We start from the raw sequence: 91,341 nt of genomic DNA on the forward strand, positions 1-91,341 counted from the left end.
CTTTAAACATATATATACATACACTTAAAACACACAAAATAACTCTACACTATTAATCACTATTAACTATATGTATATAAAGTTCACACTACATATACGTACTATAGATTAGCCTGCCTTTAAACGCTAATCATACATATCTATCCTTAATAAATAAAGATGTAAAAATTTATACATTATATATTATTGTATGAATGTAATTAACCTATTATCTTTGCATTCTTATTTTCATATATATAATATAATGGTAAACATCACATTGCCTGATGGCAGTATAAAATCGTTTGAGGGAGCTACTACTCCAATAGAAGTCGCTAAAAGTATTAGTGAAGGGTTAGCTAGAAATGTTATTTCTGCAAAGTTTAATGATACTACGGTAGAAACAACAACTCCTATAACGACTGATGGATCATTGGTTTTATACACTTGGAATGACGATGAAGGTAAAAAAGCTTTCTGGCATTCTTCGGCTCATATATTAGCACAAGCAATTGAAGAGTTATATCCTAGTGCAAAGTTATGGGTTGGTCCTGCTATTGAGAATGGTTTTTATTATGATATAGATTTAGGAGATGATGTGATTTCTGACAAAGACTTTAAGCGTATAGAAGACAAGATGCTGGAAATTGCAAGGGGTAAACATGATTTTAAAATGCGCTCGGTTTCAAAAGACGAAGCATTATCTTATTATAAAGGTAAAAATGACTATAAAGTTGATTTGATAGAAAATCTTGAAGATGGTACTATCACATTTTGTGATCATGACTCATTTACTGACTTATGCCGAGGAGGACATATACCAAACACTGGAATTGTTAAAGCTGTTAAAATATTGAGTGTAGCTGGAGCTTATTGGAAAGGTGATGAAAACAATAAACAGTTAACACGTGTTTATGGTATTTCATTTCCGAAGCAAAAAGAGTTAACTGAATATTTACAACTACTAGAAGAAGCTAAAAAACGTGACCATAGAAAACTCGGTAAAGAACTTGAATTGTTTACTTTCTCACAAAAGGTAGGTCAAGGTCTTCCGCTTTGGTTACCTAAAGGAGCTGCTTTACGTGAGCGCTTAGAAAACTTCTTAAAAGTTGCTCAGAAAAAAGCAGGTTACGAAATGGTTGTAACACCTCACATTGGCCAAAAGGAGCTATACGTTACTTCTGGTCACTATGCTAAATACGGAGAAGATAGTTTTCAGCCTATCCATACACCAAAAGAAGGTGAAGAGTTTTTACTAAAACCTATGAACTGTCCACACCATTGCGAAATTTACAATCATTCTCAATGGTCTTATAAAGATTTACCAAAACGTTATGCTGAATTTGGTACTGTATATAGATATGAGCAAAGTGGTGAGTTACATGGATTAACTCGTGTAAGAGGTTTTACTCAAGATGATGCTCATATTTTTTGTACTCCAGAGCAATTAGACAAAGAGTTTAAAGACGTTATCGACTTAGTGCTTTACGTTTTTGGTTCATTAGGTTTTGAAAACTTTACCGCTCAAGTATCTGTAAGGGATCCTGAAAATCCCGACAAATATATTGGTGATGTAGCTAACTGGGAAAAAGCTGAACAAGCAATTATTAACGCAGCAAGCGACAAAGGCCTAAATTATGTAATTGAAACTGGTGAAGCTGCCTTTTATGGTCCTAAACTTGACTTTATGGTTAAAGATGCATTGGGCAGACAGTGGCAATTAGGAACTATACAAGTAGATTATAATTTACCTGAGCGTTTTGATTTAACATATAGAGGAAGTGATAACGAACTTCACAGACCTGTTATGATACATCGTGCACCTTTTGGTAGTATGGAAAGATTCATAGCTATTTTGCTAGAACATACAGGAGGAAATTTCCCACTTTGGTTAATGCCAGAACAAGTAATTGTCTTATCAATTAGTGAGAAATATGAAAAATACGCCAAAAAAGTTTTAAATTTGTTAGAAAATAACGAAATTCGCGCCCTAATTGACAATAGGAATGAGACTATGGGTAAAAAAATTCGGGAAGCCGAAATGAAAAAAATCCCATTCATGATTATTGTCGGTGAGAATGAAGAATCAGAAAACAAAGTTTCTGTGCGTCAACATGGTGGAGAAGATCTTGGCATGATTACTGTACAAGAATTTTCGAATATTGTTGACCAAGAGATAAAAAAATCTTTGAAACAGTTTTAAAAAATTAAGTTTAATTAAAATTATATAGCCATAGCAATACGTAGAAACAGAAACAACTCTAGAAGAGTTGAAAAAGAAGATCAACACAGAATTAATTCAAAAATTAGAGCCGAAAAAGTACGAGTAGTCGGTGATAATGTTGAAGTAGGAATTTATACAACTAAGCAAGCACTTGCCATTGCTGATGAGCAAGGTTTGGATCTTGTTGAGATTTCTCCAAAAGCTGATCCTCCAGTATGTAAGGTTATGGATTATAAGAAGTTTCTTTATGAACAAAAGAAACGAGATAAAGCCTTAAAAGCAAAAGCTTCTAAAGTTGTAGTTAAAGAAATTCGTTTTGGTCCTCAAACTGATGACCATGATTATAACTTCAAAAAGAAGCATGCTGAAAAGTTTTTAAAAGATGGAGCAAAATTGAAAGCTTTTGTGTTTTTCAAAGGACGTTCTATCGTATTTAAAGAGCAAGGACATATTTTACTACTTAGGTTAGCTCAAGACCTTGAAGAATTTGGAAAAGTAGAGCAAATGCCAAAATTAGAAGGTAAAAGAATGACCATGTTTATTGCTCCAAAAAAATAAAATAAGTACTGAGAAACTCTCAGCTAAAAATAATAAGCGAAACGTAAATTAAAACTAGGAGAAAATGCCTAAAATGAAAACTAAATCAAGTGCTAAGAAACGTTTTAAACTAACTGGCACTGGTAAGATCAAAAGAAAGCACGCTTTTAAAAGTCACATCTTGACTAAAAAATCTAAAAAGCGTAAGCTTGCTTTGACTCATGATACATTAGTACATAAGTCAGACGAAGACAACATTAAAACTATGTTACGTTTAAAGTAATAACGTTTTAATCGGTTAAAATAATTTATAAACCCTGGAGTTAGGCAAAACAATTTAGCAAGTACCAATTAAGGTCGCCTACTACAAAAAACAAATTTAAGAAATGCCAAGATCAGTAAATTCAGTAGCTAAAAGAGCCAGAAGAAAAAAGGTTCTTAAGCAAGCAAAAGGTTACTTTGGAAGACGTAAAAACGTTTGGACAGTAGCTAAAAATGCGGTTGACAAAGCGATGCAATACTCGTACAGAGACCGTAGAAACAAAAAAAGAACGTTTCGTGCGTTATGGATTCAACGTATTAACGCTGGAGCTAGACAACACGGAATGTCATATTCAAAGTTTATGGGTAAATTAAAAGCTAACAATATCGAATTGAACCGTAAAGTTCTTGCAGATTTAGCTATGAACAATCCAGAAGCTTTTGAAGCAATAGTAAACAAAGTAAAGTAAGGCGTTCGCCTAAATAATAACAACAATTCGCTTATAAAAATCCGATTCATTATGAATCGGATTTTTTGTTTTTAACATAGTTATACTTTTATCACTCAAGTGAAAACCGATAATAAATCTTATCTTACACCACTATTATAATTTACAATTAATATGAATAAAATTAATCTAATCTCCTCCCTCATTTTATTAATAACACTTAGCGTTTTTGGTCAAGACACAAAAAAAGACAGTGTTTGGAATGTTTCAAATCCTCAAGGAAATTGGGATTTTAAAGACATAAAACTATCTACCAACGAAGGTACATGGATGAATATTGATGTTAGTCCTGATGGAAAACTTATTGTTTTTGATATGTTAGGCGACATCTATAAAATAGATATCAATGGTGGAAAAGCAACAGTTTTAAGAGAAGGTTTAGCTTTTGAGATACAGCCTAGATTTAGTCCTGATGGAAAATCAATTTCATTTACTAGCGATGCTGGTGGTGGTGACAATATTTGGGTTATGGATTTAGATGGCAACAATGCTAAACAAGTCACTAATGAAAATTTCAGACTTCTTAATAATGCAATTTGGACACCTGATAGCAATTATCTTATTGCCAGAAAACACTTTACTTCTACACGCTCTGCAGGTGCTGGTGAGTTATGGATGTATCATAAAACTGGTGGTAAAGGTTTACAATTAACAACGAGAAAAAATGACCAACAAGATGTGAATGAACCTAGCATTTCAAGTGATGGCAAGTATTTATATTACAGTGAAGACGTATATCCTGGAGGCTTTTTTCAATACAACAAAGACCCAAATAGCCAAATTTATGTCATAAACAGGTATAATATGAAAACGGGCGAAATTGATAGAATTACTGGAGGTCCTGGTGGTGCAGCGCGTCCACAAGTATCAAGAGATGGAAAAAAACTCGCTTTTATAAAACGTGTACGTGAAAAATCGGTACTATTTATACATGATTTAGAAACCAATGAAGAATGGCCTCTTTATGACAAGCTAAACAAAGACCAGCAAGAAGCTTGGGCTATTTTTGGTGTATACCCAAATTTTAACTGGATGCCAAACAACCAAGACATTGTGTTTTGGTCTGGTGGAAAAATAAACCGAATAAATATCAATTCCTTGGAAGTTACTAATATTCCTTTTCAGGTTGATGCTACACTAAAAATCGCTAAAGCTGTTGAGTTTGATACTCCTGTCTCTCCTGATACTTTTGAAGCCAAAGTAATACGACATGCCGTAACATCTCCTGATGGAAAACATTTAGTGTTTAACGCATTAGGTTATTTATGGTCTCAAAAATTACCTAACGGAACTCCAAAACGTTTAACAAAAGGAACTGATTTTGAGTTTGAACCTAGTTTTTCTCCTAACGGAAAAGACATCGTTTATGTAACATGGAATGATGAAAACCTTGGCTCAATATATAAAGTGTCCGCTTCGGGAGGAACTCCTACAAAGCTTATAAATGAAAAAGGAATTTACAGAAATCCTTCTTATTCACATAATGGACAAAATATTGTTTACCGAAAAGAAGGTGGAAATAATGAACAAGGAAGAACTTTTGATAAAAATCCTGGTCTTTATGTAATGAACTCTAATGGTTCAAATATAAAATTTGTAACAAAAGAAGGCGATTTTCCTAGTTTTAATGCTGATGATTCACGAATTATTTACCAAAAAGGAGGACAATATTTTGGTGACTTAACCAAAGAACTCAAGAGTGTTAATCTTGATGGTTTTGACGAGAAAATTCTTGTAAAATCAAAACATGGTAATAGATTAGTACCAAGTCCAGATAACAAATGGATAGCATTTGTGCATCTTCATAAAGTATATGTTGCTCCAATGCCGCAATCTGGTCATACACTTGATATGACTGATAAAACAAAATTTGTTCCTGTAACACAACTTTCAAAAGATGCTGGTATAAACCTTCATTGGTCCTCTGATAGTAAGCAGTTGCATTGGACACTTGGTAATATGTATTATTCAACTGAAGTTTCAGAAGATGTTGAACTTGTTGAGAACGGAACTAAAATTAATATCGAAGTAAAAACCGATAAACCTAATGGAACTATCGCTTTTAAAGGTGCTCGAATAATCACAATGGAAGGTGATGAAGTTATTGAAAACGGTACTATTGTTATTACTGAAAATAAAATAGTAGCTATTGGTAAAAGTGATGCTGTTACTATTCCTTCTAACGCAAAAGTATATGATGTTACAGGAAAAACTATAATGCCTGGAATGGTTGATGCTCATGCGCATATTGGCGGTTTCCGTTACGGACTTACAACTCAAAAACACTGGCAATTTTATGCAAATCTAGCATTTGGAGTTACAACAGCTCATGATCCTTCTGCAAATTCTGAAACAGTTTTTGCTTTATCAGAGTTACAAAAAAACGGAACTTTAGTTGGTCCTCGCCTCTACTCTACAGGTTTTATTCTATATGGAGCTGATGGTGATTTTAAAGCTGTAATTAATAATCTTGAAGATGCACGTTCGTCAGTAAGACGTACTAAAGCTTTTGGTGCTTTATCGGTTAAGAGTTATAATCAACCAAGAAGAGACCAACGTCAACAAGTATTACAAGCAGCTAGAGAAGAAGGTATTTTTGTGGTTCCTGAAGGTGGTTCAAACTTTTATCATAACATGACAATGGTTATGGATGGTCACACAGGTGTTGAACATAATATTCCTATTGCTCCTGTTTATAAAGACGTTTTAAAACTTTGGGGAAGTAGTAATGTAGGTTACACACCTACTCTTATTGTTAATTATGGAGGAATGAGTGGTGAATACTTTTGGTACCAAAACACAAATGTTTGGGAAAATGAAAAACTCTTAAAATATACACCGAGAGGTATTATAGATTCTAGATCTAGACATCGTACCATGGTTCCTCATAGTGAATATGAAAACGGTCATATTTTAGTTTCTAAAACTTGCAAAGCACTAAGTGATGCAGGAGTTAAAGTAAATCTTGGTGCACATGGTCAGCTACAAGGTCTTGGTGCACATTGGGAATTATGGATGCTTCAACAAGGTGGTATGACAAATCACGAAGCCTTAAAAGCTGCAACAATTAATGGCGCAAATTATATTGGTGCTGGTAACGATATTGGCTCATTAAAAGTTGGAAAACTTGCTGATTTAATTGTAATGGAAAAAAACCCTTTAGAAGACATTAAAAACTCTGAAAGTATTATATATACTATGATTAATGGTCGTTTATACGATACTGAAACTATGAATGAAATTGGTAACTCACCAAAAGAAAGAACTCAATTTTACTGGGAAAACAATAAGTATAACCAAGCATTTCCTTGGCATGAAGCTAGCCAAAGTTTTACTAAAGAATCTTGTGGTTGTCATATAGGTTCTTCGCACTAAAACAATTAGTTAACCTTAATTTTAAACAGAGTTTAAAGCCTATTAGTATTTTTGAAAAAAATGCGATATGAATCTATCTCAAGTTAAACTTGTAGTCACTGATATGGATGGTACACTTCTTAATTCTAAAGGAGAAGTTAGTGATAGTTTCTACTCTATTTTTAAGGAACTAAAACACCATAACATTCATTTTATAGCTGCTAGCGGAAGACAATACCATAGTATAATTGATAAGCTTCATGACATTAAAGATGAAATTACTGTAATTGCTGAAAATGGTGGTATTGCTAAACAAGGTAAAACTCAGCTTCTATCTAACTACTTTCCAATTGAGGTTATTCATCAACTTATTGTTTTATTGAGAACTATTGATGATGCTCATATTGTACTTTGTGGTGAAAACTATGCATATGTTGAGTCTAAAGATGATGATTTTATTTTCATGTTTAGCGAATATTATACGCAGTTTAAATTAGTTGAAGACCTTACTGAAGTGCTAGACGACAATTTTTTAAAAATTGCTGTTTACAGTTTTGGCGGATCTGAAGAGTTTGTGTATCCACATGTAAAAACCTATGAAAATGATTTACAGGTTAAAATTTCTGGTAACAACTGGTTAGATTTATCCCACATCAATACAAACAAAGGGTATGCTTTACAGCAAATACAAACCACTTTAGGTATTTCCAAAGCAGAAACTATGGTGTTTGGCGACTACAATAATGATTTGGAAATGCTACAATTAGCAGATTATAGCTTTGCTATGAAAAATGCGCATCCAAACGTAAAAAAAGTAGCTAAGTTTGAAACCAAAAGCAATGATGAAGGTGGTGTTGAATTTATTTTAAAACAGTTGATAAACGACAAAGAATTAATTGCCAAAAGCAGTAAGCACTAAACGTCTTCCGTTAGCAAAATTTCGATGTTCGCATAAGTAAATTCCTTGCCACGTTCCAAGATTTAAATTCCCATTTGTAATAGGAATTTGAACAGAACTTCCCATTAACGAAGCCTTAATATGCGCTGGCATATCATCAGAACCTTCATAATTGTGTTTGTAATAAGGTTGATTTTCTGGAACCATAACATTTATATGACTTTCAAAGTCAGCCCTAACCGTAGCATCAGCATTTTCATTAATGGTTAAACTTGCCGAAGTATGCTTAATAAACACATGTAATAATCCTATATTGATTGTAGCAATTTCAGGGAAATTCTTTATGATTTCAGAAGTAATTAAATGAAAACCTCTCTCTTTTGCAGTGAGTACAATTTCCTTTTGAAACGTTTTCATAACTATTAGGTCTTCTGTTTTTTCTTTTTAGCTGCAGGAAACAATACATTATTAAGTATTAATCTATAACCTGGTGATGTTGGATGCAAATCCAATTCGGTTTTTGGGTCTCCTACTCTATGCGTATAATCTTCTGGGTCGTGTCCTCCATAAAATGTAAAAAAGCCTTTTCCTTTAATACCATGAATATATTTAGCTTCTCCATTGGTTTTGTTTTCACCCATAATAAGCACATTACTTTTTATTTCATCTCTAGTAAATGCAGTAGTTTGTCCCATAAAGCCTTTTACCAATGCAGTATGATTTTGACAAAGCATTGTAGGAACAGGATCCCACTTAGCCGAAAATTCCATAAGCGTAAAGTAATCTGTAGTTTTAGGAATACGTCTTTTTTGAGTCATATCTATTGAAGAAAACTCATATACATTAGGATTTCTTTCCAATAAATAATCTTTAAATGCAAACGTTTTACTATAATCTATTTTATTTTGATAACCAGGATCACTACCATCTCCATCAAACATGGGCTCACAAATATCTACACCTTCTGCACTTAAAGCAATATCAAAACTATCGGTTGCGCTACACATTGCAAACATAAATCCACCTCCTACTACGTAGTCTTTAATTTTTTTGGCAACTGCTAATTTTTCCTGAGATACTTTAGAGTAACCTAATCTTGCTGCCAATGCTTCTGCTTCTTTCTTTTCTTCAATATACCAAGCTGCAGACTTAAAGCTTCGGTAGAACTTACCATATTGTCCTGTAAAATCTTCATGATGTAAATGCAACCAATCGTATAACAATAAGGCATCATTGAGCACTTCTTCATCATAAATGGTATCGTAAGGAATTTCGGCATAAGTAAGTACCATGGTCACAGCATCATCCCAAGGTTGTAAACCATAAGGTGTATAGACAGCTATTTTTGGTGCTTTTTCCAACACTACAGCTTCCATATTTTGTGAAGGACTACTAATAAGTTCTAGTATTTCTTCTGCTTTAGAATTAGAAATCACTTCAAAACTTACACCACGTATTTGACATTCTCGCTGAATTTCTTCAGTATCAGGTACCAAAAACGATCCTCCTCTATAATTCAATAACCATTTTACCTTTAGTTGTTTTTCTAAAGTCCAGTAGGTAACTCCATACGCTTTTAGGTGGTTTTTCTGTCCTTCAGCATCCATAGGAATTAAAACATAAGACGCAAAAGCTCCTGTAGTAACACAAAGGAAAAATAATAAGGCAAGTATCTTCTTCATAGACGAAATATACTCAAAAAATATTCCGTTATAAAAGGGTTTAAGGAAATATTAGCTAAAATAACATAAGAACAGTCTCAACTAACTACCAGATAATATGTTTGCTATTTTCTTGGTATTAGGAAATTGCTCCAATATAATTTTTATGAAAACCGTAATTGGAATAGCCATAATAAGACCTGGAATTCCCCAAATATAACCCCAAAGCATAAGCATTACTAAAACAGTAATGATATTTATTGAGAAGGATTTTCCCATAAAAATAGGCTCTAAAATAGCTCCAAAAAGCACTTGAACTCCAGTAATGGATACAATAAAGAAGAATAATGTACTTGTTGGGTCTAACTCTACAAAAGCAAAAATTGATAGTAGTATTACCGAAATAAACGAGCCTACCATTTGTACAAAATTGATTACAAACGCAAATAATCCCCAAAAAATTGGAAAACTCACATCAAAAAACAAACACGCCAATCCTGTACCAATACCTGTGAGTAAGCTTACAAAAAACTTTACTTTTATAAATGTTATAAGGTCTTTTTCAATTTTCATAAACGCTTTTACAGAGGCATGCTTTTGTTTTAAAATAGTATTATTTAAAACATTATGAACGTTTATAGATTCTGCCAACCATAGCACAACAAAAAAGGCTGTCATTAAAATCATGGTTAAAAACTTCCTTAAAAAATCGAAAGTTGTACCAATATTATCCTTTTCAAAAAAACCAGAAATCATGTTTTTATCATTCTGAAAAACAATACCAAAAGTTTCTTCTAAATATAGTTTTGCATCAGCAAGTTTAACTTCTGCTTTATCAAAAAACTCAGTATTAGAAGCCATGATTTGTTTACTTGACAACTTGATGAGTTCTGCTCCTACTTTTAAACCTATAAAAATTAAAAGAATAACAACAACTATACTTATCCATTTTGGCACCTTACGTTTACCCAACCAACGCATTAATGGTAAAAACAATAATGCTATAAACATTGAAAATATTAAGGGAATAAAGATGAATGATAAAATCTTTAAAAGGTAAAACACCAAAGGGATTACTATAATAAGCAATAATAAATTTGTAGTACGTCTTTGATCTAGCATGGAGCGTTTTTTCTTTTTCAACCGAACAACAAATTTAGCTTAAAATGTTGTTATAAAGGGTAATAAAATACGTTAGAAAATGTTAAATATTAAAACGGAACATCGTTATCATCGTCTTCTGGAGCACCAAATGCATCAGAAGCTGACGGGAAGCTGTCTGGCTTAAAAGTGTTATCGTTGGCAGCATTCATTTTACTATGGAATTCATTACCAAAAGGCGTGTCAAAATCATCAAGATTATCAAACTTACCAAGATGTCCAATGAATTTCAATCTGATGTTTTCTAAACCACCATTTCTATGCTTTGCAACAATAAACTCTCCTTGTCCTTCGGTTGGCGAACGGTCTTCATCGTCCCATTCGTCAATTTTGTAGTATTCAGGACGATAAATAAACGATACAATATCTGCATCCTGCTCAATAGCTCCAGATTCACGTAAGTCAGATAGTAAAGGACGCTTACTACCACCACGAGTTTCAACAGCACGTGATAACTGAGAAAGAGCAATAACCGGAACATTAAGTTCTTTTGCTAATGCTTTTAAGTTTCTAGAAATTGTTGAAATTTCCTGCTCTCTGTTTCCTCCTTTTTGACTTCCTCCTGCTGTCATTAACTGAAGGTAGTCAATCATAATCATTTTAATACCATATTGCGAAGCTAAACGACGTGCTTTTGCTCTTAAATCAAATATAGAAAGTGATGGTGTATCATCAATATACAAAGGTGCTTTTTCTAATGTTTTTACTTTAACATTAAGTTGCTCCCACTCGTGTTTTTCTAGCTTTCCTGTTCTTAATTTTTCTGAAGACAGTCCAGTTTCACTAGAAATCAAACGTGTAATCAACTGTACCGATGACATCTCTAAAGAGAAAAAAGCTACAGGTTGGTTAAAATCAACAGCAATGTTTCTAGCCATGGTAAGCGTTAAAGCTGTTTTACCCATACCAGGACGTGCAGCAACAATGATTAAATCACTAGGTTGCCAACCAGACGTTAATTTATCTAGTTTATCAAATCCTGTAGGAATACCACTTAACCCTTTTTTGTTAGAAATCTCTTCAATCTTTTTCTTTGCTTGTATTACTAAGCTTTGAGCTGTTTCGGTAGATTTTTTAACGTTACCTTGAGTAACTTCATAAAGTTTTGATTCGGCATTGTCCAAAAGATCAAAAACGTCTTTGGTTTCATCGTAAGCTTCTTCAATAATTTCACTTGAAATTTTAATTAAACTTCTTTGAATATATTTTTGAAGAATAATACGTGCATGAAACTCAATATGTGCCGAAGATGACACTCTTTGTGTTAATGAAATGAGGTAAAAATCACCTCCAACCAAATCTAACTTCGCATCCTTTTTAAGTTGACTAGAAACGGTTAATAAGTCAACAGGTTCACTATTTTCAAATAATTTGAAAATAGCTTCAAAGATATATTTATGAGCATCTTTATAAAAGGCTTCAGGACTTAAGATATCAATTACCTCGTCAACCCCTTTTTTATCAATCATCATTGCTCCAAGCACAACTTCCTCTAAATCAATAGCTTGAGGAGGTATTTTTCCTTTCTCTAAGCTAATGATAGTGCTTTTATCTACTTTATAACCTTTTATTGGGTCTGGTTGTTTCATAAGATGCGAATGTAACTAAAATGTTAAGAAAGAACAGAATTTTAATTCTTTCAATCTTAACAGTTCTTCAACAATTTAACTGTTAATAACTTATATATATTGTTAATAGCGACAAAAAAAACCGAAGTTCAGCACTTCAGTTTTTTTGAATACTATATTTTATTAGGTTTAGCCTTTGTAAACTCCCATTTGCATATATTTTTCCATGCGTTGGTCTACTAACTCTTTTGGTGATAAGTTTTTTAATTCTTCGTAATTTTTTACGATAGCATCACTAACTGATTTAAAAGTGGTTTCTCTATCAGTATGTGCTCCACCAAGAGGTTCTTTTATGATTTGGTCTACAAGCTTAAGCTTTTTCATATCTGGTGCAGTAAGTTTTAAAGCTTCAGCAGCTTGCTCCTTGTATTCCCAACTACGCCATAAAATAGATGAGCAAGATTCAGGTGAAATTACAGAATACCATGTGTTTTCTAACATCAATACTTTATCTCCAACACCTATTCCTAAAGCACCACCAGATGCTCCTTCTCCTATTATTATGGTAATAATTGGCACTTTAAGACGTGCCATTTCTAAAATGTTTCTTGCAATAGCTTCTCCTTGTCCGCGTTCTTCAGCTTCTAATCCTGGATATGCTCCTGGAGTATCTACTAAGGTTACAACAGGAATACCAAATTTTTCGGCAGACTTCATTAAACGCAATGCTTTTCTGTAGCCTTCTGGATTTGCCATACCAAAGTTTCTGTATTGTCTAGTTTTGGTATTATAACCTTTTTGTTGACCAATAAACATATAGGTTTGGTCTCCAATTTTACCCAATCCACCAATCATAGCTTTGTCGTCTTTTACATTTCTATCTCCATGAAGTTCAAGAAATGAATCACCACAAAGTGCTTTAATATGGTCTAGAGTATAAGGTCTGTTTGGATGACGTGATAACTGTACACGTTGCCATGCAGTAAGATTTTTGTATATATCTTTTTTGGTTTCTTTTAGCTTTTTTTCAATTTTCTTACAAGTCTCAGTAACATCTACATCGCTCTCTTCTCCTATTATCTGGCATTTTTGCAACTGATCTTCAAGCTCTTTAATTGGAAGTTCAAATTCTAAATATTCCATTGAAAGTTACGTTTAATTTTAGTTAGCATACAAATATAAAAACTTTAATCGTCTTAGCTTGTTAAGCTGCTTTTCTTTTTAACTATTTTTCTATTTTTAAGTAAAGCATCCCATAAAACAGTAATAAAAATAAGCGCTGCACCATAATAGAATTGTTGGCTCATAATCTCGGTTTCAGGAAACAAAATGATTGCTAGTGTAATACCATAAATTGGTTCTAAATTGTACGAAAGTATTACTGTATAAGGACTTATATGTTTCATTACTTCTACTGAACCAATAAATGCATAGGCTGTACAAACTGATCCTAAAATTATGAGGTATATCCAATCAGAATTTGATAGCGTGAAAAACTGTGTGTTAAACGCATTGTCTGAACGAATAATAAATAGCGACAGTAAAACAATACCGCTTATAAATTCATAAAATGAAATAACCGAAGCGTTGTGCCTTTCAATGAACTTGCCATTAATAACTGCAAAGGTTGTAGAAAAAAGTGCTGAAAGTATACCTAGAATTATTCCGTTAAGGTATTGAATTTCACTCTGAGTTATTAAAAACACACCAACTACTACAACGATTCCGAAGAATATTTCGTAACAAATTATTTTACGCTTATAGATTAAAGGTTCTATAAAAGAAGCAAAAAAAGCTCCTGTAGAAAACATAGCGAGTGCTATTGATACATTAGCTTGATTAATGGATTCAAAAAAAGTAATCCAATGTAAAGCGATGATAATACCTGCGCCAAAAAAACCAAGTATCGTTTTTGGTGGAAGGTTTAAAGGAATTCTTGCTAGCTTTATGTAAGCATACATTAATACTGCTGCAATTACCATTCTGTACCATACAAGTTCAGTTGAGCCAATGGTTATTATCTCTCCTAAAATAGCAGTAAATCCAGCAATGAAAACTAAAAAATGTAAGTGTAAATAATTTTTAAGCTTAACGTTTGGCATTATATAGAAGGTATATGGCTATTATACCAAAGATAACATTTGGAAACCAAACTGCAACCAAGGGAGGAAAATCTGATTGCTCTGCCATTACACCAAACACTTTATCGAAAAACACATAAACCATTGCAATAGTAATACCAAAAGCAAGATTAACTCCCATACCTCCTCTTCGTTTAATTGAAGATACAGCAACAGCAATAATAGTAAGTATATATACCGAAACTGGTAAACTCCATTTTTTATACTTTACTACTTCATATCTCCCAATGTTTGATGAGCCTCTCTTTTTCTCCTTTTCAATGAAACGGTTAAGCTCTCCATATTGAAAAGTTTCTGCAATATACTCAACAGGTGTAAGGTCTTCGAGATCAAACGAAAAGAGCGTATCAAAACGTCTCGTAGTTTCGATAATCTCAGAGTTTTCGTTGAAAATTCGCTTTGTGTAGTTAATTAATCTATAAGTAGAATCTCTTTCTATAAATGTAATATTATCGGCTGAAATTTTGTACTCCAACTTATTACCATCAAAATGCTCTAAAGTAAATTTAAATCCTCTTTTTGCATTAGGGTCAAATCGACTTACGTAAATAAAGTCGTTATCGTTTATCTGCCTATAAATATCTTGAGTTTCAAACGCTTTTCTATTTCCTTTTAAATATTGATACTTAAACTGATTAAAACCTTTACTTGCCATAGGTGCTAAATACAAACCAAGTAATAATGCAAAACCAGCTACTATTGTAGACCCTATCATATAAGGTTTTAAAAATCTTGAAAAAGAAACTCCAGAGCTTAATATGGCAGTAATCTCAGTATTGTTGGCTAACTTAGAAGTAAACCAAATTACTGACAAGAATAAAAACAAAGGAAATAATAAGTTAGCAAAATAGATTGTAAAATCTAGATAGTACTTGGCTACAGCAGGAAAAGGCACTTCTTTTTCAAGAATTTTACCAATTTTTTCAGCAAGATTTACAGTTATCCCAATAGGAATAAACAACAGCAACATCATTAAAAATGTAAACAGGTAACGCTTTAGTATGTACCAATCTAATATCTTTAACATTACAATCGTTTATCCATTTGTTTTACCATTTTATCTTTCCAGCTTCTAAAATCTCCTGCTAATATATGTTTTCTAGCTTCTCTAACCAACCATAAATAAAAACCAAGATTATGTATCGTTGCTATTTGCTTACCAAGTAATTCATTTACAGTAAATAAATGACGCAAATAGGCTTTACTATATTCAGTATCTACAAAGGTTATTCCCATTTCATCAATTGGAGAAAAATCGTCTTCCCATTTTTTATTTTTGATGTTTATTGTGCCATGAGCTGTAAATAACATTCCATTTCTAGCATTTCTTGTAGGCATTACACAGTCAAACATATCTACACCTAACGCTATATTTTCTAAAATATTGATTGGTGTACCAACTCCCATTAAGTAACGAGGTTTGTCTTCAGGCAAAATTCCGCATACAACATCAGTCATAGCATACATTTCTTCGGCAGGTTCTCCTACCGAAAGTCCACCAATAGCGTTTCCTAAAGCTCCAGAGTTCGCAATATATTCAGCAGACTGAATACGTAAATCTTTGTATGTGCTTCCTTGAACAATTGGAAAAAACGTTTGTGAGTACCCATATTTAAATGGTGTTTTTTCTAAATGCGCAATACATCTGTCTAACCAACGATGCGTCATGTGCATAGAGCGTTTTGCGTAATTATAATCGCAAGGATAAGGTGTACACTCATCAAAAGCCATTATAATATCAGCACCAATACTACGCTGAATTTCCATAACATTTTCAGGCGTAAATGTATGGTAGCTACCATCAATATGTGATTTAAACTTAACACCTTCTTCCTTAATTTTTCTATTTGCAGAAAGCGAGTACACTTGGTAACCACCAGAATCGGTTAGTATATTTCTATCCCAATTCATAAACTTATGAAGTCCGCCTGCCTTTTCTAAAATATCAGTTTGAGGTCTTAAATAAAGATGATAGGTATTTCCTAATATAATATCAGGATTTATATCGTTTTTAAGTTCTCGTTGATGCACTCCTTTTACCGAAGCCACAGTACCAACTGGCATAAAAATAGGTGTTTCAATAACACCATGATCTGTAGTAATTTTTCCTGCTCTAGCCTTACTTTGACTATCTTTTCCCTTTAATTCAAATATCATATGCTTTACTCAATGAGTTGGCAAAGATAAATAACTAAATGTGATGTGCTTCTTAATAAATTCAAAATTGTTAGCAAAAGCATCATTTTGGTTAATAAATGCTCATAAAGTCTTTTTATTAATCTGTATAAAACTTTACTTTTGCATCAAGAAAAAACTAAGATTAAAAACATGTCAAACACACAACAACTAGAAGATTTAGTAACACAGGTACGTAGAGACATTTTACGGATGGTACATAAAGTAAACTCAGGGCATCCAGGTGGTTCTTTGGGCTGTACAGAATTTTTTGTAGCGCTTTATAATGAAATAATGGAAACCAACGACTCCTTTGATATGGATGGTATTGGAGAAGATATTTTCTTCCTATCAAACGGTCATATTTCGCCTGTTTATTATAGCGTATTAGCAAGAGCTGGTTACTTTCCTGTAGACGAGCTAAATACTTTTAGAATAATCAACTCTAGATTACAAGGACATCCAACTACTCACGAAGGTTTACCAGGTGTTCGTATTGCATCAGGTTCTTTAGGACAAGGAATGAGCGTTGCTCTTGGTGCTGCTCAAGCAAAAAAATTAAATAATGACAACCATTTAGTATACAGTTTACATGGTGATGGCGAGCTACAAGAAGGTCAAAACTGGGAAGCTATAATGTATGCATCAGGAAAAAAAGTTGACAATATTATTGCTACTATTGACTTAAACGGTCAGCAAATTGACGGTTCTACAGATGACGTTTTACCAATGGGAAATGTCAAAGAAAAATTTGAAGCTTTTGGATGGACAGTTTTAGAAATTGAAGAGGGAAATAATATTGAAGCTATATTAAAAGGTATGACTGAAGCAAAATCTAAAACTGGACAAGGAAAACCAGTATGCGTTTTACTAAAAACTGTAATGGGTAATGGTGTTGATTTTATGATGCACACTCATGCGTGGCATGGTAAAGCACCAAACGATGAGCAGTTAGCTATTGGACTAGCACAAAACCCAGAAACTTTAGGAGATTATTAAGCAGCAACAACTAAGACAATGAAAACTTATACATACACAGAAAAAAAAGATACTAGAAGTGGTTTTGGAGCAGGACTAGCAGAGTTAGGTAGAACAAATCCAAACGTTGTTGCACTTTGTGCAGATTTAATTGGTTCGTTAAAAATGGATCAATTTATTAAGGAAAATCCTGAGCGTTTTTTCCAAGTAGGAATTGCTGAAGCTAACATGATGGGTATTGCAGCAGGATTAACTATTGGTGGGAAAATTCCATTTACTGGTACTTTTGCTAATTTCTCAACAGGAAGAGTTTACGATCAAATTCGTCAATCTATAGCTTATTCTGGTAAAAATGTAAAAATATGCGCATCGCATGCAGGTTTAACATTAGGCGAAGATGGAGCAACACATCAAATACTAGAAGACATTGGATTAATGAAAATGCTTCCAGGAATGACAGTTATAAATCCATGTGACTATAACCAAACCAAAGCTGCTACTATAGCTATTGCAGAACATGATGGACCTGTTTACCTTCGTTTTGGTAGACCTTCAGTTCCTGTGTTTATGCCTGAAGACCAAAAATTTGAAATAGGGAAAGCTATTCATCTTACTGAAGGAAGCGATGTAACTATTGTTGCTACAGGACATTTAGTTTGGGAAGCATTAGAAGCTTCAAAAGCGCTTTTTGAAAAAGGTATCAAGGCTGAAGTTATTAATATTCATACCATAAAACCTCTTGACGAAAAAGCAATATTAGATTCAGTAGCAAAAACTAAATGCATTGTAACTGCTGAAGAACACAACTATTTAGGTGGTTTAGGAGAGAGTGTAGCTAGAGTTTTAGCTGAAAACGAACCTACGCCTCAAGAGTTTATTGCTACTCAAGATACTTTTGGAGAATCTGGTACACCAGCACAACTAATGGACAAATACGGACTTAACAGTTCTGCTATTATAAATGCTGTTGAAAAAGTAATGAAAAGAAAATAATATTCGTTTGGCAACGTTTTTGATACTATAATCCAAATCTAAAAAACGAATATTATGAAAAAATTAGTTATTACTACAATTCTGTTATTTGCAATTAATTTATCTTTTGCTCAAGACGGAAACAGCTTTGGTCTTAAAGGTGGACTAAACTATAATGCCAATGGAGATTATTTTGAATCTATTGGTGATAATGCACAACACCCAGACCGAAACATAGGTTATCATATTGGTGTTTTTGGTAAAATTGGAAACAAGTTTTACTTCAGACCTGAGCTGATGTACACTAGTACTAAAAGTGATTACGATAGTGATGATTTCACTATGCAGAAAATTGACGCTCCTCTATTATTTGGTGTTAAAGTTTTAGGACCTGTAAGTGTTTTTGGTGGACCATCATTACAATATATCTTGGATACTGAGTTTGATGGCATAAGCATTAGCGAAGTTGAAGATGACTTTTCAGTTGGATTAAACTTTGGTATTGGACTAAGCTTTCAATCGTTTGGAATTGACCTAAGATACGAAAGAGGTTTTAGTGATAACGAAGCTACATTTATTGGAAACAATTTAGGAGAAGGTGTTGTAAGTAGAATTGATACCAGACCTGATCAACTTATCTTAAGTTTATCGCTAATTCTATAAAAAAAGAAATAAATAGATTAAAAAAAAGCCGCTTTAAAAGCGGCTTTTTTTTAATCTTCATCTTGATTGGATTCTGTTGAATCTTCATCTAAATAATTTGGAATTCCATCTCCATCAGTATCATCATTAGTTGGGTCTCCATCATTATCAATATCTTCATATATCGTTAACACACCATCACCATCGTCATCAATATCTAAATAGTTAGGAATATCATCTTCATCAGTATCTTCATCAAAAATATCTTCGTCGTTATCTAAATCTTCTAAATAAGTTGGTACTCCATCTTCATCATGGTCATTAATTTCAGTTTGGTATAACGCAAACTTAAATATTAAATTAGAATAAGAAGTCACACCAAATGGTGGTGAAGAAAAATAGGCTAATCCTGAAGGTAAAAACATAACTCCCAAACCGTAGTCTGAATACGTTACAGTTCCATCTCCATTTATAACAAAAGAACTAGCTGTATTAAATTGTGGCATTACTCTTCTCCATCCAGGAATTAAGTTAACTAAATCTAATTGAGTAGGGTTTACAGTACTATCAAAAACATCTCCATCTTGCATATTACCAGAATAGTTTACCCTTACATCATCACAAAAATTTGGAGCATCTCCTCCTCCTTGGTTTAATCTAAGTATATAATATTCATACTCTACATCAGCAAAGGTTGTAGTATGTACCTCAATTACTCCAGGATCACTAAGCATAGTATTGTTTTCTGGATCAGGCATTTCTAAATAATTTCCATTTTCGTCCATAGGTAATTCAGAAATTTCTATATCAGAAATTGAATAATCTCCAGGAGTCTCAAACATTGAAGAATTATAGTAATGAGTTTCAAAATACCCTAGCAAGGAATCTCTATCGGCAACTTGTTGTTCTGTTCTATCTCGTTCAACAAATGTAGAACCATTATCATCATCTTTTTTACACGATGTAAAACCTAAAACCAAAACTAGAAGTAAAGCACAGTAATTTTTAATTTTCATAAATAGTAAATTTTTCTTTCATCAATTCAAAAACAAGACCTCTTGCCTGAATTTATATTGCTCATTTTTATTAGCGCAAGATACAATATTATAATATTTTTGTACAACAACATTAACGTAGTTTTTATATTTTTAATATGCGGATAGACAAATTCTTGTGGAGTGTTAGATATTACAAAACCCGAAGCATTGCAACACAAGCATGTAAAAAAGGTCATATTAAAGTAAATGATCAAGTCGTAAAACCCAGTAGAGAAGTTTATATAGGGGATAAAATTGAATTGCGAAAAAATCAAATCAACTATCAATTAACAGTTAACGATATACCTCCTAACAGAGTTGGAGCTAAGTTAGTTGATATTTATAGAACTGATACAACTCCTAAAGAAGCCTTTGAAGCTCAAGAACTACTTAAATATTCTAAGGATTATTACCGTAAAAAAGGTACAGGAAGACCTACTAAAAAAGATAGACGCGATATTGATGATTTTTATGACGAAAATGAATAGTATTGAAAATTCTCCTTTATCTTTGAAAAAACACTATTACAAATGACAGCCACTAAAAATACAATACTAACACATCAAGAAATTTTACATAAAATAAGACGTATTGCTTATCAAATTTACGAAAGCAATGTAAATGAATCTGAAATTATTTTGGCTGGTATTGATACTAATGGCTATTTATTAGCAAAAAAGCTCAAGACGAATCTTGATAAAATTTCTGATATAAAATCTACTTTATGTAAAGTTGTTGTCGATAAAAAAAATCCGTTATCAGAAATAAAAACATCTCTTTCAGAAGAAGAATACACCAATAAATCTATCATTCTCATTGATGATGTTTTAAACTCTGGAAGCACACTTATTTATGGTGTTAAACATTTTTTAAACGTGCCATTAAAGCAGTTTAAAACTGCTGTTCTTGTTAACCGAAACCATAAGAAGTTTCCTGTAAAAGCTGATTTTAAAGGTATTTCTTTATCTACTTCTCTAAAAGAGCATGTTGAAGTTGTACTTGTTGGAAAAAACTTTGAAGCGTATTTAAAATAGCTCTAGTATAATTTTTTCAGTTATTTCTTCTATTGATTTATTATCAGTAAGGATTGTAGCGTCAGATTGATTATAATAATTGGTTCGCTCAAATAAATGCTTACCTATAAACTCTACCATCTCTTCTTTTGAATCAATATGAGCAATTAAAGGTCGTTTTCCCTTTTCATTAAATAATCGCTCAGTTAAAACAGGTATAGACGCCTTTAAATAAATACTCTTCGCGTGTTTAGAAGCTTTTATAAGTTCCATGTTATTTCCATAACACGGAGTTCCTCCTCCTAGAGAAATAATAGTATTAGTTGTGTCTTCTATTAACTCCTTTAAATATATGTTTTCAATTTTTCTAAAATAAATTTCTCCTTTAGATTGAAAAATTTCAGAAATAGTCTTTTTTTCCTTGAATTGAATATAATCATCAAAATCTATAAAATTATAGTCCAAAACTTGTGCAAGTTTGCTTCCAATAGTAGACTTTCCAGAGCCCATATATCCAATTAAAAAAAAATTCATTTTTACGTTATAAATTGATTATTAAATCCATAAGATTATGAAATGCAAAAAAACGAAAATTTATCTAAAAAAGGGTTTGGAAAATAAATTAATCGTTTTATATTTGCACCCTCGTTAAGAGAAACACGGCAGACTTGGTAGCTCAGTTGGTAGAGCATCTCCCTTTTAAGGAGAGGGTCCTGGGTTCGAGCCCCAGCCAAGTCACTAAAAAAAAGTTAAGCGAAATGCTTAACTTTTTTTATTTTTGAACACTTCATTTTTGCGCACGTGGCGGAATTGGTAGACGCGTTAGGTTGAGGGCCTAATGACCGTTTTTGGTCGTGGAAGTTCGAGTCTTCTCGTGCGCACTTTTTAAATTACTTCTTTTTTGTTAATTTTGTTTAGTTTTTTTAAGTAAAAGATGAACAACATTAAAAACGAATTCAGTATCAAAGACCTTGAACATCTTTCTGGTATCAAGGCACACACAATACGTATTTGGGAAAAACGCTACAACCTATTAGCTCCCAACCGTACTGAAACTAATATTAGAACTTACAGTATTGAAAGCCTACAAAAGCTTTTAAACATTACTGCTCTTTACAATAATGGTTTAAAGATTTCAAAAATTGCAAAACTAACTCCTGAAGAAATTATTGAAAAAGCAAAGGAACTTGCAATCTCTTCTAATGAAAACCATCTTTTAAATACTTTTAAGATAGCTGCACTAAACTTTGACAAAGCTCTTTTCATTAATACATTTAAAAATTTAGAGGAAGAAAAAACGTTTTCAGAAATTTTCTATGAAGTATTTATTCCTTTATTAGAAGAAATTGGTTTTCTATGGCAAACCAATACAATAACTCCAGCCCAAGAACATTTTATTTCTGAACTGATAAAGCAAAAAATATTAGTTAATACTGAGCAATTTCAAACTGCTGAAATAAAAAAACATGACAGAGTTTATGCTTTATTTCTTCCTGAGAATGAAATCCATGAACTTGGTTTACAGTTTGTAAATTTTGAACTTACAAAATTAGGTTATCAAACTATCTATTTAGGTGCAAGCGTACCAAGCAAAAGTCTTGAAGATTTACTCACTCATTATGATCATGTAGACTTTATAAGCTATTTTACAATAAAACCTGATACAGATAATATAGACAACTATCTCAGTTCTTTTTACAATACATTATTAATAAAAGAAAACAAATTACATATCTTAGGAAGATTAGCTTTAGAAATAGACGAATCATCAACTAATAAAAAGATTAAACGCTACACTTCCATTAAAAATTTAGTAGACTCAATATAAATATTTTTATTTTGTTTAATCTTTTTTTATATTTGTTAAACATTTATGAAAAAGGTTGCAATTATAGGTTCTGGGTTTTCGTCTTTGGCTGCGTCATGTTACTTAGCCAAGTATGGTTATGACGTAACCATTTACGAAAAAAATAAGACCATAGGTGGTCGAGCTAGACAATATGTAAAAGATGGTTTTACATTTGATATTGGTCCAACATGGTATTGGATGCCTGATGTGTTTGAACGCTTTTTTAGCGATTTTAATAAGCATCCTAAAGACTATTATCAATTAGAAAAGCTCAATCCTGCATATAGTGTTTATTTTGGGAAAAATGATTTTATCACCATTGAAGATACTTTAGATAAAATCTGTATTGCATTTGAAAAAGAAGAACCAGGAAGCTCTAAAAAACTTAAAAAGTTCATTCAACAAGCCGAAGACAACTACAATATTGCCATCAAGGATTTGGTATATAACCCTGGAGTTTCTCCTCTAGAGCTTGTGAATTTACAAACAGCTAAAAAATTAAATCAGTTTTTTGGTACTATTAAAAAAGATGTTAGAAAAGCATTTAACAATAAACGCTTAGTACAAATTCTAGAGTTTCCTGTTTTATTTTTAGGCGCTAAACCAAGCGACACTCCTTCGTTTTATAGTTTTATGAATTATGCCGATTTTGGATTAGGCACCTTTCACCCAAAAGGAGGTATGTACCAAGTAATCTTAGCGCTTGAAAAACTAGCAAAAGAACTTGGTGTTACTATTATAACTGAAAACCCAATTCAAAAGATTTTCGTAGATAATGGTAAAGCCAATACCATTATTACCAACAGCAGCAAAATAATTAATTGTGATATTGTTTTAAGTGGTGCAGATTATCATCATACCGAAACTTTACTGGAAGAGTCCTACAGGCAATATAGTGAAGCTTATTGGACCAAAAAGACTTTTGCTCCTTCTTCACTCCTATTTTATGTTGGGTTTAATAAAAAACTAAAAAATGTAAATCATCATACTTTGTTTTTTGATGTGGATTTTGACACACATGCCGAAGCTATTTATGATAACCCTAAATGGCCAGAAAAACCTTTATTCTATGCTAGTTTTCCTTCAATAACTGATAATTCTACTGCTCCTAATGATAAAGAAGCTGGAATTTTTTTAATACCTTTAGCTCCAGGGCTTGAGGATACTGAAGCGTTACGAAGTAGTTATTTTGAAAAAATAATCAATCGATTTGAAGCATTAACTTCTCAATCGGTTAAAGAAGATATTCTTTTTAAAGAATCGTTTTGTGTAAACGATTTTATATCAGAATATAACTCCTATAAAGGAAATGCCTATGGAATGGCCAATACGCTATTACAAACTGCATTTTTACGACCTAAATTAAAAAGTAAAAAGGTTAACAACCTTTATTTTACTGGACAACTTACCGTTCCTGGACCTGGTGTTCCACCATCATTAATATCTGGGAAATTGGCTGCAGAACTAATAAACAAACATCATTCTCTTTAATTATGAAAGCTCTATTTGACACTGTTTCTCATGAGTGCAGTAAAATCACCACTAAAACGTACAGCACTTCTTTTTCATTAGCAACAAAAATGCTTGCTAAATCCATTCGTCAAGACATTTACAACATTTATGGTTTTGTAAGGTTTGCTGATGAGATTGTAGATTCTTTTCATGACTACAATAAAGAATTTTTGTTTCATTGGTTTGAAAAAGACCTAGAACTAGCAATACACAATAAAATTAGCTTGAACCCTATTTTAAATGCGTTTCAAGAAACGTATCATAAATACAATATCGATAAAGCTCTTGTCACTGCTTTTATGAAAAGCATGAAAATGGATTTACATAAAACAGATTATTTAACACAAGACGAGTTTAAAGAATACATCTATGGTTCTGCTGATGTTGTTGGGTTAATGTGCTTAAAGGTATTTGTTAAAGGTGATGAAGAGAAATACCAAAAACTTAAAGATAGTGCTATGAGTTTGGGTTCTGCTTTTCAAAAAGTAAATTTCTTAAGAGACTTAAAGGCCGATTTTGAAGATTTAAACAGAAGTTATTTTCCTAATGCTGATTTATCTAAACTTGACGAGCAATCAAAACAAGATATAATTAATGATATTGAAGAAGATTTTAGCAAAGGTTTGGAAGGCATAAAACAGTTACCAATTGAGGCTAAGTTTGGTGTTTTCATGGCTTACAGATATTACAGCCAATTATTAAAAAAGCTCAAGAAAACACCAGCGCTTAAAATAAAGTCTACACGTATTAGGGTTTCAAATTCTAAAAAAATTGAACTCTTAACTAGGAGTTATGTTAAATATCAATTGAATTTATTGTAACTTTAAAAACGATGCAAACACTTTACTGGATATTAGTTTTTTTAGGCACATTTTGCTTTATGGAATTTATGGCTTGGTTTACACATAAATACATTATGCATGGGTTTTTATGGCATTTGCATAGAGACCATCACAGAAAAGATCATGACAGTTGGTTTGAACGTAATGATGCTTTCTTTTTGTTTTATGCAGCTGTAAGCATTGTTTGCTTTTATTTATGGAGCTATGAAAACGTTTGGTTTTGCTTACCTATTGGGTTAGGTATTTTTGCTTATGGAGCTACCTATTTTATTGTTCACGATATTTTTATTCATCAACGATTTAAGCTCTTTAGAAACGCTAACAATTGGTACGCTAGAGGTATTCGTCGTGCACATAAAATGCATCATAAACACTTAGGAAAAAGTGATGGAGAATGCTTTGGAATGTTGTTTGTTCCTTTTAAGTATTTCAAAAAGTAATTTATGAACTACTTATACCTACTTCTTAATATTGGTTCGTTATCTGTTCCTTTTTTATTTAGTTTTCACCCTAAATTAAAGTTTTACAAATACTGGAAATCATTAGCTATTTCAATAGCTATAACTATGCTGTTTTACATTCCTTGGGATGTATTATTTACACAAAATGGTTTTTGGGGTTTTAACGACACCTATTTTTTAGGACAAAAATTTCTTGGTTTGCCTATTGAAGAATGGCTGTTTTTTATTTGTATTCCGTATGCATGTGTGTTTACTCACCATTCACTTTTATATTACTTTCCAGATAAAAAACTATCTGAAGGTTTTACTAAAAAACTTAGTTACTGTTTAATTATTCTCTTTTTATTTTTGAGCATATTCTTTTACAGCAAATGGTACACTCTTGTTAATTTTAGTTATGCTGTTATACTTCTATTGTTAGTTATCAAGTATAACTTACAATTACTTAGAACCTACTATTTAACCTTTATAGTGATGCTTATTCCTTTTTTTATTGTGAATGGAATTTTAACAGGAAGTTGTATTGAAAACGAAGTAGTTTGGTATAATGATGCTGAAAATTTGGGCATAAGACTTTTTACAATACCTATTGAAGACAGTATTTATGCTTTTACCTTAATTTTAACCAACTTAGTGTTAACTGAGTTTTTCCAGTCAAAATTACTTAATAAGTAATTCGTCTAACTGTTCACGAACCTTATCACTGTTCCAATTAGCAGCTCCATTTTTATCAACCACAAGATATCCTTCTCTATCTATAATAAATGTTCTAGGGATACTTCTTGAACTAAGACCTTCAGGATACTTGGTCAAAGGATTAAAAATTTGAATATTATACCCTTTTTTATCTAAGAATGCGTTAATGACTTCAGGAGATTCATCTGAAACTAATAAAAACAAAACGTTTTCGTTATAATCATTATACAAATCTTGAATAGACTGAAATTCTGCAATACAAGGAGGACACCAAGTTGCCCAAAGATTTATAAACACCACTTTACCTTTAGCGTCCTTAAAATTAAACTTGTTACCATTTAAATCTCTTAAGTTCCAACTAGAATACTTTATTTTTTTTCGGTCTTCTTTATCAATAACCGAAGGACTAAACTTTGAAATCACAGACTGAATTGCTACTTGAATAGGTTGCCTTGTTTGAGGAATAAGCATTAAAACTATTATTACTAAAAAAACAATATTGCTTATTTTAAGTTTTCTAAATGTCATTTGCTATTGTATATTTTTTCCAAAGGTAAAATAGAATATCCAAACACAAGAAAAGCACAGCCTCATAATTGAAACCATGCTTCAAATCTATAAATTAATTAAACTCTAAACTATAAATTATCTTGTTACAGAACCTGATAAACTAGCAACAGGTCCATCTCCTAAATTAATTACTGTATGTGTCATAGCATCATTTGGAACCATGTGTGCTAATGGCTTTAGCGTAAATGGCATTGGGCTATTGTCTGGAAAAGGTTCAACCGAAATGACTACTGTTGTTCCTCTTAAATCTGTTGGAAAAGTTAATCCAGCAGGTGCATTTTGTAAATAATCTTCTCCTGGGTAACTTGGTCCATCTCCTGAATCTCCTTTAAAAGGTGATGTTGTTGCGTTATCATCAAAATCATCAACCGATGTAAAAGTACCTGTACTTACAGGAGTTCCATCTATTACTGCCCAACCTTCATATTTCCAACCATCTTGTAATGTTGGTAAGTTTAAACCTGTCATAGGACTTCCACTTGAATTGTCTAAAAACCACACACCACTTGCTTCATTAGTATCATCCATATCTGTTGGTGTTGCTAAAATATAAGTACCAGAAGCTGCGCTAAAGTCACCAACTATACTATTACTATCCACCATTGCCAAATCTCCAGTAAAAGCACCAGCTAAAATTTTTGTTGCTGCTGGAGCAGGATCAGGATCAACAGCTGGTTCAATAGACAATACAAACATTGTTGCTTCATTTAATTGCATTGTGTTCACCGAAAAGGTTTGTGGAAAGGTAACACTAGAAAAAGTTCCTGTTGATACTGGTTGACCATCAACAATAATCCAGCCTTCATAAACATAATCGTCACCTAAAGCTTCCAATCCGTTAAGGTTTAACGTTAAATTCGAATTTGGATTTGTAGTATTATCGTCATCATCACTACACGACACCACTAACACTGAAAGCAGTACTACTGCTAAAAACATTCTTTTAATCATTGCATAAATTTTTAAGGTTATATTCCAAAATTAAAAGAGCTACAAATTATAAAATGTTAGCTAGCTAACATTAGGCAATTTTTTTCAATAATCTTATCTCTTTTCTATTGAAATCAATTAAATGTTCTTCTTTCAATTCGTTTAAAAGCACATTTAGTGTTGGTCTAGAAGTCCCTATAAGAGACGCCATATCTTTTTGGGTATATGGATGTTTTATCACTCTATTTCCTGTGTCTTTACAGTCATAACCATACTCATCACACAATTCCTCTAAAAACTCCATAAGTCTAGTTTTTGAGTCTTTAAATAATAACAACTGCAAACGTCTTTCTAGTTTCTTAAACCTAAATCCAATAAGTTTATACACTCTAAAACTAAAGGTTTCATTATCGCGCATTAAAGTATGCATCGTATCGACACCTATTGGACAGATAGAAGTTTCATTGTCTATAGACTGAGCAAACTCATCTCGCATTCGTTCTCCCAAAATGGCTTTTTCTCCAAACAACTCTCCTTTAGTTAAAATAGCTTTTACTACTTCGTCTCCTGATTCGCTGTAATAACCAATCTTTACTTTACCTTTTTCTATAAGAAATACCTTGTTAGAATTATCAGCTTCAAAATAGATATAATCTTGCTTTTTATAAGAAGTAAACTCGTGAGATTTTCTATATGCTTTAAACTTATGAGGACAAAGTATTTTAAACAAGTTAACATCCTCGAAAAACCAAACTGATTTCATAATATACTTTAATTGTGTTAGTTATCAAATTCAGTCGAAAGCACTTGCTTTATCCTTACATACAAAACAAAAAAACTCCTGAAGAACCTTCAGGAGTTTTAGTATTCATTTCATTAATGTTTATGCGTTTTCTGCAGCAATTAGGTTTAATGCAGAACCAGCTTTATACCATGCAATTTGTGCCTCGTTATAGGTGTGATTCACTTTTATAGTGTCTTTACTACCATCTGCATGAACAACTTCAATAGTTAATTGCTTGTCAGGAGCAAACTCGTTTAAATCTAAGAAATTAAACGTATCATCTTCCTGAATTAAATCGTAATCAGCTTCATTCGCAAAAGTTAATCCTAACATACCTTGCTTTTTCAAGTTAGTTTCATGAATACGCGCAAAAGATTTCACAATTACAGCAGCAACACCAAGATGTCTTGGTTCCATTGCAGCATGTTCACGAGAAGAACCTTCTCCATAGTTATGATCTCCAACTACAATCGTTTTAATGCCTTTAGCTTTATATTCACGTTGTGTATCAGGAACACCTGCATAATCTCCAGTAATTTGACTTTTAACCATGTTTGTTTTCATATTGAATGCATTTACAGCACCAATTAAACAGTTGTTAGAGATATTATCTAGGTGTCCACGAAAACGCAACCAAGGTCCAGCCATAGAAATATGATCTGTTGTACATTTTCCATGTGCTTTGATTAATAACTTTGCACCTTTAATTTCATCTCCAATTGGCTTAAATGGCGTTAAAAGTTCTAGACGTTCAGATGTTGGAGATACAATTACCTCTACTCCACTTCCGTCTGCTAATGGCTCTACGTATCCATTTTCTTTTACCTCAAAACCTTTAGGTGGCAATTCCCATCCTGTTGGTTCATCTAACATCACTTCTTCTCCATCTTCATTGATTAATTTATCAGTCAATGGATTAAAATCTAAACGTCCTGCAATAGCAATGGCAGCAGTCATTTCAGGCGATGCTACAAAAGCATGTGTATTTGGGTTACCATCAGCACGCTTAGCAAAATTACGGTTAAACGAATGCACAATACTGTTTTTAGGCGCATTCTTAGGGTCTTCATAACGAGCCCACTGACCAATACATGGTCCACATGCATTAGTAAAAATAGTAGCATCTAGTTTTTCAAAAATCTCTAAGATACCATCGCGTTCTGTTGTATATCGTACTTGTTCAGAACCTGGATTAATCCCAAATTCAGCTTTTGTTTTTAATTTTTTATCTAAAGCCTGTTGCGCAATAGAGGATGCTCTTGATAAATCTTCATAAGATGAGTTAGTACAAGAACCAATCAATCCCCACTCTACCTTCATAGGCCAATCGTTTGCCTTAGCTTTTTCGGTCATTGTTCCTACTTCTGTAGCTAAATCTGGAGTAAAAGGCCCATTTAAGTGTGGTAACAACTCTGATAAATTAATTTCAATAACTTGATCGAAATATTGCTCAGGGTTAGCATACACTTCAGGATCTGCTGTTAAATGTGCTTTTACTTTATTAGCTTCGTCAGCTACATCTTCTCTATCAGTAGCACGCAAGTAACGCTCCATAGACTCATCATAACCAAACGTAGAGGTTGTTGCACCTATTTCGGCTCCCATATTACAGATAGTTCCTTTTCCTGTACAAGACATAGAAGTCGCACCAGGACCAAAATATTCTACAATAGCTCCAGTACCTCCTTTTACAGTAAGTATTTCAGCTACTTTTAAAATCACATCTTTTGGTGCAGTCCATCCAGATAATTTACCTGTTAACTTAACACCAATTAACTTTGGAAATTTCAATTCCCAAGCCATACCTGCCATTACGTCTACAGCATCAGCACCTCCAACTCCAATAGCAACCATACCTAATCCTCCTGCATTTACAGTATGCGAATCAGTACCAATCATCATTCCTCCAGGAAATGCATAATTTTCTAAAACTACTTGATGGATAATTCCAGCTCCAGGTTTCCAAAAGCCTATTCCATATTTATTTGATACAGAGGCTAAAAAATCAAATACTTCACTACTTGTTTCATTTGCTCGTTTTAAATCGGCAGCTGCTCCTTGCTTTGCTTGAATTAAGTGATCGCAATGTACAGTTGTAGGTACAGCAACTTTGTCTTTACCAGCTTGCATAAACTGTAACAAAGCCATTTGCGCTGTTGCATCTTGACAAGCAATACGGTCTGGAGCAAAATCTACATAATCTTTACCTCTTACAAAGGCTTTTTCTGGACTACCATCCCAAAGATGAGAATATAAAATCTTTTCAGATAGTGTTAATGGTTTACCTACAACTTCACGTGCTTTATCTACACGTTCAGCCATATTAGTATAAACCTTTTTAATCATGTCAATATCAAATGCCATATAAATCTTCTTTTATAGTGTTTACGTATTAAAATTATTAAAAAAAAGTGACACGTCTTTTTATTTAAGTAAGATATCACTTTAATTTAGATTTGTTATAAGTTACATTACCTTTAAAGCATAATACTGCAACCATAACGAAGTAGCGATAATTTAATAAAATTCAACTCAAACTATCATAAAAAAAGGTTAATAAAAAAGCCCGAATTTAAAAATTCGGGCTTTTGAATATAAGTTGTTATGACAATTACGCCATTACTAATTGTTTTTGAGATGGTTTGAATTTAGTCAATACGATACCATCTACTGCAGCTTCGTATTCTTCCATAGTTGGTGTACGACCAAGAATAGTTGATAATACTACAACTGGTGTTGATGATAATAATGATTCTCCTTTTTTACCATCGGCATCTTTTACTACACGACCTTGGAATAAACGTGTTGATGTTGCCATTACTGTATCTCCAGGCTCAGCTTTTTCTTGATTACCCATGCAAAGGTTACAACCTGGACGCTCTAAATACAACATGTTTTCGTATTTTGTACGTGCAGCTGCTTTTGGTGCGTCGTCGTTAAACTCGAATCCCGAGTACTTTTGTAATACTTCCCAATCACCTTCAGCTTTTAATTCATCAACAATGTTGTATGTTGGTGGCGCTACAACTAATGGCGCTTTAAATTCTACCTTACCGTGTTGAGCTTCGATGTTTTTTAGCATTTGCGCTAAAATTTTCATGTCACCTTTATGTACCATACAAGATCCAACGAAACCTAAATCTACTTTTTTAGTTCCGCCATAGTAAGATAATGGACGAATAGTATCGTGTGTATAACGTCTTGAAGGATCTTCGTTGTTTACATCTGGATCTGCGATCATTGGTTCTGCGATTTCATCTAAATCGATAACCACTTCTGCATAATATTTAGCATCTGCATCTGGCTTTAATGCTGGCTTAGAACCAGATTTAAGCTCTTCTATTCTGTTGTTTGCTTTATCTACTAAACCTTGTAACATTTGCTTTTCATTATCCATACCTTTTTTAATCATGATTTGGATACGATCTCTAGCAATTTCTAAAGATTCGATTAACGTTTCTTCTTCCGAAATACAGATAGACGCTTTTGCTTTCATCTCTGCAGTCCAATCTGTAAATGTAAAGGCTTGATCTGATGTTAATGTACCAATGTGTACTTCGATAACACGACCTTGGAACACGTTTTCGCCATCAAATTGCTTTAACATTTGTTGTTGCGTTGCATGTACCACATCACGGAAATCCATGAAGCTTCTCATGTTACCTTTAAACGTCACTTTTACAGACTCTGGAATTGGCATTGTAGCTTCACCAGTTGCTAAAGCCAATGCTACAGTACCAGAATCGGCACCAAAAGCAACACCTTTAGACATACGAGTATGCGAATCTCCACCAATAATGATATCCCAATCGTCTACCGTAATATCGTTTAATACCTTATGAATTACGTCTGTCATTGCGTGATAATGACCTTTTGGATCACGACCAGTAATTAAACCGAAATCGTTCATAAACTTCATTAAACGCGGAATATTAGCTTTTGATTTGTCATCCCAAACAGAAGCTGTATGACAACCTGATTGGTAACCAGCATCTACGATTGGTGAAATTACCGTTGCTGCCATCATTTCTAATTCTTGAGACGTCATTAAACCTGTAGTATCTTGAGAACCTACAATGTTTACTTCTACACGAACGTTAGATCCAGCGTGTAATGTTTTTCCTGGTGTTGTACCAACAGCGTTTTTATTAAAGATTTTTTCTACTGCTGTTAACCCTTGGTTTTCTACAGTAATTTCTTTTGAAGCTGCATAAACTTGAGGAATGTCAATCTCTAAAGCTTTACAAGCAAAGGTTTGTAATTTTTTACCAAAAACCACAGCGTAAGATCCACCAGCTTTGATAAACTCCATTTTTTGTGGTGTTAATGCTGTAGAAATATCTTTAAGCTCTTGGTCTCCGTTATATAATTTTTTCTCTTTAGTATTGATCGTTAAAACCGTACCTGTTTTTACAGAATATACCTCTTTTAAAATTGGCTCGCCATCTGCATCTACAACTGTATTTCCGTTTTCGTCTTTTTGTTTTACCCAGTTTTTAAGGTCAATTCCGATTCCTCCAGTTACACCAACTGTAGTTAAGAAAATTGGTGCAATACCATTTGTTCCTGCAATTACAGGTGCAATATTGATAAATGGCACATAAGGTGACGATGGAATTCCTGTCCATAATGCCACGTTATTTACACCAGACATACGAGATGAACCTACACCCATTGTTCCTTTTTCTGCAATAAGCATAATTCGTTTATCTGGATGTTGCTCTTTTAAAGCTAACACTTCTTGTTGCATATCTTTGTTATGCTCAAAGATAGATTGACCATGTAACTCACGGTCTGATCTTGAGTGTGCATCTGCACCTGGTGATAATAAATCTGTTGAAATATCTCCAACACCAGCAACATAAGTTACTACTTGAATTTCTTCTTGAACTTCTGGAAGTTTTGTAAAAAATTCTGCTTGTGCATAGCTCTCGATTATTTCTTTTGCAATCGCACTACCAGATTTCATTGCTTGCTCTAAACGCTCAGTATCTGCTTCGTATAAAAATACTTGTGTTTTTAATACTTTAGCAGCAGCTTCAGCAATTGCTTTATCTTCACCTAAAGCTAAATCTAAAAGTACTTCTACAGATGGTCCACCTTTCATGTGAGATAATTGCTCGAAAGCAAAATCTGAAGTAATTTCTTCTACTTTAGTTTCACCTAAAATAATTTCTTTTAAAAAGTCTGCTTTTACACGTGCAGCACTTGTAGTACCTGGTAAAACGTTATATATAAAAAAGTTTAAAGAATCTTTTCTATGCTCGTTATTTTCATCTTTTATTTGCGCTATAATTTCGCTTAATAATTCTGCGCCATCAATAGGCTTTGGATGTAATCCTTGAAGTTTACGAGCTTCAATTTCTTTAAGGTAGTCGTTGTATGTTTGCATATATGTTTATATATATTTTATTATTGTAAAAAACGTAATGCACATAAGCATTACTTTATTTAAAACAGACAGCAAAATTACGAATTTTAATATGCATTTTAAAATATGCAACGAAATTGCATTTTCTTTGAAAATAAACCACGAAACAATAACAAAACAACGTTTAAGGTAAAAAATTAGCTTTTAAATTATTAGTTGAATAAAAATTTAACAATTCACCTTATTTAGAATGAGTCTTTATTGTAGTTTTTTCTGTCGAACAACCTAATTACCTACATGTTTATCTCTATAAAATAATATTGGTCGTTCAAAAAACGCATAGATCATTTGCGACATACTTAAAGTTAATACTAAGAACAAAAGCAACAGTAAACCTTTTTCAAAAAAAACTAATTGCTCTATTTTAAAATTCCTTTGAATACTTAGCAGAATCAAAGAATAATTCACCAAATAAATAGCATACGATCGTGTACTTAAAAAGTAAAAGACCTTGCCAAAAACCTTATGTTCTTTTAATTGAATACAATACGGAAACAACAAAGCACAACTCAGCAGTACTAAAGGCAAATAAAAAAACACATAAAATCCTAAATGGGTTTGAGGCAGTAAACTATAATGGTAAATCAAGAGATGAGTTCCTCCAAAAACAGCACATGCGATACCAATACAGATTTTTTGGTTTTGTTTAAAAAACGTAATATAAGTATTCATTATATAGACTAATAAAAACCCAAAATAGATAGCATCCATTCGATATAACACTACTTTTCTAAACCCTGAGCTCCAATCTTTATAACTAGTAACATTAGCATTGTAATAGTAACTTATTTTGAAAGCGAAAAGCGCAATTATCATAATGAGCGTCACCTTTAAAAACAATTGCTTATGCTGCTTTTTAAACATAAAAAAAGACAGATACAGCAAAAAAGGAAGTAGTAAATAAGCATACTCTTCAATGGATAAGCTCCAAGCTTCTGTAAAAAAATCAGGATGTGGATTTATAAAGTTTTGTAAAAACGGAATGTAAAGCCATAAGGTTTTAGGTAAAACATCACCAAGAATTAGTAGTAAAACGACATTAAGCACTAATACCAAAAAGTAATTAGGCAATGTCCTAAGCCAACGTCTTTTCCAGAAGGTTATTAAATCAGAAAATGAAGTCTTACCAGACTCAATATTTTTCAGCAGCAGGCCACCAATTAAATAACCACTGAGCACAAAGAATAAATCTACTCCTACAGCTCCTAAAGTTCTTGTAAAAAGTATAATTGGGTTATTGGTTTCTGTATAAAATAAAAATGTACAATGCGATATTACTACCAAACTGATAGCAATAGACCTAATAACATCTAAACCATAAATTCTTTTGGAACGCATTAAAGCCGCTTATTCTTTTTAAAAATAAGCAATTTACTGGATAATTGAAGTGAATTGAATTAGAACAAGCTTTTTATAATTTGCTCGTCGGTAACACCTTCAGCTTCGGCTTTGTAGTTTTTAATAATTCTATGTCTAAGAATACCTGTAGCAACAGCTTGAACATTTTCAATATCTGGAGAGAATTTTCCGTGTATTGCAGAATGTGTTTTTGCAGCAAGAATTAAGTTTTGAGACGCTCTTGGTCCTGCTCCCCAATCTACAAACTCCTTAACCAAATCAGAAGCTATTGATGCATTTGGTCTCGTTTTGCCAACCATACCAACAGCATATTCTATAACGTTATCAGCAACAGGAATACGACGTATTAAATTTTGAAAATCTATAATTTCTTGAGCAGTAAATAAAGCGTTTACTGTTTTAGCAACATCAGTTGTAGTGGCTTTTACCACTTCAACTTCTTCAGCAAAAGATGGATATTCTAGATTGATTGCAAACATAAAACGGTCTAATTGCGCTTCTGGTAAAGGATAAGTTCCTTCTTGCTCAATTGGGTTTTGTGTTGCTAATACAAAGTATGGTAAATTTAGTTTGTAATGATGACCTGCAACCGTTACTGCACGCTCTTGCATTGCTTCTAATAAAGCAGCTTGCGTTTTTGGAGGTGTACGGTTAATCTCATCAGCAAGAATAATGTTAGCGAAAATAGGTCCTTTTATGAATTTAAACTGACGGTTTTCATCAAGAATTTCACTTCCAAGAATATCACTTGGCATTAAATCTGGTGTAAACTGTATACGTTTGAAATCTAATCCTAAAGCTTGAGCAATGGTATTTACCATTAACGTTTTAGCTAAACCAGGAACTCCTATCAATAAAGAGTGTCCTCCTGAAAATATCGAAATCAAGATTTGGTTTACTACTTCATCTTGACCAATAATTACTTTGGCTATTTCACTTTTTAGGGCTTGATATTTTTTTACAAACTGTTCTACAGCTGCTACGTCAGACATATTATTCTTCTTTTTTTAACCAATTGCTGCTAAATTCACAATCTCTATATTCACCATTAACTTTTATGTAAGTATCCAATATTTTTTCATCTAGCCACTTGTCAATTGCTTTGTACTGCTTGTCTTGTTCAGCTAAACTTTTAATTTTCAAGTAGTCTTTAGCAAAATCGGCTTTGTGCTCATCAATTCTATCAGTAACCGTCAATATTTTAAACTTAATACGGTTTACTCTATCTTCATCTTGATACACTAAACTTATTTCGTTGTCTTTTAGGTTTTGAATTTGAGTATATAATTCAGGATCCATTTTAGTTAACTCAAAATTGAAATCTTGAGTTTTTGGATTAATTAGCTGTCCACCATCTTGTCTGGTTTCTTTTTCATCACTCATTTCTCTTGCTGCATCAGCAAAAGTGATTTCGCCATCAACTATACGTTGTCTAATTAATTCTATTTTATCTTTAGCTTCTTGAACTGCTTCTTGCGTAATTTCAGGACGTAAAAGAATGTGTCTTACATCGTAAATTTGACCTCTAATTTTTTCAAGGTAAATGATATGGTATCCAAAATCGGTTTCAAAAGGCTCAGAAATTTCACCTTCCTGTAAAGAGAAAGCAACATCTCTAAACTCTTTTACCATTTGAGGTCTTTTCTTATTTAAAGAGTATTTACCACCATCTTTACGAGAGGCAACATCATCAGAATAAAATACAGCTTTTGTTGTAAAACTCGCTCCATTTTCGATAACATCAGCTTTAAATTCTCTTAATCTGTCAATTACCTTTTGTTTTTCCTCTTCAGATACTTTAGGGATCACTACTATTTGAGCCACTTTTAATTCTGTACCAAAAATTGGTCGTTCCTCTTCAGGGATTTCGTTGAAATACTCACGTACTTCTTCTGGAGTTACTTCAATATCTTCAACAATTTTACGCTGCATTTCCATTGCAAGCTTTCCGTTTTTGTTGATTTCAAAAATTTCTTCTCTTAGGCTTTCTTCAGAGTCTTTATTATAGAATTTTAAAATCTCTTCCATTGAACCAATTTGCTCCATTAAATAGCTCATTTGCTGGTCGATGTTAGAACGGATTTCTAACTCATTTACCACAATACTATCTTGTATAGCATGATGTGCATAAAGTTTATCTTCTAGCAGCTTACCAAACAACTGACAGCGTGAAGGCATTTCGCTAGCTGAAACTCCTCTTTGTTGTAACTGAATGATTTCTTTGTCTAAATCGGAGTCTAACACCACATAGTCTCCAACTACTGCTGCTACACCATCTATTTTTTTACGTTGGTTAGCAGTATTAACAGTATCTACAGACTTTACCTCTTCTTTTTCTTCGATAATTTCTTGAGCATTGGCAAATGTAAATCCAAGCAGTGTTGTTACTGTAAACAGAAACTTTGTATTAGTTAAAAATTTCAAATTGATTGTTTTTAATTGCATCTTTGGTAATATCTTTTTCAAGTTGCTTTATAAGCTCTAACTTCCTTTTATTTATTATTATTTGATTAATGGTAGGTTTTACATACTCTAATGGAGCATAATCATTTTGCAGTAATACATCATTAATTTGCATCAAATATAGGTGTAATGAATCTTTGAGTTGTAAAAAATTAGATTTTTTTAACAGTTCTTTTTTATTCTCTGCATTTAAAACTGGTACCTTCTCAATAACTTGCGAGGTTTTTACCCAAACAGAATCGTTTAACGAGTAGGATTTAAACTGAACCGAAATAGAATCTAAATATCTTTTATCATTAGCATCAAAACGTTTAAAACGTTTTTCTATATCGTCAAGATTAATTGCGTTTTGAGGAATATTGATATATCTAAACTTTACAAGCTCTTCGTTAAGCTTAAATGTTTCCTTGTTTTTTGAATACACTGTATCAGCTTCAGACTGACTTACCGTTGTATCAATATTTTTCTTTACTAAAGCATCTAAATAGGCTTTTGTAAACAAGTCCTTTTTATATTGACTTACTAATTTATTGAAATTATTTTGTGTGGTTTCAGGCAAGTTACGTTCAGCACCTTCAACCAACAATAATTGGGTTGCCCAACGTGTAATGTAGTTGTTAACTAATAGCGTGCTATCTTCTACCGAAGTTCCTTCAGCCACTAAATCTTTTATATCTTCTTCGTAAAGATAGGTTTCGTTAACACGAGCTATAGGAGTTCTATCTTCTGTCTTTTTAAAAAAATCACAGGACAAAACACACACAAAAGTTATTATAATAACGCTAAAACGTTTAATCAAAACTAGTTTAAAATTTGAGATTTTACCTTTTCTAAAACAGCGTTATCAACTTCTACTTTATAGGTTTCATTTAGGCTTTTTAACCAGTTTTGTTCAATGTAGTTTTGATAATCGCTTATAACCATACCTTTTGCCTCTTCAAAAGTTTTTGTACTCTTTGGAAGTACTTTATCTACTTTTATAACATGGTAAGCTCCATTGTAATTGTAAATTTTTGAAAGTCCTTCTTTGTATTCAAAATCTTTTGGTAAAGATTGGTGTTGTGTGTCCATAATACCTCTTGTAAAAATCACTTTTTGCTCTTTATCAGTATTAAGTTGAGTATTTATCTCATCCACAGTTTTACCAGCTTTAAAAAGGTCTATCACTTTAGAAATATCTTTCTTTTTTGCAGCAGTTGCAACTACTCCATCAATTCTATTTTCCCAAACGTAGTTTGAAGAATTTTTATTGTAATAAGCTTCAAGCCCAACAGTATCTTTTACTGCTGCATTCCACACTTGTTTTTCCATAAGATCAAACAATAACAATCCATCTCTGTATTCGTTTAAAATAAATGCAAAATTTTCATCTTCAAACTCAAGATTATCTTCTCTGTATTTAATAAGGTTAGCATCTAAAAAAGCATTGTATTCTTTTAAAATAACATCTTTTGGCGAAACATTTTTCCCTAAATATCCTCTTTGTACACTTTTAAGATGGTTAGCAAAATCACCATAGCTAAATTCAGTATTTCCTATAACTAGAAAGTTTTTCTTAGCATCAAAACCTGAAGGAACATTCCAAGCGCCTTTGAAAAAGTCATCAACAATTAAGGTTTCAAAATAAGTTAAGGCTTTTTCGTTTTCAGTAATCTTGTAACTGGATTTCAATTTTTCGGTTAATGCTGTATTTATTAATGCTGAACGAGAATCGCGCTTAACCCTTTGTTCTAATTCAGGTTTCATAACATCAAAAGCATCTAACGGTTTTTTATCCACTAGCTTAACTATGTGCCAACCGTATTCTGATTGAAAAGGCTCAGAAATATCACCAGCATTTTTAAGAGCAAATGCACCATCTTCAAAAGCTGTTGAGCTTAATTGACCGCTTTTAAATGGTGATAACAATCCTCCTTTTCCTGATGAACTTTTATCGTCCGAAAATTGCTTAGCCAACATTTCAAAACTCTCTCCTTGTTCAATCTTTTTATATAGTTCGTTGATACGTACTTCTGGTTTTAAAGTAGAATCCATTTGCTTGTTTGACACCATTATATGCTTAACTGTAACCTCTCCTCTTGATGGTCTCTTGTCTTCTACCTTTAAAATATGATATCCAAAACTACTTCTAAATGGCATCGATACCTCTCCAACATTTGTATTGTAAGCTACATTTTCAAAATCGTAAACCATTTTAAATGCCGAAAAATAGCCTAAATGCTCAGCGTAAGTTTCGTAACCTTTATAATTTAACGCTCGTGAGTTTTGCTGCTTGTAGTTAGCATTTAAATCGTTAAAAACCGTTTCAAAACCTTCTTTTTGTGCACGTTTTCTAAGCTCTAACAAGTCGTTGTAAACAGCAGTAGTATCAGTATTTGAAGCATCAAACCTAAATAAAATATGAGATACTTTTACATCGTAAGCCAAACGATCATAAGCCTCTTTAACTAAAGCATCAGTTACTTTATTATCGGTTAAATAGTTTTTGGTAAGTTGTTTTTTATAGTTTAAAAATTCTCTTTTATAATTAGCATTCTCATCTAATCCTAATCGTTTTGCTTCTTTTATCTTAAGCTTATAATTGATAAACAATTTTAAATACTCATCTACATCTTTTTGAGATTCGTCTTTTACCAATTCAAGGTTTTTATTGTAAACTCTAATAAACTCTGATGCTTTTACAGGATCTCCATCAACTGTAAACAATACATCTTGCTTATTTGTTTGGGCAACACTAAATGCTGTGAAACAAAAAAAAGCAGACAGTACAAATAACTTTAAATTCATAAATTTAGTAGTCTATTATGTGATTTGAGCAAAAATAAAACAATTAGAATATTAAACAACATGCTTTTACATCACTTTTACATTTTACTTAAAAAAACTAACTATATTTAGTCCGTATAAATTATACTATCATGAAGTATACTACCGAAATCATTATTGAAAGTCCTATTGATACGGTTATCAGAAAACTAGACAATCCTGAAAACCTTAAACATTGGCAACGTGGTTTGGTATCTGCCGAACATATTTCGGGTACTCCTGGAGAATTTGGTGCAAAAATGAAGCTGAAATACAAAATGGGTAAACGAGATATGGAGCTTATTGAAACCATTACTTATAGAAACCTACCTCATGAATTTCATGCAACTTATGCTACCAATAGCATGAATAACATCCAGGAAAATTACTTTAAAGAAAATAGCGAAGGCCATACTATTTGGACATCTAAAAGTGAGTTTATCCCTTTAAACTTCTTTATGAAAATTATGACTAAACTTATGCCAAAAGCGTTTAAAAAACAATCGTTACTCTACATGCAAGATTTTAAAAATTTTGTTGAAAACGGAACATCTGTTGCCAATGCGTAAACTAAAACTCATTTGGGATTTTAGAGGTCCAGCTGCACTGCAAACTGCTAAGCACCATGAAATTCACTTAAAAGAATATATTAACATTCAAAAACTTAACGTTACAATAACAGGTTTTGAAGCCATTAACGACATGCATGCAATTGCATTTTTAGTTATAGACGAAAACAACATGAAACCTGTAAGAGACGCACTAAAACCTCATAGAGGTCAAGTGTACAATAATTAATATTTACCCATGAAAAAAACCTTTTTACTATTATCTACAGTACTTGCTTTGTTTACAAATTGCAAAAATGAAAAAGTGCCAGAACAAGCACAAGAACCTACCAAGACTTACGTTGAAGAACCACACTCTTTTGCTCAACCTAACAAAGCAGTAATAACACATTTAAATTTAGACATTGAAGTAGACTTTAATACTGAAAGAGTTTCAGGAACCGCTACTTATGATATAAAAAACAACAATTCTAACACCATTGTATTAGACACTAAATACCTAGAAATACAATCGGTTTTAGCAGATGGACAACCAACCGAGTTTTCATTAGGTGAATTTAATGAGCAACTTGGTAAACCTCTTACTATCACTATTAAAGAAGACACTAAAACCATTAGTGTTAATTACAATACTACCAACAAAACAGAAGCGCTACAATGGCTTAGTCCTCAACAAACAGCTGACAAAAATCATCCGTTTTTATTCACTCAAGGTCAAGCTATATTAACACGTACTTGGATACCAATTCAAGACAGTCCTCAAGTTAGAATTACTTATGATGCTACAGTAAAAGTGCCTGTTGAGTTAATGGCAGTAATGAGTGCCGAAAACCCAAAAGAAAAGACCAAAGATGGTGTTTATCATTTTAAAATGAAACAAGCCATATCGCCTTACCTTATTGCTTTAGCTGTAGGTGATATTGAATACAAACCGGTTAGCAACAGAACAGGAGTTTATGCAGAAAAATCTATGATTGAAGCTGCTCACTATGAGTTTTCTGATATGGAAAACATGGTTGCAGCTGCTGAAAATTTATATGGAACATATGACTGGGATCAGTTTGATGTTATTGTTTTACCTCCTAGTTTTCCTTTTGGTGGTATGGAAAACCCAAGACTTACTTTTGCTACACCTACAGTAATTGCAGGAGATAAAAGTTTAACCTCTTTAATCGCTCATGAATTAGCACACTCTTGGTCTGGTAATTTAGTAACCAACGCTACATGGAATGACTTTTGGCTTAACGAAGGTTTTACAGTTTATTTTGAAATAAGAATCATGGAGGCACTTTATGGAAAAGACAGAGCAAATATGATTGCACTCATAGGAAGACAAGATCTTACCGAAGAAATTGAAGCCTTAAAAGATACTCCTGAAGCTACAAAACTGAAACTAGACCTAAAAGGACAAAATCCTGATGATGGCATGAACAGTATCGCTTACGATAAAGGTTATTTGTTTTTAAGAACGCTAGAAGAAACCGTAGGAAGAGAAAAATTTGATGCGTTCATTAAAGACTATTTTAACACACATGCTTTTTCTACACTTACAACCGAAGATTTTGTAGAGTATCTTAATACTAACTTGTTACAAAAAAACAATATCACTTTTAATGTTGAAGAATGGATTTATCAACCAGGTGTTCCTGATAATCAATCTAAAATTGTATCAGATAAGTTTAAAAAAGTTGAAGAAGCTATTGATCAGTTTATTTTAAGAACTGCTGTTTACAAACCTTTAACCGAAAATTGGACTACACAAGAATGGGTTCACTTTGTGAGAAATTTACCTGAAGACATCACCACAAACCAATTAGCAATGCTTGATAATGCTTTTGATTTTTCAAACGCAAGCAATTCGCACATAGCTATGGTATGGTTTGAGCAAGCCATAAAACACAATTACCACAACAATAATGTAGACAAAAACATTGACAGCTTTTTAACTCGTGTAGGAAGACGTTGGTATGTTGAAACACTATTTAGAGCGTTTAAGAATGCCAACAGAGTTGATGAAGCTCTTGTTATTTACAAAAAAGCAAGACCTAATTACCACTCGGTTACTGCTGGTACAATTGACAAGCTACTAGGTTATAGTCCTGAATAAAAAAAGTATAGAATGAAAAAAATTGTTTTACTCATTTTAGTTTGCATTGCTACAATTGCTTGCTCTTCGTCCAAAAGTGCAATAAAGGAAACCTCTAAAAATCAAGCTCAAATTTTAGTTAACGAATATATGTTTTTGGTGACTGAAATTTCAACCGATGACAGTTATGGATATTCCCCTAAAAATGCTGTTGAAGTTGGAGGAGTGAGTGAAAATGAAGGTCCAATGAATGAACGCAGATACCTTAATGCCTTAACAGGACCAAATGGTGAAACCGTTTCTTATTACAGAGCAGGAAGCTGCTGTCCTGTAAAAAGTGAAAATGGAATAATGGGTCATGCTATGTTAGACAATTACAGAGTGACTTGGGAAGGTTCAAAGGATACTGTCTCAATATATATAAACATGTATGATTCCTCAAAACTAAAAGCGCCTAAAGGGTTTGGGTTAAGAAAATAAACTATGAGACTACTACTTTTTTGTTGTGTATTATTTATTTTCAAAACATCTTTTTCACAAGATTATCCTGAAGGCACAAAGCATATAAAAACAATATTATCGACTGTTTATAAAAAGAAAGACACCCTTGAACACAGAAAGCTTGTTACATGTTACGATGAAAATTGGAATGTCCTACATAATACCAATACACTATCTTCAGCTTTAGACAAAGGCTCTAAAACAGTAACATTAATAAATACTGATAAGAAATATGTATCAGCAATAATTACTTCTGAAAAAGACACATTAGATTACATAGTCTATCTATATGATGACAAAGGTAACAGAACTAATTATTACCAAATAAGAAAAGGTGACACTCTAAATGACCAAAAAAGAACTTATGATGAGTTTGGTAACAATACTAAACTTTATAATAAAAAAAACGGCAACTATTATTTAAGCTTTGAGGCCAACTATAACAAGCATGGTGAAGTTACACAAAGACATTGGTATAATGTTAACCAAGACATAATTAAAATTGAAAAGTTTATTTATTCAGATGATGGAAAAACTAAAAAATACTTCAAAACCAACAATAAAGGCAACTTAGAACTACAAACCGAAACTCAAGAAATAGCTCATAGAGTTATTAAAAAAACATATCATACTGAAGCTAGAGGCATAAATTATGGAATAACAATTATTAAGAAAAAAGGATATTATTCTATAACCAAAAATGACGAAAAAGACCAACTTAAACGATTAGAGATTTTTGACAAAAAAGGAAAACTCACTACTTCGGTCTATATAAACTACGAAGAGTTATAATATAATTTTAGTGTCTTCTGCTAACAACTCATTTACAAAACTGCCAAACTCGGTTTTAAACTCAATATATTTTTCACCTGTAGCAGGACCATTAAATCCTGTATGAATTTTTCTTACTGCTCCTTTTTTATCTATAAAAATGGATGTTGGATAAGACAATACATGGTTTAACATTGGTAGTTTCTCTTGTGCTTTGGTTTTATTAGAGGTTCCGTATTGTGCCAATAGTATAGGATATTCAATCCCAACATCATTTTGTAATCGTTTTATACTATTAAAGGCTTTTTCTTCGGTTTTAGAATACTCAAAAGCAAGTGCAACAAAAGCAATATCTTTATCTTGATTGTTCTTATAATATTCAGAATAAAATTTACTTTCATCCAAACAGTTAGGACACCAGCTACCCATAATTTGCACCACAACCACTTTATCTTTAAACTGCTCATCAGCTAAAGACACCATTTCACCTGATGCATCAGGAAAAGAAAACTCCAACGCATCATAACCTTCTTTTAAATAGGTTAAATCGTTAGCGTCAGGTAATTCAAAAGTGTCATTTCTATTTGCTACAAAAGGCTCTTTCCAATGTGATCCAGAGTAAAACATACCTTCCATTGTACTATCAGTTACTGTAGCAGTAAATAAAAATGCATGTGCACCATCAAAGGTTGACAAACTTAATTTATTAGCATTAATAACACCTTCAAGATATCTGTAATCGCCAGTTGTGGTTCTAAAAGTTCCTGTTACTTTATTTCCATCTTGCTTAAAAATACCTTTAGCTATGTATTTATCTTCTTCAGAGTTTGGGCTAAAAAGCGTTTCCCAACTCCCTTCAACTGTATATTTAGAGACTCTTTCACTCCTAGCAAATCGCTCAGAGTTGCCAAACTCCGCTTCAAAATCAACTACTCGATTCAAATCCTCTTTTACATAAAATCCTTTAAGCATATCGCCTTCTATCTTCGCTTTTAAATAAGCGTCAAAAACTGGCATTTGAATAATTACCGAGTCGTTAGCATAAGTAATCTCATTTACTAAAATAACTTCTTCAGCATTAAATATTTTAATGGACTTAGGTGCAGTTACTTCAAAGTTAAACGGTAAGTTTAAAGTGTCATTGACTTTAAGCGTTGCTCTATAGTTTCCTGTTTTTAGCTTTTCAGGATTGTCTTTACACGACACTATAAGCAATATAAGTAGCAAAGTGAGATATTTTTGCATAAATAAAATGGATTAATTATATACTCTCCAAAGAAAAACAAGGTGCAACACAAAAACAAACATCGAGCATTAAAAAATTCAATAGCAGACTAAAATCTTTTATATAGGAGCAATTATTACTCAAAAAGTAAGTGACTAACTACAAATTTATTATTCACAATAATAAAAACAGAAATTAGTTAGCAATATTTGAATCATTGCAGCAATGTTTTATCTTTGTCGATTCTATTTAAAACATCACATGAAGATTTCATATAATTGGTTAAAGCAGTTTATAAAAACAGATTGGAGTCCTGAAAAAACTGGAGAACTCCTAACTGATTTAGGCTTGGAAGTTGAAGGTATTGAGTCGTTTCAATCCATTAAAGGTGGACTTGAAGGTATAGTTGTTGGAGAGGTTCTTACCTGTGTACAACACCCTAATGCTGACAGACTAAAAGTCACTACCGTAAATATTGGTGAAGAAACGCCTTTACAAATAGTTTGTGGAGCACCTAATGTTGCTGCTGGTCAAAAAGTACCTGTCGCTACTATAGGAACTACACTTTACACAAGCGAAGGTGAAGCTTGGAAAATCAAAAAAGGAAAAATTAGAGGTGAAGAAAGCCACGGAATGATTTGCGCTGAGGATGAACTTGGTCTAGGGTCGTCTCATGAAGGTATTTTAGTTCTAGATGAAAAAATAAAGGTTGGCGCATTAGCTTCTGAAATTTTCAAAGTAGAAAACGACCATGTTTTTGAAATTGGGTTAACTCCTAATAGAGCTGATGCAATGAGTCATTTTGGTACAGCAAGAGACCTTAAAGCTGGCTTACTTCAAAAGGATATTAATCTTGAGTTGATAACACCTTCAGTAAGTGCGTTTCATGTAGATAGCAGAACTTTAAAAATTGATGTAGAAGTTAATGACAAAGAACTAGCTCCTCGTTATTGCGGAGTTACAATTTCTGGAATAAAAGTTGAAGCATCTCCTGCTTGGTTACAAAACCGATTAAAAGCCATTGGTTTAGCGCCAAAAAACAATGTTGTAGATATCACCAACTATGTACTTCATGAACTTGGTCAACCCTTACATGCTTTTGATGCTAATAAGATTACAGGAAATAAAGTTATTGTAAAAACACTACCTAAAGGTACTAAGTTTACAACTTTAGATGAAGTAGAACGCGAGTTACATGAAGAAGATTTAATGATTTGTGATGCTGAAAAACCTATGTGTATTGCTGGTGTTTTTGGTGGTATAGAATCTGGAGTAACCGAAAGTACAACTAGTATCTTTTTAGAAAGTGCTTATTTCAATCCTGTAAGTGTGCGAAAAACAGCTAAAAGACACGGTTTAAATACTGATGCTTCTTTTAGGTTTGAACGTGGTATTGACCCTAATATTACTGAATATGCACTAAAGCGTGCTGCATTATTAATTCAGGATATTGCTGGTGGCGAAATAACGAGTGACGTTATTGACATGTATCCAAATAAAATTGAAGATTTTCAGGTACGTTTAAGTTTTGAAAACGCTAAAAAACTTATTGGAGAGGAAATTCCTAAAGAAGTTATCAAAAGAATACTTACGTCCTTAGACATTAAAGTAAATAACGTTACTGAAGCTGGTTTAGGACTAACAGTTCCTGCCTATAGAAATGACGTACAACGTGAAGCTGATGTTATTGAAGAAATCTTGAGAGTTTATGGTTACAACAACATTAAAACCACTGAAAAACTAAATGCTTCAATTTCAAACTCATCGCGTTTTGAAGATTATAAATTGCAAAATATTGTAGGTAATCAATTGTCTGCTCAAGGATTTTATGAGATTATGGCAAATTCACTTACAAATCCAAAATACATTGCTTTAACGCAAAACTTAAACGACGAGCATAATGTAGAAATGCTTAATCCGCTGAGTAACGATTTAAGCGTTATGCGTCAAAGCTTACTGTTTTCTGGTTTAGAAGCTGTAAGTCATAACATCAACAGAAAAAGAGACAACCTTAAATTATATGAGTTTGGTAAAACTTATCACAACTACAATGGTAATCGTGAAGAGCACAAACACTTATCTCTTTTTGTTAGCGGAAACAGAAATACTGAACGTTGGAACGCTCCAACACAACAAAGTGATTTCTTTTACCTTAAAGGAACTATTACTGCTGTTTTAGAACGTCTTGGTATAACTTCGTTAAAAGTTTCTCCTATTAAAAATGATGTTTTTAGTGAAGGTATTTCTTTATCTAAAGGAAAAGTCAAATTAGTAGAATTTGGATTAATCGGTAAAAAAATATTGAAACATTTTGGAATAGCCCAAAGCGTACTTTTTGCTGATTTTAATTGGGATAACATTATAGAAACTGTTAAACAGAATAACATTACTTTTAAAGACATTCCTAAATACCCTGAAGTAAGACGAGATTTTGCGTTGTTACTTGATGATAATGTTACTTTTGAGCAAATAGATACCATTGCTATGCAAACTGAAAAACAGCTTCTTAAAGATGTTGATTTGTTTGATGTATATCAAGGTAAAAACCTTCCAAAAGGTAAAAAGAGTTATGCTGTGAGTTTTACATTACAAGACGAACACAAAACACTTACAGATAAGCAAATAGACAAAATCATGAACAAGCTGCAATCTAATTTTGAAAAGCAACTTGGAGCTGAATTAAGATAAAACAATTCCAACACGCTTAATTGTAATAAAGAGAGTGCTTCTTAGATTTAAAGTAATAATAGTTCTAGCTATAATGCTGTTTACCTACAACAACTCTGTAGCGCAACAACTTGTTGGTAAGGCAAAAGAGCAAGATTCTACTACAATATGGCAATTAGCAAAGCATGATTTTAAATACACTTTAAAAGGTGTAGGACATTCTTTTACTAGACCGTTACATTGGAAGTCTAAAGATTTTCAAAAGCTTGGTTTATTTGTTGCAGGTACTGCTGCACTTAGTTTAGCTGATGAGCCTATTCGTGACTTTGCTTTAAACAATAAAGACGACTTTCCCACACCATTAAGAGATTTTGGTTGGTATTTTGGTAGTCCACAAAACTACTTTATGGCAAATGCAGGTTTATATGCGTTTGGGATATTTACTAAAAATGAAAAAGTCCGTAAAACTAGTGTTTTAATTATTTCATCATCTATAACTACAGGTTTAATACAAACTGTTAGTAAAGCTGCAATTGGTAGAGCTCGTCCTGGTTCTGGTTATGACAACTACACTTTTAAACCCTTTTCAGGCGAAGCGGCTTTTAGATCCTTTCCTTCGGGACATACTATTCTTTCTGTAACTATGGCACATTCAATTGCCAAACAATTTAAAAACCCTTGGGTCAAAGCAGGTATTTATACCGTTGGAGCAATTCCTCCAATATCAAGGATTATTGATGATGCGCATTGGGTTACCGACATTGCTTTTAGTGCAATTGTTAGTATAGTTGTTGTAGATAGTATTGATAAGTTTTTAAACGATGAAAATGCTTACAACATTCCTAAAAGAGAAAAACAAATCAGCTGGAATATTAAATTCAGTTCCAACCAAATAGGTTTAGTAGGTACGTTTTAATTTAAACTTCTATTTTAAAAATATTATACTTTTTTTAATGATTAAGCCTCAAATAATCATTAATTTTAGCATAAATAAAAAATCACAATATTATGGCAACCGTAACTTTAAAAGGAAATACAATACATACTTCAGGAACTTTACCATCTGTTGGTTCTAAAGCTCCAGATTTCACCCTTACCACAAACGATTTAGGCAGTAAATCGTTAAATGATTTTAAAGGCAGCAATGTAATTTTAAATATCTTCCCTAGTGTTGATACTGGTACTTGTGCTCAATCTGTAAGAACTTTTAACAAAGAAGCAAGTAGCTTAAACAACACTAAAGTATTGTGCATCTCTAAAGATTTACCTTTTGCACAATCACGTTTTTGTGGTGCTGAAGGACTAGATAATGTGATTAGTTTATCTGATTACAAAGATGGCAGTTTTGGGAAAGCTTATGGCTTAGATTTTACTGATGGTCCACTAGAAGCTTTACACTCTAGATGTATTGTTGTAATCAATGCGGATGGTGTTGTTACACATACTGAGCAAGTTGCTGAAATTGTAGACGAACCTAACTACAAAGCTGCATTAGACGCTTTATCTTAATTTACAAATGCCCAAAAAAGAGTCTTTTTTACAAAACAGATTAAAAAGCGTAGGTTTTGCCTATAAAGGTGCTGCTTACTTAATCAAAACCGAAGCAAGTATAAAAATTCAGATAGTAGTAGCTATTCTAGTTACTGCTGCTGGATTTTATTTTAATATTTCTACTACCGAATGGCTATTTCAAATAGCGTTTATTGGTTTAGTAATAAGTATTGAAGGTGTTAATACTGCTGTTGAATATATTGCAGATTTTATTCATCCTGAACATCACAAGTCAATTGGCAGAATAAAAGACATTGCTGCTGGTGCAGTTTTTATCGCATCGGTTACAGCTATTATAGGCGCTTTGGTGATTTATATCCCAAAGTTGTTTTAATACTAATTACGTTAGGATAAACGTTAGTAATTTGTATTTTTGTTTTAATCTAACAATGCGTTGATGGCGAAGAAGAAAACCAAAACTAAAAGCAGTAAAACTTCTAAATTTAAAAAGCCGAATTTAACATTAACAAGCCAACAAAAATTAATTTTTGGTAGTTTGTTGATGATATTTGGTATCATACTCTTTATAGCTTTCTTGTCGTTTTTATTTAGTGGAAAAGCAGACCAAAGCATTGTTAGTCAATTTCCTTCTCGCGAGCAAGAAGCCGAAAACTGGATGAATGTTATTGGTGCTTGGTTAAGCGAATTGTTTATCACTAAAGGATTTGGTATTGCATCGTTTATCTTTTCAGGTTTACTATTCCTTTCAGGTGTTTACGTTACACTAGATATTAATAAAACTAAGCTAAGAAAACACTGGATTTGGGGAACACTCATTGTTATTTGGTTATCCATATTTTTTGGTTTTTTCACACATAAATACAACATACTTGGAGGAACCATAGGCTTTGAAATGAACTCTTATTTCCAAGATTATATTGGTAAAATTGGTACAGCTCTACTTCTACTTTTTGGGTTGATTTCTTATTTAGCTATCCGATTTAAATTTACAGGTCAAACCTTTGTAAACCTTTTTAAACGTGCCAAAAAAGACCTTAAAAATGAGTTCAACACTACTACTGATGATGATGATACTTCAATTGCTGTAGATAATGACCTAACTGCCGAAGCTGAAGATATCAAATCTGCTTTTGAGCTTAATGTTCAAGACACATTAGAGCCAACTATTGAAAACCATTCAAAACCAGAACCTAAAAAAGAGCCTATAAAAGTTGAAGTTACTGAAGAGGTTAAAGAAGACGTAGAAATAGAAATTGAACAATTTGAAGAAGAAATTTCTGAAGCTGATAACTTATCAAATAAGCTCGTTGAAGATTTCGGACAGTTTGACCCAACACTAGAACTTAGTAAGTTTGAATTTCCGCCTTTAGATTTGTTAAAAAAATACGATTCTGAAGGTATCACCATAAACCAAGAAGAGCTAGAAGAAAACAAAAACCGAATTGTAGAAACCCTGAATAACTACAAAATTGGAATTTCTAACATTAAAGCTACTATTGGGCCAACAGTAACACTTTATGAAATTGTCCCTGAAGCTGGAGTAAGAATTTCAAGAATCAAAAACCTTGAAGACGATATTGCATTATCGCTTTCAGCATTAGGAATTCGTATCATTGCTCCTATTCCAGGAAAAGGAACCATAGGTATTGAGGTGCCAAACAAAAACTCAACTATCGTTTCTATGCGTTCGGTAATTGCTTCGCAAAAGTTCCAAAAATCTGACATGCAATTACCTATTGCTTTTGGTAAAACCATTAGCAATGAAACTATGGTTGTAGACTTAGCAAAAATGCCTCATTTACTTATGGCAGGTGCTACAGGACAAGGAAAATCAGTAGGTTTAAATGCAGTTTTAACTTCGCTATTGTATAAAAAACATCCTGCAGAAGTTAAGTTTGTGTTGGTTGACCCTAAAAAAGTAGAACTTACTTTATTCAATAAAATTGAACGTCATTATTTGGCAAAACTACCTGATAGTGAGGAAGCCATAATTACCGATAACACTAAAGTGATTAACACGTTAAACTCTTTGTGTATTGAAATGGATAATCGTTACGAAATGCTTAAAAACGCAATGTGTCGTAACATTAAAGAATACAACGAAAAGTTTAAAGCTAGAAAATTAAATCCTAACGATGGCCATCAATACTTACCATATATTGTCTTGGTTGTTGATGAGTTTGCCGATTTAATTATGACAGCAGGAAAAGAAGTTGAAACTCCAATTGCGCGTTTAGCACAATTAGCTCGTGCCATTGGTATTCACCTAATTATTGCTACACAACGTCCATCGGTTAACGTTATTACAGGTATTATTAAAGCAAACTTCCCTGCTCGTATCGCTTTTAGAGTAACTTCAAAAATAGACTCACGTACTATTTTAGATGGAGCTGGAGCAGACCAACTTATTGGTCGTGGAGATATGCTTTACACTCAAGGAAACGACATTATAAGAATACAATGTGCTTTTGTTGACACACCAGAAGTAGAAAAAATCACTGAATTTATTGGTGCACAAAAAGCATATCCAGATGCTTACCTTTTACCAGAGTATGTTGGTGAAGAAAGTGGCACAAGTATTGATATAGATATAGAAGACAGAGATAAGCTGTTTAGAGAAGCTGCCGAAATAATTGTAACTGCACAACAAGGTTCAGCATCATTGTTGCAACGTAAATTAAAATTAGGTTATAACAGAGCTGGAAGGTTAATCGACCAACTTGAAGCTGCTGGTATTGTTGGTGGTTTTGAAGGCAGTAAAGCACGTCAAGTTTTAGTACCAGATTTAGCAGCATTAGACCAACTATTAGAAAACGAAAGCCTTTAGGCACAAAAAACATAATGATGAAAAAAATTGTAATAGCATTAGTCCTTTTAATCAGTTTTAGTACAGTAGCACAAAATTCAGCTAAAAACTTACTTAATGAAGTTAGCGCAAAGATTAAAAGCTATGAAAACATTAGTATAGACTTTAAATATGCATTAAAAAATACAAGTGAAAACATTGACCAAGAAACTCGTGGTGATGTTGTGATGCAAGGTGAAAAATACAGACTTAACATTTTAGGAGCTACTAGAATTTTTGATGGTAAAACCCTTTATACAATAAGTCCTGACGATGAAGAAGTAACTATTTCTTCAGATAATTCTGAAGATGAAAGCACAATTACACCTAGTAAAATGTTATCTTTTTACGAAGATGGTTACACTTACACAATGGATATTGTTCAAAATGTAAATGGTAGAAAAATTCAATATGTAAAACTAAGTCCTATTGATACTAATTCTGAAATTAAGCAAGTTTTATTAGGTATTGATGCACAAACCAAGCATATTTACAACCTTATTGAAGTTGGTAAAAATGGAACAAAAACAACTTTAACTGTTAATTCTTTTAAAACTAATGAGCCGATTTCAAAATCCTTATTTACTTTTGATGAGAATAAGTATAAAGATTACTACATCAATAAATTGGATTAGGCTTTAATTAATGAAAATACTTGATAGGTACATACTTAAAACGTACTTAAAAACATTTATGAGCGTGTTTGTGATACTCATGCTCATTTTTGTTTTACAATCTATTTGGTTGTATATAAGTGAACTTGCAGGAAAAGATTTAGCAGTTTCTGTAATACTTAAGTTTCTTGTATACGTAACTCCTACCCTTATTCCTCTAATTTTACCGCTTACTATTCTTTTAGCCTCAATAATGGTATTTGGTAGCTTTGCCGAAAACTATGAATTTGCTGCAATGAAATCTACAGGTATTTCATTACAAAGAGCAATGAGAGGTTTAAGTGTTTTTATACTCATACTTGCTGTAGTTACATTTTTCTTTGCTAACAACGTTATTCCTTGGGCAAACTATAACTTTTATAACTTAAGAAAAAACATTGCCAAAACCCTACCTGCTATGGCAATTGCCGAAGGGCAGTTTAACGAAGTTGGTAACTACAATATTAAAGTAGAAGAAAAAAGTGGTGAAAAAGGCCAGTACTTAAAAAATGTTTACATACATAAAAAAAACACGAAAAGAGTTGGTAACTATACTGTAATTTCTTCTGAAACTGGAGAACTGATAAGTAGTGAAAACTCTAACATTTTACAATTAGTACTCTATAACGGTAATTACTATGACGAAGTTATTAGTAACGACCCAAAACAAAATGTAAAAAAACCACATGTAAAAAGTTACTTTGAAAAGTACGTTATAAATGTTGATTTAGAAGGACTAAACGATGTTGACTACGAAGAAAAGAGTTACGAAAGCAGGTTTAACATGCTTGATGTTAGCGACCTAAACTACACTATAGATAGTCTCTACAATGAAAAATCAAATGACTTTAAAGATTTTTCTAAAACGCTTTATGAAAGAACATCTATTGCCAATTTAAAAGACGACATTGAAACTAAAAAAGATTCTAATTACACAGGTGAAGTCCTAGAGTTATTTGATACAAAAACCAAAGTTCAACTACTTAATTTGGCGACAAATACAGTTAATAGTACTAATCAAATTATAGAATCTAAATCATTTGCAGCTACCAGTAAAACCAAGTGGCTAAACAAGCACATCATTTCATTACACGAAAAATACGCACTAGGATTTGCTTGTATAATTCTATTCTTTGTTGGTGCTCCTCTTGGTGCACTAATAAGAAAAGGAGGAATTGGTTTACCTTTGGTTATTGCAATATTATTGTTTTTGACTTACCATTTTATAGGAATTTTTTCTAAAAACAGTTCTCAGGATGGGTCTTTCAATCCTGTTTTTGCAACATGGCTTTCGACATTAATCATGTTACCTTTAAGTATTTATTTAACACGTCGTGCCACAAAAGATAGAGGTTTATTTGAGTTTGATTCCATATTAGATCCGCTTAAAAAACTATTCAGAATAAAACCCAAAGATGAAAATGATCCACTTCTACTAAGTTATAAGAAGCTTGAAACTTATAATGAAGATAAGCTAGTAGATGTTATTAAAAACTTTGAATCCTACGATTACGACGAAAGCGTAAAACCTAGAGCCTATGCGCAACTTAAAAAACTAGGTTTAAACACAAGCGAAATAGTTGAAAAAGGCATTAACATTGATAAGAATTTTATAGCCTCTGAAAAAGTTGCAAAAGACTTTAACGACTACTCGTTAACCACATTTGTGTCTTATGCTATTGCTGCTGTTTTTATAGTACTTCATTTTGTATTTAAAAACAATAAGCTTCCTGAATTAGCAGTTACTATACTTAACTTAGGTTTAATTGCACTATTATTCTTTGCGATTTACTTTGTAGTATCTTCAATTAAGATTTCTAAGTTTTTCAGCACACTCAAAGAGAGTGATAAAAAAATCAATTACTTTTTGCTGCTTATTGGTCTGCCTTTTTATGCTTTAACCTACTTCTTGTTAAAAAACAGAGTAAAAGAAGAGTTATCAAAAAGTAGCATAAAAAATATAAAATAAGCCATATCTTTGCAGCATAAATATATGCTCGTTATGCTTAAAACCGCAAAACAATCCGTGAAAATTGAATTGAATACTATAGAAGAAGCCATTAATGATATTCGTGATGGTAAAGTAGTAATTGTTGTTGATGATGAAAACAGAGAAAACGAAGGCGACTTTATAGCTGCTGCTGAAACGGTTACTCCAGAGATGATTAACTTTATGGCAACTAATGGTAGAGGCTTAATTTGTGCGCCTTTAACTGAAGATAGGTGTCAAGACTTAGACCTTAACATGATGGTACAAAACAACACTGTTTTGCACCACACTCAATTTACGGTTTCTGTAGATTTAATTGGTCATGGATGTACCACTGGAATTTCGGTACACGACAGAGCAAAAACCATTAAAGCATTGGTGGATGATGACACTAAACCTCATGACCTTGGAAGACCTGGTCATATTTTTCCTTTAAGAGCAAAAAATGGAGGTGTACTTCGTAGAACAGGTCATACTGAAGCTGCTGTAGATTTAGCACGTTTAGCAGGATTTAAACCTGCAGGAATTCTTGTTGAAATCTTAAATGAAGATGGTACAATGGCACGCTTACCTCAACTGGTTAAAGTGGCTGAAAAGTTTGACTTGAAAGTAATTTCTATTGAAGATTTAGTGGCTTACAGAATGGAGCACGATTCTTTAATTGATAAAAAAGAAGACTTTAATATTGAAACTCGTTTTGGAAGTTTCCGATTAAGAGCTTACCAACAAACAACCAATAATCAAATCCATATTGCACTTACCAAAGGGACTTGGACTAACGATGAAAGCATATTAACACGTGTTAATGCTACTTTAGTAAACAATGACATTTTAGGAACTTTAACCAACAATGCCGATGAGAAGTTGGATGATATGTTTAAAGTTATAAACGAAGAAGGTAAAGGTGCTATTATCTTTATCAACCAGCAATCACAATCTATGAATCTTTTAAAACGTCTTAGCGCTTTAAGAGATAGTCAGGTTAAAGGTGAAGTTGTAAAAGCTCCAAGAATTGAAATGGACAGTAAAGACTTTGGTATTGGTGCTCAAATACTTCACGACTTAAACATTCATAAACTACGTTTAATCTCTAATAGCCAACAAACCAAACGTGTTGGTATGATTGGTTATGGTTTAGAAATTGTTGAGTACGTTAAGTATTAATCTAACACTTCAAATTCTTTAAATAATCCTTTTGCTTTTGCATTTGGTACTTCAGCGATGAAAGCGTATTTACCTGGTTTTAAATTGGCGTAAAAATAGCCTGTGCTGCCTTGTACTGCATCATTAAAACCACCTAAAAACTCAACACCATTAGGAACAGGCGTAATAAACCCTTTTGGGTCATACCATACCATCCAAGACTCTAAAGTGTCTCTATTTGCATGAGGTTCTAGTTTTACAAGATGCACATCAGTAGAGGCAAAGTTTTCATGTAGTTTTTGACTAAGAACATTCACCTGAAAAATATGTTTTCCTTTTGGAATATGTCTATTAAAATGAAATCCATCTTCTCTTATATCAATTGTGTCTGTTGCTTTAGGAGCTACATTTCCACTATCTGTTTCGCTTACGTATACTTGCTTTACCATTCCCATTGTTGAGTGAAATTTGCCATTAGGCATCTTTACATAACATTCCATACTATAAAGACCAGGTTCCAAGTAAAGTGCAGTATAGGTTTTACTTTTTGGTGCAATCAATCCTGAACCACCTGTAGAAATACATTTGCTAAACCACTCTGGTAATTTGCTAAATGCAGCAAAGCCTTCTTCGGTTTTACCCTCGTTTATTAAATCCATACCTTCTTCAAAAACTGGATCGGATTCAGTTTTAAAATTTTCAGAAGTTATGCCTTCTGGCATTTTAACGAATCTAAAAAAGTGAGTTTCACTTGCTCTATTGTCATACTTAAAAGTATTCCAACCAGAAGTAATAGTATCTGCCATAACAAACTCCATACTTCTTGTTAAAATATCTATTGTTTTGGTTGGTAGTTTTACAGTCTCCTCAGGTCCTTCAACTTCAATAACAGATTCTGTTTTTTTATCATTCTTACAATTAAAGACTGTAAAAACTAAAACAAATAAGATTAGCTGGTTTAATTTTCTCATAACTTAAATTATTAAATTACTGATATAAAGTTAGTTAATTATTATTTTTTTAGAGTTTGATCCTTTATCAGTTTCTACTTTTAATATGTAAATACCGCTTTTTAATGGTTCTACATTAACTGTATTTCCAGTCATCTCTAAATAAACTTCTTTACCTAAAGCGTCAAATAAAGATACTTTGGTAATATGTGCATCTGTCGTTATATGTATGTCTTGTTGAGCTGGGTTTGGGTAAACAATTATCTTATTTTCTTCTACAATATTTGTCGTTAGTGTATTCCTGTCTAAAACCACTAATGTAGTAGTAACAGGTAATCTTCCGTTCTGGGAATCAAAGTCAAACGTTTTTGTGAATGTTAAAGTTTGAGGATTAAACTCAAATACAGTTCCATAATTGTGCGTTCCGCCTTCTGAGGTAACTCCGTAAAGCTTGTTATTTAATTTTGTTAAGCCACCAAGAGGTTTAGCTCCTGTTAACACATCATTAAAATCAAAAACCTTAGAAAAGGTATTGGTTTGTATATCATATTTAAAGATAATTCCGTTACCATTTACACCTCCTTCTGAAGTCAATCCATAAAGTGTATTAGCATCAAATTGAAGTAAATTTCCATAAGGATAATAACCATTTAAGTCTTCAAAATCGAAATCATATAGTTTGTTGAAGCCTGTAACAAAATCCCATTCAAAAATAACTCCAACACCCTTTAATCCTCCTTGAGTAGCCATTCCATAAAGTTTTCCATTTGTTGCCTCAATTAAACCACCATTTGGTAATGCTCCATTTTCTACATTAAAATCGTGAATTTTAGTATAACTTTCTGTATTAATATCATATTCAAAAATAGTTCCAACAGAAACTTCACTCCCCATGTAATTACCTTGTCCTCCTACTGATGCCATTCCATAAATTTTATTGTTAGAAGCCTGAACCAAATCACCTAATGGTGTTCCTCCTAGCAACTGACCAAAATCATGCTTCTTTGCAAAAGTGTTTGTTGATAAATCAAACTCAAACAACATACCTAGTTCGTTACTTCCTCCTCTAAATGCTGTTCCATACAACTTGTCATTGGACGCTTCTAGTAAACTTGCTCTTGGAAAAATTCCCATTTCAGGGCTACTATCTGGTTCATCAAAACTATGTAGTCTTGTATAAATATTACTTATTGGGTTATATTCGAAAATTGCGCCTGAGTCATTTATTCCTCCTCTTAATGTTAAACCATAGAATTTTTGTCTGTTTTCAGAATATATTAGACTTCCATCAGGTCCTGCACCATCAGTTGAGCTATTAAATTTAAAAATTGGGGTATAACTATTTGTAGATAAATCAAAACTATAAAACATACTATTGAAAGAGTCTACTAATCCATAACGCGTCTTGTTAGCTATACTATATAATTTACCGTCTGAAGCTTCAAAAAGACCTGCATATGGATAATACCCAGAATTTATATTAAAACCATATAACAAACTAGATAGACCTGTAGAAGGGTTATACTCAAATAAGGATCCAATTCCACTAGCTCCACCATACTCTGTAACGCCATATAGCTTGTCATTAGATGCTAGTGTAAGCTTAGGTCCTGGTGAATAACCTAAATTGTTTGAAGATGCAAAACTTAACAGTGTAGTATAGGTACTTGTAGATATATTATATTTGAAAAGAATACCGTAATCTTCTGTCCCTCCTTCTGAAGTTGTACCAAATAGTTCTAAAGAATTATTTGGACCTTCCACTAATGTTCCTAGCGGATAAGCTCCAGAAGTTCCAGCTAATCCAAAATTAAATAAGTTAGTCAATGTATTGGTAAGAAAATCATATTCAAATAATACACCAGAATCATTTGTACCACCTTCACTGGTTAAGCCATACAGCTTTCCATTACTAGCTTCGAACAATGAACCATAAGGTCTTCTTCCTGGGTTTAGTGCATTATCATCAAAATCGATCTTTTTTGTGTAAGTATTAGTGTTGAGATCAAATTCGAAAATAACGCCATCATCATAATCACCTCCAACAGTAGTCATTCCATATAGTTTTCCATTAGAAGCATATGTAAGCTCTCCTTCTGGTGCTCTACCATTTAAATCATTAAAATCATGAAGTTTTGTAAAGGTATCTTGTAAGTAATCATATTCAAAAATGACTCCATCACCATGGTCTCCTCCTTCTCTAGTCATTCCATAAAGTTTATTATTAACTTCAATAAGTGTTCCTTCAGGACGCTTTCCGTTTGTTGAATTGATCACCTCAAACTCATCAACACCAAACCTAAATTTAGTTTCAAACACTCCAGTTGCAGGATCATATTCATACAAAACTCCACCAATATTATCGCTATCATAGTAAACACCATATAAATAAAGTCCCGAATAAGGTGACAGTCCATAAAACTTTCCGTTAGAGGCTTCTATTACTCCACTATGTATATCATAACCATCAGTTTTAAAAAAGTCGTATTGAACCTCAAGGTTTTCGGCATTCTCATCAGTTTTGAAGATGGTTCCCATATCAGATTTTCCTCCTCGAAAAGTCATTCCCCATAATTCGTAATCTTCTTGAGAAAAAATTAAACTTGGTAGCAGCATTATAATTGCTGTCAATGTTTTTATATGTGTTTTTGCTTTCATGATTTTATATTGTATTAAATATTTAGCATTTAAAGAATGAGAAATCTTCTCCGTCAATACCTCCCATAGCTCCAATTAGGTTTTCTATAGTGCTGGCAGCTGTACCTACTCCATAAAAAGAATCATATAGTATTTCCTTATATAAATCGCAGGCTAAAGCTTGGAGTGCAATAGTTAAATCTTCATCCATTCCTGTTGTGTTCATCAATATTAAAGCTTGAGATGCTAGTGCATATAGTTTCACTAGGGTTAAGCTATAAGCTGCTACAAGACCCAATGGTAAATTTCCAAGCCCAGTAACAGTAAGACCAAAATTCATGGCAGATAAGACTTCTTTATAACCTTCTATAACCTTATCTAGCTCCATCAATTGTTGGTAAGTAGTTCTTGAGCCTCCACCTGTTTGGTTTGGTAAAATGCCATAGAGTTCACCTTTAATTGGATCTATTTTCCAAAATGATTTTACTTGTAAGGATGTATCAAAAAGTTTTAAAATACCTCCTCCAAATATTTGTTTTCCATAATAATGATAATCGCTTCCAAGAGTTTGCGAACTGAAACGTTCATCTCGTCCCATTGCTTTATTTAGTAGTAAGGGTTTTTCTTTGAGTTGAGAATAGGCACTATCTTCAAACACGTAACCTTCTAAAATTGCTAATTGAGCTGTTTTCTTTAGGGTTTCTTCAAAATTTCCAGTTCCACTTCTACTCACAGTTTGATATTCTGAAGTTGGTAAAAAATCGAAAGAAGTCTTAGTTTCGTTATTATAAAATCCTGGAGAAAATTTAACAATACAAGATCTAAATCCGTTTGGATAGGTTATGGCTTGCTCTGTTACATTATTTTGAATAGGCTGCAACATACTTAATAATAGAGAAGGATAACTAAAACCACCTTTAGCTATTTCTTCAACCGCTGTTTTAATATTGCCTTCTTGATAGGCTTCAAACCAATTTTGATTACTCATTAATGCTTGTAAATACTCCGTTAGCTGAATAGAAAGTGTTGGTGCTTCTCGTTCAAAAGCCATAACTGCACCTCCAAGAAGTATTTCGTGCACTTCATCTATCATTTTTCGGGTGAGTTGTGTTGGATTAGCATAAAAATCATTATGAGGCTCATAACCTGCCAACACACGTTTAATAGGATTTTTTCCTAATCGTTTTATGGTGAGATAAAGTCCAACCATACGATTACCCAAAAGATGGTCACTAGGTTCTGGAAACTTATAGTTTAAATTGACTTTATGTGTTGTATCTTTTAGCTTAACTTCTACATTATGTGCATCTTTTTCAGCAAAAGCAGAATATGTTACTACATAAGTAGGAAAGTTTAAACCATCAATAATTTTAGTAATCTCAGTAATGGTAAGCTCTTGATCATCTGCAGCAATCTCAATAAAGTCCATATTTTCTCTCAAATGTTTATATACTGTACCTTGAGGTTTTACATTAAGAAAAATAGCAGGTGGACCAGCCTCATAAATTGGTGTATATGAAGCATCAAATGCATCATTATTATCTCCATCAGTTGCATAAAGAATTACATCTACATCCAACTGTTTTGATTTGAGTAATGCTGTATAAATATTTGAACCTGTTTGCTGAAGTATTACTCTAGCTTTTGGATAGGTTTTTTTGATTGCTGCTTCGGTATTCTGTAAAAACAGTTTTATATTATCACCTGCATATTCACCAGGCATACTTGCAGACGTATCATATAACAATAAAATTTTGGGTGAAAGCACATTTTGATTCATCCAACCTGAAACAGTTTGTCCATTATCAGTAATTTCAAAATTTCCTATTGATATACCTTCAATAATATTTCCTTGAGCATCTTTAGGGCTTAGCTCCAATCGTACTTTTGGAAATGCCTGTGGAAAAACTGATCCTTCAAAAGAGTGTACTTTTTTTATAGCTGAAGGCTCTTCATTATTAGGCAAACTATCAGGATTATAATTTTCAAATATTTTTACAGCTTCTAAAGTTATTGGTTCGCCTAAAACAGTACGCTCCTCTAGATAAGTAGCATCCTTATTAATGTCTTGAAGCGCAAAACAAGGAGTGAAAGAAGTAATTTCAGAAATAGATTTTACTGACTGTTCTTCAAAACTCATATTATTGAGAAACTGAACCTGCAACTGATTCCCTAATAATTCAGAAAGCTTCCAAGTTCCTGTCAACAGCTCAGTTTCACTCCAATGGTCTAAGGCGTTTCTACAAGACAATGTAATAGTAACATCTTCATCTTTTGGGTCTTTATATTCGCCTGCTTTATTAAAGGTCTTTTTTTTGTTAGTTGGATGCAAGTTCCCAAAAGACACTTTTGGGTCAAACACATGCGCATACTTTTCAGCTCCTTCTTCATAAAACACAACCGAAGGCACATAAGCTTTATGAAACCTAAAATTAACCGTTCTATCTCTAATATATTTTTTATCAATATTGTTTAAAAGGTTATTGGCTAGTGTTTCGGAGCTTTCGACAATATTTAGTATTTGTTTGTAAGTTTCCTCTTTATTGGTTACTCCCATCATTTTTTGCCACTTGCGCATTTTTTTATTGGTAATTGGTGGCGCAAATTGTGGAGTTAATTTTTGATAAACTATTGCCTTTGCTTCATCTAAGGTTATTTCGGTTTCTTCCAAAACCACTTTAGCCTCATAACCAGCATCTAGTAGCATGTCTTTTAAAATTTCAGCTTTTTCGCGAGGTGTTGCAAGTCCGCAGCGTAAAGCCATCTCTTTCCCATAAATAGTACCATTAGCAGAATGGTGAAGAAAATCGCTTTGCCAAGGAATAATTTGAAAACTATCTCTAACAAAGTTGGTCATTGCTTCTGGGTTTTTAGAAGCAACTAAAGCGTTTCGTCTACCAATAAAATGATCTGGACTTTGCTCTAAAATTTTAATCATGTCTTTCCACACGCCAAAAGGAGGTTTACCTAAATCATCTTTACTACAACTTTGCAAGAGCATTGGTGAAAGATAAAATCCCATACTCCCAAGTACCAATTGTTTAAAAAACGTTCGCCTTGACGAATCGTCAATTTGAGTTTTGTTACTATGAAATTGTTTTGATATTTGGTCCTTTTCCATGATTAGTCTAACTGATCAAAATTGAGTGTTTTTAAAATGCTCAAAAAACATCTTTATACTAAAATCTCCTATTACCTTAAAACTGACTGTAAAACGATTATTTAAAAAAAACTGTAAACAGTATTTATTTTGCTCTATAACTAAATGTTACTTTACATCTGTCTTATTTTCTTGTTTAATGTCTTGTCCATATATTATAGAAACCGCACATGTATTAACAACAAATAAAGTTTTGATAGTTAAGACTATACACTTCATAATGATATAGAAGATTAACCTTGAAGTATTTAAAAATAAAAGGGAAACAACAGTGTTGTATATTGTCATCTCCCTTCTCCTTCAATTAATAGCATTGTAAAACTATAATCAAAGCAAAAAAGGGAGTATCACTATTGTAACAAAGTATACAATAAATGTAACATTGAAGAAATTGCCTAACAAAATAGGGATTTAAAGAATTGACTGAATGGCTTTTACCATTTTAGAAGCACGCTCTTTAACTTCTAGTTCTGTCCAAGATAATTTTATTAAGCAAGAAATATTTCTACCGATAAAGTGATTAGATTTAGAAAAATCTTTAGTTTGAAGATACTTTAACCCATCCTTTACTTCTTTAGAAAGCGGATAAAGTGTTTTTAAATCTTTTAAATGTTCCCACTTTCTAATAAAATGCCAATTATTATCATAGTAATGAAAGCAGCCATCAATTCCTGTGTCTTTTAGAGCTTTTACTGCTTTTCTTGAGGTTTCTAAATCAGGTAAGAAAAAACTAAGAAACGAATAACTTTCTTCTCCACCTTCTGGCACTGTTCTAAATGTAAGTTCAGGAATTACAGAAAGTGCTTCTCTAATAATACTATAATTTTTCTTTTGGATAGCTACAAATTCATCTAACCTACGCAGTTGTGCTAAACCAACAGCTGCATTGAGTTCAGATATTCTAAAATTATAGCCTAAAAACGGGTGAGTTTCTGCTCCTCTATCATTTCCTTTATGGTCATGACCATGGTCTGAAAAGTGATCAGAATTTGTATAATACTTTTCGTTGTTGGTTAATACAGCACCTCCTTCACCACAAGTAATAATTTTTACATAATCTAACGATAAACAACCTAAATCACCAATACTTCCTAAAGGTTTTCCTTTATAAGTGGCACCAGTAGCTTGCGAAGAATCTTCAATTAATATTAGATTATGTGTTTTACAAATGGATTGCAGCTCATCTAAATTTGCCATACTACCACACATGTGTACTGGCATTATAGCTTTTGTTTTTGGAGTAATTGCTGCTTTCACAGCTTCAGGATCTAAAGTTAGAGTATCATCAATATCAACAAGGATTGGAATTGCTCCCAACATCATAATAGCCTCAAAACTAGCTACAAAAGTAAATGTTGGCATGATAACTTCATCTCCCGAACCTATTCCTGCTGAAGCTAATGCTATAGACACAGCAGCTGTTCCGCTAGACACTAATTGTGCGTGTTTAACTTGTAATGTACTTTGAAGTTCTTGTTCTAACGCTTTTGCTTTCCAGTGACCATTACGCATAGCATCAAAGCCATAGCGCATTAAAACACCACTCTCTAAAACGTCATTTACTTCTTTTCGTTCTGCATCTCCGAAAAGCTCAAATCCTGGCATGTAGTAATTTTAAAGCGAATTTAAAAATGAAATATAACTGTTTAATGATTCTGTACTGAAATCAGTCGTTGGAGTACCAATTGCTTTCCCTGTAGAATCTAAAGTTACAAATGATGAAAATTGATTGATCTTATTATAATGAATAATTAATCGCTTAGGTATATTGTTTTCAGAAGAGTTATCAGCAATTAAAAGTATTGCTTTATCAGCGATAGCTTTAAACTCCTGAGATTTGAATAATTCAATATTCATTTTCTGACTTTCAGTTGAATTAGTATCAGTAAAAAATAACAAAATTGGTTTGTTTTGGTCTTTTGAAGCTTTAACAGCTGTGTTTAAATCTGTTAACCAATTAAACTGACTTTCTTGTGCATAAAAGTTTAAACTAATTAGGCAAACGAATAATACGATAAGCTTTTTCATAAGTGAAGTATTAATTAATAAGATTAACAAATATAAATTATTCAGCGATTAAGGCAAAGCCTTTTTTAACGAATATTATTAATATTCAATAACAGCATTATTAACATTCTTTCTAACTTTCTTAAACGAAGCAAACATATCGTCTTCTGCTCTATAACCAACAGGTAGTAACAATACAGATTTTAAATTTTTATCTTTTAAGTTTAAAATTTCATCATAGCTATCAGCTTTAAAACCTTCCATAGGGCAAGCGTCTATCTTTTCAACAGCACAAACAGTCATTAAATTACCTAAAGCAATATAAGCTTGTTTAACTGACCATTGTTGTCTTTCATGTTCAGTCATTCGCTGCATCATGGTTTTTAAATCTGATCTAAAAGGTGCTAAAATGTGCTCTGGTGTGTTTCTTATATTACTAACATTATCAAAATGTTTATCAACATCTTCATCAGTAATATTATCTTGTATGCATATAACCAACAAATGTGAAGCTTCTTTTACTTGTAATTGATTGTATGAATGCTCTACTAAAGAATTTCTAACTTCTTTATCAGAAACAATAACCATATTTATAGTTTGTAAAACAAAAGATGTTGCTGTTAAATTAAATGCTTCTTTAATTATATTTAGCTTTTCGTTAGAAATAATTTTAGTTGCATCAAATTTTTTTGTTGCATATCGCCATTTAAGGCTATTTATTATATCCATTATTTATTTTTAAATTTTTGCGCAAAGTTAACACTTGCATAGGTTTAGAGAATATACATTCCATAAATTAATTCTATAGTATTATATTTAGTATAAAAAATTGTTGTTTTTATTTGAAAGAAATAAAAAAGGGTTCTATATTTGCATCCGCAATCGGAGAAATGGCAGAGTGGTCGAATGCGGCAGTCTTGAAAACTGTTGAGGGTCACACCTCCGGGGGTTCGAATCCCTCTTTCTCCGCCAAGATTTATTCAAAATCGACGAAAGTCCTGTAAACTCAATGTTTATGGGACTTTTTATTTTACCCAAAACATCAAAATATGTATTAAATACCATTCTGTTGGTGACCTATTAGGTGACCTTTTTTAAACCTTAATTAGGTCACCTAATTGTTTATAACTACTTATAAATCAGTATAATATATCAATTAAAAGACCTCGAAATTTCGTAAATTAATGTATAATTAAAGGTCACCAGAATGAACAAAACATTTGGATTATTATTCTACTTAAAAAAGAGTAAAGTAGATGCACAGGGCAAATGCCCTATTTACCTACGTATTACCATAGATGGTAAGCGTACAGAGATTAGTACAAAACGTACCATTGCCATTGAAAAATGGAGCGTTGAAGCCAATAAAGCTATTGGAAGAACAGAAGATATTCGAGAACTAAATGCCTATTTAGATTCACTTACTACAAAAGTATATCAAAGCCAAAGAGACTTAATTCAAGATAACAAAGAGGTTACAACAGAAACCCTTAAAAACAAGTTTTTAGGCGTTGAGGAAAAACAAAGAACACTCATAACCATCTTTAATAATCACAACAAGCAAGTTGAAAAATTAGTTGGTAGAGAATTTTCTGCAGGAACTTTAGAACGCTATAAAACAGTATGTAAGCATCTGCAAGAGTTTATGCAACATCAATATAAAGTAAGCGATATTCCTGTGAATAGAATAGACCACAAGTATATTACAGATTTTGAGTTCTATTTAAAAACGGTTAGAAACTGCGGACATAACAGTACTATAAAGTATATCAAAAACTTTAAAAAGATTGTGCGTATAGCAATAGCTAACGATTGGATTAAAAAAGACCCATTTCTAAATTATAAAGTACGTTTAAAAGAAGTGGAACGTCAATTCCTTTCAGAAGGAGAAATAAAAACAATGCTTGAAAAAGAATTACACACCAATCGTTTAGAGCAAGTACGAGATATTTTTATATTCTGTTGCTTTACTGGTTTAGCTTATAGCGACGTTAAGAAGCTATCAAAAGACAATTTGGTATTTGGTATTGATGGCGATAAGTGGATAAAGACAAAGCGTACTAAAACCGATACACGCAGTAATATTCCCCTACTTCCAACCGCTTTAGAGATTATAAAGAAATATGAGAACCATCCAGAGGCAGTAACTAAAGGGGTTTTACTTCCTGTATTGAGCAATCAAAAGTCTAATGCCTATTTAAAAGAGATAGCAGATTTGTGTGGTATCAATAAAAACTTAACTACCCATTTAGCTCGTCATACGTTTGCAACTACGGTAACATTGTCTAACGGTGTGCCTATGGAATCAGTAAGCAAAATGTTAGGACATAAATCTTTGAAAACAACACAACACTATGCCAAAATATTGGATAGAAAAGTAAGCGATGATATGGCAATTTTAAAACAAAAGTTTGCTAACAAAACTAATATTGATGCTTCCAAGAGAATCGCTAATTAACACATATAAACAAAGAATATAAGTATATGCTTAAACCCTTGATTATTCAGGGGTTTTTCTGTTTATAATTGATGTAAAATTGTTAAGAACTGTCAATAACTTTTCATTTAAAAAAGGTGATTTTGACGTATATTGTATGTTAGAAATCAGGTAGTTAATACCTATTAATATTTTTTATACAGAATGACATTTGAAGTAATTACAAAGGATGATTTAAAGACTCTAAAACAAGAAATCATTACAGAACTTAAGACAATTTTAGGAAGCCAAAACGAGCAAAAAAAGTGGTTAAAATCAGCAGACGTACGTGAGCTATTAAATATCTCACCAGGTACGTTGCAGAATTTACGAATCAATGGTACACTACCCTTTACCAAAATGGGTAAAACAATGTACTATGAGTATGACGATGTAGTTAGAATTTTAACCCAAAATAAAAGCGCATAATAATTGCCCAAATATTGTCTTGAACAAACAAAGGTGTTTTCAATGGTTAGACCTTAACTCAAACGACATACGAACTTACAGCATGAGGCGAGATGCAACTGCTGGTTTGTAGTACAGTACTCGAAGTTAGTGAAAGTGGGCAATGATTGCCGATGCTAATACACCTCAATTTTCGCAGAAGCAAAATTACGAGAGAGCATCCGCCACAAGAACCGTCAACCCACACCAAAAAATGCATTTATTTACTCATTATGAGTTTTGTCGATAGCTAACACCGATGCATAGCGGAAAAATGAGTGCTAAAACGAGCGGTTTTTGCGACCCTCTTGCTTATTTGTGTTATATTTTTAGTAGAAAAAGTGATATTTATCTACTATAATAAATATATGCATAGGTATAAGGGTTCTTATGGGCATAAGTCATCTGTACTAATATTCAGATGCATCAATTAGCTTGTGGACGTTGGCATATAATATATGCAAATTGCGGTAGCGTATTTAGAAATCATAATGTGAATAAACAATAATAATAAAATTAATTCAGTAGGTCAGATGCAGAAATTAAAAAAGAAGGATAAGCATCCTTTAGCTATTAATATTTTAAAACTAAACCGATACAATTACGACTTCTTCAATTGTGAAGAGGTTGTTTTTTTTGAGTATATAGTAGTTAAAGGAATGGCTTTTAAAAAGCAAAAAGAGTTCTATCATAGTTCAGAAACTATCAGACAAGAAACAGGCATTAAAAAACACTCTTTAAATTCTATAATTAGAAGATTCAAAGACCTTGGTATTATATCAACAGAAATTAAAGGGATGCCAAGAGTAAAGTTTTTTACCGTTCACTACCCTAAAATAGTTGATTTAATACCTAAAATATATCAGTTGTCTAATAACGGTAAACTATCTTCTGATTTTAGCAAGCATTTGTCTGATTTCTTTATTCCTTTAGTTGACAACTACCTACAAAAGAATAATATAAAGAATAATAAAGAAGAAATAAATAAAAAAGAAAAATATGACAGCGAATCTGAAGGGGAAGATGTTCTCTCTTTTTTTAATGATTATTTATCTTCTCTTAAATATCAAAAAAATATTTCACCAACTGCGCTAAAATTTAATGACATTGATTTATTCCGTGCTTTAAAAAATTATGAAATAGAATTTCTTTGCGAATATCTTGAAAAGTATTTTGAAGAAGAACACAGACCGTCTTTAAACAAATTTTTTACATTCGATTCAATAGCAGTTAATAAACTAAAATACATTGAACAAAAAATTGTTGATGAGAATGATTATGTAGACCATTTAATTGATGAGTTACAAAGGCTATATAAATCAAGAATACAAATGCATAATAAAAGCGATTCTCAAAAAAGAGGTAAAAGCGAAAGTAAATTAGTTGTTACAAAGAGGTTAAAAGAACAGGTTAAAAAATCTCTAAAAGTAAAGACTGAATTAGAAATTACTAATGCCTTTTTACCTTACATAGACCAAGTGCTTAAAGAACAAGTAACTATAAGTAAGATATTACCATACTTTTTTGCGTTTAAAAATGAGGAATATGAAATAATAGACAATTATTTAGATTATTATAATATTCATTATGGCTATGAAAAACATTAACTAAAGCACAGCAAACCCAATGGGTTATTGACTTTAAAAATTTACTTGGAAATATTGCTAATTACCACATAAAAGATTTATATTTTTATAGATTCACAGGAATAGATATTAAATATCATAATATAGAATGCAAAACTTACAAAACGACCTTATAGAACTACTTAAACATGAAGACAATTTAGTAGTAGATAACCAACTTAATAAAAACAAAATAATAGAAGCTGCTTTAAAAGTAGAACCTTTTTTAATAAGCCTATTAATTAAAAACGAAACCTTTAAAAAACACTTCTTTCAAGAAGTAGAAAATGTATTGGTGTTCGATAAAATTAAGTTTCAACGTTTTGTAAACAATAAGTCTTTTTTGCCTGATAGCTATACAGCTTTTAAAAATAAAATAGGTTTAGCTATTAATGATGATACTACAGATAACTTCATTAAAACCAAAAACGATGTAGTGTTAGTATGGCCACATAAAGATTGTATTTTAGAAGGAGGTCAAACCAAAGAAGACCAAAAAAGAAACGAAATATTTTGGAACGAAACACTTGCACCAGATAATGTTGATAGATTATTAGATGCTAAAGCGTTCACCAACTTTAAAAAATACGATAAAGAGGGTGCGTATAAAATAACAGAATTAAAAGGTGATGAGAACCTTATATTAAAGGGAAATAATTTATTAGTAATTTCTTCAATATTAAAAACACATAGAGAAAAAATTAAGTTAATCTATATAGACCCACCTTATAACACAGGTGGTGATGCAAATATATTTACCTATAATAATACTTTTAATCATTCTACGTGGCTAACGTTTATGAAAAACAGATTAACAATAGCAAAAAATCTGTTGACTAAAGATGGTTTTATTGCTATCGCAATCGATCACTATGAGTTAGGCTACCTTATTACTTTGGCTGATGAAATTTTTGGACAAGAAAATAGATTGGGTATAGTTTCGGTTGTTAATAATCCAATGGGCCGCAATCAAGCAAAGTATTTTTCAACTGTTAATGACTTTATGCTAATATACAGCAAGAATAATGAGTTTGCGGCTTTTAATAATGTCGTATTAAATGAGGATTTTTTAAAAACGTTTGATAAAGAAGATGATATAGGTAGATATAAATTAAAGAACTTTATTCGAGTAGGTGGTGGTGATGCAAATTTAAGAGTTAATAAATCTAACTTCTGGTATCCAATTTATGTAAGTAAAGATTTATCTCAATTAAGCCTTAATTACAAAGAAGATTTTTATGAGGTATATCCAATTACTACAACAGGTCAAGAAAGAACTTGGAAACTATCAAAAGGCTCAACAGAAAAAAAGCTTACAGAATTAGTACCTATAAAAGAGAAAGATTCATTAATAATTTATGAAAAATATAGAGTTGACAAAGGACAAAAAGTACCTACCATTTGGAGTGATAAAAAATATAATGCTAATCACAATGGTATAAGATTATTAGAAAAGATAATAGGTAGAAAAGGTTTTAGTTTTCCTAAATCTCTTTATACTGTTATTGACACTCTAAAATTATTATCAAATAAAGATGATATTATATTAGATTTTCACGCAGGTAGTGGTACTACAGCACACGCTGTTTTAGAATTAAATAAAGAGGACGGTGGTAACAGAAAGTTTATGTTAGTAGAGCAATTAGCTGAACATATTGATATTTGCGTAGAAAGAAATCAAAAAGTAATTAATAACGATTCTTTTGTATATGCAGAACTTATGCAATACAATCAATACTTTGTAGATAGAATACAAGAAGCTAAAACTAAAGAAGATATACTTGCAATTTGGGAAGAAATGCAAGACAAAGCATTCATATCATATCAATTTAATAAAGATATGTTTAACGAGCGTTTAAATGCTTTTAAAACAGCTTCTTTAGAGACTATGCAACACTATTTAATAGAAATATTAGATAAAAACCAATTGTATGTAAATTTTAGCGAAATTGAAGATGCCAGTTACAATATTAGTGATGAAGATAAAGCGTTAAACTATTCATTTTATAAAAAATAATAGTTGATATGAGTTTATTTAATCAAGATACTATTCAGCGTTTAGACAAGCGTATTGCAACTAAAATTGATGATGGCGATTTAATTGTAGAGTTGTCACCAATAATTAAAAACAATCTGAAGTTTGCACCACGTCCTTATCAAGAAGAAGCGTTTACACACTTTAACTATTACATAAATAACCCACGTTTAAGAGCAAAACCAACACAAGTGTTGTTTCATATGGCAACAGGTTCTGGTAAAACCTTGGTAATGGCAGGTACAATGTTAGAGTTGTACAAAATGGGCTATCGTAACTTTATTTTCTTTGTAAATACAGATACCATTATCCGTAAAACAAAAGAAAACTTTTTAAACCCAAATAGCACTAAATATTTATTTAAAGAGCAAATTAATATAGATGGTGTAAATGTAAATATTACAGAAGTAGAAAGTTTTGAAAGCACAAATTCAGATGATATTAGCATACTATTTTCAACCATTCAAGGTTTACATACCAAACTAAATGCACCAAGAGAAAACAGTATAACTTTTGATGATTTTTTAAATAAAGAAGTTGTTTTAATTAGTGATGAAGCGCACCATATAAACACACTTACTAAAAAGAAATTAAGTAAAGGAGAAAAAGAAAACTTTAATAGTTGGGAATATACTGTTGGGCGTATTTTAAGAAGTAACGTAAACAATATAATGATGGAGTTTACAGCAACTTTAGACCTCAATCATCCTAATATAGCATCTAAATACGCTGATAAATTATTATACGATTATTCATTAGCAAAGTTTAGGGAAGATGGCTATTCAAAAGAAGTACAAACCAACCAAGTAGATTATCAACCTATACAACGTGCAATTGTTGCAGTATTAATAAGTCAGTTTAAAAAGAAAATATTTGCATCTAAAGGCATTTTAGCAAAACCAGTAGTAATGTTTAAATCTAAAACAACTACAGAAAGTGCTGAAATGGAAAAAGCGTTTATTGATGAAATAAGAAACTTAACCGTTACTAAATTAGAGAACCTTATAAAATTAGACAATGCAATTTTAGATAAAGCAATAGCATATTTTAAAGAGTTAAACATATCATCCCAAGGTTTAATAGATGAAATAAAAGAAGACTTTTCAGAAGATAAAATTGTTTCTGTAAACTCTAAAAATGATAGTGACGAAAAGCAAATAACCATTAATACATTAGAGGATAATAATAATGAGATTAGAGCAGTATTTGCAGTTGATAAATTAAATGAGGGGTGGGATGTTTTAAACTTATACGATATTGTTAGGTTATATGATACGCGTGATGCTACAGGAAATAAACCAGGTAAAACTACGGTAGCAGAAGCACAATTAATTGGTAGAGGTGCAAGATATTATCCGTTTCAATTAGAAGAAAATCAAGAATTAGATAAACGTAAATATGATAATGATTTAGAAAACATAATGCGTTTTTGCGAGACTTTACATTATCATTGCTCACACAACCCACGTTATATTACAGAATTAAACAATGCACTTCGTCAAATAGGAATGTTTCCTGAAGAAAAAGTAGAGGTAGATTTAATTCTTAAAGATGAATTTAAAGAAACAGCATTATATAAAAGTGGTTTTATATTTTTAAATAAAAAGGTTAAAAACAACCCTAAAACATTATTAGAATATCAAGAACCAACTATTGTAAAAAAGCATACCTACGCATTAAAAACAAATAGGTCAGCTCAAACCGTTATATTAGATAACAACAGAGTAAAGCAAAATACAGTACAAGCAAATTATGCAAATAAACATTTGTTTTCTGTATGGGATAAAACCATTATTCAAAAGGGTTTAAATAAAATACCATTTTACCATTTCAATAACATCAAAAAGTTTTTTCCAAGTGTAAAATCTATGAATGATTTTATAACGAATGAAAAGTATTTTGGAGGTATAATAGTAGAAGTGACAGGTTTACAAAAAGATACAAACAACCTATCTGCAAATCAAAAATTAGAAATTGTTATAAGTGTAGCTACCAAAATAGCAAATGAAATATCTACCAAGTTTGGAGATTATAGAGGTACAAAATCATTCTATAGAGAACCATTAAGAAAGTATTTCAAGAATAAGAAATTAGCTTTTTCAGTTAATCAAAATGCAACAGCAGAAACAGGTAAACCAACAATGCGTAATGATATACCTCAAGAATATTTTGTAGACTTAAACAAAGCAGATTGGTATGCTTATAACGAGAATTATGGTTCTTCAGAAGAAAAGTTTTTAGTAAAGTATTTCCACGATAATATTGAAGATTTAAAAGAGCGTTTTAAAAACATCTATTTATTAAGAAACGAACGATTCTTTAAATTATATAGGTTTAGTGATGCAAAAGCAACAGAGCCAGACTTTGTATTATATATGACAGATAAAAATTCAGATGATGAAGTTATTTATCAATTATTCATAGAACCAAAAGGAGACCATTTATTATACAATGATGAATGGAAAGAACAATTCCTTCAAGAGATAGAAAAAGAAGCAGTAATAGAGTTATACGAAAGTCAACAATACAAATTGATTGGTATGCCTTTTTATAATAAGATAAATAGAGAAGATATATTTGAAGATAAATTGAATAGCCTTTAAAATATGCATCAACTTACCAAAACAGATTTTAAATATTATTTAGATTGTCCAGAATCTATATGGTTATTAAAAAATAAACCACAAGTATATCCTAAAGGTGAGTTTTCATTATTTGCAGAGAAATTAATTAATGAGGGTTATGAGGTAGAAGCCTATGCAAAACAATTGTTTGCAAATGGTTTAGACTTACCAGAATATGGAAGTCCTACAGAAACACAACAAGCACTAACAGATACTCATAGTGTTTACTTTCAGCCATCATTTAGTACTAATAAAGACATATTTGCACGTATAGATATATTAGAACGTTTAACAGATGGTACGTGGCATATTTATGAAGTAAAATCATCTACCTCAATAAAAAAAGATAGAAAGCATAGACAAATAGAAGATGCGTGTTTTCAGAAATATGTACTTACAGAATGTGGTTACGTAGTTTCTAAAGTGTCTATTATCCATTTAAACAAAGCGTATATTAAACAAGGTGAAATTGTAGCTAATGATTTATTAGAAATTACTGATGTAACAGAAGCAGTAGATGGTATATATTCAAGTGTGGTCAATCAAATAAATGCAGGTTCAAATTTTATAAATAAGGAAACTATAAATGAAACTGTTTGCTCTTGTATCTATAAAACACGTTCTAATCATTGTGATGCATTCAAGTATTTTAATACCACTATTCCAGACTATAGTATTTATGAAATAGGTCGTATTTCAGCAAAAAAAATAGGTTTATTAGCAGAGAATGAGCAATTAGCAATTATTGATATTCCTTTAGATTTTGAATTAAATGTAAATCAACAAACCCAAGTAGCATCTGTAAAACAAGAACAACCAATAATCAATATCCCAAACATTAAAAGGGAATTAGACAAATTAAAGTTTCCATTACATTTTATAGATTATGAAACCTATGCAAGTGCTATCCCAAGATTAGATGGTTTAAGTCCGCATAAGCATTTAACCTTTCAAGTATCTATTCACACATTAACAGAAGACAATACGCTAACGCATTTTGAATATTTATTGGATGCAATGCAAATGCCAATAGATATGCTACAAGCTATGCAAGACTTTACAGGAAGTGCAGGTACGTTTATATCGTGGCACGCAAGTTTTGAAATTGGTAGAAATAAAGACTTAATAGAATGGTTGCCAGAGTTTACCAATTATCTAACTTACATTAATGAGCATACGTTTGATTTAGAGACGATTTTCAAAAAAGACTATATAGACTATCGTTTTCACGGTTCAAGTTCCATTAAAAAAGTATTGCCAGTATTATGTCCAGATATAAGCTATTCAGATTTAGATGTTAATAATGGCACTATGGCATTAGATACTTGGGGCAGAATGGTTTTAGACCCAAACTTTAATGAAGATATAGAAACAACAAGAAAAAATCTTTTAGACTATTGCGAATTAGACACATTGGCAATGGTTAAGATTTATGAGGTGTTAACTAAAATCATATCTTAATGTATTATCACGAGGCATACATAAAGTTTCAGAATCAATACTTACGTGGTTTAAAATCGATTACTCAAAAAACAGCTTATCCCTCTATTTCAATTAGTAAGCAACCTAAAGGAAAATTAAAAATTACGTCACATAGTTTTAAAGCATTTTTTAATGAAAAGGGTAAATTAATTCATTTGAATAATCTTCATCCTCGTGCTAATAATAAATTCTCATATTATTACGATAATCAAAATAGACTTGTGAAAATTATTGAAGTTGACAAAATATCAAATGCTTTAATTAGAGAAAACAACATTAAGCATCAGGACAAATTGAATTTTGTAGAATATATCAGAGAATATATTGACAAATCTTATGAGCGCATAAGAGAGATTCATCATTCTAAAGAGTATGATTCAATTTGTGTAGAGCAAAAGAACGTACCAATGGATGAATGGTATTTACATCAAACAATTGAATTTGATGATTATAGAGAAGAAATTTTAGATGCTGATTGTAATTGGCAAGATGTTAGTATTTATGAGTTAAATAGAAATAAGCAAGTTGTTAAAAGTTACTATCATAGTTTTGATTATAATGATGATGGTGAAGTAATTGAAACTGAAGATAAATTTGAGCCAAAAGACTATTATTTACATACTTATTATGGTAGTGGTTTGATAAAATCAGACTCTTATATTTCAGAAGAACCTTGGACTAAAACTTATGAATACAAGTTTAATGAAAAAGGTCATTGGGTTGAAAAAGTTACTTGCATTGATGATTCTTTACAATTCATCTGTGAAAGAAAACTTGATTACTATTAAGTCCCCACAACCCAAAACCCAGTTTTTTCGTACCTCAAAATCCTCTGTCTTTTGTGTTGTTTCGCTCACCTCACAAGTTTAGCGTTTTTTTGTCTTTAAGGTAATAGCATATTACAGCTTTGCTTTTCATAAAATCAAATCAAACTGCAATAAGCTATTCTGTTATTATTATATCATAAAACCCTAAACTCACCCAAGCTATGTTACATAATACAAGTTATAGTAACAAAAATCCTTTCAAGGGTTTGCTATCGCAGTATTCTTATATTTTCGTAGCTATAACTGGTATTATGTAAAATATCCGCTTATCCCACGCTCACATTAGAACTTCAAAGAAAATGACGTTATCTCATTCAACTGCACAAAATCATCGTTAAGTCCAAGTATTCCTTACCTCAAGTCTTTGTTTGTTTAATGTGTAGTATTTATTGTTTTTTATAGGTCACATTGAACATCAATATCATCATTTAGTTACACGATTGAGATTAGTTAGTTGATGTTTCATTTCGTTAACCAAGGAAATTAGGATGCTTCTAACACAGTCATTAATCTGTGATTGAGATATAGTTTTTCTTTACCAACTTTTTCAGAAATTAAAAACCCAACTTCTTCTAATTCCATTAAATAATTCCCTACGGTTTTTGGTGTGCCTAATTTAGCATCAATTAAAAACTGTCTTTTGGTATATGGTAATCTAAATAGTATTTCAACCAATTCTTTAGTATATACTTTGGGTAAGGTATTTCTAATTTCTTTGGTCATTTGTTCCATTAAATCGGTGACATCTTTTAAACGTTGTAGTCCTTTGTTAGCAGTATATTCTACCATTTCAAGCATATAGAGTATCCAGCCTTCCCAATCGTTATTTTCAGTTACCTCACGTAATTTAGTATAGTAATCAGCCTTATTTTTAATGATATATTCACTTAAATAGATAGCTGGAGTATCTAATAATTTTTCAAGTTTTAAATAGAGTAATAACAAAATACGTCCTGTTCTACCATTACCATCACTAAAAGGATGTATCGCTTCAAATTGATAGTGCATTAATGCCATTTTAATTAATGGGTCTACAGTATCTTCACCATTTATAAAGGTTTCAAGGTTAGCCATCTTTTCTCTTATCACAGCTTCACCTGTTGGTGGTGTGTAAATCGTTTCGCCATTAGCATTTTTTAAAGCAGTTCCAGGCGTTGTTCTGATACCTGCGGTATTTTTTTTAATGCTTTGTACAATTTCAACGCATAGGTTTGTACTTATAAATGGACGTGTTTCTATTTCTTGTAAACCATTCCAAAGTGCTTCCTTATAACTTATAACTTCTTTTGTTGCTGGATTATCAAACTTTTTGTCTGCTACCAAAGATTTATACAAATCGTCATTAGTAGTTATTATATTTTCTATTTCAGAACTTGCTTTAGCCTCTTGTAAATGAATGGTATCTAAAAACAATGTTGGGTTTGGTAAATTGGTAAGCATACCATTAAGTTTTGCTAATGCTCTACTGGCATCAATAGTCTTGCGTAACACTTTAGTAGTTTCTAAAGTTGTTTTAGGTGGTAATAGCGGTAGGCTGTTATAAGGTGTGTTTCTATTAAATTTTGCCATTTTAAACAAGGGTAAATATTACTTGTGTTTTCTTAACGAGGGTAAATATACTAAAAATTTACCTTTGTCGTAATGATAGGCGTAATTATTACTCTCATTAAATGGATAAGAATAAAATAAAAAAGAAAGCAAATATAGGTAGCTTTCATCAGCCAACGCTTAATACTGTAAAGGTCAAGCCCTACGGGTTTTGAATAAAACTTTTTTAAGTGGCAATGTTAATAGGTTTCAAGACTTTAGAGTAAAAAACTTTTACCCAAAAACCTTGACAGCATCATCCACGCTACCTTCAACATTGGCTATCTTTTTTCTTTTCTTCAAAAAAATTATGGCAAAAGAAAAAGCCCTACAATAATAATTATAGGACTCTTTCAGCTTCAAAGGTCAGAATGAAACTTTTATGCTACTTCAACGATATTTAAAACGTTATATGCGCCATTTTTAAGCGGATACTGAACACCGTTAATCTCTTGGAAGAACTCAACCAATAAAACGAATATATCGTTTCCTGTGCCTGTTGGAACACCTGCAGGCGTTAGTGTTTGAGTTGCAGAGGTTGAATCTATCGGAATATTTACAGTTGGACTGTATTCAATTGAATTATCTGTTGTATCAAAGTCAACTTTAAGAAATGCTGAACTTAAACTTACGTGTGTTGCGCCACTTGGATAAGCAATATCATTTGCAGGCGTTAAATTTGGGATTGAAATTTCACCTGTAGAACCATCAACGCTAAAAGGAGCAAATAAAACCGCACTTAAAACAGCTCTATTATTAAAATCAAAGCCTTTTAAAGCCGCTTTACCTTCTGGTGTTGCCAATCCTGTTGCCACATTTCTTTCACCTCTTATAGAGGAGGTATCGAAGTTTTTAATTTTCGTCATTACTTGCGTAACACGACTTGAAACTCGATTATCTTTTGCTTTAATCATTAAGTTTCTTGCAGAAGTTCTTAATAATTTACCAGAAGATGCAGAGCGACCAAATTCAGAACCATTTTCTCGCGTACGCTCAAACGCTGGATCATTTTGAATACGCTCTTTTGAAACACCACTTTTAGTCTTTACTAAATAGCCTTCTTTACCCTTGTAAAACGTCAAATTATCTAACGTACCTTCGAGTTTAATAATACCTTTTAATCTTGCCATAACAATTATATTTTTTGATGATGAATATTTAAATATACGAACATATCTAACACGCTGGTTATAAGAGCTTCCGAAGTGTTTATAACTTACCAAAACTTCCGAAACAGATAGTTTTTTCATTGTGAAAATTGTCGTATATTGTATATAAGAGCTTTACAGCTACTGTATAGCTAAAGTATAGTTAGAGTATTAATTTTAAATTTAAAGTGAATGAGTAGAATCTGTATTTACCCTAAAGACGTGCAAGTAGTAACAGGTAAAAGTGAGCGTTATGGTAGAACTATAATCAATAAGATTAAAGAGCACCTTAACAAAGAGTCACACCAATTAGTTACTATTGATGAATTTTGCGACTTTATGGGCTTTGAAATCAGTAAAGTACGAGGATTAATCAAGTAAATTTCGTATCTTTAACACAAGGTTTTAAAGGTGACCTATTAGGTGACCTCATAATGGTACAGGACTGAAACATCGATAAATAAAGACGCTGAGAAAGAGGTTCACTTACCTCTTTCTCCGCTTAAAACGCTTCATAATTTTATGGAGCGTTTTTTTTTATTGTTATAAATTAAAAATACATTTGGCACAATAAATGTTATTATCTTCGTTATAGAAATCAAACTAAAACCTATGCAAAGAATTATTTTAGTACTCGCTATTTTAATCTCATCACTCACCTATTCTCAAAACAATGCTGTTGGCGCTGGAGAAAAATTAACATTTACTGCTTCTTATAATATGTCAGGTTTAATGACTGACTTAGCCCAAGTAACTATGGAAACTAGTGAGGTAAAAACCTCTAAAGCTACATTACTAAGGCTAAAATGTACTGCTGCCACATATAGTAAATGGGATAATTTTTTTAAAATTAGAGACTTATACGAAAGCTACGTAAGCCCTAAAACGCTTACGCCTTATCTTTACAAAAGAGATATAAACGAAGGTGGTTATTACAAGTTTATGCAGTACAAATACAGTCATAAAACTGGTACTGTTAAAAGTTTAAAAAGAAAAAAGAGAAAAGATGGAACTTTTTGGGATGAAAACAAAAATGTATCCATAGGAAGTGCCACTCGCGATTTAGTATCTACTCTATACAAATTGAGAACTTTAGATTTTTCTAGCTACTCAACAGGAACCTCTAAATCATTTACTGTTTTGTTTGACAATAAAGAAAACGTTGTTAACTTTAAATATTTAGGAACTGAAACTATTTCAACCAACATTGGTAAAAAAACATGCTATAAACTAGCTATTTCTATAAATAACAGTAATGTACTTAAAGGTTCTAATGACAACTTATTATGGTTAACTGCTGATGAAAATAAAATTCCTGTTTATGCTAAATTTAAAATTGCAGTTGGAAGTGGTGAGTTAAAAATAAAATCGGCTTCTGGCTTAAAAAATTAAACATCAATGAGAAAATTTTTAGTAATACTAGGATTTATTGCAGCTATTCTTGCTGTAGTTTTAGCTGTAACTCCATTATCAAACATTGCATTAATCCCTGCTATTGTAGCATTTATTTTAGGGCTTGCAATTTTTTACTTATCAAAAAAACAAAACCAATCTAAAAAAGTTGTTCAGTATATTTTTATACTTACAATTGTATCAATAGGAATTACCACTTACAAATCGGTTTTTAACGAAGTTGAAGTTGGTGATACCGAAGAACTCCAAGAACGTGCAGATGAATCTGTTGAAGATTCTAAAGAAATCCTTGAAGACCTTGACATTGAAGAGATTGATGATATTGATATGGATGAACTCGATGGTCTTGAAATAGATTAAAAATCCATCGCTTAAAAAGCATTGGGAATACTTCGGTATTCCCTTTTTTTTTAGTTTATTTGACTGAAAATAAGAGGTTAATAGATGAAGGTATTAATTTTTGCTTCAGCACTATCTTTAGTAGGTTCTTGTGCAACAAAAAGATATAGCGAAAAAATTCAAGATATTAAAGACAATATTGTTTTTGAGAACTCACAACAAATCAAAGAAATTTCTAAAACCATTGACTCTAGCGAGTTAAAAAAACTGGTTTACGATTTGTCTTCTAGTGAATTTCAAGGAAGAAAAACAGGAGAGTTAGGTTACCACAAAGCTTCAAACTACATTAAAGATTATTATATCAATGAAGCTATAAGTTCCCCTTTAGGAGAAAACAACTATTACCAACAAATTCCAGAATCATTCTTTTCTGATGACATAAAAAGTTCTCAAAATGTAATTTCTTATATAAAAGGTACAGAATACCCTGACGAAGTTATCATTATCTCTGCGCATCTAGATCATGAAGGTGTAAAAGAAGATCAAGTTTATTATGGTGCTGACGATAACGCTTCTGGTACAGCAGCATTAATGGAAATTGCCCAAGCTTTTAAAATAGCACAAAAAAAAGGATTTGGTCCAAAACGAAGTATTGCATTTTTACACCTTACTGGTGAGGAGATTGGGTTAAAAGGCTCAACTTATTATACTGATTATCCTGTTTTTTCATTAAAAAATACAGTTGCTAATCTTAATATGGATATGATTGGTCGAGTAGATGAAAAACATATTGAAAACCCTGAGTATATATATGTAATTGGCGATGATAGATTAAGTACTGAGCTACATTACATCTCTGAAATTGCAAATGATACTTTCACAAATCTTGAACTCGATTATGAGTTAAACAAAGAAAGCGATATCAACCGTTATTACTATAGATCTGACCACTATAACTTTGCTTTAAAAGGAATTCCTGTAATTTTTTATTTCAATGGAGAGCATGAAGATTATCATAAACCAACTGACACTCCAGACAAAATTAACTATCCGTTACTTCAAAAACGCACACAACTTATTTTTACTACAGCTTGGTATTTAGCCAATTCCAAAAACCGTATAGTTGCCGACAAAAAATAATGTTAAAAATAGTTGTTAAAATCTGTTAAAGATTTAAGCTTTAATCAAGGTTACAAATAACTTTTTGTATTATCGCTAAATTTTTAATTACATGCATTCTCTCCAAACCAATTAACAGCTAATGAAAAAATTAATTTTAGGAGTTACTCTAAGCGCTTTAGCATTTAGTTGTAACTCAACAAAAAACTCAGTTGATTCCAAATCTAAAGCTCCAGCTGACCCAACCAAGTATGGTAACACGATTACCTCTGCAGAACTTAAAGAAATGCTTTACATTTATGCTTCTGATGAATTTGAAGGTAGAAATACTGGAGAACCAGGGCAGAAAAAAGCAGTAGAATACTTAAAACAACAATACAAAAACTTAGAAATACCATCTCCTTTAAGTGATGATGATTACTTTCAAGAAGTAGCTCTTGAAGCCAGAAAAACTCCTGAAGTAAGTATTCAACTTAACAATAAGAACTTACTTAATCTTGAAGACTTCATTTCTATAGGGAGTCCAACAACACAATCATTTTCGGTAAATGACATTGTTTATGCAGGCTATGGTATTGAAGCCGAAAATTATTCAGACTATAAAAATATTGATGTTAAAAATAAGGTAGTATTAATTAAAGCTGGTGAACCTAAAAACGAAGATGGAACTTATGTTACCACAGGTAAAACTGAAAACACTACTTGGTCTGAAGGTCGAAGAGCTAGAAGTGCAAAAAAGAATGTAGCATCAGAAAAAGGTGCGAAAGCTATTATTATTTTAGACGATGTTACTTTTCCTAGATATGCAGCTTATTACAAACGAGTTGCTAATTCGCAAAGTAAAGGTAGAATCTCATTAATAAACAATGATTCTGATTTACCTCAATTTATGGTTAACAGTACAACAGCTAAAGCTATTTATGAAAATATCCTTGAAGACGACCAAGCTAAGACTATTAATACTAGTTTGTCTATTGATATTAAAAGTGAAGTAACTCCAGTACATTCAGAAAACGTGGTTGCCTTTATTAAAGGAACTGAAAAACCTGATGAAATTGTTGTTATATCTGCTCACTTAGACCACGAGGGTGTAAAGGATGGAAAAGTATACAATGGTGCTGACGATGATGGCTCTGGCACAGTTGCTATTTTAGAAATTGCTGAGGCATTTAAAACCGCTGTAAATGATGGCTATGGACCAAAACGTTCTATATTGTTTTTACACGTTACAGGTGAAGAAAAGGGACTTTTAGGTTCAAAATATTATACTGACAGTGATCCTATTTTTCCTTTAGAAAATACGGTTGCCAACTTAAATATTGACATGATTGGTCGAGTTGATGATGCTCACAAAGACGACAGAAATTATGTTTATGTAATTGGATCTGATATGTTAAGTTCTGAGCTAGATAGTGCTTTACAAAAGGCAAACAACAACTATACTAAAATAAACTTAGACTACAGATACAATAATGAAACTGATCCAAATCGTTACTACTATAGATCTGACCATTATAACTTTGCTAAAAACAATATTCCTGTTATTTTTTATTATAATGGAACTCATGAAGATTATCACAGACCAACAGACACACCAGATAAAATTGAATACGATTTATTAGAAAACAGAACTCGCCTAGTGTTTTATACTGCTTGGGAAGTTGCTAATAGAGAGCAAAGACTTATTGTTGATAAAGCCAAAAAAGATTAAAGCCTAAATGCATTATACAAAAGAAGCCTTTCAGAATACTGAAAGGCTTTTATTTTTGGGTGGAAGATCGGTCTCGAACCGACGACCTCCTGAACCACAATCAGGCGCTCTAACCAACTGAGCTACAACCACCATTTTAAATTGGATTGCAAATGTAATTCATTTACTATTTTCTACAAAGTGTTTTTTTAAATTATTTTAAATCAAATATGCTATTTACTGCTACATAGCGTTCTACAGTAAAGCCTTCAGCAAACTCTACTCCTATTAACCGTCCTAAATCCCTAGCTCTATATTTAACACTATCAGTAAAGTTTTTACTTGAAATTGGTGTGTTTGGTGCTGTATTACTAGGGTCATAAAACTGTGTTTTATAAGCTAATACAGATTTCATTTTAATATCAATTACATCAGAAACATCAACCACAAAATCAGGCTCTATTGTTTTCCATTGTATGTAATGGTATACATGTTTAGGTCTCCATTGCTCCTGTGGTTTCCCTTCTATTTCTGTTTCAATTTTTGTAAGTCCGCTTAAAAAACAGGCATCACTAACCAATTTACTACCCTTACCATGGTCTATATGTCTGTCATCAATAGCATTACACAGTACGACTTCTGGCTGATATTTACGAATCATTTTTATGACTTCCAATTGATGCTTTTTATCATTTATAAAAAAACCATCTGCAAATCCTAAGTTTTCTCTTACCGAAACTCCTAATATTTTAGCTGAGTTTTCAGCCTCTTCTTTTCGAGTTTCAACAGTACCTCGTGTTCCTAATTCACCTCTAGTTAAATCAATAATTCCTACTGTTTTACCATTGGCAATTTCTTTGGCTATTGTTGCGCCACAACCCAACTCTACATCATCAGGATGCGCTCCTATAGCAAGTATATCTAATTTCATTTCTTTTTTAACTTATTAGTTGGCTCTTTTTCACTGAATGAATAGCCTGTTCAATATCATTCATTAAATCTTTTCGAGATTCAATTCCTACAGAAAAACGTATCAAATTATCACTTATCCCTAAGCTATCTCGTTGTTCTTGTGTTAATAATGCATGTGAGGTTTTATGTGGTGATAGCATTGTGCTTTCTACACCTGCTAAACTCATTGAAGGTTTAATCAATTTTAATGCTTTTTGAAATTGGCTAGCGTCTAATCCGTCAGCTAATTCAAAAGACAACATACCTCCAAAACCTTTCATTTGCGATTTAGCTAGTTCATATTGCGGATGGCTTTTTAAACCAGGGTAATACACTTTTTTAATGTCAATATGCGCATCTAAAAACTTAGCCATTTTTTTAGCATTTCGGTTTTGGGCTTTTACTCTAAGACCAAGCGTTTTTATACTACGTTCTAGCATCCAAACCGTAAAATCGCTTAAACTTCCCCCTAGATTTTTACCAACATTCCAAATGGTTTCAATATGTTCATGAGAGCTTGCAATAGCTCCAGCTAAAATATCACTATGACCTCCTAAATATTTAGTAGCTGAATGCATTACAATATCAATTCCTAAATCAATAGGATTTTGATTTACTGGACTCGCAAAGGTATTATCAATACAAGTTACAATGCCTTTTGATTTTGCTAAATCTGCTACACCTTTAATATCAGTAATTGTTAACAATGGATTTGAAGGCGTTTCAATAAGTATAAGTTTTGTATTTGGTTTTATAGCATTTTCAAAGTCTGACACATTATATCCATTAGTAAATGTGTACTCTATATTATGCTTTGGAAACTCCTCTCTAATAAAATTTGTTGTACCACCATACAATGTGTTTTGCACTACCAAATGGTCTCCTGCTTTTAAAAAAGCAAAAAGCGTAGTACTGATAGCTGCCATACCTGAACCAAAAATCATAGCTGCTTCAGCATGTTCTAAAGCTGCTATTTTTTTGGATAAAAATTCTTGATTAGGCGTATTAAAATAACGAGGATAACGTTTTACATCCACATCTTCAAACTGATAAGATGTTGACATATAGATTGGAGATACAGCTCCTTTAAACTGTTCGTCTTTAATCTCACCAATATGTGTACAAATGGTATTTAATCCTAGCTTTTCTTCAGACATAATATAGCATTTAACAATGCTTAAAATTACAAAAAAAAGCTATCAATTTACTTTATACAAGATAATTCAAATCATAGAAAATAATCAGTTGTTTTTCACAATAGCTTTCACACTATTTGTGGTTTTATCTGAACTAACTTTTATAATATAACTTCCATCTGGAATGTTTGTCACAGGAATTCTTACTGCTCCATTTAACTCAAACGCTTGTATATTATCCCAATTCTGAATTTCTTGACCTATCATATTTATTAACTGGACATTTTTAATAGCAGACACATTAGGTGTTTTAATGTAAATTTCTTGAGTATTGTTTAAGTAATTAATGATTGTTTTAGCAAAAACTTCATCATCAATTGATAGGCTACTTTCTGTTGTAAATGTGATATAAAAACGACCTAAGTAATCATTCGGATCTAGTAATATTTGGAAAGCTTCATCATTTATTTCAAAATAAGTACCCATTAAGGCATCATACACATATACGTCAATATCTGTTTCAAAGTTTTCCAAAGCCTTTAACGATATTTCATAAGTACCAAAGGTATTTATAAACATTGCCAAAGGATATTGACTATTAACATCAAAATCTCCTACTCCTTGTGTTGTAAAATTCCTGTCTTCTATTCTCCAAAACAGGTCGTTTGAAAACTCCGCATCAGCATTTTCAGCATCATAAGCAACATCAATACCATCAGTAGCCATATTATTTGGCACAAACCCTAACAATAAAGGGCGAATATTACCATCAGTAGTTTTAAATTCAATTCTAACACGTTTAATGTCTTGATTTGGATCACTATCAACCTGATATGATGTACCAGCATTTGAATTACTAGATCTTATAAACTGAGAGTTTGCAGAAGTTTCTCTAACAAATACACGCTGACTATTTTTAAATTGAATATTTCCTCCTAAATGACTTGCTGTAACAAAAAACCCTTGAGAAACAGGTATATATTGTCCTGGTATCTTGGTTGGTGTTCCGCTACCACTCACTAAAGGAGGTGATACCGCAGGATTTCCTCCTGTAAGGTTATACGTTGCGTAACCACCTTCATAATCTTCTAAAATATGGGTGAAATTAGAAACATAATGTTCCCAGAAATACAATGTTCCATCTATACTTTGAGATGTCCCTGGATTTCCACCTGGAATATTATCAAAAATAAAGGCATTAGCATCAATTGCTGAAGGGTATGGATTTCCTATTAACGCTTGGTTACCTATAGTAACTGGAGTAGTGATAGTACCATTGTTAGGTTTCCCTACAAAAACATAGTTTTGAACATCATTTACTGGGTCTCCTGCTCCACTTCCTTTCATGGTAAATGCTAAACCTGTTGGTAGGATATCATTTTCAGCCAAGTCTCTCCAAGCAGCGTAAGTATCTTCAGGAAAATTTTCATAAGCATACAACCATCTACTACTTAACGTAATAGGAGTTGTGCTTCCTATTGCGTCATTAGCTGTAGTCCATAACAAATTTAATGGTGTATTTGAATTAGTTCCATCTCTTAAAACACTATTAATTGCAAACGGATTATTATTAGATGTTGTACTTAATTCACTAACAGGAGAAGTCCAGTAGTTGTAATTATACAAATTAGTTGTTCCTTGTTGGTCACGTTCTAACTGACCAGAACTTGTAACATCCAATATACTACTTTCATCTTGAAGCAACTGAGACTCACCAAATAAATCTATATTTCCATCCAATTTAAGGTAGTGAGTTACTCATAAAAACTGACCATCATTGTATTCATCTTGAGAGGTTCCTGGGTCAGTAATATTTAATGTTTTATTAGGTACTATAGACAATAAACCTAACACTGTTATATCCTTGTTACCTGAATCAATATTATGAGAAGTTTCAACTATATTCCAATCGATTGGAGTAGCTCCGTCAACACCAACGCTATTAGGCGCATCCCAAACATCAAATTCTGTCCATGTATTATCAGTAGACCATAATTGACCATCAACTCTAGATGTATAAGGTAAAGGAGCTGTGTTAGGCTGAGCTGTATCCATATTGATAAGTTGGCCTCTAATACCTTTATAAGGAATTAAGAACCCACAATTAGAATCCATACGATAATACCCATCTAAATCAGTCCAATTTAAACCAGGAACATCTAGTGGTACTACAGCTCCAATAACAGCTGTATTATCTTCAATTTCCTGATTCATCATTTGGCGAATTTGGTCAACGGTTAATGCAGAATTCCATATCCTTAACTCATCTATCCATCCATTAAAATAATTCACTGGTCTATTAGGAGCATTATTTGCTTGATCCATTGCTCCTACTAAACTTTTCATTGAATTACTTGAAGGAGAAGCACCAGAGACTCCTGTACTAACCTCAATTCCATCTATATACATTCTATATGTACCATTATTGTTAGTTACTGCAATATGATACCACCTATCTGTTGATATTGGATATGACGATTGAATAGTTCCTGAAGCGTTCCAGTTAAATTGAACAATAGAATTGTTAAGGCTTAAATCATAACCTGTAGATAAATCATTTGCATCACGCTTAGAAAAAATGGCTTGAGTACCCACTACAGATTCTGGCTTAACCCAAACCTCAAGACTAAATTGATTTGATAGATTATAATTATTGTTAAATGTTACATGGTCGTCAATTCCATCAAAATCCACAGTAGGACAACTTTCAATAGTTACTAACATAACATCCGAACACCCAACAGAAGGTATTGTCCAAGTCAATTCATAAGTTCCAGGTTCAGCGAAAAATTTTGACCTTGGACTAGAAATATCTGAAAAAGAATAACTACTACCACACCCAGAAATAGAAACTGCAGACCAAACACCAGCAACACCAGTTCCTGGATACGTACCTGAAGTAAATATTGCAGGATTATTAACTCCATTAACAATATTATCAGCAGCAGTTATAGTATTATCATAAGCGTTTAAACTCACTTCCTCTCCACATTCGGCAACAATTTGCGTTATATCTTCGCCTGCATAAGCTAAACTTGCGTTAACAGAAATAAACTCAGTTCCCTCGTCTCCATCAGAACGACAACCATTAATCAAAGAGGTAACACCATAGGTTTGTACTCCTGGAGTAACAGGAGTAATTGTTGTTGTTGATCCTGTGGTAACAACAACTCCGCTTTCATCTGTCCATTCTATAACTTCATCAATAGGAGCTTGTGGAATAGTAATATTTTCTAATGCCCAAGCACTATTAGCTGTCCCATGATAGGTAAATTTAATTCGTAAACCAACAAGACCAATATAATCCTGAAGATCAATAGAAACATGATTATCGACATAAGTCTGAGGTCTTCCATTGCATCCATTAGGTCCACCTCCACCAAATCCAACATTTCCAAAAGTAGTACTGCTAGGACCAGTATAATTATAAGAAGGTCCTGGATCTAAAGTAATAGGATAAGTTGCACCATCGTTTAATGAAAGTTCTATTTTCACCCATGCTCCAGCCTCTAAAAAATACGCTTGATCAAACTCTAAAGTAGCAGTTGTTAATCCTAATGTATTAAATATTGGTGTTTCAAGAGTTGTTAATGGTGTTATTGTATGATTTGGACTATCATATGGAGGAATACCACTAGCTATTCCAAATTTATTTCCTTCTGGCGAATCATAACATTTATTGTTAAAATTTTTCGGACCATTAGTTCCTTTCCAATACGTATCATTTCCTGTATTCCCACTCGCATCCCAAGTAGCCATACCATCAACTAACCACCCTAAATTATTAAGGTTAGATGTATTGAATAATCCTCCTTCAGTTAAGTCAGGATTAATTCCAAACTCACTTTGAGCCACAACAGTTATATCACTTCCTAAACAAATTGTTAAATCACTATGGCTTACGATAGTTGGAGGAATATCTGGCGGAATAACTGCTAAGTAAACAATATTTGATCTCGCCTCACAACTACCAAAAGTAATTACAGCTCTCACTAAAGTAGTCTCGGTTATTGCAAGTGAAGTATATGTTGCATTAGTACTATCGTTTGAAGGAGAACTCCAGCTAAGTCCACCATCTGTTGAAACTTCATAACCAGAAATAGTCCCAGTGTAACCACTTAAATTCAACAAAGCATATTGAGGTTCATCAGGGCATGCCGTTACTTCTATGATATTAGAATCTGGATTCGTATTAATTGGATCACCACTACCATCAACCAAATGACCTATCAAAGTTCCACCTGTAATAGTTGGACTTGTAACTGTTACTGAAGCTGAACAAGTAGAACTGTTTCCATTACCATCGTCTACTGTTAATACTATTATGTTTGTTCCAATATCGGTACAATCAAAAGTACTTTGCGATAAAGATAAATTAACTACTCCGCAATTATCATTAGATCCATTATCAATTTGAGTACTAGTAATTGTAGCTAAACCTGTTGTATCATCTAATTGAACAGTAATATCTTGGCAGATAGCTGTTGGGTCTGTAACATCATCAACCACTACATTTTGTACAACATTAATAGAATTTCCATTTCCATCATCAAAATTCCATGTTATTGCAAATGATCCTTGAGTTGTATAGGTTAAAGGGTCAGATGTAGTTCCAGTAATTGTTCCCAAACAATTATCTGATACTGTAGGAACAGGGACTGTCACACTACACTCTGCAGAAATTACAGGTAGATTAGGAACTGTTGGTGCTGTGTTATCCTGAACAGTTACTGTTGCACTACAAGTCGATACGTTTCCGTTATTGTCTGTTACTGTTAACGTTACTGTGTTAACACCTATATTAGTACAATCAAAACTCGTTTGGTCTAATGACATGCTTGCTATTCCGCAGGCATCGTTTGATCCATTGTCTATATCTGAAGTCGTGATGCTTCCGTTTCCTGAGGCATCTAA

74 protein-coding genes and 4 tRNA genes are annotated in these 91,341 nt (G+C 32.3%); 44 read left to right on the plus strand and 34 right to left on the minus strand.

Translation table 11 applies throughout. The features are described from left to right. Positions 1 to 244 precede the first annotated feature (244 nt). From thrS to OD803_RS12230, 6 genes are all read left to right on the plus strand, one after another. Positions 245 to 2,182 carry a threonine--tRNA ligase gene (gene thrS / locus OD803_RS12205; protein WP_262733608.1) on the plus strand — a complete coding sequence of 646 codons (1,938 nt, stop codon included), beginning with the start codon at positions 245 to 247 and terminating at the stop codon, positions 2,180 to 2,182. 30 nt (positions 2,183 to 2,212) lie between these two features. Next, positions 2,213 to 2,761, plus strand: coding sequence for a translation initiation factor IF-3 (gene infC, locus OD803_RS12210; protein ID WP_202865202.1), 549 nt, complete (start codon positions 2,213 to 2,215; stop codon positions 2,759 to 2,761). A 64-nt stretch (positions 2,762 to 2,825) separates the two neighbouring features. Continuing rightward, on the plus strand, positions 2,826 to 3,023 hold the full coding sequence (gene rpmI, locus OD803_RS12215) for a 50S ribosomal protein L35 (RefSeq protein WP_129761794.1): 198 nt from the start codon (positions 2,826 to 2,828) through the stop codon (positions 3,021 to 3,023). Positions 3,024 to 3,126: 103 nt separating this feature from the next. Then, complete coding sequence (rplT, locus tag OD803_RS12220; RefSeq protein WP_129761793.1) at positions 3,127 to 3,471, plus strand: 50S ribosomal protein L20; 345 nt, start codon at positions 3,127 to 3,129, stop codon at positions 3,469 to 3,471. A 153-nt stretch (positions 3,472 to 3,624) separates the two neighbouring features. Then, the gene (locus tag OD803_RS12225; protein ID WP_262733609.1) at positions 3,625 to 6,885 is read left to right on the plus strand and encodes an amidohydrolase family protein; all 3,261 of its coding nucleotides are present in this window, start codon (positions 3,625 to 3,627) and stop codon (positions 6,883 to 6,885) included. A gap of 67 nt (positions 6,886 to 6,952) precedes the next feature. Continuing rightward, a complete protein-coding gene (locus OD803_RS12230) occupies positions 6,953 to 7,783 on the plus strand; it encodes an HAD family hydrolase (protein ID WP_262733610.1) in 831 nt (276 codons plus the stop codon). Here OD803_RS12230 and OD803_RS12235 read toward each other — a convergent pair. The 8 genes from OD803_RS12235 to tgt form a co-directional block, all read right to left on the minus strand. Further along, positions 7,757 to 8,179: a secondary thiamine-phosphate synthase enzyme YjbQ gene (locus OD803_RS12235; protein WP_134201271.1), complete on the minus strand. Its 423-nt coding sequence runs from the start codon at positions 8,177 to 8,179 to the stop codon at positions 7,757 to 7,759. The genes OD803_RS12230 and OD803_RS12235 overlap by 27 nt on opposite strands. Before the next feature lie 5 nt (positions 8,180 to 8,184). Continuing rightward, positions 8,185 to 9,444 (minus strand): asparagine synthetase B, encoded by a 1,260-nt coding sequence (locus tag OD803_RS12240; protein ID WP_262733611.1) that lies wholly within the window; start codon positions 9,442 to 9,444, stop codon positions 8,185 to 8,187. A gap of 81 nt (positions 9,445 to 9,525) precedes the next feature. Then, positions 9,526 to 10,545: an AI-2E family transporter gene (locus OD803_RS12245; RefSeq protein ID WP_129761789.1), complete on the minus strand. Its 1,020-nt coding sequence runs from the start codon at positions 10,543 to 10,545 to the stop codon at positions 9,526 to 9,528. A gap of 89 nt (positions 10,546 to 10,634) precedes the next feature. Then, the gene (dnaB, locus tag OD803_RS12250) at positions 10,635 to 12,173 is read right to left on the minus strand and encodes a replicative DNA helicase (protein WP_262733612.1); all 1,539 of its coding nucleotides are present in this window, start codon (positions 12,171 to 12,173) and stop codon (positions 10,635 to 10,637) included. A 168-nt stretch (positions 12,174 to 12,341) separates the two neighbouring features. Continuing rightward, positions 12,342 to 13,295 (minus strand): acetyl-CoA carboxylase carboxyltransferase subunit alpha, encoded by a 954-nt coding sequence (locus tag OD803_RS12255; protein ID WP_129761787.1) that lies wholly within the window; start codon positions 13,293 to 13,295, stop codon positions 12,342 to 12,344. 53 nt (positions 13,296 to 13,348) lie between these two features. Continuing rightward, the gene (locus OD803_RS12260) at positions 13,349 to 14,254 is read right to left on the minus strand and encodes a DMT family transporter (protein ID WP_262733613.1); all 906 of its coding nucleotides are present in this window, start codon (positions 14,252 to 14,254) and stop codon (positions 13,349 to 13,351) included. Next, a complete protein-coding gene (locus OD803_RS12265; protein ID WP_131509046.1) occupies positions 14,241 to 15,320 on the minus strand; it encodes an LptF/LptG family permease in 1,080 nt (359 codons plus the stop codon). Before OD803_RS12265 ends, OD803_RS12260 begins: the two co-directional genes overlap by 14 nt. After that, complete coding sequence (gene tgt, locus OD803_RS12270; protein WP_129761784.1) at positions 15,320 to 16,450, minus strand: tRNA guanosine(34) transglycosylase Tgt; 1,131 nt, start codon at positions 16,448 to 16,450, stop codon at positions 15,320 to 15,322. The genes OD803_RS12265 and tgt overlap by 1 nt, the downstream gene beginning before the upstream one ends. Positions 16,451 to 16,612: 162 nt before the next feature. On the opposite strand from tgt, the gene OD803_RS12275 reads away from it, so the two are divergent. The 3 genes from OD803_RS12275 to OD803_RS12285 are packed head-to-tail and all read left to right on the plus strand — an operon-like array spanning position 16,613 to position 19,081. Continuing rightward, positions 16,613 to 17,467: a transketolase gene (locus tag OD803_RS12275; RefSeq protein ID WP_262733652.1), complete on the plus strand. Its 855-nt coding sequence runs from the start codon at positions 16,613 to 16,615 to the stop codon at positions 17,465 to 17,467. A gap of 18 nt (positions 17,468 to 17,485) precedes the next feature. Next, the gene (locus tag OD803_RS12280) at positions 17,486 to 18,439 is read left to right on the plus strand and encodes a transketolase family protein (protein ID WP_129761782.1); all 954 of its coding nucleotides are present in this window, start codon (positions 17,486 to 17,488) and stop codon (positions 18,437 to 18,439) included. A gap of 54 nt (positions 18,440 to 18,493) precedes the next feature. Continuing rightward, entirely contained in the window at positions 18,494 to 19,081 is a 588-nt protein-coding gene (locus OD803_RS12285) for a porin family protein (RefSeq protein WP_129761781.1), read from the plus strand. 50 nt (positions 19,082 to 19,131) lie between these two features. Here OD803_RS12285 and OD803_RS12290 read toward each other — a convergent pair whose 3' ends face one another. Then, complete coding sequence (locus OD803_RS12290) at positions 19,132 to 20,076, minus strand: FKBP-type peptidyl-prolyl cis-trans isomerase (protein ID WP_262733614.1); 945 nt, start codon at positions 20,074 to 20,076, stop codon at positions 19,132 to 19,134. Positions 20,077 to 20,213: 137 nt separating this feature from the next. Here OD803_RS12290 and OD803_RS12295 point away from each other — a divergent pair, with 137 nt between their 5' ends. Next, positions 20,214 to 20,585: an RNA-binding S4 domain-containing protein gene (locus tag OD803_RS12295; RefSeq protein WP_129761778.1), complete on the plus strand. Its 372-nt coding sequence runs from the start codon at positions 20,214 to 20,216 to the stop codon at positions 20,583 to 20,585. Between the two features lie 42 nt (positions 20,586 to 20,627). Beyond that, on the plus strand, positions 20,628 to 21,131 hold the full coding sequence (locus OD803_RS12300; RefSeq protein WP_262733615.1) for a phosphoribosyltransferase family protein: 504 nt from the start codon (positions 20,628 to 20,630) through the stop codon (positions 21,129 to 21,131). Here the strand turns inward: OD803_RS12300 and OD803_RS12305 are convergent. Continuing rightward, the gene (locus OD803_RS12305) at positions 21,123 to 21,644 is read right to left on the minus strand and encodes a shikimate kinase (protein WP_129761776.1); all 522 of its coding nucleotides are present in this window, start codon (positions 21,642 to 21,644) and stop codon (positions 21,123 to 21,125) included. The two genes, OD803_RS12300 and OD803_RS12305, sit on opposite strands and share 9 nt — an antisense overlap. A 131-nt stretch (positions 21,645 to 21,775) precedes the next feature. Between OD803_RS12305 and OD803_RS12310 the strand changes: the two genes are divergently transcribed. The 7 genes from OD803_RS12310 (at position 21,776) to OD803_RS12340 (ending at position 26,449) form a co-directional block, all read left to right on the plus strand. Continuing rightward, positions 21,776 to 21,848, plus strand: a tRNA-Lys gene (locus OD803_RS12310). A gap of 57 nt (positions 21,849 to 21,905) precedes the next feature. Continuing rightward, a tRNA-Leu gene (locus tag OD803_RS12315) sits at positions 21,906 to 21,991 on the plus strand. Positions 21,992 to 22,044: 53 nt separating this feature from the next. Then, positions 22,045 to 22,938: a MerR family transcriptional regulator gene (locus tag OD803_RS12320; RefSeq protein ID WP_262733616.1), complete on the plus strand. Its 894-nt coding sequence runs from the start codon at positions 22,045 to 22,047 to the stop codon at positions 22,936 to 22,938. Between the two features lie 45 nt (positions 22,939 to 22,983). Further along, positions 22,984 to 24,450: a phytoene desaturase family protein gene (locus OD803_RS12325; protein ID WP_262733617.1), complete on the plus strand. Its 1,467-nt coding sequence runs from the start codon at positions 22,984 to 22,986 to the stop codon at positions 24,448 to 24,450. Between the two features lie 2 nt (positions 24,451 to 24,452). Then, positions 24,453 to 25,292 carry a phytoene/squalene synthase family protein gene (locus tag OD803_RS12330; RefSeq protein WP_129761773.1) on the plus strand — a complete coding sequence of 280 codons (840 nt, stop codon included), beginning with the start codon at positions 24,453 to 24,455 and terminating at the stop codon, positions 25,290 to 25,292. Between the two features lie 11 nt (positions 25,293 to 25,303). Then, on the plus strand, positions 25,304 to 25,753 hold the full coding sequence (locus OD803_RS12335; RefSeq protein ID WP_262733618.1) for a sterol desaturase family protein: 450 nt from the start codon (positions 25,304 to 25,306) through the stop codon (positions 25,751 to 25,753). A 3-nt stretch (positions 25,754 to 25,756) separates the two neighbouring features. Next, positions 25,757 to 26,449, plus strand: a complete 693-nt coding sequence (locus tag OD803_RS12340) for a lycopene cyclase domain-containing protein (protein WP_262733619.1) — start codon at positions 25,757 to 25,759, stop codon at positions 26,447 to 26,449. Here the strand turns inward: OD803_RS12340 and OD803_RS12345 are convergent. The 10 genes from OD803_RS12345 to OD803_RS12390 all read right to left on the minus strand — a co-directional run bounded on the left by OD803_RS12345 (position 26,435) and on the right by OD803_RS12390 (position 40,794). Further along, a complete protein-coding gene (locus OD803_RS12345) occupies positions 26,435 to 26,998 on the minus strand; it encodes a TlpA family protein disulfide reductase (RefSeq protein WP_262733620.1) in 564 nt (187 codons plus the stop codon). The two genes, OD803_RS12340 and OD803_RS12345, sit on opposite strands and share 15 nt — an antisense overlap. Before the next feature lie 117 nt (positions 26,999 to 27,115). Beyond that, positions 27,116 to 27,991, minus strand: coding sequence for an anti-sigma factor (locus OD803_RS12350; protein WP_262733621.1), 876 nt, complete (start codon positions 27,989 to 27,991; stop codon positions 27,116 to 27,118). 70 nt (positions 27,992 to 28,061) lie between these two features. Further along, a complete protein-coding gene (locus tag OD803_RS12355; protein ID WP_131509035.1) occupies positions 28,062 to 28,733 on the minus strand; it encodes a Crp/Fnr family transcriptional regulator in 672 nt (223 codons plus the stop codon). 120 nt (positions 28,734 to 28,853) lie between these two features. Continuing rightward, positions 28,854 to 31,118, minus strand: coding sequence for an aconitate hydratase (locus OD803_RS12360; protein WP_131509034.1), 2,265 nt, complete (start codon positions 31,116 to 31,118; stop codon positions 28,854 to 28,856). Positions 31,119 to 31,365: 247 nt separating this feature from the next. Then, positions 31,366 to 34,146, minus strand: coding sequence for a bifunctional aconitate hydratase 2/2-methylisocitrate dehydratase (locus OD803_RS12365; RefSeq protein WP_262733622.1), 2,781 nt, complete (start codon positions 34,144 to 34,146; stop codon positions 31,366 to 31,368). A gap of 264 nt (positions 34,147 to 34,410) precedes the next feature. Next, a complete protein-coding gene (locus OD803_RS12370) occupies positions 34,411 to 35,523 on the minus strand; it encodes an acyltransferase family protein (RefSeq protein ID WP_262733623.1) in 1,113 nt (370 codons plus the stop codon). A 59-nt stretch (positions 35,524 to 35,582) separates the two neighbouring features. After that, positions 35,583 to 36,536 (minus strand): AAA family ATPase, encoded by a 954-nt coding sequence (locus OD803_RS12375; RefSeq protein ID WP_134201247.1) that lies wholly within the window; start codon positions 36,534 to 36,536, stop codon positions 35,583 to 35,585. A 1-nt stretch (position 36,537) separates the two neighbouring features. Continuing rightward, a complete protein-coding gene (locus OD803_RS12380; protein WP_134201245.1) occupies positions 36,538 to 37,989 on the minus strand; it encodes a peptidylprolyl isomerase in 1,452 nt (483 codons plus the stop codon). After that, the gene (locus OD803_RS12385; RefSeq protein ID WP_262733654.1) at positions 37,952 to 38,770 is read right to left on the minus strand and encodes a peptidyl-prolyl cis-trans isomerase; all 819 of its coding nucleotides are present in this window, start codon (positions 38,768 to 38,770) and stop codon (positions 37,952 to 37,954) included. The genes OD803_RS12380 and OD803_RS12385 overlap by 38 nt, the downstream gene beginning before the upstream one ends. A gap of 38 nt (positions 38,771 to 38,808) precedes the next feature. Continuing rightward, complete coding sequence (locus OD803_RS12390) at positions 38,809 to 40,794, minus strand: peptidylprolyl isomerase (RefSeq protein WP_262733624.1); 1,986 nt, start codon at positions 40,792 to 40,794, stop codon at positions 38,809 to 38,811. A 131-nt stretch (positions 40,795 to 40,925) separates the two neighbouring features. Here OD803_RS12390 and OD803_RS12395 point away from each other — a divergent pair, with 131 nt between their 5' ends. Genes OD803_RS12395 through OD803_RS12415 form a run of 5 tightly spaced genes read left to right on the plus strand, consistent with a single transcriptional unit; the run spans position 40,926 to position 44,760 of the window. Beyond that, positions 40,926 to 41,381, plus strand: a complete 456-nt coding sequence (locus OD803_RS12395; RefSeq protein WP_131509028.1) for an SRPBCC family protein — start codon at positions 40,926 to 40,928, stop codon at positions 41,379 to 41,381. Further along, positions 41,374 to 41,610: a hypothetical protein gene (locus OD803_RS12400; RefSeq protein ID WP_129761762.1), complete on the plus strand. Its 237-nt coding sequence runs from the start codon at positions 41,374 to 41,376 to the stop codon at positions 41,608 to 41,610. The genes OD803_RS12395 and OD803_RS12400 overlap by 8 nt, the downstream gene beginning before the upstream one ends. Positions 41,611 to 41,619: 9 nt before the next feature. After that, positions 41,620 to 43,488, plus strand: a complete 1,869-nt coding sequence (locus OD803_RS12405; protein ID WP_262733625.1) for a M1 family metallopeptidase — start codon at positions 41,620 to 41,622, stop codon at positions 43,486 to 43,488. A gap of 12 nt (positions 43,489 to 43,500) precedes the next feature. Then, positions 43,501 to 43,947, plus strand: a complete 447-nt coding sequence (locus tag OD803_RS12410) for a 2-dehydro-3-deoxyphosphooctonate aldolase (protein WP_129761760.1) — start codon at positions 43,501 to 43,503, stop codon at positions 43,945 to 43,947. 3 nt (positions 43,948 to 43,950) lie between these two features. Further along, positions 43,951 to 44,760 (plus strand): hypothetical protein, encoded by an 810-nt coding sequence (locus OD803_RS12415; RefSeq protein WP_262733626.1) that lies wholly within the window; start codon positions 43,951 to 43,953, stop codon positions 44,758 to 44,760. Here the strand turns inward: OD803_RS12415 and OD803_RS12420 are convergent. Further along, positions 44,755 to 45,984, minus strand: a complete 1,230-nt coding sequence (locus tag OD803_RS12420) for a peroxiredoxin family protein (protein ID WP_262733627.1) — start codon at positions 45,982 to 45,984, stop codon at positions 44,755 to 44,757. The two genes, OD803_RS12415 and OD803_RS12420, sit on opposite strands and share 6 nt — an antisense overlap. 241 nt (positions 45,985 to 46,225) lie before the next feature. On the opposite strand from OD803_RS12420, the gene pheT reads away from it, so the two are divergent. From pheT to ribB, 8 genes are all read left to right on the plus strand, one after another. Further along, positions 46,226 to 48,652, plus strand: a complete 2,427-nt coding sequence (pheT, locus tag OD803_RS12425) for a phenylalanine--tRNA ligase subunit beta (protein ID WP_262733628.1) — start codon at positions 46,226 to 46,228, stop codon at positions 48,650 to 48,652. A gap of 73 nt (positions 48,653 to 48,725) precedes the next feature. Then, positions 48,726 to 49,547 (plus strand): phosphatase PAP2 family protein, encoded by an 822-nt coding sequence (locus OD803_RS12430; RefSeq protein WP_262733629.1) that lies wholly within the window; start codon positions 48,726 to 48,728, stop codon positions 49,545 to 49,547. A gap of 92 nt (positions 49,548 to 49,639) precedes the next feature. After that, a complete protein-coding gene (gene tpx / locus OD803_RS12435) occupies positions 49,640 to 50,140 on the plus strand; it encodes a thiol peroxidase (RefSeq protein WP_129761755.1) in 501 nt (166 codons plus the stop codon). 7 nt (positions 50,141 to 50,147) lie between these two features. Further along, positions 50,148 to 50,516, plus strand: a complete 369-nt coding sequence (locus tag OD803_RS12440; protein WP_129761754.1) for a diacylglycerol kinase — start codon at positions 50,148 to 50,150, stop codon at positions 50,514 to 50,516. 63 nt (positions 50,517 to 50,579) lie between these two features. Further along, on the plus strand, positions 50,580 to 52,970 hold the full coding sequence (locus tag OD803_RS12445) for a DNA translocase FtsK (RefSeq protein ID WP_262733630.1): 2,391 nt from the start codon (positions 50,580 to 50,582) through the stop codon (positions 52,968 to 52,970). A 17-nt stretch (positions 52,971 to 52,987) separates the two neighbouring features. Then, positions 52,988 to 53,623 carry a LolA family protein gene (locus OD803_RS12450; RefSeq protein ID WP_131509018.1) on the plus strand — a complete coding sequence of 212 codons (636 nt, stop codon included), beginning with the start codon at positions 52,988 to 52,990 and terminating at the stop codon, positions 53,621 to 53,623. Positions 53,624 to 53,633: 10 nt separating this feature from the next. Further along, complete coding sequence (locus OD803_RS12455) at positions 53,634 to 55,610, plus strand: LptF/LptG family permease (RefSeq protein WP_262733631.1); 1,977 nt, start codon at positions 53,634 to 53,636, stop codon at positions 55,608 to 55,610. A gap of 33 nt (positions 55,611 to 55,643) precedes the next feature. Then, positions 55,644 to 56,795, plus strand: coding sequence for a 3,4-dihydroxy-2-butanone-4-phosphate synthase (gene ribB / locus OD803_RS12460; RefSeq protein WP_129761750.1), 1,152 nt, complete (start codon positions 55,644 to 55,646; stop codon positions 56,793 to 56,795). On the opposite strand, the gene OD803_RS12465 is transcribed toward ribB, so the two are convergent. From OD803_RS12465 to OD803_RS12490, 6 genes are all read right to left on the minus strand, one after another. Beyond that, positions 56,792 to 57,745: a hypothetical protein gene (locus OD803_RS12465; protein ID WP_262733632.1), complete on the minus strand. Its 954-nt coding sequence runs from the start codon at positions 57,743 to 57,745 to the stop codon at positions 56,792 to 56,794. The two genes, ribB and OD803_RS12465, sit on opposite strands and share 4 nt — an antisense overlap. A 30-nt stretch (positions 57,746 to 57,775) precedes the next feature. Then, positions 57,776 to 60,382, minus strand: coding sequence for a choice-of-anchor tandem repeat GloVer-containing protein (locus OD803_RS12470; protein ID WP_262733633.1), 2,607 nt, complete (start codon positions 60,380 to 60,382; stop codon positions 57,776 to 57,778). A 22-nt stretch (positions 60,383 to 60,404) separates the two neighbouring features. After that, a complete protein-coding gene (locus OD803_RS12475) occupies positions 60,405 to 63,482 on the minus strand; it encodes a hypothetical protein (RefSeq protein ID WP_262733634.1) in 3,078 nt (1,025 codons plus the stop codon). A 450-nt stretch (positions 63,483 to 63,932) separates the two neighbouring features. Continuing rightward, complete coding sequence (locus tag OD803_RS12480) at positions 63,933 to 65,126, minus strand: DegT/DnrJ/EryC1/StrS family aminotransferase (protein ID WP_262733635.1); 1,194 nt, start codon at positions 65,124 to 65,126, stop codon at positions 63,933 to 63,935. A 9-nt stretch (positions 65,127 to 65,135) separates the two neighbouring features. After that, the gene (locus OD803_RS12485) at positions 65,136 to 65,549 is read right to left on the minus strand and encodes a thioredoxin family protein (RefSeq protein ID WP_131509012.1); all 414 of its coding nucleotides are present in this window, start codon (positions 65,547 to 65,549) and stop codon (positions 65,136 to 65,138) included. A gap of 78 nt (positions 65,550 to 65,627) precedes the next feature. Continuing rightward, on the minus strand, positions 65,628 to 66,257 hold the full coding sequence (locus OD803_RS12490) for an NAD(P)H-dependent oxidoreductase (RefSeq protein WP_262733636.1): 630 nt from the start codon (positions 66,255 to 66,257) through the stop codon (positions 65,628 to 65,630). Between the two features lie 155 nt (positions 66,258 to 66,412). Here OD803_RS12490 and OD803_RS12495 point away from each other — a divergent pair. The 8 genes from OD803_RS12495 (at position 66,413) to OD803_RS12530 (ending at position 77,005) form a co-directional block, all read left to right on the plus strand. After that, a tRNA-Ser gene (locus tag OD803_RS12495) sits at positions 66,413 to 66,500 on the plus strand. Between the two features lie 235 nt (positions 66,501 to 66,735). Further along, the gene (locus OD803_RS12500) at positions 66,736 to 67,986 is read left to right on the plus strand and encodes a site-specific integrase (RefSeq protein WP_262733637.1); all 1,251 of its coding nucleotides are present in this window, start codon (positions 66,736 to 66,738) and stop codon (positions 67,984 to 67,986) included. A 183-nt stretch (positions 67,987 to 68,169) separates the two neighbouring features. Next, positions 68,170 to 68,433 (plus strand): helix-turn-helix domain-containing protein, encoded by a 264-nt coding sequence (locus OD803_RS12505; RefSeq protein ID WP_115839029.1) that lies wholly within the window; start codon positions 68,170 to 68,172, stop codon positions 68,431 to 68,433. A 551-nt stretch (positions 68,434 to 68,984) separates the two neighbouring features. Further along, the gene (locus tag OD803_RS12510) at positions 68,985 to 70,058 is read left to right on the plus strand and encodes a hypothetical protein (protein WP_262733638.1); all 1,074 of its coding nucleotides are present in this window, start codon (positions 68,985 to 68,987) and stop codon (positions 70,056 to 70,058) included. 127 nt (positions 70,059 to 70,185) lie between these two features. Continuing rightward, the gene (locus tag OD803_RS12515; protein ID WP_262733639.1) at positions 70,186 to 72,093 is read left to right on the plus strand and encodes a DNA methyltransferase; all 1,908 of its coding nucleotides are present in this window, start codon (positions 70,186 to 70,188) and stop codon (positions 72,091 to 72,093) included. A gap of 8 nt (positions 72,094 to 72,101) precedes the next feature. Continuing rightward, the gene (locus tag OD803_RS12520) at positions 72,102 to 74,714 is read left to right on the plus strand and encodes a DEAD/DEAH box helicase family protein (RefSeq protein WP_262733640.1); all 2,613 of its coding nucleotides are present in this window, start codon (positions 72,102 to 72,104) and stop codon (positions 74,712 to 74,714) included. Between the two features lie 3 nt (positions 74,715 to 74,717). Beyond that, a complete protein-coding gene (locus OD803_RS12525; protein WP_262733641.1) occupies positions 74,718 to 76,196 on the plus strand; it encodes a DUF2779 domain-containing protein in 1,479 nt (492 codons plus the stop codon). After that, on the plus strand, positions 76,196 to 77,005 hold the full coding sequence (locus OD803_RS12530; protein ID WP_262733642.1) for a hypothetical protein: 810 nt from the start codon (positions 76,196 to 76,198) through the stop codon (positions 77,003 to 77,005). The genes OD803_RS12525 and OD803_RS12530 overlap by 1 nt, the downstream gene beginning before the upstream one ends. Before the next feature lie 522 nt (positions 77,006 to 77,527). Here OD803_RS12530 and OD803_RS12535 read toward each other — a convergent pair. Next, on the minus strand, positions 77,528 to 78,613 hold the full coding sequence (locus tag OD803_RS12535; protein ID WP_262733643.1) for a Fic family protein: 1,086 nt from the start codon (positions 78,611 to 78,613) through the stop codon (positions 77,528 to 77,530). A gap of 398 nt (positions 78,614 to 79,011) precedes the next feature. Beyond that, entirely contained in the window at positions 79,012 to 79,881 is an 870-nt protein-coding gene (locus tag OD803_RS12540) for a hypothetical protein (RefSeq protein ID WP_332006941.1), read from the minus strand. A gap of 90 nt (positions 79,882 to 79,971) precedes the next feature. On the opposite strand from OD803_RS12540, the gene OD803_RS12545 reads away from it, so the two are divergent. The 5 genes from OD803_RS12545 (at position 79,972) to OD803_RS12565 (ending at position 84,361) form a co-directional block, all read left to right on the plus strand. Then, complete coding sequence (locus tag OD803_RS12545) at positions 79,972 to 80,160, plus strand: hypothetical protein (protein WP_262733644.1); 189 nt, start codon at positions 79,972 to 79,974, stop codon at positions 80,158 to 80,160. 231 nt (positions 80,161 to 80,391) lie between these two features. Continuing rightward, a complete protein-coding gene (locus tag OD803_RS12550) occupies positions 80,392 to 81,171 on the plus strand; it encodes a DUF3108 domain-containing protein (protein ID WP_129761743.1) in 780 nt (259 codons plus the stop codon). A gap of 6 nt (positions 81,172 to 81,177) precedes the next feature. After that, positions 81,178 to 81,552, plus strand: a complete 375-nt coding sequence (locus OD803_RS12555; RefSeq protein WP_262733645.1) for an FUSC family protein — start codon at positions 81,178 to 81,180, stop codon at positions 81,550 to 81,552. A gap of 84 nt (positions 81,553 to 81,636) precedes the next feature. Beyond that, positions 81,637 to 82,671, plus strand: a complete 1,035-nt coding sequence (locus tag OD803_RS12560) for a M28 family metallopeptidase (RefSeq protein ID WP_262733646.1) — start codon at positions 81,637 to 81,639, stop codon at positions 82,669 to 82,671. 121 nt (positions 82,672 to 82,792) lie between these two features. Then, entirely contained in the window at positions 82,793 to 84,361 is a 1,569-nt protein-coding gene (locus tag OD803_RS12565) for a M28 family peptidase (RefSeq protein ID WP_262733647.1), read from the plus strand. Between the two features lie 57 nt (positions 84,362 to 84,418). Here OD803_RS12565 and OD803_RS12570 read toward each other — a convergent pair. The 5 genes from OD803_RS12570 to OD803_RS12590 all read right to left on the minus strand — a co-directional run. Then, positions 84,419 to 84,494, minus strand: a tRNA-His gene (locus OD803_RS12570). Between the two features lie 60 nt (positions 84,495 to 84,554). Beyond that, positions 84,555 to 85,271, minus strand: a complete 717-nt coding sequence (gene bshB1 / locus OD803_RS12575; protein ID WP_129761739.1) for a bacillithiol biosynthesis deacetylase BshB1 — start codon at positions 85,269 to 85,271, stop codon at positions 84,555 to 84,557. Between the two features lie 7 nt (positions 85,272 to 85,278). Next, positions 85,279 to 86,448, minus strand: coding sequence for a trans-sulfuration enzyme family protein (locus OD803_RS12580; protein WP_262733648.1), 1,170 nt, complete (start codon positions 86,446 to 86,448; stop codon positions 85,279 to 85,281). 84 nt (positions 86,449 to 86,532) lie between these two features. Further along, a complete protein-coding gene (locus OD803_RS12585; RefSeq protein ID WP_262733649.1) occupies positions 86,533 to 88,167 on the minus strand; it encodes a T9SS type A sorting domain-containing protein in 1,635 nt (544 codons plus the stop codon). Positions 88,168 to 88,185: 18 nt separating this feature from the next. Then, positions 88,186 to 91,341: LamG domain-containing protein (locus OD803_RS12590; RefSeq protein ID WP_262733650.1), on the minus strand; the 3,156-nt coding region annotated here is incomplete at its 5' end.

The organism is Gaetbulibacter sp. NE (genome assembly GCF_025548475.1).
GTDB lineage: Bacteria > Bacteroidota > Bacteroidia > Flavobacteriales > Flavobacteriaceae > Gaetbulibacter_B > Gaetbulibacter_B jejuensis.

Bases quoted from the DNA above. Each gene is read 5' to 3' on its own strand.
- thrS (WP_262733608.1), top strand. From the start codon at position 245: ATGGTAAACATCACATTGCCTGATGGCAGTATAAAATCGTTTGAGGGA.
- rpmI (WP_129761794.1), top strand. From the start codon at position 2,826: ATGCCTAAAATGAAAACTAAATCAAGTGCTAAGAAACGTTTTAAACTA.
- rplT (WP_129761793.1), top strand. From the start codon at position 3,127: ATGCCAAGATCAGTAAATTCAGTAGCTAAAAGAGCCAGAAGAAAAAAG.
- OD803_RS12225 (WP_262733609.1), top strand. From the start codon at position 3,625: ATGAATAAAATTAATCTAATCTCCTCCCTCATTTTATTAATAACACTT.
- OD803_RS12230 (WP_262733610.1), top strand. From the start codon at position 6,953: ATGAATCTATCTCAAGTTAAACTTGTAGTCACTGATATGGATGGTACA.
- OD803_RS12235 (WP_134201271.1), bottom strand. From the start codon at position 8,179: ATGAAAACGTTTCAAAAGGAAATTGTACTCACTGCAAAAGAGAGAGGT.
- OD803_RS12240 (WP_262733611.1), bottom strand. From the start codon at position 9,444: ATGAAGAAGATACTTGCCTTATTATTTTTCCTTTGTGTTACTACAGGA.
- OD803_RS12245 (WP_129761789.1), bottom strand. From the start codon at position 10,545: ATGCTAGATCAAAGACGTACTACAAATTTATTATTGCTTATTATAGTA.
- dnaB (WP_262733612.1), bottom strand. From the start codon at position 12,173: ATGAAACAACCAGACCCAATAAAAGGTTATAAAGTAGATAAAAGCACT.
- OD803_RS12255 (WP_129761787.1), bottom strand. From the start codon at position 13,295: ATGGAATATTTAGAATTTGAACTTCCAATTAAAGAGCTTGAAGATCAG.
- OD803_RS12260 (WP_262733613.1), bottom strand. From the start codon at position 14,254: ATGCCAAACGTTAAGCTTAAAAATTATTTACACTTACATTTTTTAGTT.
- OD803_RS12265 (WP_131509046.1), bottom strand. From the start codon at position 15,320: ATGTTAAAGATATTAGATTGGTACATACTAAAGCGTTACCTGTTTACA.
- tgt (WP_129761784.1), bottom strand. From the start codon at position 16,450: ATGATATTTGAATTAAAGGGAAAAGATAGTCAAAGTAAGGCTAGAGCA.
- OD803_RS12280 (WP_129761782.1), top strand. From the start codon at position 17,486: ATGAAAACTTATACATACACAGAAAAAAAAGATACTAGAAGTGGTTTT.
- OD803_RS12285 (WP_129761781.1), top strand. From the start codon at position 18,494: ATGAAAAAATTAGTTATTACTACAATTCTGTTATTTGCAATTAATTTA.
- OD803_RS12290 (WP_262733614.1), bottom strand. From the start codon at position 20,076: ATGAAAATTAAAAATTACTGTGCTTTACTTCTAGTTTTGGTTTTAGGT.
- OD803_RS12295 (WP_129761778.1), top strand. From the start codon at position 20,214: ATGCGGATAGACAAATTCTTGTGGAGTGTTAGATATTACAAAACCCGA.
- OD803_RS12300 (WP_262733615.1), top strand. From the start codon at position 20,628: ATGACAGCCACTAAAAATACAATACTAACACATCAAGAAATTTTACAT.
- OD803_RS12305 (WP_129761776.1), bottom strand. From the start codon at position 21,644: ATGAATTTTTTTTTAATTGGATATATGGGCTCTGGAAAGTCTACTATT.
- OD803_RS12320 (WP_262733616.1), top strand. From the start codon at position 22,045: ATGAACAACATTAAAAACGAATTCAGTATCAAAGACCTTGAACATCTT.
- OD803_RS12325 (WP_262733617.1), top strand. From the start codon at position 22,984: ATGAAAAAGGTTGCAATTATAGGTTCTGGGTTTTCGTCTTTGGCTGCG.
- OD803_RS12330 (WP_129761773.1), top strand. From the start codon at position 24,453: ATGAAAGCTCTATTTGACACTGTTTCTCATGAGTGCAGTAAAATCACC.
- OD803_RS12335 (WP_262733618.1), top strand. From the start codon at position 25,304: ATGCAAACACTTTACTGGATATTAGTTTTTTTAGGCACATTTTGCTTT.
- OD803_RS12340 (WP_262733619.1), top strand. From the start codon at position 25,757: ATGAACTACTTATACCTACTTCTTAATATTGGTTCGTTATCTGTTCCT.
- OD803_RS12345 (WP_262733620.1), bottom strand. From the start codon at position 26,998: ATGACATTTAGAAAACTTAAAATAAGCAATATTGTTTTTTTAGTAATA.
- OD803_RS12350 (WP_262733621.1), bottom strand. From the start codon at position 27,991: ATGATTAAAAGAATGTTTTTAGCAGTAGTACTGCTTTCAGTGTTAGTG.
- OD803_RS12355 (WP_131509035.1), bottom strand. From the start codon at position 28,733: ATGAAATCAGTTTGGTTTTTCGAGGATGTTAACTTGTTTAAAATACTT.
- OD803_RS12360 (WP_131509034.1), bottom strand. From the start codon at position 31,118: ATGGCATTTGATATTGACATGATTAAAAAGGTTTATACTAATATGGCT.
- OD803_RS12365 (WP_262733622.1), bottom strand. From the start codon at position 34,146: ATGCAAACATACAACGACTACCTTAAAGAAATTGAAGCTCGTAAACTT.
- OD803_RS12370 (WP_262733623.1), bottom strand. From the start codon at position 35,523: ATGCGTTCCAAAAGAATTTATGGTTTAGATGTTATTAGGTCTATTGCT.
- OD803_RS12375 (WP_134201247.1), bottom strand. From the start codon at position 36,536: ATGTCTGACGTAGCAGCTGTAGAACAGTTTGTAAAAAAATATCAAGCC.
- OD803_RS12380 (WP_134201245.1), bottom strand. From the start codon at position 37,989: ATGCAATTAAAAACAATCAATTTGAAATTTTTAACTAATACAAAGTTT.
- OD803_RS12390 (WP_262733624.1), bottom strand. From the start codon at position 40,794: ATGAATTTAAAGTTATTTGTACTGTCTGCTTTTTTTTGTTTCACAGCA.
- OD803_RS12395 (WP_131509028.1), top strand. From the start codon at position 40,926: ATGAAGTATACTACCGAAATCATTATTGAAAGTCCTATTGATACGGTT.
- OD803_RS12400 (WP_129761762.1), top strand. From the start codon at position 41,374: ATGCGTAAACTAAAACTCATTTGGGATTTTAGAGGTCCAGCTGCACTG.
- OD803_RS12405 (WP_262733625.1), top strand. From the start codon at position 41,620: ATGAAAAAAACCTTTTTACTATTATCTACAGTACTTGCTTTGTTTACA.
- OD803_RS12410 (WP_129761760.1), top strand. From the start codon at position 43,501: ATGAAAAAAATTGTTTTACTCATTTTAGTTTGCATTGCTACAATTGCT.
- OD803_RS12415 (WP_262733626.1), top strand. From the start codon at position 43,951: ATGAGACTACTACTTTTTTGTTGTGTATTATTTATTTTCAAAACATCT.
- OD803_RS12420 (WP_262733627.1), bottom strand. From the start codon at position 45,984: ATGCAAAAATATCTCACTTTGCTACTTATATTGCTTATAGTGTCGTGT.
- pheT (WP_262733628.1), top strand. From the start codon at position 46,226: ATGAAGATTTCATATAATTGGTTAAAGCAGTTTATAAAAACAGATTGG.
- OD803_RS12430 (WP_262733629.1), top strand. From the start codon at position 48,726: ATGCTGTTTACCTACAACAACTCTGTAGCGCAACAACTTGTTGGTAAG.
- tpx (WP_129761755.1), top strand. From the start codon at position 49,640: ATGGCAACCGTAACTTTAAAAGGAAATACAATACATACTTCAGGAACT.
- OD803_RS12440 (WP_129761754.1), top strand. From the start codon at position 50,148: ATGCCCAAAAAAGAGTCTTTTTTACAAAACAGATTAAAAAGCGTAGGT.
- OD803_RS12445 (WP_262733630.1), top strand. From the start codon at position 50,580: ATGGCGAAGAAGAAAACCAAAACTAAAAGCAGTAAAACTTCTAAATTT.
- OD803_RS12450 (WP_131509018.1), top strand. From the start codon at position 52,988: ATGAAAAAAATTGTAATAGCATTAGTCCTTTTAATCAGTTTTAGTACA.
- OD803_RS12455 (WP_262733631.1), top strand. From the start codon at position 53,634: ATGAAAATACTTGATAGGTACATACTTAAAACGTACTTAAAAACATTT.
- ribB (WP_129761750.1), top strand. From the start codon at position 55,644: ATGCTTAAAACCGCAAAACAATCCGTGAAAATTGAATTGAATACTATA.
- OD803_RS12465 (WP_262733632.1), bottom strand. From the start codon at position 57,745: ATGAGAAAATTAAACCAGCTAATCTTATTTGTTTTAGTTTTTACAGTC.
- OD803_RS12470 (WP_262733633.1), bottom strand. From the start codon at position 60,382: ATGAAAGCAAAAACACATATAAAAACATTGACAGCAATTATAATGCTG.
- OD803_RS12475 (WP_262733634.1), bottom strand. From the start codon at position 63,482: ATGGAAAAGGACCAAATATCAAAACAATTTCATAGTAACAAAACTCAA.
- OD803_RS12480 (WP_262733635.1), bottom strand. From the start codon at position 65,126: ATGCCAGGATTTGAGCTTTTCGGAGATGCAGAACGAAAAGAAGTAAAT.
- OD803_RS12485 (WP_131509012.1), bottom strand. From the start codon at position 65,549: ATGAAAAAGCTTATCGTATTATTCGTTTGCCTAATTAGTTTAAACTTT.
- OD803_RS12490 (WP_262733636.1), bottom strand. From the start codon at position 66,257: ATGGATATAATAAATAGCCTTAAATGGCGATATGCAACAAAAAAATTT.
- OD803_RS12500 (WP_262733637.1), top strand. From the start codon at position 66,736: ATGAACAAAACATTTGGATTATTATTCTACTTAAAAAAGAGTAAAGTA.
- OD803_RS12505 (WP_115839029.1), top strand. From the start codon at position 68,170: ATGACATTTGAAGTAATTACAAAGGATGATTTAAAGACTCTAAAACAA.
- OD803_RS12510 (WP_262733638.1), top strand. From the start codon at position 68,985: ATGCAGAAATTAAAAAAGAAGGATAAGCATCCTTTAGCTATTAATATT.
- OD803_RS12515 (WP_262733639.1), top strand. From the start codon at position 70,186: ATGCAAAACTTACAAAACGACCTTATAGAACTACTTAAACATGAAGAC.
- OD803_RS12520 (WP_262733640.1), top strand. From the start codon at position 72,102: ATGAGTTTATTTAATCAAGATACTATTCAGCGTTTAGACAAGCGTATT.
- OD803_RS12525 (WP_262733641.1), top strand. From the start codon at position 74,718: ATGCATCAACTTACCAAAACAGATTTTAAATATTATTTAGATTGTCCA.
- OD803_RS12530 (WP_262733642.1), top strand. From the start codon at position 76,196: ATGTATTATCACGAGGCATACATAAAGTTTCAGAATCAATACTTACGT.
- OD803_RS12535 (WP_262733643.1), bottom strand. From the start codon at position 78,613: ATGGCAAAATTTAATAGAAACACACCTTATAACAGCCTACCGCTATTA.
- OD803_RS12540 (WP_332006941.1), bottom strand. From the start codon at position 79,881: ATGAAAAAACTATCTGTTTCGGAAGTTTTGGTAAGTTATAAACACTTC.
- OD803_RS12545 (WP_262733644.1), top strand. From the start codon at position 79,972: ATGAGTAGAATCTGTATTTACCCTAAAGACGTGCAAGTAGTAACAGGT.
- OD803_RS12550 (WP_129761743.1), top strand. From the start codon at position 80,392: ATGCAAAGAATTATTTTAGTACTCGCTATTTTAATCTCATCACTCACC.
- OD803_RS12555 (WP_262733645.1), top strand. From the start codon at position 81,178: ATGAGAAAATTTTTAGTAATACTAGGATTTATTGCAGCTATTCTTGCT.
- OD803_RS12560 (WP_262733646.1), top strand. From the start codon at position 81,637: ATGAAGGTATTAATTTTTGCTTCAGCACTATCTTTAGTAGGTTCTTGT.
- OD803_RS12565 (WP_262733647.1), top strand. From the start codon at position 82,793: ATGAAAAAATTAATTTTAGGAGTTACTCTAAGCGCTTTAGCATTTAGT.
- bshB1 (WP_129761739.1), bottom strand. From the start codon at position 85,271: ATGAAATTAGATATACTTGCTATAGGAGCGCATCCTGATGATGTAGAG.
- OD803_RS12580 (WP_262733648.1), bottom strand. From the start codon at position 86,448: ATGTCTGAAGAAAAGCTAGGATTAAATACCATTTGTACACATATTGGT.